Raw genomic sequence first — 110,789 nt, 5'->3', positions numbered from 1 at the left:
ACCGTGTTGTCGCTGGCCCTGGGCCTGGCGTTCCTGAATGGCCAGGTGCAGGCCGCACCGCCGCTCACCACCAGCAACGGCAAGGCCGCCGTCAGCGTCGCCGCCAGCAACGCCTGGGTGGAGATCGACCGTGCCGCATTCGAGCACAATATCCGCACGCTGCAGAAGGAGCTGGGCGGCAAGTCGCAGATCTGCGCGATCCTGAAGGCCGACGCGTACGGCCACGGCATCGGCCTGCTGATGCCGACCATCATCAAGACCGGTGTGCCGTGCGTGGGCATCGCCAGCAATGAGGAGGCGCGCGTGGTGCGCGCCAGCGGCTTCAAGGGCCGACTGGTGCGGGTGCGCACCGCCACGCTGCAGGAGATCAACGCCGCGCTGAAGTACAACATGGAAGAGCTGATGGGCAACGCCGAACTGGCCCGCGAAGCCGGGGAGCTGGCACGCCGCCACGGCCGCACGCTGAAAGTACACCTGGCGCTGAACTCGGCGGGCATGAGCCGCAATGGCGTGGACATGGCCACCGAGCAGGGCAAACAGGACGCGGTCGCGATGACCGAGCAGCGCGGTCTGAAGGTGGTCGGCGTGATGACGCACTTCCCGGTCGAGGACAAGGACGACGTCAAGAAGGGCCTGGCGGTGTTCAACCAGGACGTGGACTGGCTGTTCGCCCACAGCAAGCTCGACCGCAAGAAGGTGACGGTGCACTGCGCCAACTCGTTCGCGACACTGGAAGTGCCGGAAGCACGCCTGGACATGGTGCGCCCGGGCGGCGCGCTGTTCGGCGACACCGTGCCGTCGCGCACCGAGTACCAGCGCGTGATGCAGTTCAAGTCGCGCGTCGCGACGGTGAACAGCTACCCGGCCGGCAACACCGTCGGCTATGACCGCACCTTCACACTGAAGCGCGATTCGAAGCTCGCGAACATCCCGGTCGGCTATTCGGACGGCTACCGCCGCGTGTTCACCAACAAGGGCTTCGTGCTGATCGACGGCCAGCGCGTGCCGGTGGTGGGCAAGGTGTCGATGAACACGCTGATGGTCGACGTGACCGACGTGCCGGGCGTGAAGGCCGGCGACGAGGTGGTGCTGTTCGGCAAGCAGGGCAAGGCCGAGATCACCCAGGACGAGGTTGAGAACATCAACGGCGCACTGCTGGCCGACTTGTACACGGTGTGGGGCAACTCGAATCCGAAGATCCTGAAGAACTGAGGGCTCCCGGTTCAGCCGGCCGGGTGAAGGAGGCCCGGAAGAGGGGAGTGGAAGCCGTCCGCGAGGGCGGCTTTTTTTATTGGGGGTAGGGGTCAGCCCAAGGTTGCTCAGCGCTTGCATTAAGCCGTCCGTCCCTGCGGCCAACATTGCGGGGCCCCGTTGCCTTGTCGGTCTCGCCCGACCGGCGAGGTACTTTCTTTGCTTCGTCAAAGAAAGTACCCAAAGAGAGACGACCCCACCGCGCGGGCCTTCGGCTTCCCTCGCGCCTGCCAAGCGGCCAGGCGCCGCCGAACTCGCCCCGCGCTAACATCGCGGTGCTCAAACAAGCGGCGGCTTAAGACCTGGCCGCTTGACGATCGCTCGGCAGCGCAGAAGGGGGGTGAGCAAGTCGACTGCAGCGGTTGGGACAACGTAAGGAAAACGTCGCGGCATACTCTATGCGCACTTAACGTTTGCCGAACAACGACGCTTTCACCAACCGGACACTTAATCGAAGTTGCAGCCATCCTGTTCAGCCAACCTTCGCTTATCCACAGCAAAGTCGCCAACCTGAACTTTATCCACAGAGACCAGAAAACGCAGCCATCACGCCGCAAGGCCACGGGGTAAACCGAGCCCCTTCACGTCAGTTGCAAACAACCACCTCCATCCCCTTCGCCGCCGCCGAGGACGGTGCGGCCAACGGGGGTAGTCGCGAGCACTGTCCGAGTACCGACGCAGTCGGTGCGAGTTGCGCAGCCTCCCGTTGGCCGTGGCGCCCGCAGGGCCACCCGCATAGCGGGCCGTCGTCGCGGGGGTCGCCTTCTTTTGGTTCCTTTTCTTGGCGAAGCAAGACAACGAAGTTGCTGCGTAGCTAAAAGGAACTCGCCGGTCGGGCGAGACCGACAAGGCAGCAATTCCCACTCACCTTGGCCAAACAACAAGAGGGGGACGACACCAGCGTCTCCACCCATCCTACGTGTTGAGCCAACGGCAACCGTTCGAGCAGCCGCACCGGCAGCGCCGGCAAGACGCTACCCGAGCAGGAGGTGGGCATAGCAAACGGCCCCCTCGGCTCTAATGCCGTTCACTTAAGCCGTTCAGTCCGGATTTTAGCTTCGAAGAACGCTTGGAAGTAACAAAAAAGCACCGTTTTTCCACCTTGGTGGGCGGTGCTTTTTCCTTAAGTGAACGGCATTACCCCTCGGCTCTGCCTTCAGGGCAAGGGCAGGTCGTGCCGGACCTCCACAATCAACGCCGCCGACAACTCATCAGTGCGGGGCGACGCTTTTCAGCCGGAAGTAAAGCATGTCCTTAAGGTGCAGCTTTTCCTTCTTCAACACCTCGATCTCCATCGAGCTGGCCAGCTCGATGCGCTCCTCCATGTTGCGAATGCGCTCGTCGAGCGCACAGTGCTGATCAAACAATTGGCCAAATTGCGGGTCTTCCTGGCGCAGGCGAGCGATCAGCTCGCTGTATTCGGGAAACATGGGCCTTCTCCTCGGGTTAGCCGGCGCCCCGGCGGGGAGCCTTACCCTTCCATGTTAGGCGCCGCCCAGCCGGCCGACAGGAACGATGGCGCCGCCGCGCCGACGAACGCAGCAAAAAGCCACCCCGAAGGGTGGCTTGGACGGATTTGGCCAGCGTGGGGCTTGGCGTCGCCGACAAATCCCAGCGAAGCGATCCTGGCTAGACGCGCTGCCGCAGACAGTACAAGTAGTACGGCAGGGCAGCGCAACAACGCAGGGAGGGGTTTGTCATCGACGCTTACGCGATCACCGGCGCGAGGTCGCGCTCGGCCTGCTCCACGCTCACGCCGCGGCGGCGCGCGTAGTCCTCGACCTGCTCCATCGTGATCTTGCCGACGCCGAAGTAGCGGCTGTCCGGGTGGGCGAAGTAGAAGCCCGACACCGCCGCGGTCGGCAGCATTGCATAGCCCTCGGTCAGCGTCATGCCGATATTCGGCGCGTTCAGGAGCTTGAACAGCCCAGTCTTGGAGGTGTGGTCCGGGCAGGCCGGGTAGCCCGGCGCCGGGCGGATGCCGCGGTATTCCTCGTCGATCAGCTGCTCATTGCTGAGCGTCTCGTCAGCGGCATAGCCCCAGAACTCCTTGCGCACCCGCTCATGGATCCGTTCGGCGAACGCCTCGGCCAGGCGGTCGGCCAGCGCCTTCAACAGGATCGCCGAGTAGTCGTCGTTGGCGGCCTCGAAGCGCTTTACGTGCGCGTCAATGCCGATGCCGGCGGTGACGGCAAAGGCGCCCAGGTAGTCGGTCTTGCCGGTTTCACGTGGAACCACGAAGTCGGCCAGGCACCAGTTGGGCTTGGCCGGGTCGTCGTTGGCCGGCGCCTTGGGGATCTGCTGGCGCAGGTTGTGCCACACCATCGCGACCTGGTCGGTGGCCGGATCGCGGATCTCGATGTCGTCGGTCTCGACGCTGTTGGCCGGGAAGAAGCCGATCACGCCGGCGGCCGACAACCATTTTTCCTCGACGATCTGCTTCAGCATCGCTTGGGCGTCGGCGAACAGCGCGCGCGCCGACTCGCCGACCACCTCGTCGTCGAGGATGCGCGGGTAGCGGCCGGCCAGCTCCCAGCTCTGGAAGAACGGCGTCCAGTCGATGCGCTCGACCAGCTCGGCCAATGGGTAGTCGCGGAACTCGCGCACGCCGACGAAGCTCGGCTTCACCGGTTGGTAGGCGTCCCAGTCCGGCGCGAAGCGGTTGGCGCGCGCCTTGTCGAGCGCGATCAGCTTGGACGCGGCATCGCGGCCCTCGTGGATCGCGCGCGCCTTGGCATAGTCGTCGGCGACGCTGGCGACGAAGTCGTCGCGCAGCGTGTCGGACAGCAGGTTCGAGCACACGCCGACCGCGCGGCTGGCGTCCGGCACGTAGATCACCGGGCCTTGGTAGTTCGGCGCGATCTTCACCGCGGTGTGCACGCGGCTGGTGGTGGCGCCGCCGATCAACAGCGGGATGGTGAAGCCCTGGCGCTGCATCTCCTTGGCGACGTGGGCCATCTCCTCCAGACTCGGGGTGATCAGGCCGGACAGGCCGATGATGTCGGCCTTGTGCTCGATCGCCGCGTCGAGGATCTTCTGGCACGGCACCATCACGCCCAGGTCGATCACCTTGTAGTTGTTACAACGCAGCACCACGCCGACGATGTTCTTGCCGATGTCGTGCACGTCGCCCTTCACCGTGGCCATGATGATCACGCCCTTGGCCGGCGCGTCGGCGAGACCCATGCGGATCTTCTCTTCCTCGATGAACGGCTCGAGGTGTGCCACCGCCGCCTTCATCACGCGCGCCGATTTCACCACCTGCGGCAGGAACATCTTGCCGGCGCCGAACAGGTCGCCGACCACATTCATGCCGTCCATCAGCGGGCCTTCGATCACGTGGATCGGCCGCTCGGACTTCAGGCGCACCTCCTCGGTGTCCTCGACGATATAGGTGGTGATGCCCTTCACCAGCGCGTGCTCCAGGCGCTTCTCCACCGGCCATTCGCGCCAGGACAGGTCCTCGGCCTTCTTCTCGCCGGCCGCGTCGCCCTTGAAGCGTTCGGCCAGGGCAATCAGGTGTTCGGTCGCGTCGCCGCCGTCCTTGGGTGCGCGCATCAGCACCACGTCCTCGATGCGCTCGCGCAGGGTCGGATCGACCTCGTCGTACACCTCCAGCGCGCCGGCGTTGACGATTCCCATCGTCATGCCTTGCTTGATGGCGTGGTAGAGGAACACCGCGTGGATCGCCTCGCGCACCTTGTTGTTGCCGCGGAACGAGAACGACACGTTGGACACCCCGCCGGAAATCTTGGCATACGGCAGGTGCTGCTTGATCCAGCCGGTGGCCTCGATGAAGTCGAGGCCGTAGCGGGCGTGTTCCTCGATGCCGGTGGCGATGGCGAAGATGTTCGGGTCGAAGATGATGTCTTCGGGCGGGAAGCCGACCTCGTCCACCAGGATACGGTAGCTCTTCTCGCAGATCTCGACCTTGCGGGCGTAGGTGTCGGCCTGGCCGACCTCGTCGAAGGCCATCACGATCACCGCGGCGCCGTAGCGGCGGATCAGCCGCGCCTGTTCGACGAACTTGTCGACGCCTTCCTTCATCGAGATCGAGTTGACGATGCCCTTGCCCTGGATGCATTTCAGGCCGGCCTCGATCACCTCCCACTTTGAGGAGTCGATCATGATCGGCACGCGCGCGATGTCCGGTTCGGCGGCGATCAGGTTGAGGAAGCGCACCATCGCGGCGTGGGCGTCCAGCATGCCCTCGTCCATGTTGATGTCGATCACCTGCGCGCCGTTTTCCACCTGCTGGCGCGCCACGTCGAGCGCGGTGGCGTAGTCGCCGTTGAGGATCAGCTTGGCGAACGCGCGGCTGCCGGTGACGTTGGTGCGCTCGCCGACGTTGACGAACAGGTCACCCTCGCCGATGTTGAACGGCTCGAGGCCGGACAGGCGGCACTTCGGCGCGATGTCGGGGCGCTTGCGCGGCGCAACGTCCTTCACCGCCTGGTAGATCGCGGCGATGTGGTCCGGCGTGGTGCCGCAGCAGCCGCCGACGATGTTGATCAGGCCCGACTCGGCCCATTCCTTCACCGACACCGCCATGTTTTCGGGCGACAGGTCGTAACCGCCGAAGGCGTTCGGCAGGCCGGCGTTGGCGTGTACCGACACGTAACTCGCCGAGATACGCGCCATCTCTTCCACGTAGGGGCGCAACAGGTCCGGGCCGAGCGCACAGTTGAGGCCGTAGGAGATCGCGTCAGCATGTGCGAGCGAATTGTAGAACGCCTCGGTGGTCTGGCCGGTGAGGGTACGGCCGGACTGGTCGGTGATGGTGCCGGACACCATGATCGGCAAGCGCGCGACGTCCGGGCGCTCGTCGAAATAGCGGTGAATGGCGAACACCGCCGCCTTCGCGTTCAGCGTGTCGAAGATGGTCTCGACCAAGAGCAGGTCGGCGCCGCCCTTCACCAGGCCGTCGATCGCCTCGGTGTAGCTTTCCACCAGTGCGTCGAAGGTCACGTTGCGGTAGCCCGGGTCGTTGACGTCCGGGCTGATCGAACAGGTGCGGTTGGTCGGGCCGAGCACGCCGGCGCAGTAGCGCGGCTTGTCCGGGTTCTTCGCGGTCTCGGCCGCGCACAGGTCCTTCACCAGTTTCGCGGCGGCGTGGTTGATTTCCCACACCAGCGATTCCATCTCGTAATCGGCCATCGCGATCGAGGTGGCGTTGAAGGTGTTGGTCTCGATGAGGTCGGCGCCGGCGTCGAGATAGGCCTGGTGGATGCCGCCGATCACGTCGGGGCGGGTCAGCACCAAGAGGTCGTTATTGCCCTTGACGTCGCAATGCCAATTGGCAAAACGTTCGCCGCGGTAGTCAACCTCTTCGAGTTTGTGGCGTTGGATCATGGTACCCATGCCACCGTCCAAGATCAGGATGCGACGGTCGAGCAGGGCGGACAGCGGGTGGACAATGGCGTTCGTCATGGCAATATGGGCAAGTAACGGCTAGATATGTACGGCATAGCGCCGTGTGTTGCAGGCATCTTACCATGTCGCCATCGCCTCACCCGGCACCGTTAATAACAACAAGGCACAAAGATATGCGGTTGATTCATAAGGCACTACCGGTGCTATTGGGGGGATTGTGGGCCTGCTCCCAGGTTCATGCTGCCGAGCCGCCTGCACTGACCATCGGAGTCGCGGAGTCGGATGGCCCGGCCATTGTCAAACTGTCCGGCGGCGACGAGCCGGGACTAGTAGGCGGGCTGTCGAAGGAAATCGGCGACTCGCTGGCGCGCGCGCTCGGCACCCAGGCGCGCTACCAGGTGCTATCGCGCAAGCGGATCGACAGCAGCATCGAGCAAAGTCGCGTCGACGTGGTGTGCAACGCCAACCCGGCCTGGTATCGCAGCCCGGACAAGCTCGGCTGGACCAACGAGATCTACCCGCAGATCGAGCGCATCGTCAGCAAGACCGACATGCCCAACATCCAGCGCGTCGACCAGCTGGCCGGCCACCGGGTCGGCACCATCCTCGGCTACTCGTACGCCAGCGTCGAGCCGCTGTGGCATAGCCGCCAGGCCACCAAGGTCAGCGATACCCGCGCCGACCTGCAGATGAAGTCGCTGCTGGTCGGGGTCACCGACGTGGTGATCAACTCGGAGCTGGAGCTGGCCTCGTGGGCGCAAAGCCACCCGAAGGAGGCGCGGCAGGTGAAGATGCACCCGATGACGCTGACGATGCTGCCGACGATGTGCGCGGTGGCGCCGAAATCGGCCTGGTCGGTTGCGCAGCTCAATCAGGCGATCGCCGACCTGAAGCGCACCGGCGAGATCAAGACCATCTTCCGCCGCTACCAGTGGCAGGGTAACCGCTAAGCGCACGGCAAGGCCGCAGGTAAGGGGAAGTGCCTGCGGACTGCGCCGAGCCCGACCGGTCCCTCATTGCCGGGTCCGGCGCTGCCGTCTTGGCAGCGCCGCCGCTGCGGGCTACGCTTCGGCCAAGCCCAGCCACCGGAGCATCCGATGCCCGCCGTCCTCTACCTGCACGGTTTCAATTCCAGCTCGCAATCGGCCAAGGCGCGCGAAACCGCCGCCTGGCTCGCGGTCCACGCTCCCGAGATCGCGTTCCACTGCCCGACGCTGCCGTATGCGCCGGCCGCCGCTCTCGCGCTCGCCGGCACGCTGATCGACCGCCTGCCGCCCGACACGCTGCTGATCGGTAGCTCGCTGGGCGGCTATTACGCGACCTACTTGGCCGAACGCTACGACCGGCGCGCGGTGCTGATCAACCCGGCGGTGCGGCCGTTCGCGTTGCTCACCGACCACCTCGGCCCGCAGCACAATCCATACACTGGCGAGGATTACACGCTGACCACCCAGCACCTGGCCGAACTGAAGGCCGCCTACATCGCCCGGCCCGACCCGCGGCGTTACTGGCTGGTGCTCGGCAGCGCCGACGAGACGCTGAACTGGCGCGAGGCGGCGTTGCATTTCGCCGGCTGCCGCCAGACGGTGTTCAACGGCGACGACCACCGCCTGCAGCGCTGGCCGGAGTGTCTGGCGGCGCTGCTGGCATGGTGGTGCAGGGAATAGCCTCTTGCTGTGCGGCCCTGACCGGGGCTCCCGCGCCTAGCGTGCCGATATCTTCCTTGAAAACCGCACGCGGCAGACTCCAACCAGACTCTTGGGGGCGGAACCAGGCTGGCTCAATAGCCGTAGCGGCCCTTCACGCAGCGGCGACGCTCGTTGCCGAAGCTCTCGGCGCAGGCGTTGTCGGCCTCGACCTGACGGCGGCAGCGCGCCTGATCGGCGGCGCGCGAACAGTCAGGGGGAGTGAGCCGGGCACGGATGCACTGGCGCCGCTCGGCGCCGCTGAAGCGGTCGCAGCTCTGCTGTGCGGCGACCAGGCTGTCGCAGCGGCGGCTGTCGCGGGAACGGCGGCAATTGAGCGGGGGGGTGTATTCCTGTTGGCAGGCACGTTGCTGTTCCGGCGGCAGATCGGAACAGGACAGCATGCCCTGGCGGGCGATTTCGCAGCGTTGCGGCGCGATGGCGTTGCGGCAATCGGATACGGCGGCAGCGGAGGCGGTGGTGCCAAGCAGCAGCCCTCCGAACAGCACGGCGATTCCGGCGATCCTGCGCATCACGCGACTCCCCTGGCTATCGACACCTCGACAAACCTGCTGCGCGACAGCTTCGCTGGGCGGCGCTTTGCGCGTGCGGATACGGCATCCGCTCGGCCAGGCCCCAGGGCAAAGCGCCCATTCCGGTAGCTGCGCCAATCGCCCCGCCTGCGAGCAGGTCGCGATGGTTCTTGAGGTTCCCTAACGTCAAAACGGCCTTGCTCGGCAAGCGACGCGTTCGACGGGCTCAGTCGCGTTGATAGTTATCGCGCAGGCGGTCGCGCCAGCGATTGCTGGGCGCTCCCCGCCGCGACGGGTCGCGGCCTTCGTCAAACGCGGGTCGGTCCTGCTGATCGCGCTGGTGCTGCTGCCAGCGCTCCTGCTCCTGTCGGCGCGACTGGCGCGCGTCATCCGGGCTGATATCGCCGTTGCGGATCGCTTCTTGCAAGCGCAGGTTTCGCAGGCGGTAACGATCCTGTCCCGAATCCTGCTGCCCCTGCCCACCGTGGCCGGCCCATGGAGGCGGCCCGGCAAAGGCTGGTGCATTCGTCAGGACAAGTAGCAGTAACCCACCACAAAGCATGCTACGTATCATAGTTCGATTCTATACCGATGTCGGAGATGTCGGGGATACAGGCTTCCTCAGGCGTAGGATGGGTTAAGTGGACCACCGGCCGCGCGTCGCCTGAATCACGAAGAAACGCGCGCCGGACCTGGGTTGAAAACAACGAGCAAAGATCCCTGGGCACCGATTTTTACTGGCTCTTCTCGTCGCTCGGCCTAGGCCGGCATGAAGCGGATCAGCGCCGCGTGCACCTCGTCTTCGCTGCGCGCCGGCCCGCGTACGCCGTTTTCGGCCAACGCCCGGACTGTGGCCGAGTAGACGATGCCATCCTGCCGCAGTGCCTCCTGCTGGTCGGCACTCAACGGCTGGCCGCCTGCTCGGATGGCTTCCCAGCGGCGGTTCAGCATCGCCCGCTGCGAAGCCAGCTCGGCCAGCTCGGCGTCGGTCAACGCACCGGACTCGACCGCGGCGACGAAGGCGGTGAGCGCCGCGCGCGGCTGCTCGGTGTCGCGCTCGCCCGCCAGCGCATAGCCGGCGCTCGCCGCCATCAACGCCACGCCAAGCAGGGTCAAGCTCAGTCGATGTATCGTCATTTGCTCCTCCGGATGAAAGCAGTCTAGCCATCAGGTGTTGCCTGGGCGTGTGCGAAGCCGCGCGGAATGTTAACGAGTGTAAACGCCGGCCGAATGTTAACGAGTATGTCGTCGCGGCCCCCTGTTAACGATTATTGACCGGGCAGAGCTGACCGGCGTTCTCGAACACGCTACCCTGATACCATCCCAACGATATCGGGCATGCCCGCATCACGCCGGCCCGCCCCGTTCACCACAGGCATCACCATGGACAACGCCAAGATCCTCGTCGTCGACGACGACGCCAAACTGCGCGACCTGCTCAGCCGCTACCTGTCCCAGCAAGGCTTCAGTGTCGATACGCTGCCCGACTCGCGCGACCTCGACCGCAAGCTGTCGCGCAACCGCCCCGACCTGTTGGTACTCGACGTGATGATGCCGGGCGAGGATGGGCTGGCGGTGGTGCGCAGGCTGCGCGCGCAGGGCGAGAACCTGCCGGTGATCATGCTGACCGCACGCGGCGAGGACATCGACCGCATCCTCGGCCTCGAGATGGGCGCCGACGACTACCTCGCCAAGCCGTTCAACCCACGCGAGCTGACCGCCCGGGTGCAGGCCGTGCTGCGCCGCCACCGCGCCACCCCGGCGCTCACCGCCAGCCACACCGCCGACGATGTGATCGAATTCGGCCAGTTCGTGCTGCACCTGGGACGTCGCGAGCTGTGCCGCAACGATCAACTGGTCGCGCTGACCAGCGCCGAGTACGCGGTGCTGGCCGTGCTGGCCGCCCACCCGCGCCGGCCGCTGACGCGCGAACAGCTGATGGAAATGGCGCTGGGCAAGGGCGGCGGCGACTCGCTCGATCGCAGCATCGACGTACACGTGTCGCGGCTCCGGAAAGCGCTCGACAGCGGCGACAACGGTGCGCGCCACATCCAGACGGTGTGGGGCTACGGCTACGTCTTCGTGCCGGACGGGCAGCCGCGCGAATGAGAATGAGGGGGCTGACCCGGCTGCGCCGCGCTACCGACACGCTGTTTTTCCGGCTGGTGCTGCTGGTTGTACTGACGGTGATCAGCAGCCAGACGTTCACGCTGTGGCTGGCGGCGCGCGAGCGCACCCATCTGGTCAGCCAGCAGCTCTATACCGAGGTGGTCAACACCTTGGCCGACCTGGAAGGCATGCTCGACGTGCTGCCGCGCGCCGAGCGGCCGCGTTTCCTCGAATCGTACAACCGTCCCGGCCTGCCGCAGCTGCTGCCGAACGATGCCGCCAACGGCATCGAGTTCTCGGACAGGATGCCGTCGCTCGGTACCGCGTTGCGCGAGCGGCTGTCGGTAGGGCTCGGCGAACCGGTGCCGGTACGCTGGCGCCGCCTCGGCGACCGCAACGAGCTGTGGGTGTCCGTCCACGTGGTGGGTGAGCAGTACTGGCTGGTGCTGCCGCTCGGCCGCTTCACCGGCGGGACCACCCACGCGATCTGGCTGGCGGCGACGCTGGCGTCGCTGCTGGCGATGGTCGTCGCGTTCCTGATCGCGTGGCGGGTCACTCGGCCGCTGATACGGCTGGCTGGCGCCGCGCACCAGCTCGGCGAGGGCCAGACGCCGGCTCCGGTGCCGCCGACCGGCCCGCACGAAATCGTCAGCTTCACCCGGCGTTTCAACAGCATGGTCGTCGCGCTCGACGCCGCCGCGCGCGAGCGCCGGCTGATGCTGGCCGGGCTGTCGCACGACCTGCGCACCCCGCTGACCCGGCTGAAGCTCAGCGTCGAACTGCAGCCGGACAACACCGACCGCGAGGGGATGCTCGACGACATCGACGAGCTATCGCGCATCGTCCGCCAGTTCATCGACTTCGCGCGCAGCGAGGAGGTCCTGCACCGTGAGCCGGTCGCCTTGGCCGAGCTGGCCGACAGCGTGGTGGCGCGCTTCAGGCGCGAAGACCTGGACGTGCATCTGGAGCGCCATACCGACGCAGAACTGCAGCTCGACCCGCTGGCGATGGAGCGGCTGCTGTCGAACCTGATCGAGAACGCGCGCCGCTACGGGGCGACGCCGATCGTGGTGACGGTGGACGCCGACGACGCCGGCGTCAGGCTGACCGTCACCGACCAGGGGGCGGGCATCGCCGCCGCGCAACGCGAGGCGGCGCTGGCACCGTTCGAGCGACTGGCCGAGCACCGCGGCACCGACGGCGGCAGCGGTCTGGGCCTGGCGATCGTGTCGCGCATCGTCAAGCAGCACGAAGGCGTGCTGCGCTTTCTCGACCCGGACGATGGCGGCTTCGCCGTGCAGGTGACCCTGCCGCGCCAATAAACACGCCACAAGACAACGCCCCCGGTATCGGGGGCGTTGTCTTATCCGTGTCGGCACGGCGAGGCGACCGGGAGGGGAGGGTGCTCAGCGCGGGTTCTTCGCCAGCCTGCCGAACGATACCGCCCCCTGCGTCCACGCCACCCCGGCGAGGATCAGCAGGGCGCCGACGAGCATCGCCGGCCGCAGCGTCTCCCCAAGCAGCAGCACGCCCCACAGCACCCCGAACAGCGGCACCAGATACGTCACCGTCACCGCACGGGTGGCGCCGAGCCGCGCCAGCAGCCGGTAATAGAGCAGGTAGGCGAACGCGGTGCTGCCGAGCGCCAGCCCCGCCACCGCCATCCAGCCCTCTCGCGGGATGACTGCAACGGGCCAATGGCTCGCCGCCAGCGGCAGCAGCAACAGGCTCGCCACCATCAGGCTGCCGCAAGTCGACACCCGCGGCGGCACCCCGACCAGCAGGCGACGCGCCAGGTGCGCAGCGACACCGTAGCTCGCGGTCGCGCCGAGCATCGCCAGTACCGGTAGCGGCCCGGCGTTGTGGTCGCCGATGAAACCTCCCTTGCCTACCACCAATACCACCACGCCAGAGAGCCCTAGCAGCAGCCCGACCAGCCGGCGCCGCGTCAGCGGCTCGCGCGCCATCGGCCACGCGAGCAGTGCGGTCATCAGTGGAGTGGTGGCGTTGAGCACCGAGCCGACGCCGGCCGGCAGGCTGAGCAGCGCCCAGGCGATCAGCAAGAAGGGCAGGGCCAGGTTCAGCACGCCCATCAGCGCGAGCGGGCCGGCGTGGCTCCTGAAATAACGCCATTCACCCGACCACAGCAGCAAGGGCAGCAGCACCAGCCCCGCCAGGCCGACGCGCAGCGCGATCAGCGCGGGCGGGCCGAACAGCGGTGCGGCGACGCGCATAAACAGGAACGACGCGCCCCACAGCGCGGCGAGCAACAGCAACGACATCAGGTCCTGACGCTCCATCATGCCTCCTCGGCGGTGGCGGGCTCGGCGGCGCGATCGACCTCGGCCGCCTCCCAGCCAATCAGTGCGGCCTTGCGCTCAAGGCCCCAGCGGTAGTCGCCGAGTGCCCCCTCGGCGCGGATCACCCGGTGACAGGGAATCAGCCAGGCAAGCGGGTTGGCGCCGACGGCGTTGCCGACCGCGCGGCTCGCGCCCGGCTGGCCGATCGCGGCGGCGATCTGCCGGTAGCTGGCAAGCTCACCATAGGGGATGGTCAGCAGCGCGCGCCATACCTGCAGCTGAAAGTTGCTACCCTTCACCAGCAGAGGCAGCGGCTGGCCGGACGCGGCGGCGAGCGGCTCGAACAGCCGTGTCGCGATGGTCGCGGTCGCTGCCGGCTCGCCGACGAGCCGCGCATTCGGCCAACGCTGTGCCACGCGCAACACCGCCGGCGCGTCGTCATCGACGAACTCGACCAAGCAGACGCCACGCGGACTCATGGCGATCACCACCGGGCCAAAGCGGGTCGCATGCACGCCCCAGCGCAGCGTCAAGCCGGCGCCGCCGGCACGGTACTCGCCCGGCGTCATCGCTTCGAGCGTGACGAACAGGTCGTGCAGGCGCCCGCCGCCCGACAGGCCGAGCGCGTAAGCATGCGGCAGCAGCGCTCCGCCGTCGGCGAGTCGCGCCTTGGCCGCCGACAGCGTCAGGTGCTGGACGAAGCGCTTCGGACTGACCCCGGCGAGCCGGGTGAACAAGCGCTGCAAATGGCTCTCGGACAGATTCAACGCGCCGGCCAGTTCGGCGAGAGCCGGCTGCTCCTCGGCGTGCCGGGTCAACCAGCCGATCGCACTCGCGATTCGCTGATAATCTCTCGCTTGCAAGCCATCTTCATTGTCTGACAACATGACAGACTACCTCCTACCGGAATTCCATGTGTCGAGTGTAAGTGGCCGACCCGCCCGTTTCGACCCGATTCTTGCTGAACTACCCCTAGCCAGCCCCACCTGGTGCCGCGGCGGCCCGCTCCAGCTCCCAACGCCCAGGCCGATAACAAGATGTCGCCCCCAACTTCACCCGGAAGCATGCCTTAATGAAAATGACATTACGAACCCGCCTGTTCTCGGCGGTGGCGATCACCATGGTCGGCATGGCGCTGGTCACCGGCTCGCTGATCTACTCACAGCACAGCGCGCTGATCGATGCACGCAAGAATCAACTGGCCGATCTGGTCGACACCGTCAACGCACAGTTCGCTCGGCTCGAAGCGCGCGTGCAACGCGGCGAGCTGACCCGTGCACAGGCACAAGCGCTGGCGGTCGACATGGTCAACCATACCCGCTACGGCGAAAACGGCGACTACTTCGTGTTCGACCGCGACATGATCGAGCGCGCCACCGCCACCGCCCCGCAGTTCATCGGCAAGTCGCTGCGCGGCGCGAAGACCGCCGATGGCATCGACCTCGGTGAGGCCTGGGAAACCATGCTCAAACGCGACGGCGGCAAGGGCTATATCCAGTACGCGTTTCCGAAGGCCGTCGGCGGCGAGCCGAAACCGAAGATCGGTTACGCGGCCGAATTCGCACCCTGGGGCTGGTACACCGCCACCGGTATCTACGTCGACGACCTGAACGAGCACTTCTGGAACAGCGTGCTGCGCGTTGGCCTGATTATCGGCGCGGTGATGCTGCTCTTGGTTGGCATGATGACGCTGATCACGCGCCGCATCCTCACCCAACTCGGCGGCGAACCGGCGTACGCGGTCGAGGCCGTGCGCGAGATCAGCGCCGGCAACCTCAATCATCGCCTCGAGATCAGCGGCAGCGACGACAGCCTACTCGGCAGCATCTCATGTATGCAGCGCGATCTGGCCAGCATGATCCACAACATCCGCGAGCACGCGCAGGCGCTGAGCCAGGCGAGCGGCCGGATCCGCGACTCGGCCAACCAGGTGTCGACCGGTTCCGGCCAGCAGGCCGAGGCGGCATCCGCAATGGCCGCCGCGATCGAACAGCTGACCGTCAGCATCAACCATGTGTCGGACAACGCCGGCGAGGCGCTGCAGCTGACGCAGGCAAGCGGCGACGAATCGCGCGCCGCCAGCGAGGTGATCGGCCGCGCCACCGACGAGATCCGCACCATCGCCGGCGCGGTCAACGACACCGCCGCCACGCTCGAGACGCTCGGCAGCCAGGTCGGCAACATCTCGACGATCATCGGCGTGATCAAGGATATCGCCGACCAGACCAATCTGCTGGCGCTGAACGCGGCGATCGAAGCGGCGCGTGCCGGCGAGCAGGGCCGTGGCTTCGCGGTGGTTGCCGACGAGGTGCGCAAACTCGCCGAGAAGACCGCCAGCTCTACCCAGGAGATCGCCGAGATGATCAGCTCCATCCAGGGCAGCGCTGACCAGTCGATCCGCGCGATGCAGACCGCGGTGTCGCGCGTCGAATCCGGGGTGCAGCTGGCCCAGGAGTCCGGCGAGGCGATGACCGGCATCCAGCAGAACGCCGAGCGCGTGGTGTCGGTGAACCACGAGATCTCCGGCTCGTTGAAGGAGCAGAGCGTTGCCAGCAACGAGATCGCCGGCCAGGTCGAGCGGATCGCCGGCATGTCGGGCGACAACGCCGAAGCGGCACGTCGCGCCAACGACGCGACCTGCGAGATGGCCGAGCTGGCTCAGCGAATGGAGCAGGCGGTCAGCCGCTTCCGGATCTAAGCTTCCAGCCACTCAACGACACGCCGCCCTCGGGCGGCGTTTTTCATGCCGGTTTCACGTGAAACGGTTTTCTGGAAGGCCATCGCTACCCGGCGGGGCTCGCCGGGTCGGCCAACATTGACGAACCCCATGGCAGCCCCCGGACTCACGGAGCCCCTATCTCAAAGAGACAAAAAAAATGCCGCCCCTCGGGCTAATGCCGTTCACTTAAGGAAAAAGCACCGCCCACCAAGGTGGAAAAACGGTGCTTTTTTGTTACTTCCAAGCGTTCTTCGAAGCTAAAATCCGGACTGAACGGCTTAAGTGAACGGCATTACGCCCCTCGGGCGGCATTGCTAGGGGTTCGATCCCCGCTTACTTGACGATCTGCGCCAGCTCACCCTTGGCGTACTTGGCCGCCATGGTGTCGAGGTTGATCGCCTTGATCTTGCTGGCCATGCCGGCCGCGCCGAACGCTTCGTAGCGCGCGATGCAGATGTCGCGCATCGCCACGGTCGATACCGCCAGGAACTTGCGCGGGTCGAACTCGGACGGGTTCTGCGCCAGGAAGCGGCGCACCGCGCCGGTCGATGCCAGGCGCAGGTCGGTGTCGATGTTCACCTTGCGCACGCCGTGCTTGATGCCCTCGACGATCTCTTCCACCGGCACACCGTAGGTTTCCGGCATTTCGCCGCCGAACTCGTTGATGATCGCCAGCCATTCCTGCGGCACCGACGAGCTGCCGTGCATCACCAGGTGGGTGTTCGGCAGGCGCGCGTGGATCGCCTTGATGCGGTCGATCGCCAGGATGTCGCCCGTCGGCGGACGGGTGAACTTGTAGGCGCCGTGGCTGGTGCCGATCGCGATCGCCAGCGCGTCCACGCCGGTGTCCTTCACGAACTGCGCCGCTTCTTCCGGGTCGGTCAGCAGCTGCGAGTGATCGAGCACGCCCTCGGCGCCGACGCCGTCTTCCTCACCGGCCATGCCGGTTTCCAGGCTACCCAGGCAACCAATCTCGCCTTCCACCGACACGCCGCAGGCGTGGGCGAAGTTGACCACGGTGCGGGTCACGTCGACGTTGTACGCATAGTCGGCCGGGGTCTTGCCGTCGCTCTTCAGCGAGCCATCCATCATCACCGAGCTGAAGCCCAGCTGGATCGAGCGTTGGCATACGTCCGGGCTGGTGCCGTGGTCCTGGTGCATCACCACCGGGATGTGCGGGAATTCTTCGACCGCGGCCAGGATCAGGTGGCGCAGGAACGGGGCGCCGGCGTATTTGCGCGCGCCGGCCGAAGCCTGCACGATCACCGGAGCGTCGACCTTGTCGGCCGCTTCCATGATTGCGCGCATCTGCTCGAGGTTGTTCACGTTGAACGCCGGCAGACCGTAGCCGAACTCGGCGGCGTGGTCCAGCAGCTGTCGCATCGAAACGAGTGCCATACTGTGTCTCCAGGGTAATCGGGGGGACGCGTCGCCGTCGGCGCCGCGTCGTTGTCGGGGTTGTCGTGCGCTATTGTACCGTCAGGCGTGCCGCGACACGCTGGTCAGCAGAGCGCCGGCGCTGACGAAGCAGCCGCCGGATACCTTGTTGACCATCTTCAGGCGCCGCGCATTGTTCAGCCAGCGCGCCATCTTCTGACCGCCGCCGGCGTAGATCTGCTGCCAGACGCTCTCGATCACGAAGAAGCTCGCCGCCAGCACCGCCAGCTGCGGACCCTGCGGCAGCTTCGCGTCCATGAACTGCGGGAACAGCGCGGTGAAGAAGATGAATGCCTTGGGATTGCTCATCGACACCAGGAAACCGGTGCGAAAGCGCTGCCAAGCGCTCGGCAGCCGCGCCGGCTCGGCCAGCGCGCTTTCCTCGACCGGCGTCGGCGCAGCGCGCCAGGTCCGAATGCCGAGGTAAATCAGATACGCCGCGCCGGCGTACTTCACCACGCTGAACAGCAGCGCCGACGTCGCCAACAGCGCGCCCAGGCCCGCTGCCGAACCGAACATGATGATCGCCAGCCCGCTCATCAGGCCGGCACAGGTCGCCAGCGTGCGGCGCACGCCGTAGTGGATGCCGTGCGTCATCGCCAGCAGCATGTTCGGGCCGGGCGTGGCCGACACGAAGAACACGGTACCGATGAACAGCAACCAGGTATCGATGGGCATCTCAATCCGTCCTTTGTTCGGCTTCCGGCACCGGCAGCGCGCCAGACCGGGGGGTAAAGCAATAGCGACGCACGGCGCGCACCAGCGCGATCAGCAGCAACAGCGCCAGGGCCCACGGCGCCACACAGGCCACCACGCTCAGCACCACGCCGAGGCTCGACGCGAACAGCCCGGCCGAAGCGGCCCACGCCTTGGCGACCGGCTGCCAGGTTTTCGACTGCCAGGCCCCGCCCTCGGCGCTCAGATCGACAACGACTGTATCGCGGCGCACCGCCAGGCTCAGGGCGGCCTGCTGGGCCGTTAGCTGTGCCATGTTCTGCCGGGCCGCTTCCTGCTGTTCGGCCAACGGGCTCGCCGTCGCGCCCCCCGGCGTAGCCTTGGGTTGCTCGGCTTGCAGTTTATCGCGTAATGCCTGCTGTGAGCGGATTTGCTCGTTCAGCGCGACCATGTCCTCGGTACGATCCTGCTGCTCGAGCTGGTAACTGCGCACCTTGCCCTGCGCGCGGATCGTGCCGACCATTTTATCCACATCGGGCCGCGCCACGCTCAGTTCCAGATGGGCGGGGGCGTCCTCGTCGCCGCCGAAGCTGGCCTTTCGCGCGTAGCAGTCCAGTTCGGCGCACTGCGCCAGAATGGCCAGCCAGGCTTTCTCCTGCTTGTCGCCGTCGGTGACGACGCCGATCAGGTGATTCATCGCCACCAGCCGACCGGCCTTGTCGGCCATGGCCGCGATGGTCGCCGCGGGCGAACTGGCCTCGAGCGGTGCCCCGCTGCCATCGGGCGGCATGTCCTTTTTGCCGCAGGCGCTGGCGAGCAGCACCATGAACAAGGCCGCGGCACGACTGCCGCGGCGCCATCCTTCCGGGGAAATGTTTGTAAACATCGGGTCAACCTTAAAGAAAAAATGCATTATGCATTAATCCTCTCCGGCTAACCCAATGTCATTCCCTTCGCTCAGTCCTGCGCGCGTGCGCTCAGGATCGCCACGGCCGGCAGTTCCTTGCCCTCGAGAAACTCGAGGAAGGCACCGCCGCCGGTGGAGATGTAGCTGATCTTGTCGGTGACGCCGAACTTGGCGATCGCCGCCAGGGTGTCGCCACCACCGGCGATCGAGAACGCCGGCGATTCGGCGATGGCGTGCGCCAGCGCCTCGGTGCCGCCGGCGAACTGGTCGAACTCGAACACGCCGACCGGGCCGTTCCACACCACGGTGCCGGCGCGCTCGACGATCTCGGCCAGCGCCTCGGCCGAAGCCGGTCCGATGTCGAGGATCATGTCGTTCTTGGTCACCTCGTCGACGTGCTTCAGGGTGTCGTCGGCGTTCTCCGAGAACTCGGCCGCCACCACCACGTCGGACGGCAACGGCACGTCGCCACCGTGGGCGCGGATCTTGGCGATCACCTTCTTCGCCTCGGCCACCAGTTCCGGCTCGGCCAGGCTCTTGCCGATGCCATGGCCTTCGGCCAGCAGGAAGGTGTTGGCAATGCCGCCGCCGACGATCAGCTGGTCGACCTTGTCGGCCAGGCTCTCCAGGATGGTCAGCTTGGTCGACACCTTGGAGCCGGCGACGATCGCCACCAGCGGGCGGGCCGGCGCTTCCAGCGCCTTGGACAGCGCGTCGAGCTCGGCCGACAGCAGGATGCCGGCACAGGCCACCGGGGCGAACTGGGCGACCGCGTGGGTCGAGGCCTCGGCGCGGTGCGCGGTACCGAACGCGTCGTTGACGAACACGTCGCACAGGCTGGCGTAGGCGCGGCCCAGCTCCTCGTTGTTCTTCTTCTCGCCGCGGTTCAGGCGCACGTTTTCCAGCAGCACCACCTGGCCCGGCTGCACTTCCAGCGGGCGCTCCTGCCAGCTCTTGTTCACCGGCACGGTCTGGCCGAGCAGTTCGGACAGGCGCACCGCCACTGGGGCGAGGCTGTCTTCCGGCTTCGGCTCGCCTTCGGTCGGACGGCCCAGGTGGGTCATCAGCACCACGCCGGCGCCTTTTTCCAGGCAGTAGTGGATCGACGGCAGGCTGGCGCGGATGCGGGTGTCGTCCCCGATCAGGCCGTGTTTCACCGGCACGTTCATGTCGACGCGGATCAGCACGCGCTTGCCGGCGAGATCCAGGTCGGTCAGTTTCTTGAATTGCATGATTCCATCCGTACGGACGCCGCGCGGGGCGTGGAACGCAGGGCGCGGCGTGGACAATAGTGGGGCAGAGCTTGCGCAGAGCGGCTCACAACCCGGCACAACGGTTCCGGCCAGGTGCCCTGCGCAGACAGTACCTAAAGTACGGAAGGGCAGGGCGACAGCGCCGGAAGGGCTTTGAAGCAGCGCTTACTTGGCGGCGAACATCGCGCGGGCAGTGCGCAGCATCTGCTGGCAGAAGCCCCACTCGTTGTCGTACCAGGCCAGCACCTTCACCATGTTGCCGTTGGACACCTTGGTCAGCGTGGCGTCGAACACCGAGCCTTCGGTGCTGTGATTGAAGTCGCTGGAAACCAGCGGCAGGGTGTTGTAGCCCAGCGTGCCCTTCATCTTGCCTTCGGAGGCGGCCTTGACGATGGCGTTCACTTCGTCGACGGTGGTGTCGCGGCCGGCTTCGAAGGTCAGATCCACGAGCGACACGTTGATGGTCGGCACGCGCACCGCGAAACCGTCCAGCTTGCCCTTCAATTCCGGCAGCACCAGGCCCACGGCCTTGGCCGCGCCGGTCTTGGTCGGGATCATGTTCTCGGTGGCCGAGCGGGCGCGGCGCAGGTCCTTGTGACGCACGTCGGTCAGCACCTGGTCGTTGGTGAAGGCGTGGATGGTGGTCATCAGGCCCTTCACGATGCCGATCTCGTCGTTCAGCGCCTTGGCCACCGGCGCCAGACAGTTGGTGGTGCACGAGGCGTTCGACACCACGGTCATGTCGCTGGTGAGCACGTCGTGGTTCACGCCGTACACGATGGTGGCGTCGACGTCGTCACCGCCCGGGGCCGAGATCAGCACCTTCTTGGCGCCGGCGTCGATATGCAGCTGGCACTTCTCTTTCGAGGTGAACGCGCCGGTGCACTCGAGCACCAGGTCGACGTTCAGCGCCTTCCACGGCAGCTCGCGCGGGTCGCGGGTGGAGAAGAACGGGATCACGTCGCCGTCGACGATCAGGTTCTTCTCGTCGTGGCTCACCTCGGCGGCGAAGCGGCCGTGCACGGTGTCGAACTTGGTCAGGTGCGCGTTGGTGGCGAGATCGCCCGAGGCGTTCACCGCCACGATTTCGAAGTCGCCGCGCAGGTTGTATTCGTAGATCGAGCGCAGGGCCTGACGGCCGATACGGCCGTAGCCATTGATCGCAACACGGATGGTCATTTTCTCTCCCAAAATGATGAAAAGGCCGCCCGATCGTCGTGCCGGGTCGGCCTGATTGCTTTACTGGATCACGTTCTTGGTTTTTTCGACGACGTTGTCCACGGTAAAGCCGAATTCCTTGAACAACACGCCGGCCGGGGCCGATTCACCGAAGGTGTCGATGCCGACCACGTCGCCTTCCAGGCCGACGTACTTGCGCCAGAAGTCGGACACGCCGGCTTCGATCGCGACACGCGGGATACCGGCTGGCAGCACGCTCTGCTGGTAGGCCTTGTCCTGGCGGTCGAACACATTGGTCGACGGCATCGACACCACGCGTACCGCGATGCCTTCGGCCGCGAGCGCTTCCTGCGCCTTCAGCGCCAGGTCCACTTCGGAACCGGTGGCGATCAGCACGGCACGGGCGCCGGCCGCGTCGCGCAGCACGTAGCCGCCTTTCGCGATGTCGGCGACCTGCTGGGTTTCACGTGAAACGAACGGCAGGTTCTGACGGCTGAGGATCAGGCTGGACGGGCGGGTCTTCTGCTCGATCGCGTGCGCCCAGGCCACGGCGGCCTCGGTGGTGTCGCACGGACGCCAGGTGTCCATGTTCGGGATGTAGCGCAGCGTGGCGGTCTGCTCCACCGGCTGGTGGGTCGGGCCGTCTTCGCCGAGGCCGATCGAGTCGTGGGTGAACACGAAGATCGGGTTGATCTTCATCAGCGCAGCCATGCGCAGCGCGTTGCGCGCGTATTCGCTGAACATCAGGAAGGTGCCGCCGTACGGGCGCAGGCCGCCGTGCAGCGTCATGCCGTTCATGATCGCGGCCATGCCGAATTCGCGCACGCCGTAGCTGATGTAGTTGCCGTTGCCTTCCTTGTCGATCCACTTCGAACCGGTCCAGTTGGTCAGGTTCGAGCCGGTCAGGTCGGCGGAACCGCCGACGAATTCCGGGAAGCTCGGCGAGAACGCCTCGATGGCGATCTGGCTGGCCTTGCGGGTGGCGACGGTCTGGGCCGCGTCGGCGATCTTGGCGATCGCGGCGGCCTTGATGGCTTCCCAGTCGGCCGGCAGCTCGCCCGCCATGCGGCGTTCGAACTCGGCGGCCAGTTCCGGGTAGGCGGCGCGGTAGGCGGCGAAACGCTGGTTCCACTCGGTTTCGCGCGCGGCACCGGCGTCGCGGGCGCCCCAGGCGGCGTAGATGTCGGCCGGGAGCTCGAACGGCACGTGCGGCCAGTTCAGGTGCTCGCGCGCGGCGGCGATCTCGGCCGCGCCCAGCGGTGCACCGTGCACGTCGTGGCCGCCCTGCTTGTTCGGAGCGCCGTGGCCGATGGTGGTCTTGCAGCAGATCAGCGTCGGACGGTCGCTGGTCTTCTTGGCAGTCTGGATTGCGGTGGCGATTTCGACCGGATCGTGGCCGTTGACGTTCTTGATCACCTGCCAGCCGTACGCCTCGAAGCGCGCCGGGGTGTTGTCGGTGAACCAGCCGTCGACGTCGCCGTCGATGGAAATGCCGTTGTCGTCCCAGAACGCGATCAGCTTGCCCAGGCCCCAGGTGCCGGCCAGGCTACATGCCTCATGCGAGATGCCTTCCATCAGGCAGCCGTCGCCGAGGAAGGCCCAGGTGTTGTGGTCGACCACGGTGTGGCCGTCACGGTTGAACTGGGCGGCCAGCATCTTCTCGGCCAGCGCCATGCCGACCGCATTGGTGATACCCTGTCCGAGCGGACCGGTGGTGGTTTCGATGCCAGGCGCGTAGCCGTACTCCGGGTGGCCCGGGGTCTTGCTGTGCAGCTGGCGGAATTGTTTCAGGTCGTCGACCGACAGGTCGTAACCGGTCAGGTGCAGCAGGCTGTAGATCAGCATCGAACCGTGACCGTTCGACAACACGAAGCGGTCGCGGTTGGCCCAGTTCGGATTGGCCGGATTGTGCGAGAGGAAATCGCGCCAGAGCACTTCGGCGATGTCGGCCATGCCCATCGGGGCGCCGGGGTGACCGGATTTGGCCTGTTCTACCGCGTCCATCGACAGGAAACGGATCGCGTTGGCAAGCTCGGTTCGGGTGACCATGTCGGAAAAAACCTCGAGACTGTGAAATACCGGAAACGACGCTGGCATCGGGTAATGGAAGCGTCGCGAAATCAGGGGATTATCCCCGATTTTGTCGCGTTGCGGCAACCTGCCGCGCCGCACCTTTCTTGACCTCGCCGTCATTTTGGTCAAGCTTTTCAATAGTATGGCGGCCTATCGAGCTGCCCCACGCAGGAGGATCAATTGAGTCTGCCCGATTCTGTTTACCCGCCGCCGGCCGGCGTCACCCCCCGCAAGGTCGGTGCCAGCCGCGGTTGGCGCTGGATCGTCGAGGCGTTTTACCTGGTCCGTCCGCAGCCGTTGACCTGGGTGCTGCTGGCGCTGACCTTCATCGTGATCAACCTGGCGATGAGCCTGGTGCCCGGCATCGGCCAGGTGCTGTCGTTCCTGCTCTCGCCGGTGTTCGCCGGCGGCTTTGTGCTGGCCGCGCACAAGGCGAGCCAGGGCGGCGAGCTGGAGCTCTCCGACCTGTTCGAGGGCTTCCGCCGCGCGCTGCAGCCGCTGTTCGGCGTGGCGCTGTTCTGCATCGTGCTGGTGGCGGCCGCGCTGTTGGTGATCGGCTTGGTCGGCTCGGCGCTGGGCATCGGCGCCAAGGTGGCCGCCGACAGTGCCAGCGCCGGTTTCGGCTTCAGCATCGTGCTGTTCGTGCTGGCGGTGGTGCTCGGCTTCGCGATCGGCGCGGCGACCTGGTTCGCGCCGCCCTTGGTGACGCTGTCCGGGCAGGGCGCCTGGGCCGCGGTGAAGGCCGGCGTGCGCGGCGGCCTGCTCAACTGGCCGGCGATGCTGGTCTGCGGTGTGATGATGACGGTGCTGTTCGGCCTGGCGCTGCTGCCGCTGGGCCTGGGCCTGCTCTTGTGGTTCCCGGTGATGTACGTGACCGGCTATACCGCGTGGCGGGATGTGTTCGGCGAGCCGCTGCCGAGCTGAAGAATCGCTGACCCAGAATCACAACGCCGGCGCGATCGCGAGATCCGCCGGCGTTGTTGCTTTCTGGGTCTAATCGCTCAGACACACAGCGAAGCGCCCCCGGCTAGGCGTCCTGCCGAAGACAGTACGAGTAGTACGGCGAGGCAGGACAACCACGCCGGGAGGGCGCCGTGAGCGACGCTCAGGCCGCCGCAGCCGGGCGGCGCATGTCGATATGCAGGATGCCGCCGTCGTCGTACGGCTCGCCCTCCGTCTCAAAGCCGAACTGGCGGTACAGCTCCTGCGCGGCGATCTGCGCAGACAGCGCCATCGGCACGCCCGGCCACAGCCGCGCGCACTGGGCGATCGCCTCGGCCATCAGCTGGCGGCCCAGGCCGTGGCCGCGCAACGCCGGCGCCACCACCACCCGGCCGATCGCCACCGCCCCCGGGTATTTCTCGTCCGGTGCGATCAGCCGCGCGTAGGCCGCCAACTCGCCATCGCCGTCGCGGCCGCACAAGTGCCAGCAATCGAGGTCGGTGCCGTCGATGTCACCGTAGATCGAGCGCTGCTCGACCACGAACACCTGGTCGCGCAGCTGCAACACCTGATACAGGCCGAGCGGCGTGAAGCCGTCGAAGCGGTGGCACTGCCACTGCAATTGGCTGGCCATAGTAGAATCCTCCGATATCGTTACCCCAAACAACATAGCATGCCACCGTAATGCGGTATGCAGTGTCCGCGCCTATGACTACAGAAATCCTGTTCCCCGAGCTGGACGATACCGGCAATCCGCCGCCCCCCAGCATCCCGCCCGTGGTCGCCGACGACAGCGGCGACTGGCTGGCGCTCGACCAATACGCCGAGCGCGCCTACCTCGAATACGCGATGAGCGTGGTCAAGGGCCGCGCGCTGCCCGAGGTGGCCGACGGCCAGAAGCCGGTGCAGCGGCGCATCCTGTACGCGATGAAGGACATGGGCCTGGTGTCCGGCGCCAAGCCGGTGAAGTCGGCGCGCGTGGTAGGCGAGATCCTCGGTAAGTACCACCCGCACGGCGACAGCTCGGCGTACGAGGCACTGGTGCGCATGGCTCAGGACTTTACGCTGCGCTACCCGCTGATCGACGGCCAGGGCAACTTCGGCTCGCGCGACGGCGACGGCGCCGCGGCGATGCGTTACACCGAGGCGCGCCTGACCTCGCTGGCGGACCTGCTGCTGTCCGAGATCGACATGGGTACAGTCGACTTCGTGCCCAACTACGACGGCGCGTTCGACGAACCCAAGCTGTTGCCGGCGCGGCTGCCGATGGTGCTGCTCAACGGCGCGTCCGGCATCGCGGTGGGCCTGGCCACCGAGATCCCGCCGCACAATATGCGCGAGGTCGCGGCGGCCGCGGTTGCCTTGCTGCAAGACCCGAGCCTCGACACCGCCGCGCTGATGGAACACGTGCCGGGGCCGGACTTCCCGGGTGGCGGCCAGATCATCACCCCGCGCGAGGACATTCTCGCCGCGTACGAGACCGGCCGCGGCAGCGTGCGGGTACGCGCAAAGTGGGAGGTGGAGAAGCTCGCACGCGGGCAGTGGCGCGTGATCGTCACCGAGCTGCCGCCGGGCAGCAGCGCGCAGAAGGTGCTGGCCGAGATCGAGGAAGCGACCAACCCGAAGCCCAAGGCCGGCAAGAAGGCGCTGACGCAAGAGCAGCAGAACTTGAAGAGTCTGATGCTGTCGATGCTCGACCGGGTACGCGACGAGTCGGACAGCGAGCAGCCGGTGCGTCTGGTGTTCGAGCCGAAATCGAGCCGCCAGGACCCGGACGAGTTCATCAACCTGTTGTTGGCGCAGACCAGCCTGGAAGGCAACAACTCGTTCAACCTGGTGATGATCGGCCTGGACGGCCGCCCGGGCCAGAAGGGCCTGAAGGCCATCCTGCAGGACTGGCTGGACTTCCGCGTCGAGACGGTGACGCGCCGCCTGGCTCACCGTCTGTCCCAGGTCGACCGCCGCATCCACATCCTCGAAGGCCGGATGATCGCGTTCATCCACATCGACGAGGTGATCCGGGTGATCCGCGAGTCGGACGAACCGAAGCCCGACCTGATCAAGGCGTTCGGCCTGACCGAGGCGCAGGCCGAGGACATCCTCGAGATCCGCCTGCGCCAGTTGGCGCGACTGGAGGGCTTCAAGCTGGAGAAGGAGCTGTCCGAGCTGCGCGAGGAGCGCGATGGGCTGCGCCACCTGCTCGGCAACGACGAGGCGAAGCGCCAGTTGATCATCGACGAAATCCAGGCCGACGCCGCCAAGTACGGCGACGATCGCCGCAGCGAGATCAAGGCCGCCGAGCGCGCCTCGCTGACGCAGACCGTGGCCGACGAGCCGGTGACCATCATCCTGTCGCAGAAGGGCTGGCTGCGTGCCCGCGTCGGTCATCATGCCGACCTGTCGACGCTCAGCTTCAAGGACGGCGACGCGCTGGCGTCGGTGCTGGAAACCCGTACCGTCTGGCCGCTGATCGTGCTCGACACCAAGGGCCGTGCGTACACCATCGACGCCGCCGACGTGCCGACCGGCCGCGGCGACGGCGTGCCGGTGACAAGCTTGGTGGAGCTGCAGGACGGCGCCAAGCTCGCCCAGGTGCTGGCCGGCCCGGCCGACTCGCGCTATGTCATAGCCGGCAGCGGCGGCTATGGCTTCATCGCCAAGATCGCCGACATGGCCGGCCGGGTGAAGGCCGGCAAAGCGTTTATCACGCTTGACGACACCGAGACGGTGCTGGCGCCGGTGGCCGTGCCGGCAGTGGCCGAGTGGGAGACGCTGCAGCTGGTCGCCGCCGCCGACAACGGCCGGGTGCTGGCGTTCCCGGTTGGCGAGCTGAAGGAACTGGCCAAGGGCCGCGGCCTGATGCTGATGGCGCTGGACGCCGGCGAGGCGCTGACGGCGATCGGCCTGGTGACCGGCGAGAAGGCGCTGCTGTCCATCGTCGGCCCACGCGGCAAGGACGGCGTGGAGCGGTTGGCGCTCGCCGAGTTCGTCGGCAAGCGCGCCAAGAAGGGCAAGCCGTCCGGCAAGAAGGGCACCGTGACGGCGATCCGCGATCCGGAGAGTGCCGAGTAAGGGATAGGCGCCAGGCGCCGGCGCGTGATGGTTTGCGCCGCTAGTTAAGGTTGGCCGAACGGGTGTGATGCCAGTTCGGCCGATTTTTACCGCGCTTTCGGCCAGCATTGATGGGAATTGTCGCAGCGCCGGTCCCGCCCGGCGGGGCGGTCTACTTTTCTTGCTTCGCCAAGAAAAGTAGACAAAAGAAGGCGACCCCCGATGCGCAGGCCTTCGGCTTCCCTCGCGCCTGCCAAGCGGCCAGGCGCCGCCGAACTCGCGGGCGGCTAACGTCCGCCCGCTCGAACATGCGGCGGCTTAAAACCTGGCCGCTTGACGATCGCTCGGCAGCGCAAAGGGGGAGGGGCAGGTCGATTGCGGCGGTAGTAGAGTCGGTAGGTTTTAAAAGCGATACCAGGTTTGGGACTGACTCATCAACACTGACCGAATCCGTCCTCTCCGATGAGATGACGCCGTTCGACCAACTTTTGCGGTTATCCACAGCAAGATGCCGATGAGCCATTTTGCCCACAGCCGTAGCCAGCCCAAGCAACCCACTGTTTTTCCAAACAAACTGAGCGATTGCCACCGACAACCTCCCCATCCCCTTCGACGCCGCCGAGGACGGCGCGGCCAACGGGGGATGTCGGCGAGCACTGCTCGAGTGCCGGCAACGCCGGCGCGAGTTGCGCAGCCGCCCGTTGGCCGTGGCGCCCGCAGGGCAGCCCGCAAAGCGGGCCGGCGTCGCGGGGGTCGCCTTTCTTTGCCTCCTTTTCTTTGGCGAAGCAAAGAAAGGAGGTCGCCGGTCGGGCGAGACCGACAAACCCACAATCTGCTTCCCATGTTTGCCAGAAAGCATGATGGGTTGCGCCACCAGCCCCTCCACCCATCCTACCAATCACCGCAATACAAAAAGCTTGGCCGAACGAACAACCACGTCCGTTCGGCCAAGCTCACACATCGCAACGGGCAGGTAACGCCCGCCCAACGCCCATCACGGCGCCAGACGCGCCCGCCGCCAGCTGCCGTCATCCTGCAGCGTATACTGCACCCGGTCGTGCAGCCGGCTCGGCCTGCCTTGCCAGAACTCCACCCGATCCGGCAGCAATGCGAAACCGCCCCAGTGCTCCGGACGCGGCACGTTCAGCGGGTACTTCACCCCGAACATCGCCGCCCGCTTCACCAGCGTGCTCTTGGCCGGGATCTCCTGGCTCTGCTCCGACGCCCAGGCACCGAGCCGGCTGCTGTACGGCCGGCTCGCGAAATAGGCATCCGACACGTCCGCCGCCACCTTCTCGACCCGGCCCTCGATGCGCACCTGGCGCTCCAGCTCCGGCCAGAAGAAGGTCAGCGCCGCGAACGGATGGGCAACCAGCGCCTGGCCCTTGCGGCTTTGGTAATTGGTGTAAAACACCAGTTGGCCATCCTCGACGCCCTTGAGCAGCACAATGCGCGCCGAGGGACGACCGTCGGCGCCGACGGTCGCCAGATGCATCGCGGTCGGTTCGTTGACCTCGGCCCGCACCGCCTCGTGCAGCCAGACTTCGAACTGCGCGACCGGATCGGGCAGACAATCCTCCGGTGACAGTTCGTGTTGCGAGTATTCCTTGCGGATATCGGCCAGATTCAACGGCATGGGACAGCTCTCCATTGGCAAGATGGCTGGTATCTTAGAACCGCCGCGTCAAAACGGCGAGTGTCACTATCGCCGCCGAACCGAATCCGGCGCGCGCCGATCGGCGCCTGGCGGTGTTGGCCGCCACGATGACGTCCTCTTGATGTAAAATCAGCCCTTTGTCAACGCTGTTGCCTCGTCCCGATGCATCTGGTCGCCTTCGGTCTGAACCACCATACCGCCCCGCTCGCCATCCGCGAAAAGCTCGCTTTTCCGGCGGAGACGCTGCCGTCGGCGCTGGCCAGCCTGGTCGGCTCGCACGCGGCGCGCGAAGCGGCGATCGTGTCGACCTGTAACCGCACCGAGGTGTACTGTGCGGCCAACGACCCGGACGCCGCGCTGGCGTGGCTCGCGGCGTTCCACCACATGGACGCGGCCGAGCTCGCGCCGTACCTGTACCGGCTCGACGCCTCGTCGGCCGCGCGCCACGCGTTCCGCGTCGCCTCCGGGCTCGACTCGATGGTGCTGGGCGAGACGCAGATCCTCGGCCAGATCAAGGACGCGATACGCGTCGCCGAGCACGAGGGCACGCTCGGCACCATGCTGAATGGCCTGTTCCAGCGCACCTTCGCGGTCGCCAAGGAAGTGCGCAGCAAGACCGCGATCGGCGCGAGTTCGGTGTCGATGGCCGCCGCCGCGGTGAAGCTGGCCGAGCAGATCTTCCCGACCATCTCGGAGCTGAAGGTGCTGTTCATCGGCGCCGGCGAGATGATTGAGCTGGTCGCCACCCACTTCGCCGCGCGCAACCCGTCCTGTATCACCGTCGCCAACCGCACGCTGGAGCGCGGCGAGAAGCTCGCGGCCCAGCTTAACGGCAACGCGATGCTGCTGTCCGAGCTGCCCGAGTCGCTGGCGCGCTACGACGTGGTGGTGTCGTCCACCGCGAGCACCCTGCCCATCGTCGGCAAGGGTCTGGTCGAGCGCGCGATCAAGGCGCGCCGCCACCGGCCGATGTTCATGCTCGATCTCGCGGTACCGCGCGATATCGAGGCCGAGGTCGCCGAGCTGAACGACGTGTTCCTCTATAGCGTCGACGACATCGCCAACATCGTCGAGGTCGGCCGCGAGGCGCGCCAGGTGGCGGCCGAGCAGGCCGAGGTGATCATCCGCGAGCGCGTCGACGAATTCCTCGGCTGGCTCAAGCAGCGCGACAGCGTGCCGACGATCCGCGCGCTGCGCGACGAGGGCGAGCGGATCCGCCGCCACGCGCTTGACGCGGCGCTCAAGCAGCTCGCCAAGGGCGAGCCGGCCGAACAGGTGCTCGAGGCCCTGTCCAAACAGCTGACCAACAAATTGCTGCACCCGCCGACGCAAGCGCTGTCGCAAGCGCGCGGCGACGAGCAGGACGCGCTGATCGATACCATCGCGCGGCTTTACCGATTGAACCGGAGTGATGTCTGAATGAAACCGTCTATTGCCGCTAAACTCACGACGCTGTCCGAGCGGCTGGAGGAGGTCACTCATCTGCTGGCCAGTGAAGCCGCCACGCAGAATATGGACGAATTCCGCAAGCTGACCCGCGAGCACGCCGAGCTGACCCCGGTGGTCGAGACGTTCGCCGCGTTCCGACAGGCCGAGTCTGATATCGCCGCCGCCACCGAGATGCTGGCCGACCCGGAGATGAAGGAGTTCGCGCAGGCCGAGATTACCGAAAGCAAGGAGCGCATCGAGGCACTGGAGGTGGAGCTGCAGAAGCTGCTGCTGCCGAAAGACCCGAACGACGAGCGGAACATCTTCCTCGAAGTGCGCGCCGGCACCGGCGGCGACGAGGCGGCGCTGTTCGCCGGCGACCTGTTGCGCATGTACACCCGCTTCGCCGAGCGCAATCGCTGGCAGGTCGAGATCGTCTCGGCGTCTGAATCGGACCTGGGCGGCTACAAGGAAGTGATCGCGCGCATCGAGGGCTTCGGCGCGTACTCGAAGCTGAAGTTCGAGTCGGGCGGCCACCGCGTGCAGCGAGTGCCGGCCACCGAGACGCAGGGCCGCATCCACACCTCGGCCTGCACCGTCGCGGTGCTGCCGGAGGCCGACGAACTGGCCGAGGTGGTGCTGAACCCGGCCGATCTGCGCATCGACACTTATCGCGCCAGCGGCGCCGGCGGCCAGCACATCAACAAGACCGACTCGGCGGTGCGCGTCACCCACCTGCCGACCGGCATCGTCGCCGAGTGCCAGGACGACCGTTCGCAGCACAAGAACAAGGCGCGCGCGCTGGCGGTGCTGGCGGCCCGGATCAACGACATCCAGCGCCGCGAGCAGCAGGCGAAGGAAGCGGCCGAGCGCAAGAGCCTGGTCGGCTCGGGCGACCGCTCCGAGCGCATCCGCACCTACAACTACCCGCAGGGCCGCATCACCGACCACCGCATCAACCTGACGCTGTACAAGCTCGACCAAGTCATGGACGGCGACCTGTTCGAAATGACCGACGCGCTGTCGGCCGAGCACCAGGCCGAGCAGCTGGCGGCGATGGGCGAATAAGCGACGCAAAGTGAGAGAAATGAAAAAGGTTGGCCGAGTGGCCAACCTTTTTTTGTGCCCGTGCTCGGGCGCGGAGTTTCACGTGGAACCGGAGGCTTACGCCGACTGCATCGCCTTGTGCACCGCCCGCTTGGCCGCCTGATAGCCCTCGCGGGCCTTGCTCACTACACCATGGCCGACCGCCTTGGCGGCATGGGTAGTGCCGTGGGCGGCTTCCTGGGCGACCTCGCCGGTTTTCTTGGCGGCATGCACTGTGGTGTCCTCGAGGTATGGACCGCCGGCTTCACAACGGCCTGCGCCAGCAGCATGAACATCGCGGCGGAGCCCGCCGCCCACCCGATTTATTCGGGGCGTATTCCCATGCTCAGACCGGCTTCAGGAACAGTCCCACGGTCAGCGCCGCCCCGATGCACACGATCGCGACGCGCAACACCTTCTCGTTGACCCGGTGCAATGCCCACGAGCCCAGCAAGCCCCCGACGATCGCGCCGCTGCCCAGCGTGATCGCTTCACGCCAGTGCAACAGTGACGAGGTCACAAACAGCGCCACCGCCGACGCGTTCATCACCCCGGCCAGCGCGTTCTTCGTCGCGCCGGCGTTGCGGGTCGGCAGCCCCGCCATCGTCAGCGCCGCGATCATCAAAAAGCCGATGCCGCCGCCGAAATAGCCGCCGTAGATCGCGATCAGGAACTGGGCGATGGCCGTGCCACCCGGCCCCAGATGCACCATGGCGTCGCTCTGCTTGCGAAAGAAGCTGCCCCACGCGAAGACGGTGGTGGCGAACAGCACCAGCCAGGGTACGAGGTGGGCAAACACGGCCGACGAGGTATTCAACAGCAACAGACCGCCCACGGCACCGCCGACAATGCTGATCGCGAACAGCGCCCAGAACGGCAGCCGGCCCGCGCCGGTCACCAGCCGGCGTCCCGCCAGACCCGACGTCATCTGCCCAGGGAACAGGGCCACGGTGGACGTGATGTTGGCGGCCAACGGCGTCATGCCCGACAAGATCAGCGCCGGCAGCGTCACGAACGAGCCGCCACCGGCGAGGGCGTTTTGCAGACCGGCCCAGAGGCCGGCGATAAGAACGAGTCCTAACAGCATGAAGCATCCCGAAAACCTGTACAGAGGGTCAGGATACCGAAATTCGCCCGGCCCCGGGCCGGTCACGATGCCAGGGAGCAGGGGGGAGAAGAAGGGCCGGAATGGCCCCCGCCAATGAAAACGGCAGCCCATGGGCTGCCGTTCTGTCCTGTCGACTGGCGACTAGCGCCCCATCAGCGCGCGCTCGATGAAGTGCTTGGGCACCCGCGGGCGCGGCACCTTGCCGTGGAACCAGCGCCGCACGTCCTCGTCGAGCATGATGCCGTGCATGTAGTTGTACAGCGCCTTGTTGAGCGCCTTGCCCAGCGCGTCGTGGTCGACGTCGGTCGGGTCGATGAAGCCGATGTCGTTCTTGGCGAAGTCGCCCGGCGGCAGCGGCACCAGCTCGATGCCGTATTCCTCCGGGTTCTGCCCCACCGGCGAATGCACGGTACAGGAGAAGCGGTGGAAGAAGCCGGACTGGATGCAGCCGGCCTCGAACAGCTGGCGCACGTATTCGAGCGCGTCGACGGTATCGTGCACCGTCTGGGTCGGGAAGCCATACATCAGGTAGGCATGCACCAGGATGCCGGCCTCGGCGAAGCCGTAGGTGACGCGCGCGACCTGGTCGACCGACACGCCTTTCTTCATCAGTTTCAGCAGCCGGTCGGATGCGACCTCCAGGCCGCCGGAGATCGCGATGCAGCCCGATTCGGCCAATAGCTGGCACAGCTCCGGGGTGAACGACTTCTCGAAGCGGATATTGCCCCACCACGAGATCGCCACCTTGCGGCGCAGCAGCTCTTCGGCCAGCGCCTTGAGCATCTTCGGCGGCGCAGCCTCGTCGACGAAGTGGAAGCCGGTCTGGCCGGTCTCGGCGATGATCTGCTCGATGCGATCGACCAGCTCGGTGGCCGACGCGGTCTCATAGCGCGAGATGTAGTCGAGCGACACGTCGCAGAAGCTGCACTTCTTCCAGTAGCAGCCGTGGGCGACGGTCAGCTTGTTCCAGCGCCCGTCGCTCCACAGCCGGTGCATTGGGTTGAGCATGTCCAAGAGCGACAGGTAGCGGTCGAGCGGCAGCCCGTCCCAGGTCGGCGTGCCCCAGTCCTCGAATGGCACGTCCGGTTCGGGGAAGTGACGGTAGCGCACCTGGCCTTCCTCGTCGCGCACGAAGGTGCGTACCAGCCGGGACGCCGAGCGCTTGCCCTGCAGGTGTTCCAGCAGCGCCAACAGCGGGCGCTCGCCGGCGTCCAGCGTGACGAAGTCGAAGTAGTCGAACACGCGCGGTTCGGCCAGCTCGCGCAGCTCGGTGTTGGCGAAACCGCCGCCGAAGGCGAGGCGGATCGCCGGGTGGTGGCGCTTGATGGTCTGGGCGATGCGGAACGCCGCGTACACCGCGCCGGGGAACGGCACCGACAGTAGCACCAGATCGGGACGGTGGCGTTCGATGGCCGCCAGCGTCAGCGCTTCCAGCTCCCGGTCGACCAGGGTCGGAGCGGCGGCCAGCGCGCGCGCCAGCGGTTCGAAAGTGGGCTGGCTCATCGCCAGCGACTCGGCATAGCGGACGAACTCGAAGCGCGAATCCACCGCGTCGCGCAGCACGTCGGCCAGGTCGTTCAGATACAACGTGGCCAAGTGGCGGGCGCGGTCCTGGCTGCCCAGCGCGCCGAACGCCCAGGCGAGCGGGTCGCCGCCGTCCTCGTCGATGTAGACGTCCAGCGAGGCAAAGCGCGGCCCCTCGGGCAGGAAGTTGCGGGTGCAGATGCGGTGGCTGACGGTGGAGTCGCGCCCCTGCAGGAAGGCGATGGTCGGCGCGATGGTGGCCTCGTAGCGCTCGAACTGCTCGTCGAAGGACACCACGCTGGCCGAACGGCGCCGCACCGGCAGCGCGTCGACCGCGTCACGCAGCAGCGCCATGCCCTCGCGCGAAAACAACCGCAGCACCAGTGCCAGCGCCAGGTCCTCCTGCACCGCGTCGACGCCGCGCGAGCGCAGGAAGCCGGTCAGGTAGGCGGTGGACGGGTAGGGGGTGTTGAGCTGGGTCATCGGCGGGATCACCGACAAGACCTTCAGGCCCTCGTGTTCTGCCACTTCGAGGGCGCGCTGCGACGTGCGACTGCTTTGATCCATGGTCCTTGCATCTGTCGCGTCCTGCCGTGCGCGCCGACATGGCACGCATGCCGACGGCCGCGACCCGCCATTTTGCCAGATTCGGCGCGTCGCCAGCAGACGCGGCGCGCCGGACGGTGCCTAAAAAAGCGGCAGGGGCCGGCCGAGGCTAGCCGCCCACGTCCCGCTAGGGTTTAGACGAAACGGCATCCACCGCACCGTTCCGCCAGTCGTCGCCGAAATGAGCCAGCGCTCCGGTATGGGACACTGGATTCCCTGCCACTACACCTGCAAGCAAGGAATGGCGACGAGCGTCGCAGAGGCTGTCAAACCGCCCCATTGATCGATCATGGTGGCCAGCGTCATGCGGGGTCAGCCACCAATACTCACGCCGCCGCCACCCCCGAATACAGCGCTGCAATCAGATCCGACTGCGTCACCAGCCCCACCAACCGGCCGGCGTCGTCGAGCACCGGCAGGTGGTGCAGACCATGGTCGGACAGGAGCGGTACCACGTCGACGATGGGCTGCGTGGCGGCGACGCACACCACCGGCGACGTCATGACCGCCCCCACCTCCGACGCCCGGCCACGTTGGCCAAAGCGCTTCATCAGCCGCGAGCGCAGCCCCTCGGGGCGGCCGTCCAGCCGCTTCAGGAAATCGACCAGCGCCAGCACGCCGAGCACGCGATGCTCGGCGTCGACTACCGGCAGCGCACGCACGCGATGGCGGCGCAGCTTGCGCCAGGCCTCCTGCAGCGAGCTGTCCGGCGCCACCGTCACCAGGTCGCGACTCATGATGTCGGCGCAGGTGAGCCCGTGGTGGGCGCGCGCGGCGGCGTAGCGCTGTGCCAGCGCCAGCACGCCGGCCAGGTCGTCGCGTCCGACGTCGAGTAGTTCGCCATAGTGCGCCAGCGCCGCGTCGAGATCGTCGGCCTGCACGCCCAGCCGCGCCAGTGGCGGCGCGTCGGCCACCTGGTGCGGGTTGGCCACCGGCAGCGGGCGCGGGTAGGGATGGCGCAGCCACAGATTGTTGAGGATCAGCGCCATGCCCAGCATCAGCAGCGAGTTGAACAGCACCGGGCTCACCACGAAGGCAAAGCCGAGCGCCTTGATCGCCGGGCCACCGATCACCCCCATCAGCGCGATCGAGCCGGCCGGCGGGTGCAGGCAGCGCAGGAAGGTCATCGCCATGATCGAGAAGCCGACCGCGCAGGCGCACGCCAGCACCGGCACGCCGATCAGCTTGGCACACGCCACGCCGATGGCGGCCGACACCAGGTGGCCGCCGACGAAGGACCACGGCTGCGCCAGTGGGCTGGCCGGCAGCACGAACAGGATCACCGAGGCGGCGCCCATTGACGCGGCCAGCCACGGCGCGTTGCCGACCGTCCAGTGGGTAACGGCCGCCGACACGCCGATCGCCAACAGCGCGGCAAGACCGGCCTTGATCTTCTGCGCCGGGCTCAGCGCCATCGGCTCGGGCCACCAGCGCCGCCAGGCGAACAATTGCAGGAGGGAGGACATGGGGAAGTCACATCAGGCCGCGTGCCGAACATTCGGCGGGCGGCGGGTTGATCGGGCCCGAACCGCGCACGGTGTCGGGAAACCGTCACAACGGCGGCGCCGACCGCGCGTCGGCGCAGGCAATGACGGAAAATTTTATATCGTATTGTGATACAGTCAAGCCGGACTTGCGCCAGATCAACAACGCCGACAACTCGCGATGCTCAGCGTTTGCCGATCGCAGGGATCTTCAGCTCGCCCTGCACCTCGGCCAGCTGCTGCTGGTGGCGCAGCGCCAGCTCGGCCAGCAGCGCCTCGCCATGCCCGGTCAGGTGCACCTCGACGCAACGCTGGTCGCTGCGCCCGGGGCGGCGCTCGACGAGGCCGGCCTTTTCGCAACGCGACACCAGCGCCACCACGCTGTGGTGGTGTGACTGCAACCGTTCGGCCAGCTCGGCGACGGTCGCCCATTCGCGGTCCGGATAGCCCTTCACCTGCAAGAGCAACAGGTACTGCAGCACGGTGATCCCGTGCTCCTGGGCGACTTCCTCGCTGAAGCGCAGGAAACGGCGCAACTGGTAGCGGAATTCGGCGAGCGCTTCGTAATCGGCCTTGGCAAGCGGCGGCATAGACATGGAGGGACCTCGATACGGAACAGGCCCCCATGCTAACCGCTCCCGTCCGCGGGTCAACCCGGGCGCGCAACACTTACTCACCCTCACGGAAATCGACGATGAACCACAAACGCGACTTTGCCCTCGCCCCCGGCCAGACCCGACTGGTCGGGCTGGCGCTGGGGATCGGCGTGCTCGCCAGCGGCGGCGCCTGGCTGCTTTTGACGCTGATCCGCTTCTTCACCAACCTGTTCTTCTATCAGACGCTGTCGACCGCCGCGCGCTCGCCGGCCGGCCACACCCTCGGCCTCGCCGTGATCCTGGTGCCGGTGCTCGGTGGCCTGATCGTCGGGCTGATGGCGCGCTTCGGCTCGGACAAGATCCGCGGCCACGGCATCCCCGAAGCACTCGAGGCGATCCTGTTCGGCCAGAGCAAGATGTCGGCGAAGGTGGCCATCCTCAAACCGCTGTCGTCCGGCATCGTCATCGGCAGCGGCGGCCCGTTCGGCGCCGAGGGGCCGATCATCATGACCGGCGGCGCGATCGGCTCGCTGATCGCGCAGCAGATCCGGCTCACCTCCGCCGAGCGCAAGACGCTGCTGGTCGCCGGCGCCGCCGCGGGCATGACCGCGGTGTTCGGTACCCCGCTCGCTGCCATCCTGCTGGCCGTCGAACTGTTACTGTTCGAGCTGCGTCCGAGGAGCCTGGTGCCGGTGGCGCTGGCCGCCGCCGTCGCCGCATTCCTGCGCCCCTTCCTGATCGACAGCGGCCCGCTGTTCCCGCTTGCCACCGCCACGCCGCCGCTGTCCGCCCTGCCGCTCAGCGCGCTTGCCGGCCTGCTCGCCGGCGCCCTGGCCGCCACCCTGTCGGCGCTGCTCTACAAGGTCGAGGATGCGTTCCACCGCCTGCCGCTGCACTGGATGTGGTGGCCGGCACTCGGCGGCCTCGCGGTCGGCATCGGCGGCTACTTCGAGCCGCGTGCGCTCGGCGTCGGCTACGACGTGATCGGCGACCTGCTGAACGGCCACCTGGCGCTCGGCATCGTCGCCGGCCTGCTGCTGGTGAAATGCCTGATCTGGGTGGTCGCACTCGGTTCCGGTACCTCGGGCGGGGTGCTGGCGCCGCTCTTGATGATGGGCGCCGGCCTCGGCACGCTGCTCGCCGCGCTGTTCCCGGGCAGCCACGCCGCGCTGTGGCCGCTGGTGGCGATGGCGGCGATGCTGGCAGGCACCTTGGGCGCACCGCTGACCGCCGCCGCATTCGCACTGGAGCTGACGCACGACGTCGATGCGCTGCTGCCGGTACTGCTCGCCTGCACCGTGTCGTACGCGCTGACGGTTCGCGTGATGCGCCGCTCCATCCTCACCGAGAAGATCGCGCGGCGCGGCCGGCACATCTTCCGCGAGTACGCGGTCGACCCGATGGAGCGCAGCCACGCCGACGAGCTGATGAGCCGCGAGCTCGTCACCCTGCCTGCCACGATGACGTTGTCCGAAGCCGCACGGCAGTTCGGGCCGGGCCGGCACCGCGCCTACCCGGTGCTCGACGGGGAACGCTACCTCGGCCTGCTCGACGAGCTGACCCTTATCCATCTCGCCGCCGCGCACCCGGCCGGCACGCAGCTCGCCGGCCTGATCGACGCGGCCGACCAGCCGTTCGCCTTGCCCGGCGACAGCGGCCGGGTGCTGGCGAGCCGGCTCGCCCAGCAGGGGCTGGAGCGGCTCGCGGTGCTCGACAGCCCCGACGGGCGCCTCGTCGGCCTAATCACCCGCAGCGACCTGCTCAAGACCTCGCTGGCCTTCCACGCAGAGGAGCAGCACGCCGAGCGCCACGCGCTATGGCGCCGGCCCAGCGTCCGTCCGGCAGATTAGTCCGCACGATGCATTGGCCTGGAACGCCGCATTCTTTACACTTGAAACAATCTATCGCGGAGTGCGCAGCATGACCCTGAACCTGATCTACTTCGCCCGACTGAAGGACACCTTCGGCCGCGGCGGCGAAACGCTCGACAGCGGCGCGGCCAGCGTCGCCGAGCTGCTGGCCGAACTGGCCGCGCGCGGCGGCGTCTGGGCCGACGAGCTCGGCACCGGCCGGGTGTTCCGCGTCGCAGTCAACCAGACGATGGCAAGCCGCGACACCGCGCTTTCCGCCGGCGACGAGGTGGCGATCTTCCCACCGGTGACCGGGGGCTGAGATGGGCGACTTCACGATACGGGTCGGCCACGCCGAGTTCGAGCCCGGTGCCGAGATCGCCGCCTTGTCCGGCAACCCGGCGGCCGGCGCCATCGCCAGCTTCGTCGGCCTGGTGCGCAACTACGGCGACGACGCCCACGTCACTGCGTTGGAACTCGAGCACTACCCGGGCATGACCGAGGCCGAGCTCGGCCGCATCGTCGGCGAGGCGCGCGAGCGCTGGCCGCTGACCGCCGCGACCATCATCCACCGCGTCGGCTACCTGCCGCTGGGCGAGCCGATCGTGCTGGTAGTGGTGGCGTCCGGCCACCGCCGCGACGCGTTCGCCGCCTGCGAATTCCTGATGGACTATCTGAAGACGCGCGCACCGTTCTGGAAGAAAGAGTACTACCGGGACGGCACGAGTCGCTGGGTCGACGCGAAGGACAGCGACGACGAAGCGGCGGCGCGCTGGATGGCGCAATGAGCGTGCCCGCCTATTCGGCGCTGGTGCTGGCAGGCGGCAGCGCGCGCCGCTTCGGCGGCGCCGACAAGGGCCTGCAGCTGTTGGCCGGTCGGCCGCTGATCGCGCACGCGCTCGACGCCCTGGCCGCACAGACCCCGGCGCCGGCCGAGATCCTGATTTCGGCCAACCGCCACCTCGACGTCTATGCCGGCTTCGGCCATCCGGTGCTGACCGACAGCCTGCCCGGCTTCCAAGGCCCGCTGGCCGGTCTGGCCGAGGGCCTCGCGCACGCCCGCCACGACTGGCTCGTGACGATGCCCTGCGACGTGGCACGGCTGCCGGCCGACTTCGTCGCGCGGCTGTTTGCCGAGCGCCAGGGCGACAAGACCGACGCGGTCATCGCCTGCGACGCGCACTCGCTGCACCCGACGTTGGCGCTGCTTAACCGCCGCGTACTGCCGCAGCTGCTCGAGTTCCTCTCGGGCGACAGCCGCCGCCTGCGCGACTGGCTGGCCGGCCTTCACACCCGCGAGGCATTCTTCACCGAGTCGTTCCCCAACCTGAACACCCCCGAAGCGCTCGCCGCGCTCGAGACCGGGCCGCGCTGACACACAGCCTCAAACGCGCAGCGGCTCCGGTCACGACCGGCCGGGCCGGCATTTTGGTACTGTTCGCCACCCGAACAGGCCGCTACGATGGACCTACCCCATTGTCCGAGCGAGCCTCGCATCCCCGAGCGTTTCGCCGAACACGCTTCATCCTCTTCGCCCTCAATAAGGTTGGTCGAATCCTTCAGGAGAATGCGATGCCCCAGTACCACGGTTCCTGTCATTGCGGCGCGGTGCGCTTTCGCATCGATGCCGCCATCACCGAGCTGACCACCTGCGACTGCTCGCTGTGCGTGAAGAAGAACGCACTGATGGCAAAGGTGCACGAGAGCCAGTTGACCGTCCTGCAGGGCGAGGACGCACTGAGCCTCTACCAGTGGAACACACACAGGGCGAAGCACTATTTCTGCTCGCGCTGCGGCATCTACACCTTCCATCGCAAGCGCGCCGCACCGGATCACTACGGGGTGAACGTTTTCTGCCTCGACGACTTCGACCCGCACGACGTGCCGGTGCGCGCCACCGAGGGCGTCGGCATGACCGTGGTCGACCCGGCCGCGCGCCCGGAATGGCCGGGGCCGCGCGTGGCGGGCGAAGGCGGCTGAGCCACGCCGAAACCGGTGACTTACTTGAGCGTGCCGACCGGGTAGAGGAAGCGGTTGGTGTCGACGAACGGGGTGCGCTCGTAGAACCAGTTGAGCCGCGCATTGCGGTCCTTGGCGAAGGCCGGATCGCGCTTCAGCTTGGCCTCGAATTCGCGCTTCAGTGCCGGGCTTTCGGCCAACATCTTGCGCGCCATCGGCTCCATCACATAGGTTTCCGGCGCCTCGGCCGAGGTCAGCGTGGCGTTGAAGAAGCCCCAGTGCAGGAAGGAATCCGGGCTGGCCGGCTCCAGCAAATCCATCGCCAGTACGCCGAGGCGCTGATCGGTATCGATGCGTACCGAGCCCGGCGCGTAGGTGACGCGGCGCTGCTGCGCCACCGGCTTGCCGTCGATCAGCAGCCGGCCCTCGTAGCCGGGGATCTTGTCGGCCGACTCGCGGTCCGGCTCGAACGGCGTGCCGAGCTTGATGTCGTCGATGCGGTAGACGGTGACGTCCAGCGTGGTCGGCTTGTCGAAGGTGGTCATCGCGATGCCGTGCGCCTTCAAGCGCGCGATCACGTCGCGGTACTCGACCGGCACCACATAGCCCTTCGGCCGGCTCACCACCAGGTCCGGCTCGGTCAGCGGCGTCAGCGGCACCCGGTAGGTCTTAGGCTGGTTGGTCCACAGCGTCACCGTGTCGCCGGTGATCGGCGACTTCACCTGCTGCGCCACTACGCCCTTGAAGTCGACCAGCTGCGGCTTGCCGGCCGCCTCCTTCCAGGTCAGCGTCACCTGTTTCTGCGCCTTCAGCCGCGCGCGGTCTTCGGCGGTCGCGCGGTGCAGGCCGTCCTGGTTGGCGGCGATGGTCTCGAACAGCGCCTGATACAGCGTGTAGTTGCCGAGCACCTGCTGCTTGTACGGCTTGATCGCATGCAGCTCGACCAGGATGCCCGGGATGCCGCGGATGTCGGCGTACTGGTTGGAGAAGCGCGCCAAGTCCGAGTAGTAGGGGTAGTAGCCCTTCTCCGGCTTCTCGTTGTCGTTCATCGAGATGCACACGTTCGGGATGTGGCCGTAGTCCTCCAGCGTCTTGAACACCTTCGGCGTCATCACCTTGTCCATCCAGGCATTGGCGGCCGGCGACCAGCCGGTGCCGTTGTTGCAGTAGGTGACGTCGTACTGGTAGTTGATGCCGTCGGAGCTGTGTGTGTCGATGAAGAAGTCCGGGTCGTAATGGTCGAGCGCGTAGGCGACGTTGCGGATCTCCGGGCTGTCCAGCTTGGCGAAGTCGCGGTTCAGGTTGAGGTTGCGCGCGTTGACGCGCCAGCCGGTCTCGTCCGGGCCGTGCTGGTTGATGCGGCCGTACTTGCCGTAGCGCATGTCGCCGTCGATGTTCACCGTCGGCACGAACAGCAGGTTGACTTGGTCGAGCAGGCCCGCCTGGGTGCCGCGCACCGTCATGTCGCGCAGCATCATCAGCCCGGCGTCCTTGCCGTTGGCTTCGCCCGGGTGGATGCCGGCCTCGATGTACAGGGTCGGCTTGCCGCTCTTCTTCAGCCCGGCCGGCGACTTGTCGGCGCTGGTCGACACCACCGCCATCACGAACGGCCGGCCCTCGTCGGTCTTCTCCGGCAGCGTCACCAGCTCGATCAGCCCCGGCTTAGCGCGCGCCAGCCGTTCCAGATAGGCCACCGTGTCGGTGTAGCGCGGCGTGCGGGTAAAGTTCGAAGCCTCGAGCGGCGTCGCCCAAGCGTCGTCCGGTTTCACCGCGAAGGCCAGGCTCTTGCCCTGCCACGGGATATCCGGCGGCAGCACCCGCGTCTTGGCGGCGCTCAGGAACTGGCTGTCGTCGATGTAGTCCGGGCCGGTCGGCATGGCGAACACGGCGTGGCTGGCGAACAGGGCGGCGAGGGTGGTCAGGGACATCGAGACGGGCAGGCGGGACATCGGACACTCCGGAACGGGTTGCGATGCCGATAGTCTAGCCAACGCCACGCCATGGCCGTTACCCAGCCCGCAGCCCGGTTTGATGCAGGTCAGCTCGACGCCGTCCCGGCGCGACACGTGCGAGCGGCCGCGCCATGTTCCACGTGAAACACCATGCAAAACGCCCGGCACATGGCCGGGCGTTTTTTGTGGAGTCGACGGACTTACTTGCCGGCCGGCGTGCCGAGCTTCGCGCGGCGCGCGCTGACCGCGTCGGCCAGCGTCTTCACCAGCTTCTCGGTGTCGTCCCAGCCGATGCAGGCGTCGGTGATGCTCTGACCGTAGGCCAGCTCGCAGCCCGGCTTCTGGTCCTGGCGACCTTCCACCAGGTGGCTTTCCACCATCACGCCGAAGATGTGGGTGTCGCCGTTGGCGAGCTGGCTTGCCACGTCCTCGGCCACTTCCATCTGGCGCTTGTAGTCCTTGCGGCTGTTGGCGTGGCTGAAGTCGACCATCAGCTTCTGCGCCAAGCCCACCGCGGCCAGCTCGCCCGCCGCGGCGCGCACGTGGTCGACCGAGTAGTTCGGCTCTTTGCCGCCGCGCAGAATCACGTGGCAGTCCGGGTTGCCGCCGGTGGAGACAATGGCCGAGTGGCCGGTCTTGGTCACCGACAGGAAGTGGTGCGGCTGGCTGGCAGCGCGGATCGCGTCGACGGCGATCTTCAGGTTGCCATCGGTGCCGTTCTTGAAGCCCACCGGACAGGACAGACCAGACGCCAGTTCGCGGTGCACCTGGCTCTCGGTGGTGCGCGCGCCGATGGCGCCCCAGGAGATCAGGTCGGCGAAGTACTGCGGGGTGATCATGTCGAGGAACTCGGTCGCCGCCGGCATGCCCATGCTGTTCAGGTTGAGCAGCAGCTTGCGCGCGATGCGCAGGCCAGCGTTGATGTCGTAGCTCTCGTTCAGGTGCGGATCGTTGATCAAGCCCTTCCAGCCCACCGTGGTGCGCGGTTTCTCGAAATAGACGCGCATCACCACCACCAGCTCGCGCGCGTACTCGCGGCGCAGCTTCATGAGGCGCTCGGCGTACTCTTCGGCGGCCTGGGTATCGTGGATCGAGCACGGGCCGATCACCACCAGCAGGCGATCGTCCTCACCGCGCAGCAGGGCGGCGATCTCTCGGCGGGTGGTGTAGATCAGCTCGGAAGCCGACTCGTTGATCGGCAGCTCGTACAGGTGCGCGATCGGCGGCAGCAGTTCTTTGATTTCGCGGATTCTGACGTCGTCGGTCTGGCGTTGCATGGCGGTTTCTCTGATGTCCGGGTATTCATTTAGGTATGGACACAGACTACCCGTATTTTGCGCACTGCGACAAGTATGTCCGACAAAGCAAAACGCCGCCCTCGAGGGCGGCGTCGGTGCTCGGCGCGCGGCGGATCAGTCCGCGTACTGGCGTTTCATCCGCTCGCGGCGCTCCTGCGCCTCGACCGACAGCGTGGCAGTCGGGCGGGCCAAGAGGCGCTTCAGGCCGATCGGCTCGCCGGTGTCTTCGCAATAGCCGTAAGAGCCATCTTCGATCTGGCGCAGCGAGGCGCCGATCTTCTGCAGCAGCTTGCGCTCGCGATCGCGGGTACGCAGTTCCAGCGCGTATTCCTCTTCCAGCGTGGCGCGGTCGGCCGGGTCCGGCGTCGCTTCCTGCTCCTGCAGGTGGTTCGCCGTGGCGTTGGCGTTGCTCAGCATTTCCTGCTGCAACTGCAACAACAGTTCCTTGAAGAATTCAAGGTGCTCGGCGTTCATGTAGTCGTCGTCGCCGCCATTCCAATTGAGGATGTCTTGTTCGGTCAGCTTGGCCATAGTTAGGCTTCCATCAAAAAGTTGGTAGGCAAACAGGGAGGCAAGATTACCGACCGCTCGGAGAATAAGCAACCATCTTGAACCATGCTCGGTGCTTGTCACAAGGCTGACACAGGTATAGCCCATCCGTATCTGCAAACAAGCCCAATTATGGCCACCCCACCCGGCTCACCCGGTCATCCATGACAATGACACGATTTTCGACCAAGATAAAGACCACTTTCCCCGGCCGGCAGCGCCTGCATTGTCCGTGATGCCGGCCGGATCGCACCGCCGGCACCAATAAAGACAGCCGCCCGATAGGGCGGCTGTGGGGGGGAAGTGGCAGTGCTCACTTCTGCGTCAGTATCCACTGCACCAGCGTCTTCAGATCGGCATCGCCGATCTGCGGGTTGGGCGGCATCGGCACCGGGCCCCATACACCGGAGCCCCCCGCCTTCACCCTGGCGGCGAGTTTCGCAGCGGCTCCCTTGTCACCGGTGTACCGCCGGCCGACCTCCTGCCAGGACGGACCGACCATCTTCTTGTCGGCAGTATGGCAGGCAGTGCAGCTGTACTTCTGCGCAAGCTGCGGGTTGGCATGCGCTGCGCCGGCCCAGAAGACGAACACCGCCAGGCAGAGCAGATGCTTCATCGCGTGGTCCCGCATCACACCACCAGCTTCAGCTGCTCGACCAGCGACAGCTCGACAAAGCGTACCGGCAGCATCAGCACCACCTGGATCAAGAGGAACAATACCAGGGGCGACAGATCAAAGCCGCCGACCGCGAAGCGGCGCAGCGGTTTAAGGAACGGCCGGGTCAGCGCGTCGAGAATAGGCGTCATCGCGTTGTACGGGTTCACCCACGACATGATCGCCTGCACCAGCACCGCGCCCATCAACAGATACAGCGACTGCTTGAACACGTCGAGTACCGACAACAGCGCTAGTGACAGCCAGGTCTGCGGCGCGGCGAAGTTGTACGGCCAGGGGTTGAGCGCCAGCACGATCACGTTGGCGACGAGGCAGACCAGCCAGGCGAGCGCCAGTGTCGCACTGTCGTAGCCCTTCACGCTCGGGATCAGCTTGCGCGCCGGCAGCACCGCGAAGTTGGTCAACGCCAGGCAGAACTGCGCCAGCGGGTGCTTGAACGGCATGCGCGCCACCTGCAGGTAGAAGCGCAACAGCAGCACCAGCGTGAACAGGTCGGCCAGCGTCTTGATCAGGAACTGCAGGGTTTCGGCCAGCATAGGCTCAGTCCCGGCTCAGTTGTTCGCCCAGCTCGATCGAGCGGGCACGGCAGTCGCGCGCGCCCTGCACAATCGCCGCCTTGACGAGCTCGGCATCGAAGCGCGCGATCGCGCGCTCGGTAGTGCCACCCTTGGAGGTCACGTTGGCGCGCAATTGCGCAATGTCGGTGTCGGTCGACTGCGCCAGCGCCACCGCGCCCTCGAAGGTAGCCAGCACCAGCCGGCGCGCCTCGGCTTCGGAGAAGCCCACCTCGCACGCCGCGTTGATCATGCCTTCCATGAAGTAGAATACATAGGCCGGACCGCTGCCGGAGACGGAGGTGATGTCGTCGATGCCTTCCTCGTCGGCCAGCCACAGCGTCACGCCGGTCGCGGCCATGATCGCGTCGGCGGCCTTGCGGTCGGCCTCGCCGACTGCCGTGTCGGCGAACAGGCCCGACACGCCCTTGCCGACCATCGCCGGGGTGTTCGGCATCACCCGCACGATGCGGGTATGGCCGCCGAGCCAGCGGCTCAGCGCCTCCAAGCGGATGCCGGCAGCGATCGACACCACCAGCGCGCCGTTCAGCGTCGCCGACAACGCCTCGCACACCCCCTTGAGCTGCTGCGGCTTCACCGCCAGCACCACCACTTCGTCGGCCGACAACGCTGGCACCGCCTCACCGGCGGTGACCCCCTGCAGCGCGGACAGCGCGTCGCGGCGATCGGCGTTCGGGTCGACCACATGGATCTGGTGGCCACCCTGCTTGACCAGCCCGCCGATGATGGCGGTGGCCATGTTGCCGCCACCGATGAAGGTAATCTGCATGTTCCGGGTCCTCTCTATTTATTGGAGCCACTCACATAACCTGCCCAGCGTTGTTGCCCTGTCTTGACGTACTCCCTGTACTGGAACGCCAAGCTGGGACCGCTACGCCGGGTGTTGTCAGCGGCTCTTAGATTATTAATCGTTTGCTGCGGCAAAGGGCGGCTCAAGAGTGAGAATAGTCACGCGCACCAAAGATCGCGGTGCCGACCCGCACTATCGTCGAGCCCTCGGCCACCGCTACCTCCAGATCGGCCGACATGCCCATCGACAGCGTATCGAGCGCCAGACCGTCCGCGACCAGCTGATCGCGTAACTCGCGCAGCAAGGCGAACTGCGCCGCCTGCCGCGCCGTGTCCGGCGTCGGCTCGGGGATGCACATCAGGCCCCGCAGGGTCAGACGCGGCAATGCCGCCACCGCGCGAGCCAGCCTCGGTAGCTCTTCCGGCGTACAGCCGCTCTTGCTCGCTTCGCCCGAGACGTTCACCTGCAGGCAGACGTTCAACGCCGGCAAGTGCTCGGGGCGCTGCGCCGCCAGCCGCTCGGCGATCTTCAGCCTGTCGACCGAATGCACCCAGTGGGCCAGCTCCGCGACCGGCCGGGTTTTGTTCGACTGCAGGGGGCCGATGAAGTGCCAGACGAGATCGGGCAGGTCGGCCAGCGCGGCCGCCTTGACGGTGAGCTCCTGCACATAGTTTTCGCCGAACTGCCGGGCTCCGGCGGCATACGCCGCGCGCAGCGCCGGCTCGGGAAAGGTCTTGCTGACCGCCAGCAGCGTCACGCTGCCGGCGGGCCGGCCCGCCACCTGCTCAGCGGCGGCCAGCCGCGCACCGACGTCGGTCAATGCGCGGGAAATCGGGTGATCCATGGCCTTCCTTGTGTCTCCGGGTCGTCGTCGCCGGGCAACGACCCGGAACGACGGTAATGGAATGACAGAATTATAAGTGGAAGCGCCATCACGTCGATACACGCCGACCGCATCGGCAGCCCGACCCGCCGACCGTTGTGCTGCGGCAACGGCTCTGTCAGGTAATTGTAAAGTCCTTCTACTATTTGTAAATCTTTGTTAAGACCACTTGGCTATGCCGCTCAACTATCCACAATGGCGGTGCGCCTGCACGACGGGCGCGCAATAACAATGAACCCTATTGTCAGAACGATCAGAACGAAAGGATCGACGATGTCGATTTCCAGCATCTCCAGCAGTGCGACTCAAGTCGCTCAACAGACCCAACAAACCCAGCAGACTCAACAGGGCCAGGAAGTTCACCGCCATCGCCATCACGGCGGTCACAAGGCTGCCGACAGCCAGGCCTCCAGCACCGCCCAGACCTCGCCGACGCTGGTCACCAGCGGCACCGTTGGCACCCAGGTGAACACCGTCGCCTAAGCTGGCCTCTGCTTGCTAGCAGCCGGCGGTGCCCTCTTGGCCCGCCGGCTTTTGCTTGGCTAGGATAAATGTCAACATCATACTTTGCGAATCACCACGAAGGACCGCCAATGAACATCGCCGAACTGCTGGCGCTCGCCGTTAAGCACCGGGCATCCGACCTGCACCTGTCGGCCGGCCTGCCGCCGATGCTGCGCGTGCACGGTGAGCTGCGCCGCACCCAGCTGACAGCGCTGGCACCGGAAGGGTTGCGCAACATGCTGCATGGCATCCTGGACGACGCACAGCGCCAACGCCTGGACGAGATGCTGGAAGTCGACTTCGCCTTCGAACAGCCCGGCCTTGCGCGCTTTCGCATCAACGCCTTCATGCAGCAGCGCGGCATGGCGGCGGTGTTCCGCCACATCCCGCCCCGGGTGCCGACGCTGGCCGAGCTGGGTGCACCGCCCATCCTGTGGGAAATCGCCGACTACCCGCACGGCCTGGTGCTGGTGACGGGGCCGACCGGCTCGGGCAAGTCGAGCACGCTCGCCGCCATGCTCGACCACATCAACGACAGCCGCAACGGCCACATCGTGACCATCGAGGATCCGATCGAGTTCGTCCACGAGAGCCGGCGCTGCCTCGTCAGCCAGCGGGAACTGGGCACGCAGACGCTCAGCTTCGACAATGCGCTGCGAAGCGCTCTGCGCGAGGACCCGGACGTGATCATGGTCGGCGAACTGCGCGATACGGCGACGATCCGGCTGGCGCTGAGCGCCGCCGAAACCGGCCACCTGGTGCTCGGCACGCTGCACACCGGCAGCGCGGCCAAGGCCGTCGACCGGATCGTCGACGTGTTCCCGAGCGGCGAGAAGGAATGGGTGCGATCGCTGTTGGCCGACAGCCTGCGCGCGGTCATTGCGCAGACCTTGCTGAAACGGCACGACGGTAACGGCCGGGTGGCGGCGCACGAGGTCCTGCTCAGCACCGCCGCGGTGCGCAACCTGATCCGCGAGAACAAGGCCGCACAACTGGTATCGGTACAGCAAAGCGGTCAGCAGCAAGGCATGCAGACGCTCGATCACAGCCTCAAGGAACTGCTGCGGCGCCACGAGATCGGCGCCGACGAGGCACGCCGCCTGGCTGGTAACCCGGCGGCGTTCGCCCCCTGGTCATGACCTCGAGCGCTGCCGCGACAGTACGGTGGGGCGCTCCACGTAATACCCCTGGAACAGGTCGATGCCGAGCGCGCGGCAGCGCTCGAACACCTCGCGCGAGTCGACCTTTTCGGCCAGCAACTGCAGATGGTAGGGCTTGAGCTCGTGCACCAGCTGCGCGAGCCGGTTCGCATCGAGCGCCGGCAGCTCCAGCTTCACATAGTCGATCAGCGGCAGCAGCTTGCGATGCGCGGCGGACAGCTCGGTCAGGTCGTCGAGCGCCAACTTGAAGCCACGCCGCTTCAGCGCCCGGCAGCGCCGGACCACCGCCGGGGTGATCGCGATCGTCTCCAACAGCTCCAGCACCAGCTGCGCCGGCGGCACCGCGTCGAGCAGCGGCCCCATCAACAGCCGCTCGCCGACGTTGACGAAGCCGGGGTGGCCGGCCAGCGCGGTGACCAGCCCCAGGTCGACGAACATATGTCTGAGCACCGTGGCGGTCGCCACCTGCTCGTCGACTACCCGCGCGCGGTTTTCCAGGCTGGAGCGGAACAACAACTCGTACGCCACCAGTTCCAACTGGCGGTCGACGATAGGCTGTCGGCCTAGAAACACCTCGGAGTCGGGCATGGCACAGGTGCACCGGCAAGGGTCAGGAAACCCCATTGTTAACGGGGATTAAATTCATTCTATAGCATCAATAAAAAACGCCGCCCAGCAGGGCGGCGTGATTCAGTGCGAACGGCGAGCGCTTCAGTGCTGCAGGATCTTCGACAGGAACTGCTGGGCCCGTTCGCCGCGCGGCGCGCCGAAGAATTCCTCCTTGGCGCAGTCCTCGACGATGTGGCCGCGGTCCATGAAGATCACCCGGTCGGCGACGCGGCGCGCGAAGCCCATCTCGTGCGTCACGCACATCATCGTCATGCCTTCATGGGCGAGACCGGTCATCACGTCCAGCACCTCGTTGATCATCTCCGGGTCGAGCGCGCTGGTCGGCTCGTCGAACAGCATCGCGATCGGGTCCATCGCTAGCGCGCGGGCGATCGCCACGCGCTGCTGCTGGCCACCGGACAACTGGCCGGGGAACTTGGCCGCGTGCGCCTTCAGCCCCACCCGGTCGAGGTATTTCAGGCCCTTGTCGTTGGCCTCCTCGCGCGAGCGGCCGAGCACCTTCATCTGCGCGATCGTCAGGTTGTCGGTGATCGACAGGTGCGGGAACAGCTCGAAGTGCTGGAACACCATGCCGACGCGGCTACGCAGCTTCGGCAGGTCGGTCTTCGGGTCGCCGACCGACACGCCGTCGACCAGGATGGTGCCCTTCTGGAACGGTTCGAGCGCGTTCACGCACTTGATCAGCGTCGACTTGCCGGAGCCGGACGGGCCGCACACCACCACCACCTCGCCCTTGGCGACCTGGGTGGTGCAGTCGGTCAGCACCTGGAAGTCGCCGTACCACTTGCTGACGTTGGAGAGCTGAATCATGGCTGTCATACCGCAAACCTCTTCTGCAGGCGCTTCACCAACAGCGTCGCGCCAAAACTGATCACAAAGTACACCGCGCCGGCGAAGATCAGGAACTCGTGCGGCAGGCCGACGATGTCCCCCTTCGAGCGGGCGGTATTCAAAAAGTCGAGCAAACCGACCGCGTACACCAGCGAGGTGTCCTGGAACAGGATGATGCTCTGCTGCAGGAACAGCGGCGTCATCTTGCGGAACGCCTGCGGCAGCACGATCAGCCGCATCGCCTGGCCGTAGCCCATGCCCAGCGCGTACGCGGCGTTGACCTGGCCCTTCGGGATAGCCTGGATGCCGGCGCGGACGATCTCGGCATAATACGCCGCCTCGAACATCACGAAGGCGACCAGGCACGAGGTGAACGCGCCGACCGGCTCGAAGCTGCCGGTGAGCCAGTTGTAGATCAGCGGCACCACCAGGTAGAACCACGAGATCACCAACAACAGCGGGATCGAGCGGAAATAGTTCACGTAGAACTTGGCGAGGCCCGACAGCACCCGGCGGTCGGACAGCCGTGCCAGCGCCAGCAGGGTACCGAGCACCACGCCGCCCACCACCGACAGCCCGAGCAGCCGCAACGTCAGCAGCATGCCGTCGGTCAGCGCCGGCAGCGCCGGAATGATCTGACTGAAGTCCATCATTTGCCTGTGCTCCCGATCAGCCCGGGCACGCGCACCCGGTTTTCCACCCAGCCCATCAGCTTCATCAGGCTCATGTTGAGCACGAAGTAGATGACGGTGGCGAGCGTGAACGCCTCGAACAGGTTGGCCGAAAACTCGGCGGTCTGCTTGGTCTGCGCCAACAGTTCCATCAGCCCGATCAGCGACGCCACCGAGGAGTTCTTGAACACGTTCAGAAACTCGCTGGTCATCGGCGGGATGATGATGCGGAACGCCTGCGGAAGCAGCACGTGGCGGTACACCTGCGGCAGCGTGAAGCCCATCGCGTAGGCGGCGTTGCTCTGGCCCTTCGGCAGCGCCTCGATGCCGGTGCGCACCTGCTCGCACACCCGCGCGGCGGTGAACAGGCCCAGGCACACCACGACCGAGATATACGCCGATGTCGCCGGCTTCAGGTCCTGCTTGAACCAGACCTGCAGCGACTCGGGCAGGAAGTCCGGCACCAGGAAGTACCAGAGAAACAGCTGTACCAACAGCGGTACGTTGCGGAACAGCGCCACGTAGCCGCCGGCCACGCCCGACAACGTCTTGTTCGGCAGCGTGCGCATCACGCCGAGCACACTACCAAGGATCAGCGCAATCACCCAGGCCACCATCGCCACCGCCACGGTCCAGCCCAGGCCGGTGATGAACCAGTCCAGGTAGATCTCGTGGCCGATGCCGGTGGACTTGAAGAATACGCCCCAGTCCCAGTGGTAATTCATCGTCACCTCCAACGGAGGGTCGACCCTCGCGCGACGAGCACGCGGGCTCGCCGGCGCATTGCCGCCCCCCAAAAGCCAAGAAAGGGCGATACCCCGGCACGACCGAGTCCAAGCTCGTCGTGCCAAGGCCGCCCCCCGTTACCGCGTCAACGACACGCGTGCATTATTCGGCCGGTTTGTCGGTCGGATTCGTCACCAGCTTCTTGTAGACGTCGGACATCGGGAACTTCAGGTTCAGGCCCTTCGGCGGCACCGGGGACTCGAACCACTTGGCGTAGATCTTGTTGATTTCGCCGGACTTGTACGTGGCCTTCAGCGCGTCGTCGACCACCTTCTTGAATTGCGGATCGCCCTTGCGCAGCATGCAGCCATAGATCTCGAACGATTGCGGCTTGCCGGTCACCACCCAGCCCGCCGGGTTCTTGGCCTTGGCCATTTCGCCGTACAGCAGCGCGTCGTCCATCATGAACGCGGCGGCGCGGCCCGACTCGAGCATCAGGAACGACTCGCCGTGGTCCTTGGCCGAGATGATGTTCATGCCCAGGCTCTTCTCGACGTTCATCGCCTTGAGCAAGCGCTCCGAGGTGGTGCCGGCGGTGGTCACCACGTTCTTGCCCTTCAGGTCCGGGAAGTCCTTGACGCCGGAGTTCTTGGCGGTCAACAGGCGGGTGCCGATCTCGAAGATGCCGACCGAGAAGTCGACCTGCTTCTGGCGCTCCAGGTTGTTGGTGGTCGAGCCGCATTCGAGGTCGACAGTGCCGTTCTGCACCAGCGGAATGCGGGTCTGCGAGGTGACCAGGTTGTAGCGCACCTGCAGGTTCGGCATCTTCAGCTCTTTCTTCACCGCCTCGGCGACCTTGTTGGCCAGGTCCACCGAGTAGCCGATCGGCTTCTGCGGATCGTTGGCGAGGTACGAGAACGGGATCGAGGCATCGCGGTTACCCAGCACGATCACCCCGGACTCCTTGATCTTCTTCAGAGTCCCGGTGAGCTCGGCAGCCATCGCCGGCGCCGTCACCAGGGCACCGATTACCGCCGCGCCGATCAGCTGTGTACGTACTTTCATGACAGTCTCTCCTGTTGATAACGTTGCTGCTGCGTGAGGAGCCGCCCTTCTGTTGTAGGGGGAAGGGTCGGCTGAAACCTTTGTAGCATTGTTATTGCAAGCGTCGGGCATCTGGCGGCCGGCCATGCCGGTCGCGAGCCAGCTGTACTTTAACCTGCCTCTACACAATGACAGACAAGTTGCCCGATTCTGCCCGCGGATCCGCTGTCGGACAAGCGCCCGTATTCAATCGGCCTTCGCCTTCAAATGGTTGGCGAGGCGCACATAGTCGGCCACGGCCAGATTTTCCGGGCGCAGCCCCGGGTCGATGCCGAGCACGGCGAAGTCGGCGTCGTCGGCGATGCCCTTCAGGTTGTTGCGCAGCGTCTTGCGGCGCTGGCCGAACGCCTGCGCGACCAGTTCGGCAAACTGATGCTCGTCGCTGGCCACGCCGCAGCGCCCCGGGTTCGGGATCATCCGCACCACCGCCGAATCGACCTTCGGCGGCGGATAGAACGCGCCCGGCGGCACGATGAACAGGTTCTCCATCTCGAAGCGGTACTGCAGCATCACCGTCAGGCGGCCGTAGTCGGCGGTGGATGGTTCGGCCACCATGCGCTCGACCACTTCCTTCTGCAGCATGAAGTGCATGTCGATCACCTTGTCGGCGAAGCTCGCCAGGTGAAAGAGCAGGGGGGTGGAGATGTTGTACGGCAGGTTGCCGACGATCTTGATGCGGCCGGGCAGGCTGCCGAAGTCGAACGCGAGCGCGTCGCCTTCGTGGATGGTCAGCCGCTCGGGGCTGAAACGGCCCTTCAGCCGGGCGATGATGTCGCGGTCGATCTCGGCGACGTGCAGGTGGTTCAGCCGGTCGAGCAGCGGCTCGGTGATCGCGCCGAGGCCGGGACCGATCTCGATCACCGTGTCGTCGCGCTCGGGGCCGACCGCGCGCACGATGTCTTCGATCACGCGCGCGTCCTGCAGGAAGTTCTGACCGAAACGCTTGCGGGGGATATGGCTACTGGACATTCAGGTCCTCTGACAATCTTTAGCTTAAGTGTATGAAATGGCCGGCGCCGGCCCGGCTAGATGTAGTGCATCGCCAGGCCGATTGCGGCATAGCGCAGGAATTTGCCGAGGGTAATCCACACCAGGCAGGGCGCCCATTTGAGACGCAGCCAGCCTGCTGCGAGCGGTAGCGCGTCGCCGATGAAAGGCGCCCACGACAACAGCAGCGTGGCCGGGCCGAAGCGGCCAAACCAGCGCGCCACGCGCGGCGACAGCTCCTTTGCCGGCACGCGCCGCCCGAGCCACACGCTGGTGGCGCTGCCGGCGCTGTTGGCGACGGTGGCGACGCAAAGCGCCGGCCACAGCCAGCCGGGCCACTTATAGAGGAAGGCGGACAGTGCCACCTCGGAGTTGCCAGGCAGCAGCGTCGCCGACAGGAAGGCCGAGGCGGCGAGCCCGGAGAGCCCCCACAGCTCGGCGGCCATCAGGCCGTCAGCGTGAACGGCTCGCCGGCCGCATCGCTGACCACCTGGGACAGCGTGGCGAAGAATTCGGCGCCGTCGCGGGCGGACAGCCAGACGCCGTCCTTCTCCGCGAAGTGGTAGCCGCCGGTCTTGGCGGCGATCCACAGCTCCTGGTTCGGGGTGTGGCGGTTGACGATCACCTTGACGCCGTCGAAGTCGAGCTCCAGCACGTTGCCGTTGCACACAGTGTCGGCGTCGAGGCCGGCGTCGTCGATGGCGGTTTCGATGCGCGCGAAGATCGCATCGGACAGGTCGAGAAATTCGCTTTCGGTCATGGGGGCGGGTTCCATCGGGAAGGGTGGGCTGCCAGCGTCGGCCGGCTTTGTTAGTATGGCAATTTTGCCATAAGCGACCGATTGCCATGCGAACCGTGATCGCCCTTGCCGCCGTTGCCGCCCTGGTGACCGCCTGCGGCTACAAGGGACCACTCTACCTGCCCAAGCCCAACGCCAAGCATCGCACTGCGGGCGCCCGGCCGGTCGCCTCCGCGCCGCTGGCCGCCTCGGCCCCGGTCGCAGCGTCGGCGCCGGTCGCCGAGCCGGCCCAGAATACCAACCAGGACAGAACCAGCCCATGAACGCCTTTACCTATCGCGACGGCGCGCTCGCCGTCGACGACGTCGCCCTGAACACCCTGGCCGAGCAATACGGCACGCCGCTCTACGTCTACTCGGCGACCGCGCTCGACGCCGCCTATCAGGCCTACCGCGACGCGTTCACCGGCCTAGCCCCGCTGATCTGCTACGCGGTGAAGGCCAACGGCAACCTGGCGGTGCTGCAGCGCTTCGCCCGCCTCGGCTCCGGCTTCGACATCGTGTCGGGCGGGGAGCTGGCGCGCGTGCTCGCCGCCGGCGGCGATGCCGGCAAGGTGATCTTCTCCGGCGTCGGCAAGAGCGCCGACGAGATGCGCTACGCGCTCGAAGCGGGCATCCGCTGCTTCAACGTCGAGTCGATCAACGAGCTCAAGCGCCTGAACGACGTCGCCGGCGAACTCGGCCGCAAGGCGCCGGTATCCCTGCGCGTCAACCCGGACGTCGACGCCAAGACCCACCCGTACATCTCCACGGGCCTGAAGGACAACAAGTTCGGCATCGCCTTCGACGCCGCCTTCGACGCCTATCAGCTGGCCGCCAGCCTGCCGCACCTCGACGTGGTCGGCATCGACTGCCACATCGGCTCGCAGCTGACCGACGTCACGCCGCTGGTCGACGCGCTCGACCGCCTCCTGGTGCTGATCGACCAGCTCGCCGCCGCCGGCATCGTGCTCAAGCACATCGACCTGGGCGGCGGCATCGGCATCCGCTACACCGACGAGACTCCGCCGGACCTGGCCGCCTACGCTGCCGAGGTCGCCAAACGCCTCGCCGGCCGCAACCTGCACCTGATGCTGGAACCGGGCCGCTCGCTGGTCGGCAACGCCGGCGTGCTGTTGACCCGCGTCGAGTACCTGAAGCTCGGCGAGGAGAAGAACTTCGCCGTAGTCGACGCCGCGATGAACGACCTGATGCGCCCGTCGCTGTACTCGGCCTACCACGACATCGTCACCGTCGCCGAGCAGCCGGCCGCCGCGCCGCAGCGCTGCGACGTGGTCGGTCCGATCTGCGAGTCGGGCGACTTCCTCGGCAAGGACCGCGAGCTGGCGATCGGCGAGGGCGACCTGTTGGCGGTGATGTCGTGCGGCGCGTACGCATCGACGATGGCGAGCAACTACAACGTGCGCCCGCGCGCCGCCGAGGTGCTGGTCGACGGCAGCGCGGTGAAGCTGGTGCGCCGCCGCGAGACGCTCGACGAGATCCTCGCCAACGAGAAGGCGCTGTTGTCGTGAGCGTCGCGATCCGCGAACTGGACAAGGCAAACCCGGCCGACCAGGTGCTGCTGGTCCAACTGGTCGACGCCTACGCGCGCGACCCGATGGGCGGCGGCGAGGGCCTGTCGGCCGACGCGCACGCCCGGCTCGGCGCGGCGTTCGCCGCGCACCCGAGCACCTTCGCGCTGATCGCCGAGCAGGACGGCGAGCCGCTCGGCATCGCCCTGTGCGTGCTCGGCTTCTCGAGCTTCGCCGCCGCGCCGACCGTCAACCTGCACGACGTCGCGGTGCTGCCGGCCGCGCGCGGGCAGGGCGTCGGCCGACAGCTGATGGACGCGGTCGCCGCGGCGGCGCGCGAGCGCGGCGCCTGCAAGGTGACGCTGGAAGTGCGCCCGGACAACCAGGTCGGTCGCGGCCTGTACGAGTCGCTCGGCTACCGGCTGTCGGCGCTGGGCGGACAGGCCTACCTGATGATGGAAAAGAAGCTGTAAGCACCGCTCGCACCGCTGTTCCACGTGAAACGCCCCGCAATGCGGGGCGTTGTCTTGTCAGTGCACGCTCGCCACCGCGGGCGGGACTTTCCGGCCAGCCAGCGCCGCGCCGAGCGGCCCCTGCAGCAGGTCGCTCCACAGCAATTGCCAGGTAGGCCAGTCATGTGCGCCATCGAGATCGATCAGGTAGGTGGGCGTGCCGAGCTGGGCGAGCAATTGCTGACCCGCCGCATAGCGATCTTGCCTGCCGTAGGCGAGGTAGAACGCTGGCTCGGCATTGTCGCTACGGTGCGCCACCCATTGCCACGCCTCGCGGCTGCGCCGATCGATCGCGAGCCACGGCGTCGGACTCGCCAGCCAGCGCTGGAGCCCCTGCTTGCGCAAGTCCTGCAGCTCGGTATCGCGCCCGAGGAACGGCGCGATCAGAACGACGCCGCTCAGCTGTTCCGGATGCTCGTCGGCGTAGAGCATGCAGCCCATGCCGCCCAGCGAAATCCCGATCAGCCAGATGCTCCGATATCCTTCGCGGCGGGCGGGCAGGATGATGTCTTGATGGAGCCGTTCGACCAGTTCGCCGCTGAAATAATAGCCGGCGTGACTGGCAACGCTGACGACGTCGGCCCTGATGGCGCGCCGCCTGAGTTCAGCAATGAAGCCCTCGCGGGCAAAGTCCTCCCGCTGGTCATTGATGCCGGGCAACATCACCAGCAGTGTGTCGCTGCGCTGCGCAGGCTGCCCGCCGTAGTAGCTACTCGGGATCGGTCTTTGCAACCGGCCGTAGCATCCGCCCAGAATGACGAGCAGGAACAATACAGGAAACAGACGGGACAATTGCATGGCGCGCCCCCTTGGAGCCTGTTCAAAGTCTTTTTGCGGCTGCGGCCGTCCCCTGCCGGATGCAGCGCTAGGAGAGAGTCCCGCCGCAGTGTCGTTCACTGCCTGGGGCGAACGACAAAGCGATGCGCCGGCAGGGGACGGCCCCGTAGGGCTGGCCCGGCAAACGGCCAGCGCAGTCCGTAAAAAGACTTTGAACAGGCTCTTAGCGTCTTCCCGATATAGCAAAGCCTCCTGCCGCTTGGCCAGTGAGCGCTCGCACAGTCGCACCGAGCGATCTGCCGTTGCCGGCACGGCCTTTAGGCCGTTTGCATTGCCTGAATAGCGTTAAGTCTCTTAAAATTAACGATTTTCGCCGCCGAACAGTACCGGCAGCGCTCGTTTCTGGAGTTAAAGTGATGTCTGAACTTGAATTGGAAGTGGCCGGCCTGATCGTCGAGGCATTGAATCTGGAAACGGCCCCGCAGGAAATCGACCCGGCCGCGCCGCTGTACGGCGACGGACTGGGACTGGACTCGATCGATATTCTTGAAATCGCGCTGGTGGTGTCCAAGCGCTATGGCTTCCAGCTACGCTCGGACAGCGAAGACAATGTGCGCATCTTCGCCTCGCTTGCCAACCTGTCTGCGCATATCGCCGCTCACCGCACCTGTTGATGAATTGGCGCGTGCCCATGCTGGCGGGAAGCTTCGCCGGCTATTTGCTGCTGTCGCACTGGGTGCTCGAAGCCCCCGCACAGCACGCCTTGCTCGGCGTGCTGCTGGCGCTGGCCCCGCCCATCGCCGCGCTGGTCCTGCTCTGTCTCGCCGCCGGGCGGCGGCGCTTGGCACTTGCCGTGCCGGTGCTGGGCGCCGCACTGGTCGCCAGCCGGCTGGACTGGTTCACCGGGCACTTTCACTGGCTGTATTTCCTGCAGGACGCCGGCACGCAGTTTGCGCTGGCGCTGATGTTCGGCCGCACGCTGTTGCCCGGCCAGACGCCGTTGTGCCACCAGATCGCGGCGCTGATCCACGGCGAGCTCGACGACGCTGTCACCCGCTATACGCGCCGCGCAACACAGGCCTGGACGCTGTTCTTCCTGGCGATGGCCACGATCTCGACACTGTTGTTTTTCGTCGCGCCGCTGTCCGTCTGGTCCTTCTTCAGCAACCTGTTGGTGTTTCCGCTCGTCGGGCTGATGTTCGTCGTCGAATTCGCGCTGCGCTTGCGCGCGCTGCCGCACTGGCGCGACCAGCTGCGCTTTACCGATACCTTCCGCGCTTACCGCGCCCTTGGCCGTGACGGCTCGGGCAGACGAGACTCCTAATGTCGCTCCATTACCCCCTGATCGCTCACGACGACGCGGCGCGGCCGCTCGCGCGCTTCGCCGACCATGAGCATAGCGCCGGCCGCTTTATCGCCGACGTCACGACGCTGGCCGAACAACTGCCCGAGCGCGAGGCGCTGCTCAACGCCTGCCAGAACCGCTACCTGTTCGCGGTGGCACTGTACGCTTGTGCGCTGCGTGGCATCCTGTGCCTGCTGCCGGCGTCGCACAGCGAGCAAACCATCGCGCAGCTCTGCGAGGACTACCCGGCGCTCGGCTGCCTGAGCGATCGGCCGGACAGCGACATCGCGCTGCCCACACTGCTGATCGACGCGACCCTCTTGGCCGCATCGGATGCCAGTCACTGGCCACCGCCCAGCCTGCCGGCCGGCCAGCGGATCGCCCGCGTGTTCACCTCGGGTTCGACCGGGCGCCCGCAAGGGCATGACAAGTACTGGGGCGCGCTGGTCGAGACCACTCGCGCCGGCGTGGAAAGCCTGGGGCTCGAGCCCGGCTTCTCACTGCTCGGCACCGTGCCGGCGCAGCATATGTACGGCCTCGAGTCGACCGTGCTGCTGCCGCTGCTGGGCGGCGGGCTGCTGTGCGCGGAGCGTCCGTTCTACCCGGCCGACGTAGAGGCGGTACTGGCCGCCTTGCCAGCGCCGCGCGTGCTGGTCTCCACCCCTTTTCACCTGCGTACCCTGCTCGAGAGCGGGCTACCCGTCCCGCAGCTGGCCTTGATCACCAGCGCCACCGCGCCGCTGTCGGGCGAACTGGCCGGCGAGCTGGAAGCCCGCTTCGAGGCGCCGCTGCTGGAAATCTACGGCTGCACCGAGGCCGGCCAGCTCGCCACCCGACGCAGCGCATCGACCGAGTGCTGGGAATGCATGCCGGGCGTCCAGCTGCGTCCCGACGGCGCCGAGCGCGCGATCGTGCACGGCGGCCACGTCTGGAAGGAACAGCCGCTCAACGACCGGGTCGAATTGCTAGGCACGCGGCACTTCCGGCTGCTCGGGCGTACCGCCGACCTCGTCAACGTCGCCGGCAAGCGCAGCTCGCTCGCCTATCTGACCCAGCAGCTGCTGACGATCCCCGGTGTCACGGACGGGATATTCTTCCTGCCCGAGGAGGAGGGTATCGGCAGCGTCGCGCGGCTCGCCGCGCTGGTGGTCGCGCCCGAGCTCGAGCGCACGGTGCTGCTCTCGGCGCTGCGCCAACGCATCGATGCGGCCTTCCTACCGCGACCGCTGAAATTCGTCGCGGCACTGCCGCGCAACGCCACCGGCAAACTGCCGTTGGCCGAACTGCGTGCCGCCTTGCAGGATGCTGCCACCGATGACTGAGCACCTGTCGTTAACCCTGACGGTTCCGGCCGACCACCCGGCGTTTCCCGGTCACTTCCCGGCCCAGCCCATTCTGCCCGGCGCCGCGCTGCTCGATTACGCGGTGCTGGCGCTCGAAGGCGCGCTGGCGCTGACGCCCGGCGCGCTCAACCTGGTGTCGGCCAAATTTCTCGCCCCGGTCGGGCCGGGCAGCGTGCTGGCACTCGACGCGGCGCCGGCACGCGCAGGTGGCTGGCGCTGCACGATCCGCGACGCGGCCGGGAGCACCGTCGCCCAGTGCGAACTGCGCTTTGGCGATCCCAAGGGGGCGCGGTGAAGGCGAATGCCGTCTGGGCCAATCGCGCCGAACGCGGCTCCACCTTCTGGCTCGGCGTGATGCGCCATCTGGCACTGCGCCTGGGACGCAGACCGGCAAGGGCGCTGCTCTACCCGATCACGCTGTATTTCCTGCTGTTCCCCGGCCCCGCCGGCGCGGCATCGCGCGACTATCTGGCCCGGCTGTTCGGTCGCCCCGCCAGCCTCGCGGAACGCTGGCGACACTTCTTCTGTTTCGCGTCGACGGTGCTCGACCGACTGTATCTGCTGAACGAACGCGATGACCTGTTCGAGATCGAGATCGAGGGTCGCGAGCTGGTCGAGGAGGCGATGGCGCGCGGCGACGGCGTGTTCCTGCTCGGCTCGCATCTTGGCAGCTTCGAGGCGCTGCGCGCCGCCGGCCGCTGGAACTCGGAGCTGCGCGTCACACTGGTGATGTACCCTGACAACGCGCGCCAGATCCAGGCGACGCTCGCCGCGATCAACCCGTCGTTGCAGGAAGCAATCATCCCGCTCGGCCACCTCGACTCAATGCTGGCCATGAAGACACGGCTCGAAGCGGGCGACCTGGTCGGCATGCTCGGCGACCGCAGCCCGCAGCAGGAAGCGATGGCAAAGAGACCGTTCCTCGGCGCCGACGCGGCCTTCCCGCTCGGCCCCTTGCGGCTCGCCGCGGTATTGCGCCGCCCGGTGCTGTTCATGACCGGCCTGTACCTGGGTGGCAACCGCTACCGGCTGCACTTTTCCGAACTCGCCGACTTTTCGGCCGTCGAGCGCGGAGGACGCGAAGCGGCGGTGCAGGGCGCGCTCACCAACTACGCGGCACGGCTCGAGCAGCAATGCCGCACGGCGCCGTACAACTGGTTCAACTTCTACGATTTCTGGGCTGACCATGCTGACTAAACTGCGTTTTCTGGCCGTGTTGCTGATGCTGCCGCTAGCCAGCCACGCAGCCGAGTTCGACCTGAACCAACTGCTGGCCCAGCTGGCGCAGACGAAATCGGCGCACGCCACGTTCACCGAGAAGCAGTACATCGGCCTGATCGACAAGCCGCTCGAATCGTCGGGCGAACTCGCCTACACGGCGCCCGGCCATCTCGAGAAGCGCACCTTACAGCCGAAGGCCGAGGCGCTGCTGCTCGATGCCGGCACGCTCACTATCGAGCGCGGCAACCGCCGTCACGTGCTGAAACTGCAGGACTACCCCGAGATCGCGGCGTTTATCGACAGTATCCGCGCGACGCTCGCCGGCGACAGGGGTGCACTCGAAGCGGCGTACCGCAACGAGCTGGACGGGCGCTTTGAGCGCTGGACGCTGCGGCTGACGCCGCTGTCGAGCAAGATGCTCGCCAAGGTCAGCCGCGTGCGCATCAGCGGGGTGCGCACCGAGCTGCGCCAGATCGAGATCATCCAGGCCGACGGCGACCGCTCGGTGATGACGATCGACAAGGCCGGGCAGTGAAACAACGCCGCGCCCTGAACGTAGACCTGTGGCTGCTGGCGCAGGCCATCGGCGCGCTGCTGGTGACACGCGCACGTTTTTCCGCCGATGGTCTCAAAGCCGCGATCGGCGACAGCATCACCGCACTCGGCAGCACCACCGGTGCTCGAGGCGTTGCTGGCCCTGCTATTCTCCGCAATGCTGGACCGCTATGAATCCGCAGACTGACTGGCCGATGCCGCCGTGCACGGATGACGCGCAGTTCTTCGCCGCGCCTAAGCCCGGGCCGAACAACTCGCTCGTCGTGCTGCTGCCAGGCGCATACTGCCGCCCACAGGATTTCGTTGAGCGCGGTTTCGTCGCCGAGCTGGGCGAACGCCATCCGCACGCCGCGCTGTTGCTGTTGCCTATCGACCCGCTCGCAGTCACGCAGGGCGTGGCGCTGTCGCGCCTGGCCGATGCGCTCGCACCGTGGCGGGACCATTACGAGCGGATCTGGCTCGCCGGCATTTCGCTCGGTGCCTTGCTGACGCTCGCGCATCTGGCCGAATCTGCCGAGGGCGTAGAAGGTGCGCTGGCGATCGCTCCCTATCTGGGTACCCGGGCGCTGGAGCAGGCAATACGCGGGTCAGGTTCCCCAGCCACATGGGCGGCGACGCAGACTCCCGACTGGGATGCACGCGAACTCGAGGCGCGCGTCTGGTACTGGCTCGCCAACGGCGGGGCGCACCAGCTGCCGGTCAGCCTGGGGCTGGCCCACGACGACCGCTTCCGTTCGAGCCAGAACCTGGCAGGGGACTGCTGGCCGGCCGAGCACCGCTTCGGCGTGCCCGGCGGACACGACTGGAGTGCGTGGCGAGCGCTCTGGACATTGTGGCTGGATAGGGTGAACTTTAGCGTGAGTGAGACGCATCGATGAACGCACGACAACCTTGGCGACCGACGCCGCTGATCACCGCCTCGATGGCGCTGCACGCTAGCGCGGCGGGCGCCGTGCTATGGCACCCCTCTGCGTGGCCGTGGTGGCTGGCCGGCCTCGTCGCCGACCACGCGGTGCTGGCCGCCGCCGGCCTGTGGCCGAGGAGTCGGCTGCTCGGGCCGAACTGGACGCGGCTGCCCGACGCAGCGGCCGCGTGCGGCAGCGTGGCGATCACGATCGACGACGGCCCCGACCCCGAGGTCACACCGCGTGTGCTCGACCAGCTCGACGCGGCCGGCGCGCGCGCGACCTTCTTCTGCATCGGCAGCGAAGCGCGCCGTCATCCGGCGCTGTGCCGCGAGATCGTCGCGCGCGGTCATGCCGTGGAAAACCACAGCCAGCATCATCATCACAGCTTCTCGCTGCGCGGCCCGGTCGCGCTCGCGCGCGAAGTGGATGCCGCGCAGCGCACGCTAGCCGAAATCACCGGCATGACACCGCGCTTTTTCCGCGCGCCGGCCGGGCTTCGAAACCCGTTTCTCGAGCCGGTGCTGCACCGCAGGAACCTGACGCTGGCGAGCTGGACCCGGCGCGCGTTCGACACGCGTCAGAATGATCCGTCGCGGGTGCTCGAGGTACTGAGCCGGAATCTTGCCGGCGGCGACATCCTGCTGCTGCACGACGCGCATGCCGCGCGCACGAGTTCGGGTGCACCGGTCATCCTCGAAGTGCTGCCGGATCTGCTCGCGGCGATCCGCCAGCGGGGTCTCAACACCGTGACGCTGGCCGAAGCACTGATGCCGCAGCCAGCCGATTTTCAATCTTGATGGAAGGAAGAGCCGTGCAAGCCTTGCATCTCTCCTGTTTTACCGCGACGAGCTGTCTCGGCGCGGGCCTTGGCGCGACGCTCGACACGCTCAGCACCAATCGCAGCGGCCTTGCGCGCTGCACGTTCGAGACCGTCGAACTGTCCACGCATATCGGCGAGGTGGCGGGGGTCGACGACTACCGGCTGCCGGCCGAACTGGCCGATTACAACTGCCGCAACAACAGGCTCGCACTGATGGCGCTCGAGCAGGACGGCTTCGCCGAAGCGGTGCGCCGCGCTGCGCAACGTTACGGTGCCGCGCGCGTCGGCGTGTTTCTCGGCACCAGCACCGCTGGCATCCTGGAAACCGAGCAGGCGTACCGCAAGCTCGATTCGAGCGGCGCCTTCGTCGATCCGCCGAATTACCAGACCAGGCACACGCCCTATGCGCTGACCGACGTGGTCTCCCGCACTCTGGGCCTGGCGGGCCCGGCCTTCGCCGTGTCGACCGCCTGCTCGTCGGGCGCGAAGGTGTTCGCGAGCGCAGCCAGGCTGATCGACGCCGGCGTCATCGACGCGGCGGTGGTCGGCGGCGTCGACAGCCTGTGCCTGACGACGCTGTATGGCTTCAATTCGCTCGAACTGGTGTCGCCCGAACCCTGCCGCCCGTACGACGCGGCGCGCCGCGGCATTTCGATCGGCGAGGCGGCGGCGTTCGCGCTGCTCGAGCGCCCGGCCGACACACTGCCGGGCGATGCGGTGCTGCTGGCCGGCGTCGGCGAATCGAGCGACGCCTACCACATGTCGTCGCCGCACCCGGAAGGGCGCGGCGCCGAGGCCGCGATGCAGGCCGCGCTGTCGAGCGCCGGCCTCGCCGCGCGCGACGTCGACTACCTGAACCTGCACGGCACCGCGACGCCGAGCAACGACGCCGCCGAAGGTCAGGCGGCGATGCGACTGTTCGGCCGCGACGTGCCGATGAGCTCGACCAAGGGCGCGACCGGCCACACGCTCGGCGCGGCCGGCGCCCTGGAAATCGTGATCGCTGCGCTGGCGCTGCAGAACGGCCTGATCCCGGGCAGCCCGGGCAGCCACCAGCTCGATCCGGCACTCGAGCTCGACTATGCGTTCGCCCCGCGCCGACAGGCGCTCGGGGTGGTGATGAGCAATTCCTTCGGCTTCGGCGGCAGCAACGCCAGCGTGGTGCTGCGCCGGGCCGATGCAAAGGGGCATGCATGAGCAAGCTGTCTGCGTATCTCGACGGGGTCGGCGCGCTCGGCCCCGGTTTCGACAATTGGCCCCAGCTTGCCGCCCAGCTCTCCGGCGAGGCGCCGTGGCAAGCCGCCCCGACGCAGCTGCCGGCACCGCAGGCGCTGCCGCCGGCCGAGCGGCGCCGTGTCGGCAAGCCGGTGCGGCTCGCGCTCGCGCTCGGCTTCGAGGCGGCCACCGGCGTCGATACCACGACGCTCGCGACGGTGTTCACCGCGTCGGGGGGCGACGGCGACAATATGCACGCGCTGTGCACGACCCTGGCCGAGCCCGAGCGACTGGTGTCGCCGACCCGCTTTACCAACTCGGTCCACAACGGCCCGGCCGGCTACTGGGGGATCGCTGCGCGCGCCCAGGCGCCGTGCAATGTATTGAGCGCCTTCGACGCGGGCTTCACGATGGGCCTGCTCGAAACGCTCGGCCAGGTGCACGGCGAGCAACGCGCGGTGCTGCTGATCGCCTATGACACGCCGTATCCGGGACCGCTCGCGCGCCTGCGCCCGCTGCCCGATGCGTGCGGCGTCGCGCTATTGCTGAGCCCCGAGCGCAGCGAGCGTTCGCTCGCTCGCATCGAACTGGACACGGCGGCAGCGCCGGCCGGCAGTACCGGCCAGGCCGAACTCGACGCGCTCGCTAACTCGGCGCCGGCGCTCACCGCGCTGCCGCTGTTGGCCGCGCTCGCGAAAGGGCAGCCTGCGCGCTGCGCGCTGCGGACGCTGAACGGCTTCGAGCTGGCGGTGGAGTTGCAGCCATGCGCGTGATCGACAAGGCCGAAATCGCGCGGCTCATCCCGCACCAGGGAACGATGTGCCTGATCGAGCGCGCGAGCCATTGGGACGCGGATAGCATTGTCTGCCACGCCGACAGCCACCGGCTCGCCGACAATCCGCTGCGTCAGCAGGGCCGGCTCGGCGCCGCGTGCGCGATCGAGTACGCGGCGCAGGCGATGGCGCTGCACGGCGCGCTCACCGCCGGCTTCGATACGGCGCCGCGCGCGGGCTTCCTGACCAGCGTGCGCGACGTGACGCTGGCGGTCGCGACGCTCGACGACGTGGACACCGAACTGCTCATCGAGGTCGAGCGCCTGATGGGCGATGAGAACAATGTAATGTACCGTTTTACGGTAAACGCGGCGCAGCGGCTGCTGGCCAGCGGCCGCGCCGCGGTGCGGCTCGACGCCGCGCGCCATTTGAACGAGAAGGGAAACAAGGAATGAAACGCGCATTGGTCACCGGCGGCAGCGGTGGCATCGGGGCGGCAATCTCGCGGAGGTTGGCCGAGCAGGGGCACGAGGTACTGATCCACGCCAACGCCAATCTTGCCAAGGCGGAAGCGCTGGCGGCCGAGCTTCGCGCGGCTGGCCTGAGCGCCCATGCGCTCGCGTTCGACGTCACATCGCCCGAAGGGAGCACCGCAGTGCTCGAGAAGCTGCTCGAAGACGGCCCGATCCAGATTCTCGTGAACAACGCCGGCGTGCACGACGATGCGGTGCTGCCGGGGATGCGCGCCGAGCAGTGGCACCGCGTGCTCGACGTCTCGCTGAACGGTTTCTTCCATGTCACGCAGCCGCTCCTGCTGCCGATGATCCGCACCCGCTGGGGGCGCATCATCAACATCAGCTCGGTCGCAGCGCTCGCCGGCAGCCGCGGCCAGGTGAACTACTCGGCTGCCAAGGCCGGCCTGCACGGCGCGACCAAGGCGCTGGCGCTCGAAGTCGCGAGCCGCGGCATCACGGTGAATGCGGTCGCGCCGGGCGTGATCGCGACCGAGATGAGCGAGGAAGCGTTCGATGCCGAGACCATACGCCGGCTGATCCCGATGCAGCGCGCCGGTCGCCCCGACGAGGTCGCTGCGCTGGTGGCCTTCCTGTGCTCGGACGACGCCGGCTATATCTCCGGCCAGGTGCTGTCGATCAACGGCGCGTTCTACTGACGAGCCGCCGCAGCAGCAGCCGAGGCAGGCGCAGCAGGAAACCGCAGAACAGGCGGGTGTGCATGCCGGTGAGCAGCAGGTTGTCGCGCAGATAGTTGAAGTGCGATACGCCGCCCTCGCCGGCATCGAAATAGCGCACTGGGCAGGGCAGGTTGACCGGACGCACGCCATACCAGCACAACCGCACCGCCGCCTCCGGATCGAAATCGAAGCGGCGCATCCAGCGCTGCTGCTGCATCACGGCGATCAGCGGCTTTGCCGGGTAGACTCGAAAGCCGAACAGCGAATCGCCTATGCCCATCCACAGCGTTTCCAGATTCGCCCAGCCGTTCGACACCTTGCGCCCGCGCACCCGCAGCTTCGGTGCGCTCGCATCGAACTGCGGCACGCCGAGCACCATCGCATCGGGCTCCACGGCCGAGCGCGCCATAAATTCGGGGATGGACGCGGCCGGGTGCTGGCCGTCCGAATCCATCGTCAGCACATGCGTGAATCCCGCCGCTTCGGCCAAGGTCAGGCCGTAAAGCACCGCCGCGCCCTTGCCGCGGTTTTCGGGCAATACCTCCACGTGCAACCCCGCATCCTCAGCGGCCATCGCCACGAGTCCCTCGGCGCTGCCGTCGCAACTGCCATCGACGATCACCCACACCGGGTTCCACTGCGCGCGCGCGGCACGCACCGTGTCGTAGACCTTGGGGCCGGGGTTGTAGCTCGGGATCAGCACCAGATGGCTGGGGGAGGGCGTCATGCGAAACTCGAATGGTGGGCCGGGTGCGAGAAGCATGCCAGCAACGTTTTCAGCGGCGGCCGACGGATCAATGAGCGCGGCATAGCGGATGACCGGCCGACGCCTCGATCTCGACCAACAGGTCGGCGCGGCATACGTCGGCCTGCAGGTAGACGGCATTCACCGCGGCACCGACCTCGGCGGCGAGCAGCGCCGCGACCTGCGGCTGGTGCTCGGGATGGCGCACGTAGACGGTGTAGTGCAGGTCGGCGAGCGAAAAGTCGGCGCCGGGAACGCGATCGCGCGCCTCGTCGAGCAATGCGCGGATATTGCGCAGCGTCTCGCGTGTCTGCTCGGCGACATCGCCCAGGTGCAGGGTCCGGTGGCCGACGATGCTCGCGGTGCCGGACAGCCACAGCTGCGGCCGGCCCGCCAGCGTCGAGATGCTGGCGCGCGCGAACGCCGGCGCGCGTGGACCGTAGGCGCTCGGGTAGTTGTAAGCGCTGACCTGGCGCGGGTTCTCAATCGCAAGCGCCGGTTCGCGCCCGGCGAGCACCGCGACCACCAGCGGCCCGCGCTGGCTGCCGAGCGCGCACGCGGCCGGCGCCGACGCGCCGACCTTGAGGCCGGCGTCGTCGAAAGCCTGCTGGCGCCCAACATTGAACTGGCGGTAACGTTCGAGCCCATCCTCGTCGCCGTGGATGTCGGCCATGTAGTTCCAGAAGCGCCACGGTGCATCGTAGCCTTCGCGCGCCAATAGTTCGAACAGCGTCCGGTAGGCGACGCGGCTGGCTTCGCGCAACGGCGAAGCCCATGTGCGGTAATCGTTTTCGTCGACGCTCAACGCGGCGAATAAGCAGTCAGGGCGGCGCCATACGCGCAGTGTGCCGGACTGGGTGCTGTCGACCGACTGCTGACTCGTAAACACACTGAACAATGGCGCGTCGGAATCGGCGACACCGAGCCTGGCCATCGCCACTTCGGCAAGATCGGCACCGCCGGCCGAGCCATAGCACAGCCCGCCGCAGACGGCGGCCGGCATGGATGCAGGACGGGCAGTCCAGACGAGTTCGAGCGAGGTAGGTTCGGTCGGCATAGTGGGCAAACGATCTGCAAAAGAAAATCCGCCGATCAATGTGCCATTGAATCAGCGGATTAACGTCATGTACTGCGGACACGCACAAAATCAGGAGGAGCAACCGGGAACTTTCCGGCCCATTTGCACCTCGCGCGTCGGGCGGCCGTATTGTCTGGTCGACTTAGTACGTTGTCAAGGAGACAGCGCTAAAGCGTGGCCGAACCAGGACAAGGAACGCGTCCCGAACGATACCCGTTTCACGTGAAACATCGGTGACGCAAGAAAACATCCTGGCAGCTTTGTTCAGCGCCGGCCCGCGGACTGCAGCGCAGCCAGCGCACGCGCCGGCCTGCGCCGCCATGCGCGCCACCAGCCGAAGAAGGTCACCAAGAGCCAGGTGCACTGGGTGACGAACGACGCCAGGTTGAAGCTGTGTACCAGCGACACCAGGATGCACGCCGGCCCGAGCACGTTGAGCGCGAAGTAGCGCTGGCTCTCCGGGCTCCAGCCCATCAGCTGGACGCCGAAATACGCGGCGAGGTAGGCAACCACGCCGATCAAACCGATCAGGTCATACATGATGAAAACCGCAAGGAGGATGCAATAGCCGGGGCGCTACTCGCACCCCGGCGACAGGCCGGCCAGGCCTACTGGGCGATCGCCGCCTCCGCCTGGCGCCGGCCGCTGGAGCTGACACCGCCGGCCTTGTAGTACGGGGCGCTCGAGCGCGCCAGCGGCACGCGGCCGCGGATCACGTCGGCGAGCTTCTCGGCCATCATGATCGTCGGCGCGTTGAGGTTGCCGGTGACGATGCGCGGCATGATCGACGCGTCGACGACGCGCAGGCCCGACAGCCCGTGCACGCGGCCCTGGTTGTCGACCACCGCTTCCGGGTCGCTCGCATCGCCCATCTTGCAGGTGCACGAGGGGTGCAGCGCGGTCTCGGCGTGCGTTCTGACGAATTCGTCGATCTCGGCGTCGGACTGGATCATCATCCCCGGCTTGATTTCACGGCCGCGGAACTGGTCCATCGCCTGCTGCGCGATGATCTCGCGCGTGATCCTGATGCCGGCGCGGAATTCGCGCCAGTCGACGTCGTGCGCCATGTAGTTGAACAACAGGCGCGGCTTCACGCGCGGGTCGCGGCTAGCGAGCTTGACGAAGCCGGTGCTCGGCGAGCGCATCGAGCCGACGTGGCACTGGAAGCCGTGGCTCTGCACCGGGTTGCTGCCGTCGTAGTTCATCGCCAGCGGGATGAAGTGGTACTGCAGGTTCGGCCACGCGAACTCGTCGCTGCTGCGGATGAAGCCGCCGGCCTCGAAGTGGTTGGAGGCGCCAGTGCCGGTGCCGTTGACGTACCACTCGATGCCGATCGCCGGCTTGTTCCACCACTTGAGCGCCGGGTACAGCGACACCGGCTTGGTACACTCGTACTGCAGGTACATCTCGAGGTGGTCCTGCAGGTTCTCGCCGACCCCCTTCAAGTCGATCACCGGGTCGATGCCCATCGCGGAGAGCTCGTCGGCGTTGCCGACGCCGGAGCGCAGCAACAGCTGCGGCGACGCGATCGCGCCGTTGGACACGATCACCTCGCGGCGCGCGCGCGCTTCTTGCGGCGTATCGCCCTGCAGATAGGCGACACCGATGGCGCGCTTGCCGTTGAACAAGATGCGGTCGGCGAGCGCACGGGTGTGCACGGTCAGGTTGTCCCTGTCCTTGGCCTGGTCCAGATACGCGAACGAGGTGCTGCAGCGCCGGCCGTTCGCGGTCGTGGTGCGGTCCATCGGGCCGAAGCCTTCCTGGCGGTAACCGTTCAGGTCGGGGGTCGCCGGGTAGCCGGCCTGAGCGCCCGCCTTGATGAAGGCGTCGAACAACGGGCTGATGCCGGGCTTCGGCGTCGTCACGTGCAGGGGGCCGTCGCCGCCGTGGTAGTCGTTCGCGCCCTTGTCGTAGGTTTCGGCTTTCCTGAAGTACGGCAAGCAGTCGGCGTAGCTCCAGTGTTCCAGGCCCTTGTTCTCGGCCCAGCCGTCGTAGTCCATCGCGTTGCCGCGGATGTAGACCATGCCGTTGATCAGCGACGAGCCGCCGAGACCCTTGCCGCGCCCCTGCGTCATCCGGCGGCCGCCCATGTGTGGCTCCGGCTCGGTGACGTAGGCCCAGTTGTAGGTCGTGCCCTGCAGCGGGTAGGCGAGCGCCGCCGGCATCTGCGTGCGCCAGTCGAGCCGCCAGTCGGGGCCGCCCGCTTCCAGAAGCAGCACCGACACGTCGGCGTCCTCGGTCAGCCGCGCGGCGAGCACGCAGCCGGCCGAACCGGCACCGACGATGATGTAGTCGTATTCCTTGATTGCGCTCATCGCAATCTCCTCTTCGATGAGGGAAGGCCGAACCCGTCGACCGGGCCCGGCTTCTGCCGCAGCGCGTCAGCGCCTACCGTAGCAGCGCTGGCGCGACACGGCGACGAAAGGTCGCCGAGCGGCGGCTACGCGCCGAACCAGCCCATCGGCTTCGGTGCCAGGTTGATGTAGCTGTGCTTGAGCTCGGTGTATTCATCGAGACCGATGCGCGCGAGCTCGCGGCCGATTCCGCTCGCCTTGTAGCCGCCCCACGGTGCCTCCGGGAAATACGGGTGGTAGTCGTTCACCCATACGGTGCCAAAGCGCAGCGCGCGCGACATCCGGTTCGCCTTGTCCAAATCCTTCGTCCACACCGCGGCGGCCAGGCCGTACGGCGTGTCGTTCGCCAGGCATAGCACTTCTTCTTCGGAGCTGAAGCGCTCGGCGGTGATCACCGGGCCGAAGATCTCCTCCTTGGCGATCTTCATCTCGGCGGTGACGTCGGCGAGCAGTGTCGGCTCGAGCCAGAAGCCCTTGCGGTAGACGTCGCCTGCCGGACGCTTGCCGCCGTGCACCAGGCGCGCGCCTTCGGCGACGCCCATCTGCACCAGTTTCAGGATCTTCTCGTGCTGCGCGGCCGACTGCACCGGGCCCATCTGCGTCTCGGCGTGGAAGCCGTTGCCGATCACGATGCGCGGCAGGCGCTCGGCCAACCTTGCGATAAATTCATCGTAGATCGCGTCCTCGACCATCAGCCGCGAACCGGCCGAGCACACTTGGCCTGCGTGGAAGAAGGCCGCGTTCAGCGCGTAGTCGACGGCGGTGTCGAGGTCGGCGTCGGCGAACACGATGTTCGGGTTCTTGCCGCCCAGCTCCAGACCGATGCGTTTGAAGTTACCGGTGGCGGCCTTCATGATGCTCTCGCCGGCGTAGGCGCCGCCGGTGAACGACACCAGATCGACGTCGACGCTCTCGGCGAGCTCGGCGCCAACCTCGGCACCGCCGGTCACCAGGTTGAACACGCCGGCCGGCAGGTCGAGCTCGGCGATCAACTCGGTGAAGCGGTGCGTGGTCAGCGGCGTCAGGTTGCTCGGCTTGATCACAACGGTGTTGCCGGCGCCCAGCGCCGGCGCGATCTTCCACGCCGCCTGCAAGAGCGGATAGTTCCACGGCGTGATCAGGCCGCACACGCCGACCGGTTCCCGCAGCGTGCGGCTGATCACGTGGTGCGGTGCCTCGTTGACCGCGCCCGACTCGGACGCGACCAGGCCGGCGAAGTAGCGGAACGTCGCCGCGATGTCGCCCATGTCGGTGCGGCTCTCGGTGATCGTCTTGCCGGTGTTCAGCGACTCGAGGTGTGCGAGGTTCTCGGCGTCGCGGTCGATCAACTCGGCGATCTTGTTCAGGAGCTTGGCGCGCTCGCGGATCGTGCTGTTACGCCACGGGCCGTCGAAAGCCTTGCGTGCGGCGGCGATCGCCAGGCGGGCGTCGTCGCGCGAGCCCTCGGCGGCCTCGGCGATCACCGTTTCGTCGGCCGGGCTAAGGATGGCGCGCTTGCCGTTGGCGACCGGGTCCTGCCACTGGCCGTCGATGTAGAGCTGGGTCTGGATCATGTCTTTATTCCTGGTATCGGTTGGGGATCAGGCGAGCGCGTCGAGCACCATCTGCTGGAAGTGCTGGACGCCGTGCTCGCCGATCGCCGAGGTCTTGTCGTCGGTGATCAACAGCGGGCCCTGGCCGTTGCGGTAGCCGCGCGACTTGAGGCCGCGCTGTACTGACTCGACGATCGACAGGTCCTCGGGCTTGAGTACGTTCTTGTAGTACTCGATCAGCTGCTGCTGCTCTTCGGTCGGAGTCGTATCGCGGAAGTAGAATTCGAAGTGCTGGATCGTGGTGTCGGCGTCGACCGGGAACATATAGAAGACGCCGTAGTTGCCGTTGCCCGGCAACACGTTCAGCGTCACGTTCGGCCACAGCCAGTACGCGGCGAAGTCGGTGTTCGGCGCTTCGTCATCGTAGGTGAACGCGTCGCTGCCCGAGCGGGTCTGGCCGATCTGGCTCGTGAAGATGCCGCGCACCTTGTGCAGGTAGGTCTCCATCTTGATCGACTCGACCAGCGCCGGGTGCGCGGTCTGGCAGTGCAGGCACTCCAGGTAGTTGTCGACCACGACCTTCCAGTTCGCCTTCATCTCGTAAGTGAGCTTGTGCGCCGGCACGAGCGAGTCGACGTCCGGGCAGCGCGCACGGATTTCGTCGTTCAGCTCCTTGGCCTGTTCGGCCAGCGGCACGGCGTCCATGTCGAGGTTCACGAACACCAGGCCACAGAACTCCTCGACGCGCACCGGCGACAGGCCCGCGTTGTCCTTGCAGAAGCCCGGCACGTTCTCGCTGTTGCGAGCATGCACCAGCTTGCCGTCCAGGCCGAATGCCCACGCGTGGTACGGACAGGTGATCACGTTCTTAGCCCGGCCCGCCCCTTCGGCGAACAGCTCGTGCGCGCGGTGCGGGCAGACGTTGTAGAACGCGCGCAGCACGCCGTCGCGGCCGCGCACAACGAACACGTTCTCGCCGGCGACCTTGGCGGTCGCGTACGAATTCGGCTCGGCGACCTGGCTCTTGTGCATCACGCACACCCAGCTCTTGCTGAAGATGCTCTTCTTCTCCTGCTCGAAGATCTCCTGCGAGGTGTAGTAGTGGGCGGGCAGCGTGTACGCGAGCGAACCCTGAAGATCGCAAACCGGGGCGGTGTGGGCTTGTTGCATGGTGACTCCTCTTTGTCCTCTGCGGGATGATTCACTATTGGTTAAATAAATTACCTTCAGTGATTTGACTGAAGTCTAGTAAGGCCAGCCACACCAAATCAATTTCAAAAAAAATATCGGAAAATGAAAATCGATTTACCTTGGCTATTTAGATGGCGGCAGGGTCGCGCGGAAGGCGCCGCTTGGTGTAAGGTGCGCAGCAACAATTCACCATCAGTTAAAGGGCAAACCGATGACCGAGGACACTTTTTCGACGCGCCTGAAAGGGGTGCTCGACGCCAAGCGCATCATGCTCAAGCAGGTAGCCGAGGCGCTTTCGGTGTCGCCGTCGGCAGTGCACAAGTGGACACGCGGCGGTGAGATCGAGTACGAGCGGCTGCTGGCGCTGGCGCGCTTCATCGGCGTGAACTGGCTGTGGCTGCGCTACGGCGAGCAGGCGATCGCCGACCTCGAAGCGAGCAGCGCGACCGACCCGCACATCAAGGAACTACGCCAGAAGCACCTCGCCGAGATCATGGAAAACGAGGCGAGGATGAAATTCGCGCAGGAGGTGTCCGGCATCGTCACCTGGGAATGGAACGTGCTGACCGACGCGCTCAATTACTCGTCGAACGACGAGCACCTGTTCGGCCGGCACATCCGCAACATGGACGACTTCTGGGCGTGCGTGCACCCGGACGACATGGCGCGGCTGAGGGAAGTGCTGCAGCGCAGCCTGTCGGCGCAGGAGATGCACGAGTGGGAATTCCGTGTCGTCGTCGATGACGACACGCGCTGGATCTCGTCGCGCGCGACGCTAGTGCGCGATATCGAGCAGCGCCCGGTGAAAATGATCGGCGTAAGTCTCGACATCACCGAGCGGCGCCGCGCCGAAGCGGCGCTGCGCCAGAACGAGGCGCTACTCGCGAAAGCGCAACAGATCGCGCACCTGGGCGGCTGGTACTGGAACATCCAGACCGACGACTGCTCGTGGACCGACGAGGCGTACCGGATCTTCGGCTGGGCGCCGCAGGCGTTCAAGGTGACGATGGAGCGCTACCTCGCGTCGATCGTCGAGGAAGACCGCGAGCGCATCCAGGAGGCGATCCGCACGGCGATCGTCGACAGGCAGCCGTACCGGGTCGAGTACGCAATCGCACTGCCCGATGGCAGCCGGCGCGAGATCCGCGAGGAGGGCGAGGTGAGCTTCGACGAGAACGGCCGCGCGCTGACGATGATCGGCGCGTCGCAGGACATCACCGGCCAGAAGCTGGCCGAGCTGGCGTACCGCGAGAGCGAGGAGCGCTTCCGCGCGATCTTCGAACAGGCGGCGGTCGGCATCGCGCACATCGGCCTCGACGGCCGCTGGCTGCGCGCCAACCGAAAGCTGTGCGACATCCTCGGCTACGACAACGACGCTTTGGCCGAACACACCTTCCAGGAGCTCACCGTCGCCGATGATCTGGACCAGAACCTGGCGTTGCTCGACAGCCTGCTCGCCGGCCGGATCGACACGTACACGCTCGAAAAGCGCTTCGTCAGGAAGAACGGCGACATCGTGTGGACCAAGGTGACGACGTCGCTGAGCCGCCACCCGGCGACCGGCAAGCCGGCGCACCTGATCACTATCGTCGAGGAGACCGGCGCCCGCGCGGGTTAGCCATCTTCCCGATGCCGAAACAGCCGCCCGCCAGGGCGGCTTTTTTTTGTTGCCCGACTTCTGCCCATCTTCCGCACCCCGCCCACCGGGCTAACGCCGCCCGTCGCTCGATATAAATCTTTTATTGTTTTTTCCCGAACGTCGTTCCTATACTCGCCATCGTAACCTTTGGTGAATTAATTTACTAATAGTAAATTTTACCATTCTGGATACATAAATGCGGGTTTCACCGCATTGCTGCCGCATCAACCGGCCAGCAATACAACAGCCAGCCCCAAGAGCGGCAGCCATACCCCACAACAGAGGAGACAACGATGAAGCGAGCCACCAGAATCGAAGCGACTCACTCCCAGGCCGTCCGACAATCGGGCAATCACTAGACCCGAACACAACGACAACCCGAACGGCAGACCGTGACGGAGCCACGCTCCCGACAAACGGCGATTAGGGAAACAAAGGAGAACTATCGTGAGTTCGCAACAAGAAGACGTGCTGTCCATCGGCACGCTAGCCCCGCACGCGCAGGCATCGACCCAAAGCCACGACCTGCAGCGCACCCTCAGCTGGAAGGACGCGTTCTGGGTGACCAGCGGCGTGCCGGCCGGCGTGCTGTTCACCATCGGCGGCGTGTCCGCCACCATCGGCCAGCCGGCTTGGATCGTCTGGATCGTCGCGATCCTGGTCGGTTTCGCGCAGTGTTTCACCTACGCCGAGATTTCCGGCCTCTATCCGCACAAGTCGGGCGGGGCATCGGTGTACGGCGCGCTCGGCTGGGTGCGCTACAGCAAGTTCGTCGCTCCGGTGTCGGTGTGGTGCAACTGGATCGCCTGGTCGCCGATGCTGGCACTCGGCACCAGCCTCGCCGCCGGCTATATGCTCAGCTGCCTGTTCCCGGCCAACTCGGCGATCAACACCTGGCAGCTGACGCTCGTCGACCTCGACTTCATCAGCAAGGGGCTGAGCCTGCGCGTCAACTCGACCTTCGTGCTCGCCGCGATCTTCCTGTTGATCACGTTCAAGCTGCAGCACAGCGGCGCGTCGGCCGCCGCGAAGACGCAGCGCATCCTCGGCATTGCGTCGCTCGCGCCGCTGGTCGTTGTCGCGCTGGTGCCGATGTTCACCGGTGACATGCCGTCGACGAACTTCCTGCCGCTGTTGCCGCTGACGCACGACGCATCGGGCGCGTCGGTGATGGGCAGCTGGAACACCGCCGGCATCAGCACCGCGATGGGCGCGATGTTCCTCGCCTGTTGGTCGACGTTCGGCTTCGAGACCGCGGTGTGCTACACCCGCGAGTTCAAGGACCCGCAGAAGGACACGTTCAAGGCGATCTTCTGGTCCGGCGTGCTGTGCCTGTTCATGTTCATCGCGGTGCCGATCGCGTTCCAGGGCGAACTGGGCCTCAAAGGCATGCTCGCGCCCGCCATCGTCGACGGCTCCGGCGTCGGCGCGGCGATGGCCAAGTTCGTCGGCGGCGGCGCGGTGGTGTTCAACGTGATCGTCGTGATGATGGTGCTGTCGATCCTGCTGATCGTGATGACGTCGATGATGGGCTCGTCGCGCACGCTGTACCAGGCATCGGTCGACGGCTGGCTGCCGAAGTATCTGTCGCACGTGAACGAGCACGGCGCGCCGACCCGCGCGATGTGGACCGACCTGGTGTTCAACCTGTTCCTGCTGTTGATGTCGAACTACATGGCGGTGCTGTCGATCTCGAACGTCTGCTACATGATCTTCGTGTTCCTGAACCTGCAGTCGGGTTGGATCCACCGCCTCGACCGCGCCGACTGGCCGCGCCCGTACAAGTGCAAGAACTGGCTGCTGGCGCTCGGCGCGCTGTGCGGTTACTTCGACCTGGCCTTCGTCGGCGCCGGCGCCAACTTCCAGGGCGAGAACACGCTGCGCAACGGCCTGATCGCCACCTTCCTGATCGTGCCGGTGTTCATCTACCGCCACTACGTGCAGGACAAGGGCCGCTTCCCAGCGTCGATGCGCCACGACATGGAACTGCCGCACGCACGCGCAGGCTGGCTGCCGTATCTCGCACTGGCCGCCGGCGTCGCGGTGGTGTGGATCGCCGCCAAGCTGACGATCATCAACTGAGCCGTGGCCGGGCGGGCACAGCGCCTGCCCGGCTCCTACCCGAAGGATCCCAAGATGAGCCAGACACTCCGCGTCCGGGTCGCCTGCATCGAACAGCTGGCCGCCGGCATCAAGCGTTTCACTCTGGAAGCCAGCGATGGCGCGGTACTGCCCGCATTCGACAGCGGCAGCCATATCGTCGTGCACATGGATGGCGGCAGGATCAGCAACGCCTACTCGCTGACGAGCCAGCTCGACGATACCCGCCGCTACCAGATCAGCGTGCGCCTCGAAGAAGCGTCGCGCGGCGGATCGAGCTTCCTGCACGAGCGCGTCGCCGAGGGCGACGAGCTCGAGATCTCGCCGCCGGGCAATCTGTTCGGCCTCACCAAAGCGGCCGGCAAGCACCTGTTGATCGCCGGCGGCATCGGCATCACGCCGTTCATGACGCATATCCAGGCGCTCAAGCGCTGGCAGGCCGACTTCGAGCTGCACTACTGCTTCCGCAGCCGCAAGAGCGCCGCCTACCTCGACAGCCTGCCGCTGTCCCTCAGCGACACGCAGCTGAGCCTGTACGAGAGCGATTACGGCGGCCGCCTCGACCTCGCCGCGCTGCTGGCCGAACAGCCGCCGCACACCCACGTCTACGTCTGCGGCCCGGCCATGCTCAACGACGCGGTGATCGCCGCCGCCCGCGAGGCCGGCTGGAGCGACGAGCGCATCCATTACGAGCAGTTCCGCAACGAGGTCGACGTCAGCGGCGGCGCGTTCGAAGTGACGCTCGCCAAGAGCGGACTGACGCTGCAGGTCGCCGCCGACGAATCGCTGCTGCGCGCGATCGAGAAGGCCGGTGTGAAGGTCGACTGCATGTGCCGCGAGGGCATCTGCGGCTCGTGCGAGACGGTGATCATCGACGGTGAGGCCGACCATCGCGACAGCTACCTGTCCGATGCGGAAAAGGCCGCGCAACGGACGATGATGCTGTGCGTGTCGCGCGCCAGGGGTGGCCGGCTGGCGCTCGATCTCTGAGTGATGTTCCACGTGAAACGCCCCGGCATGCCGGGGCGTTGTCTTTTCCGGAGTGCCGTTCAGGCGCCCGACACCAGCCCCCACGCCAGCGCCAGCAGGATTGCCGCGACACCAACGTCGAGCACCCGCCACGCCGCCGGCTTGGTAAATAAAGGAGCCAACAGCCGCGCGCCGTACGCGAGCGCGAAGAACCACAGGAACGATGCGCAGACCGCGCCGACGCCGAACAGGTAGCGTCCCTCGCCCGGGTAGCGCGCCGCCAGGCTGCCGAGCAGCACCACCGTGTCCAGATACACATGCGGGTTCAGCCAGGTGACCGCCAGCGTGGTCAACAGCACTACCGCCAGGCTCCGCTCATCGCGGCCGTCCAGCGACATCGATTCGCCGCGCCACGCCCGGCGCAAGGCGGCGACCGCGTAGCAGACCAGAAACGCCACCCCGGCCCAGCGCACCACCTGCAGCAGCAGCGGACTAGCGGCGATCAGCGCGCCAACGCCGGCGACGCCGAGCGCGATCAGCAGCATGTCGGACAGCGCGCAGCACAGCGCGATCGGCAGCCGGTGCCGGCCTTGCAGGCCGTTCTTCAACACGAAGGCGTTCTGTGCGCCGATCGCCATGATCAGGCTCGCGCCCATGCCGAACCCTTCCAGCAGCGGCAGATAAGTCATTGCGTTCTCCCCAAGATCCAGTGATGCGCCCGATAGTGAACCACCGCTACAATGAAGAAAAGCTAATTAATTTTCTGAACCATTAGAAAAAATCATGTTCGACTACAAGCTGCTCGCCGCGCTCGAAGCGGTGGTCCAGGAAGGCAGTTTCGACAAGGCCGCGCGCTTGCTGTGCCTGACGCAGTCGGCGGTGTCGCAGCGCATCCGCCTGCTCGAGGAGCGGCTCGGCCAGATGCTGGTGGTGCGCGGCACGCCGGCGCGCGCCACCGCCGCCGGCCACCGGCTGCTGCGCCATGTCCGCCAGGTCGGCCTGCTCGAGCAGGAACTGCTCGGCGAGCTGCAGGGCGATGCTGACGACGACTACGTCGCGCTGCCGGTCGGGCTCAACAACGACTCGCTGAGCACCTGGTTTCTCGACGCGGTCGGCGACTGCGTCGCGCGCGAGCGGCTGCTCTTGCAGCTGACCGTCGAGGACGAGGGGCATACGCTGGCGCTGTTGAAGAACGGCGACGTGATCGGCTGTGTCACCAGCACCGCCCAGGCCGCGACCGGCTGCGTCAGCCACCGGCTCGGCATCATGCGCTATCGCTGCATCGCGACCGCCGAGTTCGCCGCGCGCCACTTCGCCGCCGGCGTCGGCCCCGACACGCTGCGGCGCTCGCCGGGCATCATCTTCAACCGCCGCGACACGCTGCACCTGGGCACCCTCGAGACGCGCTTCGGCATCGGCATCGCCGAATTCCCGCTCCTGATCGTGCCGTCGGTGCAGAGCCTGCTCGACGCGGTCGAGCGCGGCCTGGGCTACGGCATCTGCCCGGAGCTGCAGGTGACCGAGCGGTTGGCGCAGGGCTCGCTCGTCGACCTGCTGCCCGACGAGCCGCCCGAAGTGACGCTGTACTGGCAGTGCTGGGCGCTGCAGACGCCGCGGCTGGAGCGCTTCTCGGCCACGCTGCTGGCCGAAGCGCGCCGGCGCCTGCCGCAGTGAGCGGCGACAAGGCACTGCAGAACGGGCGGCAGGGAGCCTATGGTGAATAAGGGGCGCTAACAGCCGAGCGCCTCAGCTTGCAGACTGCCCCATCGGCCCATCCGACAATACCGCTGTAATACGAACCGCAACCCGCTCTAGAATGGGGCGAACGACTAGGAGCCGACCATGACCCGCTTCGCCCGACACCTCGACCACCACCCGATCGTCAACCCGTTCCCCGGCATCGTGAACCTGGAGACCGCCCTCGGCCGCCCGATCACCGCGCGGATCGGCTCGAACGAGAGCATCCCGATGCCGGCGCCGGCGCTCTTGCAGCTGTTCGGCGCCGCTGCCACCGAGCTCGCACGCCTCTATCCCGACCCGTACGCGCACGCACTGCGTGAGCGGGCCGCCGCACTCAACCACGTGAAGCCGGCCGAGGTGCTGTTCGATACCGGCGCCGACAGCCTGATCCTGCTGACGCTGCGCCTGTTCGGCAACGTCGGCGATACCGTCGTTGCCAGCGCCGGCACCTACCCGACCTTCCGCTACTTCGCCGAGGGCTGCGGCCTGCATGTCGACGAGGTGCCGTATCGCACCGGGGAAGGCCTGCTCGAACCGGACCTCGGTGCGCTGGCCGCCCGCGCGCACGAGCTGCGCGCGCCGCTGGTCTACCTCGCCAACCCGGACAACCCGGGCGGCCACTATTACCGTGCTGCCGAGATCGCCACCTTGCGCGCCGCCCTGCCGGTCGACACCGTGCTGCTGCTCGACGAGGCCTACGTCGACTTCTGCACCGACCCGGCCGACGCCCCGCCGCACGGCGTGTTGCCGAATACGGTGCGGCTGCGCACCCTGTCCAAGGCATACGCGCTGGCCGGCCTGAGGGTCGGCTACGCGATCGCGTCGGCCGACATCGTCGCCAAGGCCGACCAGATCCGACCGCAGTATGCGCTGTCGGCGCTGGCTCAAGCGGCCGCGCAGGCGCTGTTCGACACGCCGGACTACGCGCGCGACCTGGTCGACGAGACGCTGGCGCTGCGCGAAAAGCTCGCCGCCGCGCTGCGCGCGCACGGCCGGGCCCCGCTGCCCAGCCACACCAACTTCGTCGCGCTCGCCTATCCGGACGCGGCGGCGGCCGAGCGGATCCAGCGCAGCCTGCTCGCCGACGGCGTGGCGGTGCATCGCCCGCCGCACCCGGCACTAAAGCACCTGCTGCGCGTCACGGCCCACCCGCAGGCGCTCGATCCGGCCGTGCTCGCCGCGCTGGCCGGCTGAGCCATCCCCGGGGCTCCCTCTCGAACGCATCCGCGTTTGCGCACGGCAGCAGGGCGATTCGGCCCGCCCAATGAAAAACGGCACGCTTACTAGCGTGCCGTTTTTGCGTTGCCGGGTGACCAGCGTCAGCCAGCAACCTTGCCCAACGCGCGTCGCGCGGCAGCGAGGGTCTGTTCGATGATCGCGTCGTCATGCGCAGCCGACACGAAGCCGGCCTCGTAGCCGGACGGCGCGAGGTAGACGCCCTCGTCGAGCATCGCGTGGAAGAAGCGCTTGAAGCGTTCCAGGTCGCTCTTCGTCACGTCGGCGTAGCCGGTCGGGATGGTCTCGCTGAAGTAGATGCCGAACATGCCGCCGACCGAGTCGGCGCACATCGTCACGCCGGCCGCCTTCGCCGCATCGGCCAGGCCCTGCGCGAGCTTGGCGGTCTGCGCCGACAGGTGCTCGTAGAAGCCCGGGCGCTGGATGATTTCCAGCGTTTTCAGGCCCGCCGCCACCGCCACCGGGTTGCCGGACAGGGTGCCGGCCTGGTAGACGCCGCCGAGCGGGGAGATCTTGCCCATGATGTCGGCGCGGCCGCCGAACGCCGCCAACGGCATGCCGCCGCCGACTACCTTGCCCAACGTGGTCAGGTCCGGGGTGATGCCGTGCAGGCTCTGCGCGCCGCCGAGCGCGACGCGGAAGCCGGTCATCACCTCGTCGTAGATCAGCACGGTGCCGTACTGATCGGTCAGGCGGCGCAGTTCCTTGACGAACTCGGCCGACGGCTTGATCAGGTTCATATTGCCGGCGATCGGCTCGAGGATCACGCAGGCGATGGCGTCACCGAGCTCGGCGAAGGTCCTGGCCAGCTGCTCGACGTTGTTGTACTCCAGCACCAGGGTGTGGTGGGTGAAGTCGGCCGGCACGCCGGCCGAGCTCGGGTTGCCGAAGGTCAACAGACCCGAGCCGGCCTTCACCAGCAGGCTGTCGGAGTGACCGTGGTAGCAGCCTTCGAACTTGATAATCTTGTCGCGGCCGGTGAAGCCGCGCGCCAAGCGGATCGCGCTCATCGTCGCCTCGGTGCCGGACGACACCAGCCGCACCTGCTCGACGCTCGGCACCAAGCGGCAGATCGCCTCGGCCATGTCGATCTCGGCCTCGGTCGGCGCACCGAACGACAGCCCGCCAACGGCCGCCTGCTGCACCGCCTCGATCACTTCCGGATGGGCGTGGCCGACGATGGCCGGGCCCCAGGAGCCGATGTAATCGATGTACTGCTTGCCATCGGCATCCCAGAAGTGGGCGCCGTTGGCGCGGGAAACGAAACGCGGGGTGCCACCGACGCTGCCGAAGGCGCGCACCGGCGAGTTCACACCGCCCGGGATATGCGCCTTGGCGCGTTCGAACAGCTCGAGGTTGCGGGACATCATCTTTCCTTCATGAAGAGCGACCGCCAAGCTTCAGCGTCGCGTTTCCTGCCAGGCAGGCCGTCGTGGGCACAACCACACAGGCAGCATTTGGTCGGCCGCGATTATTCTTTCGGCCAACGGGTATAGGGGTGCGTGCTCAGATAGGCGTTGGTGAAGCGGCCGTCCTGCGTCACCTCGGTGCCGATCCACGCCGGCGTCTCGAACACGGTCGCCTCGTCCGGCAGCTCGATCTCGGCCAACACCAGCCCGGCGTTGTCGCCGAAGAACTCGTCGACCTCCCAGGTGAAGCCCTGGTAGACGATCTTGTAGCGGATCTTGTCGACCACCATGGGACACATCGCATCCATCATGGCGTCGGCGTCGGCGCGCGGGATCACGTATTCGAACTCGTGGCGGCTGGCGGCGCTGATCTGGCTCTTCAGCGTCAGCCAGGCCTGATCGCCGACCACCCGTACCCGCACGGTGCGCGCCGGATCCACCGACAGATAGCCTTGCCGATAACGCTCGCCGACCGCGCCGACGCGCCAGGCGTCGCCCTGCACCAGGAAGCGACGTTCAATTTCCAATGCCATGCCAAATCCTCGGGCCGCGTCCACAGCGGACACGGCATTAAAACGGTTTCAATACCACCAAAAATACCACCGCGAACATCACCAGCACCGGCGCCTCGTTGAACACCCGGTACCAGCGGTGGCTGCGCCGGTTCTGCCCGGCGGCGAACTGTTTCAGCAGCCGGCCGCACCAGCCGTGGTAGCCGATCAACAGCGCCACCAGCGTGAGCTTGGCGTGCAGCCAGCCGCCGGTGAAGCCGAACGCGACCATCAGCCACAGCCCGAAGCCCACCGCCAGCGCCCCGAGCGGCGTCATGAAGCGGTAGAGCTTGTGCGACATCAACAGCAGCCGCTCTTGTTCGGCCAACGTTTCGGCCATCGCCAGGTTGACGTAGAGCCGCGGCAGGTAAAAGAGCCCGGCGAACCAGGCGATCACGAAACAGATGTGCAGTGCCTTCAGCACCGGGTAGCTCATGCGATGACTCCGAGTTCGCGCTGGGTGCGCTTGGACAGCTTGGCGACGACCAGTCGCCAGGAGTGGCCGATGCCGTCGAGCAGTGCCGTCATGTCGAGTGCGGCGCAGTCGTCGACCTGCACCCAGCGCGCCCGTGCAAGATAGGGCGCCGGGCGCACGCCGGGCAGGTCGGTCAGCGCCAGGAACTCGTCGTCGCCGACCTTGTAGTTAACCCGCCCCTCGCCGACGATGCAGAACATCTTGCCGGCCACCGACACCACGTCGAGCCCCCACTTGATGTCGTGGCTGGCGCCGGGCAGCGTCAGCGCATGATCGAGCAGCACGGCGGTGTCGGGTTTCACGGGGTGCTCCGGTACTTGTTCTTGGCCGCCTCATACAGCGGCATCACCTGCGGCAGGTGCGACTGCAGGTCCTGGATGCGCGTCGCGCTGGACGGGTGGGTCGACAGCAGTTCCGCGCCACTCTTGCCCAGTTGCTCCATCTTGCGCCAAACGTCGACCGCCGCCTCCGGGTTGTAACCGGCACGCGCCATCAGCTCCAGGCCCATGATGTCGGCCTCGGACTCCATCGTGCGCGAGAACGGCAGCGTGAACACGAACTTGCTCGCCACGTTCGCCAGATCGATGGCGCCGCCGGACAGGCCGGCCAAGGCCCCGACGATGGACAACCCCTCCTGCTTCGCCACTTCCTGCGACATCTGCTCGCGGCTGTGCTCGCGCAGCGCGTGCGAGATCTCGTGGCCGAGCACCGCCGCCAGCTCGTCGTCGGTCAGCTTCAGCTTGTCGATCAGGCCGCTGTACACACCGATCTTGCCGCCTGGCATGCAGAAGGCGTTCACCTCGTCGCTCTGGAACACGTTCACCTGCCACGGCCAGCTCAGCGCGTCCGGGCGGAACACCCCGACCTGGGCGATCAGCCGGCGCGAGATCGCATTGACCCGGGCGACATACGCCTTGTTGGTATTGAGCGTCCCGGCCTCGCGCGCCTTGGTCAGTTCCTTGTTGTACGCCAACGCCGCACTCTGGTTGACCTCGGCCGACGGCACCATCAGGAACTGGCTGCGCGACGAGTGGGTCGCGCCGCCGTACGTGGTGCTCTGGCAGCCGGAGATGAGCCCCGCGCCGAGCAGCGCGGCCAGACTCAGCGAAACCCAGCCCGTACGCATCGGTGTTGTCTCCTTGTCAGGATCAGATCTCGATCATTTCGAAGTCTTCCTTGCGGGCGTCGCAGTCCGGGCAGGTCCAGTTCGGCGGCACGTCTTCCCAACGGGTGCCCGGCGCAATGCCATCTTCGGGACGGCCGGCCTCCTCGTCGTAGATGAAACCGCAAATCAGACACATCCAGGTACGCATGCTTTGTCCTTACGCTCAGGTAAAATGAACATTGTAATGGCAAATCGCGCCGACGTTGCTCGCCGTGGCGCCGGGCTTGCCGACTGGCCGGTTTCACGCTTGAATGCCGTCAGGATACACACCGATTACAGAGGGTACGCCTTGAGCACGTCCATCCTATTGCCCCCCGTGGTGATGAGCCTGAATGGCTCCGACCCGTCCGGCGGTGCCGGCATCCAGGCCGACATCCTGACGCTGGCCAGCCTCGGCTGCCACCCGCTGTCGGTGATCACCGCGATCACCGCGCAGGACAGCAGCGGCGTCGCCGACATGCTGGTGATGGACGCCGAATGGGTGCTCGACCAGGCACGGCTGCTGCTCGAGGACATGCGCGTCGCTGCGTTCAAGGTCGGCCTGATCGGCAGCATCGAGAACGTCGCGGCGATCACCGAGCTGGTGTCCGACTACCCGGACGTGCCGCTGATCCTCGACCCGGAGCTCGCCAACACCGGCGGCCACGATTTCGCCGACGAGGAGCTGCTGGAGGCGCTGCGCGACCTCTTGCTGCCGCAGGTCACCGTGCTGACGCCGAGCAGCCTGGAGGTGCGCCGCCTCGCCAGCAACGATCCGGACGAGGAGGACAGCCTGGAGCTCGCCGACGCGGCGCGCCGGCTCACCGCGCTCGGCTGCGAGTACGTGCTGGTCACCGGCGCGCACGAAAACACCCGCCAGGTCACCAACACCCTGTACCACGGCAACAGCGTGGTACGCGCCGACCACTGGGAGCGGCTGCCGACCGGCTACCACGGTGCCGGCGGCACGCTGGCCGCCGCGATCGCCGGCATGCTCGCCAGCGGCGCGCAGGTGCCCGAAGCGGTGCGCGAGGCGCAGGAATACACTTGGCAGACGCTGAAGCACGCGTTCCGCCCCGGCATGGGCCAGCACATCCCCGACCGGCTGTTCTGGGCGCGCGGCGGCGTCGACGAGGACGAGCAGCCCGCCTGATCCGCATCACTGAAAACTTCTTCCATCGACGCCGTCGCGCTGCAGAGCCGACGGCGTCGTCGTTTTGGCACGCTTGTTGCTTTTCCCGATCAGCCTGAATGTCTTGCCCAGCTTGGCCTCTTCGCTTTGCCATACTGGATAGAACCAATCTGCCGCCTTACAAATGGTTACGCATTTTGAAATGCGCTTCCATAACCTGCGGCGTAGCCTTTCGGCATAAAACTGTTTCGCTGACCAACCCCATGGCGGTCAATACCGTATGCAAGCTGGCGTGCCGAACCGGCCAGCTAGCCGTTCCGGGGTCCGCCAATGATGCTGTCGACACCCATGCACCGCGATTTACCCACTGCCGCGACCGGCCTGCTGCCCGGCTGGTCGGCCCGGCTGGAACTGGCCTACGCCCGTCACGGCGAACGCACCATTCCGGTGCATCGCCGTCATTTCGGCCCGCTTCGGGTGCAAAAACACTTCCATCCCGAGCCGTCCGGCGGCGTCTGCCACCAGATCATCGTCCACCCGCCCGGCGGCATCGCCGGCGGCGACGCGCTTGCCTTCGCCATTGCGCTTGAGCCCGGCGCACACGCGCTGCTCACCAGCCCCGGCGCCGCCAAGTGGTACCGCGCCCACGGCCGTGCCGCCAGCCAGACGCTGAATGCCCGCTTGGCCGAAGGGGCCGTGCTCGAATGGCTGCCGCAGGAGACCATCCTGTTCGACGGCAGCGACACCAGCCTCCACAACCATTTCGAGCTCGCCGGCGATGCCCGGCTCGTCTACAGCGACGTGGTCTGCCTGGGCCGCCCGGCCGCCGGCGAGCGCTTCGCCACCGGCCAGTGGCGCCAGGACAGCCGCATCGTGCGCGACGGCCGGCTGATCTGGGCCGAGCCGCTGCGCCTGGCCGGCAGCGACCCGCTCTTGACGAGCCGCATCGGCCTCGCCGGCCACAGCGTGGTCGGCACGCTGCTGTTCGCCGGGCCGAAGCTGCCGGCCGAACTGACCGCCCTCTGCCGCGAGCTCGTCGCCGACGGCCTGCTTGCAATCAGCCAGCTGCCCGAGCTCTGGGTGGCGCGCTTTCTCGGCGACTCGGCCGAAGCCGCCCATTCCGCCTTTCGCCAACTCTGGCGCCTGATCCGCCCCGAAGCCGTCGGCCTCGACGCGGTGGCGCCGCGCATCTGGAACACCTGACATGGACCTGACTCCCCGCGAGAAGGACAAGCTGTTGATCTTTACCGCCGCGCTGGTCGCCGAACGGCGCCGTGCGCGCGGCCTGAAGCTGAACTACCCCGAGACGGTGGCGCTGATCTCGGCCGCCATCATGGAGGGCGCGCGCGACGGCCAGACCGTCGCCGAGCTGATGCACTACGGCACCACCATCCTCGGCCGCGACGAGGTGATGGAAGGCGTGCCGGAGATGATCCCCGACATCCAGGTCGAGGCCACCTTCCCGGACGGCACCAAGCTGGTCACCGTCCACCAGCCGATCGCCTGAGGCCGCCATGACCCTCCTGCCGCTTCCGGCCGAAAAGTTGGCCGAATACCGCGACGCGCTGGCCCGGCTGCTCATCGACACCGTCGAGCATGGCGCCTCGATCGGCTACGTGTTGCCGATCACGCTCGCCACCGCCTACGACTGGGTGGACGGCCTCACCGCCTCGCTGGCGGACGGCTCGCGCCGGCTGTGGCTGGCGCAGGGCGACGACGGTCGCCTGCTCGGCAGCGTGCAGCTCGAACTCGCGCAACGCCAGAACGGCGTGAACCGCGCCGAGGTACAGAAGCTGATGGTGGCGAGCGGCCAGCGCCGCCAGGGCACCGCGCGCCGGCTGATGGCCGCGCTGGAGGCCGAGGCACTGACGCTCGAACGCGGACTGCTCTACCTCGACACCGAGGCAGGCTCGCCGGCCGAGGACTTCTACCATGCACTCGGCTACCAGCGCCTGGGCGAGCTGCCCGACTACGCCTACGGCGCCGACGGCGTGCTGCGCGCCACCGCGATCTATTTCAAGACCCTGTTCCGGAGACCCACCCGATGATTCCCGGTGAACTGATCGCCCAGCCGGGCGAAATCGAACTCAACGCCGGCCGCGCCACCGTAACGCTGACCGTCGCCAATACTGGCGATAGGCCGATCCAGGTCGGCTCGCACTACCACTTCGCCGAAACCAACCCGGCGCTGGCGTTCGACCGCGCCGCGGCGCGCGGCTTCCGCCTCAACATCGCCGCCGGCACCGCGGTGCGCTTCGAGCCGGGCCAGACCCGCACCGTCGAGCTGGTGGCGCTGGCCGGCCGCCGCCGCGTGGTCGGCTTTCGCGGCGACGTGATGGGGGACCTGTGATGAAGATCTCCCGTCAAGCGTACGCCGAGATGTTCGGTCCCACCGTCGGCGACAAGCTGCGCCTGGCCGACACCGACCTCATCATCGAGGTCGAGCGCGACTACACCGTCTACGGCGAGGAAGTGAAATTCGGCGGCGGCAAGGTGATCCGCGACGGCATGGGCCAGGGCCAGGCCCTGCATGCCGAGGTGATGGACACGGTGATCACCAACGCGCTGATCCTCGACCACTGGGGCGTGGTGAAGGCCGACATCGGCATCAAGGCCGGCCGCATCGCCGCGATCGGCAAGGCCGGCAACCCGGACATCCAGCCCGGCGTCGACATCGTGATCGGCGCGTCGACCGAGATCATCGCCGGCGAAGGGCTGATCGTCACCGCCGGCGGCATCGACACCCATGTGCACTACATCTGCCCGCAGCAGATCGATGAGGCGCTCTACTCCGGCGTCACCACCCTGATCGGCGGCGGCACCGGCCCCGCCACCGGCACCAGCGCCACCACCTGCACGCCGGGGCCGTGGCATATGGCGAACATGCTCAAGGCTGCCGACAGCCTGCCGATTAACCTCGGCTTCACCGGCAAGGGCAATGCCAGCGAGCCCGGGCCGCTGATCGAGCAGGTGCGGGCCGGCGCGATCGGCCTGAAGCTGCACGAGGACTGGGGCAGCACCCCGGCGGCGATCGACAACTGCCTGGCGGTGGCCGACCAGTACGACGTGCAGGTGGCAATCCACAGCGACACGCTCAACGAGGGCGGCTTCGTCGAGGACACGCTGGCGGCCTTGCGTGGCCGCACCATCCACACCTACCACACCGAGGGTGCCGGCGGCGGCCACGCCCCGGACATCATCAAGGCCTGCGGCCTGCCCAACGTGCTGCCGAGCTCGACCAACCCGACCCGTCCGTTCACCGTCAACACCATCGACGAGCATCTCGACATGCTGATGGTGTGCCACCACCTCGACCCGGCCATCGCCGAGGACGTGGCGTTCGCCGAGAGCCGCATCCGCCGCGAGACCATCGCCGCCGAGGACATCCTGCACGACAAGGGCGCGTTCGCGATGATGTCGTCCGACTCGCAGGCGATGGGCCGGGTCGGCGAGGTGGTGCTGCGCTGCTGGCAGACTGCCGACAAGATGAAGAAGCAGCGTGGCCCGCTACCCGAGGACGCGCCGGGCAACGACAACTTCCGCGCGAAACGCTACATCGCCAAGTACACCATCAACCCGGCGCTGACCCACGGCATCGCCCACGAGGTCGGCAGCATCGAGGTGGGCAAGCTGGCGGACCTGGTGCTGTGGCGTCCGGCCTTCTTCGGCGTGAAACCGAACCAGATCCTCAAGGGCGGCGTGATCGTCGCCGCGCTGATGGGCGACATCAACGGCTCGATCCCCACCCCGCAGCCGGTGCACTACCGGCCGATGTTCGGTGCGCTGCCGAGCGCGGTGGCCGACACCAGCCTGACCTTTGTATCGCAGGTGGCACTCGACGAGGGCATCGGCGAACGGCTGGGGCTCAGGAAACGGCTGGTGGCGGTGAAGGGCTGCCGCAGCGTGCAGAAGGCCGACCTGATCCACAACGGCTGGTTGCCCGACATCCAGGTCGACCCGCAGACCTACCAGGTCTATGCCGACGGCGAACTGTTGTGGTGCGAGCCGGCCGAGGTGCTGCCGATGGCGCAGCGCTATTTCCTGTTCTGAGGGGACCATCATGCTGGTACTGACCCGCTTTGTCGAAAGCGCCGAGCGCATCGACGACACGCTGCTCCTGACCTTCGAACTGCGCCAGAAGAGCCGGCTGCGCACCCGCGCCGTGTCCGGCGAGGAGGTGGGCCTGTTCCTCGAACGCGGCCAGCCGCTGCGTGACGGTACGCTGCTCGCCGCCGAGGACGGCCGGGTGGTGGTGGTGCGCGCTGCCGCCGAGACGCTGAGCCACGTGGTGGCCGCCAGCCCCACCGAGCTGGCGCGCGCCGCCTACCACCTCGGCAACCGCCACGTGCCGGTCGAGGTCGGCGACGGCTGGCTGCGCTTGGCCTGCGACCACGTGCTGATCGACATGCTGGCGCGCCACTTCGACGTGACGCTCAGCACCGTCGAGGCACCGTTCAACCCCGAGAGCGGCGCCTACGGCGGCGGCCACCACCACTCGCACGGCCAGGAGGCCGAGTTCCACTACGCCCCGAAACTGCACCAGTTCGCCAAGGCCCACCCATGAACACGCTCGCGCTACTGCAACTGTTCCGCCTCACCAGCCCGGCGCTGCCGATCGGTGCGTACAGCTACTCGCAGGGTCTGGAATCGGCGATCGAGCACGGCTGGGTGCACGACACCGTCAGCGCCGAGGTGTGGCTGGTCGAGCAGCTGGACGGCCCGCTCACGCGCTTCGAGCTGCCGCTGCTCGGCCAAGCGCTGGCCGCCGCAGCCGACGACGACGCGGCCGGGCTCGCTTCGGCCAACGCGCTGTGGCTGGCCAGCCGCGAGGCGGCCGAGCTGTACGCCGAGACGGTGCAGACCGGCTACTCGCTGAAGACGCTGCTGCTGGAGCTGCCCGAGCTCGACGTCGCGCAGCGTCGCACGCTGACCGAGCTGGAACCGCTCGGCCTGCCGGTGGCGTGGGCGGTGGCAAGCCGGGCACTCGGCCTAGACGCCGACGCGGCGCTGAGCGGCTATGTGTGGGCCTGGCTGGAAAACCAGGTGATGGTGCTGATGAAGGCGCTGCCGATGGGCCAGCTGGCCGGCCAGAAGCTGTTCTCGGCGCTGCTGCCGCGGCTGGCGGCGGTGCTGACCAGCTTGCCGGCAAGCCCCGAGTCCGGCTTCGCGCCGGGCCTCGCCTGGCTGTCGATGCGGCATGAGACCCAGTATTCGCGGCTGTTCCGATCCTGAAAGCGGTTTCAACATGGCTACGCAGACCCGATACCGCGTTGCGCGGTGCTCGAAATCCTCATGGACACCACGTCCATTCCGGTTTCTGCGCGCCGGGCGCCTTGTCTCGGGCCTGCTCGCCGATGCTGAAATCCGCTTTGCGGACAACCATTTTTAATCCCGAGGAGAATTCCATGGCTTCCAACCCCCTGCGCGTCGGCATCGGCGGCCCCGTCGGTTCCGGCAAGACCGCGCTCACCCTGGCGCTGTGCCGTGCGCTGCGCGACAAGTACAACATCGCCGCGGTCACCAACGACATCTATACCCAGGAGGACGCCCAGTTCCTGGTGAAACACGCCGCGCTCGATCCGGAGCGCATCATCGGCGTGGAGACCGGCGGCTGCCCGCACACCGCGATCCGCGAGGACGCGTCGATCAACCTCGAGGCGATCGCCCGGCTGAACGCGCGCTTCCCCGGCCTCGACATCGTGTTCGTCGAGTCGGGCGGCGACAACCTGGCGGCGACGTTCAGCCCGGAGCTGTCCGACCTGACCCTCTACGTGATCGACGTGTCGGCCGGCGACAAGATCCCGCGCAAGGGCGGGCCGGGCATCATGAAGTCCGACCTGTTGGTGATCAACAAGATCGACCTCGCCCCGCTAGTCGGCGCCTCGCTGGAAGTGATGGAGCGCGACGCGAAGAAGATGCGCGGCGAGCGCCCGTTCGTGTTCTCCAACCAGAAGATCGGCCAGGGGCTCGACGAGATCATCGCCTTCATCGAGGAAAAGGGCATGCTCACCCTACCGGCCGCGGCCCGCCGGGCCTGAGACGAGGAACCGTCTCGATGGCAAACCGCAGTCTCGTGAGCGTGCTGCGCTCGGTGTTCGATGACGCCGACGGCCCCCTGCGCGGCAGGGTGTTCCGCCTCTACGGCCTGTTGCTCGGCTTCAACCTGGCAGCCTGGGCCTGGGCACTGATCGCCTTCCGCGACCACCCGGTGCTGCTCGGCACCGCGCTGTTGGCATACAGCTTTGGCCTGCGCCACGCGGTCGACGCCGACCACATCGCCGCGATCGACAACGTCACCCGCAAGCTGATGCAGGAGGGCAAGCGACCGGTCACCGTCGGGCTGATGTTCTCGCTGGGCCATTCCACCATCGTGGTGGTGCTGTCGGTCGCAGTGGCCGCTACCGCGATGGCGTTGCAGACCCGCTTCGCCGAGTTCAAGGACGTCGGCGGCGTGATCGGCACCACGGTGTCGTCGCTGTTCCTCTTGGCGCTGGCGCTGATGAACCTGATGATCCTGCGCTCGGTGTACGGGGTGTTTAAACGGGTGAAGAACGGCGAACGCTACGTCGAGGAGGACTTGGACCTGCTCTTGGCCGACCGCGGCCTGCTGGCACGACTGTTCCGACCGGTGTTCCGGCTGGTGACGAAGGGCTGGCACATGTACCCGCTGGGCGTGCTGTTCGGCCTCGGCTTCGACACCGCCACCGAGATCGGTCTGTTGGGCATCTCGGCGGCATCGGCCGCCAAGGGCATGCCGGTGTGGACCATCCTGGTGTTTCCGGCGCTGTTCACCGCCGGCATGGCACTGCTCGACACCACCGACAGCATCCTGATGCTCGGTGCCTACGGCTGGGCCTTCATCAAGCCGATCCGCAAGCTCTACTACAACATGACGATCACGCTGGTGTCGGTGCTGGTGGCGCTAGTGATCGGCGGCATCGAGGCGCTCGGCCTCGCGGCCGACAAGCTGCAACTGAAGGGGGTGTTCTGGGACGCGATCGGCGCGCTGAACGACCACTTCGGCACCATCGGCTACCTCATCATCGGCCTGTTCGCGGCGAGCTGGCTGCTGTCGGCGGCGGTGTACAAGTGGCGCGGCTACGACGAGCTGGAGCTGCGTAGCTGAGCGTACCCGTCTGCCCACTACCAAACGATTTGGCCAACCCGTGAGGGTTGGCCAAAATTTTTTTGGGAACCGGAGGGCGACTCAGCGCACCACCCCGTCCGCCAAGCGCTCGGCGAAGTAGTCGACGATGCGTTCGCTCGCACCGCGGTGCGCGGCGGTGAAGCGCTGTGCCGCCGCGCCCATCGCGGCGCGTCGCTCGGCATCGGAGAGCAGCGCCACCATCTCGGCGACCAGCGTGTCGGCGTCGGCCACCTGCAGCGCCGCACCGGCCGCCAGCGCGAGCTCGCTCGCCTGCGGGAAATTGAACATCGACGGGCCGAACAGCACCGGCACGCCGACGCTAGCCGGCTCGATCAGGTTCTGGCCGCCCAGCGGCAGCAGGCTGCCGCCGACGAAGGCGAGATCGGCCGCCGCATAGTAGCCGAACAGCTCGCCCATGCTGTCGCCAATCCACACATCGACCTCGTCCGCCAGCGGCCCGCTCGTCGCGCTGCGCCGCGCCACGGTGAAGCCCTGCTGTTCGGCCAACGCCGCCACGCTGTCGAAGCGCTCCGGATGTCGCGGCACGATCACCAGCCGCGCCTTGGGGCGCACCTTGCGCCAGGCAGCCAGGATCAAGGCCTCCTCGCCGTCGCGGGTGCTGGCGGCCACCAGCACCGGCCGTTCCCCGAGCCAGGTGCGGAAAGTCCGGCCCAGCGCCAGCTGCGCCGCTGGCGGCGCGAAATCGTATTTGGTGTTGCCGCAGACCTTGATATTGCGGGTGCCGAGCAACACCAGCCGCGCCGCGTCGGCCTCGGTCTGCGCCGCCACGCCGGCGAGGCTCGCCAGCGCCGGTCGGATCAGCGGCGCGACGCGACGGTAGCCGCGGTACGACTTGTCCGACAGCCGCGCGTTGCCGAGCAGCAGCGGCACGCCGGCCTTATGCGCCGCGTGGATCAGGTTCGGCCACAGCTCGGTTTCCATCAGCACACCGAAGCGCGGCCGGTAGGCGGCGAAGAAGCCGGCCACCGCGCGCGGGAAATCGTACGGCAAGTAGCGCACTTCGGCGTCCGGGTACAGCTGGAGCGCGGTCGCGCGCCCGGTCGGCGTCATCTGGGTGATCAACAGCGGCGCATCCGGATAACGGGCGCGCAGCGCGTGCACCAGCGGCAGCGCGGCGCGGGTCTCCCCCACCGACACCGCGTGGATCCAGATCGCGCCGGTCGCACGCGGTGCATAGCCGTCGCCGAAGCGCTCATCCCAGTGCTCCAGATACGCCGGCGCCTTCTTCGCGCGCTTTTTCAGATAGCGCCTCAGCAGCGGCCGGATCAGCCAGCCGGCCAGAGTATACAGCCGCCGTGCCACGCTCACCGCGGCGCTCCGTGCATCGTCATCAGCGTCCGGTACACGGTGTCGACGTCCGGGCACTGACGCTCGCCGCCCAGGTTGGCCGAACGCACCGTCTCGATCACGCCGGTCGAGGCCGGGTCGGTGTCCGTATAGATGCCGACCAGCGGCACGTCGAGCGCGTTCGCAAGGTGCAACAGGCCCGTATCGACACCGACCACTGCCTCGGCATGGCCAAGCAGGCCGGCCGCATCGCGCAAACTCATCCGCTCCGGCACCAAGGCGCCCGGCAGCGCTACGGCGAGCCGCTCGGCGCGCGCTCTCTCCTTCGCATTGCCCCACGGCAACACCGCGCGCCAGCCGTGCGCCTCGGCCAAGCGCTTGCCCAGCGCGATCCAGTGCGGCTCGGGCCACAGCTTGCTGTCGCGGCTGGTCGCATGCAGCAGCACCACATAGGGATCGGCCGGCGCGGCGGTGGGTTTCTCCGGCGCCGGCACACCAAAGCGCGGCGCGCCGTCGGCCCGATAACCGAATACCTGCGACAGCAATCGGCGGCAGCGTTCGACCGCCGGCAGCTGCCAGCTGGCGGCATAGGTCTTGTCATAGAACAGGCAGGCGAGCGGCTCGCGGATGCTCTTGCGGTCGTAGCCGGCCAGCGGCGCGCGGCCCCAGCGTGCCGGGATCGCGCTCTTCACCAGGCCTTGCAGGTCGACCACTTGGTCCCAGCCGCCACTGGACAGTGCCGCCTTGCAGGCGCGGACCTCGCGCCAGGTCGAGGGCGAAAACGGCGCACGACGCCAGCGCCGCCACGAAAACGGAATCACCCGCACCACGGCCGGGTGCAAGGCGGCAATGTCGGCGAAGGCATCCTCGACGAGCCAGGTCAGCGACAGATTGGGGTAGTGCGTCTTGAGTTCGGTGAGCGCCGGCCAGGTGTGGATAAGGTCGCCCATCGAGGAGGTGCGCACGATCAGCACGTTCATCATGGCCGGCATTGTAACCGAGCGCAGCTGTGGTTAACCAAGCGGGAGAGGGGAGAGTCGGGTGTGGATAAGCAGCTGTGGATAAGAGGTGGCGGTTTTATCCACAACTTATCGTGCTCTCGCGACCCGACTCGCCACCATGATTATCAACAACAGAACACCCTGAAAACAAGTTGTTTTTTCTGTTTGTCCACACATTTGTACAGCGTACATCAGTAGTTTCATTTTATAAAAGGGCAAAGAGAAAAAAACGAGCGCGGGCAAAAAAACGATCTGCACAAGTGGCACTGATCAGACGGCGACCAGCATGTGGATAAGCAGGGCTTTTGCAGACCGGCACAACTTATCCACAAGCGATACGAACGTAAGCATGGCGACCACTAACAAGGCATCACCCATGGTAACCCATTGAATTCGTAAGAAATTATGACTTATCCACAGAGAAGTTGGCCCTAGTATCAGTTTCATCCAATTAAAAAAACAATAACTAAGAAAAGAACTGTCCGTGAAAACCGGACCGCCCTTCTGTCTACAAAAACCAGCAAGGTGAACTGCCAACAGACAGGACGATGCCAATAAGGCTAAACGGAGCGAAACCCAGGCATGGTCAGTGATAGCAAGACGCTATCGGCTACGATTTACCCCCAGAAAAACGGGGTTTTATGTCATTGGCTTCACCATTGTCATGCTCATGGAATGATTCGCGCTCATAAATGGCCGGGACATCGCTCGGAGCAATGTGAATAAGCAACTCGGGGGCTTTGCCGGCCGGATCGGCAGGCAGGGACGTGGTACAGTGCCGCCACGACAGGAAGGACAGAACAAGCATGAAGATCGGCATTGCCTGCAACGCCTTCGGTTACAGCGGCGGTTTCGAACGCTACGCCCTCGACCTGGTGAATGGTTTGCAGCGAATGGGCATCACCCCGACTTTTTTTGCCCGTCGCTTCGATACCGCGCTCGCCGAGTACCGGATGATCGAGCCGGTTGAAATCAAGGTCGGCTGGCTGCCCGGCAAACTGCGCGACGGCGCGTTTTCCCGGGCATTGGAAAAGGAAAAGGCTCGCCACGGCATCGAGCTCTTGATCGGCTGCAACCGCAACACCGCTTCCGACGTCGCCGTATGCGGCGGCACCCACCGCGGTTACCTCGCCGCCAGCGGCAAAGCGGCGGGTTTCTGGGATAGCCGGCAGATCGCGCTGGAAGAGTGCTTCTACGCCAATGCCCGGCGGGTGATTGCCCACTCGGCGCTGATGGCCAAGGAGCTGGCGACGCTTTATCAGGTACCGGCAACGAAACTGGCCACGCTGTACCCGCCGGTCAGCGGCGAACGCTTCGTCACGGTGGACGACGAGCAGCGGCGAGCCTTGCGCCGCCGCTTCGGCCTACCGGACGACAAGGTGGTGTTCGTGTTTCCCTCGTCCAGCCACCAGCGCAAGGGCCTGCCGGTGCTGCGCGCGGCGTTCGAACGGAGCGGGCTGCCGGTCTTGCTGGCAGTAGTTGGCCGGCCGCTCGACAAGCCCGGGCGCAACCTGATCGACCTCGGTTATCAGAAGCATATCGAGCAGCTCTATCAGGCGGTCGACTACACCATCCTCGCCTCGAGCTACGAGCCGTTCGGTCTGGTCGGCATCGAGTCGGCGCTGTGCGGCACGCCGCTGGTGTTGGCCGACAATATCGCCTGCACCGAGGTGCTCAGCGACGCCGCTTGCCTGCGCTTCGACCGCGAGCAGCCGGCAACGCTGGAGGCTGCGCTGGCCGAGGCGGTGCGACGCGTCGGGGCGGGAGCGGCCCGGCTGGCCGAACCGCGCCGCGAAATCCGCTACGATGCCGATGTCACCCGCCATGTCGAACAGCTGCTGGCCTGTGCCGGGCTGCGGTAGAATCGGCGTTTTGATCTGCTTTCCCCCTTATGACCGCTCCAGCCAAGCGCGCCTCGATCAGTGTGATCGTGGTGGCGATGAACGAAGCTCACGATATCGGCGACTGCCTGCGCTCGGTGCGCGACTGGGCCGACGAGATGATCGTGTTCGACTCGGGCAGCACCGACGGCACCCAGGCACTGTGCCGCGAGCTGGGCGCCAAGGTGTTCGAGACCGATTGGCCGGGCGACGGCCCGCAGAAGAACCGCGCACTCGACCAGGCCACCAGCGAGTGGGTGCTGTGCCTCGACGCCGATGAGCATGTCGGCGAGCAATTGCGCGGAGAAATCCTGCAATTGTTGGAAAACGGCAGCGAACATGCAGCCTTCTCCACGCCGCGCCGCTCACGTTTCTGCGGCAAGTTCATGGCGCATTCGGGCTGGTGGCCGGACCGCATCGTGCGGCTGTTCCGCCGCGAGAAGGGCCGCTTCACCGACGTGCGCACCCACACCCACCTCAAGATCGACGGCAGCACCGGCCGCTTCAACGGCCCGATCATCCACTATGCGGTCGCCGACCTGCACGAGTCGCTCGCCAAGGTGAACGACTACTCCAGCGCTGGGGCGCTGACGATGCAGGAGCGCGGCAAGACCGCCTCGCTGGCCTCGGCGATCGGCCACGGCTTCTGGGCGTTCTTCCGCACCTACATCATCAAGCGCGGCTTCCTCGACGGCGCCGAGGGCTTTGTGCTGGCAGTGTCGAATGCCGAGGTGTCGTACTACAAATATGTCAAGCTGATGCTGATGAATAAGAACAAAGCGCGTTGATCACTGCAATATTTGAGAAGAAGCCGGCTGATGCCGGCTTTTTTTGCGCTGCAAAATTGTCGGACGGGTGGCGAAAAACTGGGCTAGATTGAGTCTGTTGGCATGCTGTCTGAGGCATGTCGTCGCGCAGAAAGGCGGACGGGTATGGACATGGCAAGCATCGAATTCGGCGAGGCGGTGCCGGAGCAGGCCGCGGTGATCGGCATGCTGCTGCGCGAACACGGCCCGAATGCCTGGAACTGGCTGCCCGAGGACAATGTGGTCGCGACACTGGCCGAGCTGGCCGCCGGGCGCGGCGGTGCCCTGCTAGCCTGGGACGGCGGCGACATCGTCGGTGCGATGATCTGGCGTCGCGACGATCCGTATCCGGCGCTGCGGCCGGCCGACATCCCGCCCGAACAGGCGGCCTACCTCGCCGAGGCGGTGGTGCACCGCGACTACGCCGGCCGCGGGCTGGGCGGGCGGCTGCTGCGCGAGCTGAACGGCCGGCTGGCCAGTCGCGGTATCCGCTGGCTCGCCGCCGAACGCCACGAGGAGAATCTCGGCTCGGCCGGCATGATGCGCAAGGCCGGCTACAAGGTGCTCTCCGCGTACGACGACCCGCAGCGCCGTCACGCCGGCAATCGCCGCACTGCGGTGTGCGGACGGCGCCTCGACGAGGCGGGCAGCCGCCTCGCACACGTGCGGCGCATGGCCGAGTACAACCACTGGATGAACGAAAAGCTCTACCACACGCTCGAAGAGCTCCCCGAGGCGACGCTCAGCGGCAATATGGGCGCGTTTTTCGGCTCGCTGCTCGGTACGCTCAACCACCTGCTGGTCGCCGACCTGTTGTGGATGAAGCGCTTCGCCGAGCTGCCCGAGCCGGGCATGCTGGCGGTGCTGCGCGAGCGGGCGGCGCCGGTGGCGCTGAACAGCTGGCTGAGCCACAGCTTGGCTGGGTGCCTGGCCGAGCGGCGTCAACTCGACCGGCTGCTGCTCGACTGGTGTGCGGCGCTGACCGAGGCTGAGCTCGACCAGCCGCTCAGCTACCGCAATATGCGCGGCGTCGCGGCGACCAAGCCGCTGTTCCCGGTGCTGATGCATCTGTTCAACCATCAGACCCATCACCGCGGCCAGCTCAGCACGCTGATGTCGCAGCTGGGGCTGGATCCCGGGGTCACCGACCTGGTGGTGCTGATCGACGACGTGTGACGAACAGGCATGAAAAAGCCGCCAACAGGCGGCTTTTTCTTTGAACGGTAGGTTCAGCCGAACAGGCTGGCCGTCGCCGTCAGCGACCAGTCGACGGTGCCGCGACCGCGTGCGGCCAGCCAGGCGTTGGCCTGCGAGAAGTGGTGGTTGCCGAAGAAGCCGCGGTGCGCCGCCAGCGGCGAAGGATGCGCCGAGCTGAAGATGGTGTGCCGGCTGGTGTCGATGCGCTCGGCCTTGCCCTGTGCCCAGTTGCCCCACAGCAGGAACACGCAGCCCGGGTTCTCTTCGTTCACCGCATCGATCAGCGCATCGCTGACGGTCTGCCAGCCGAGCTTGCCATGGCTGCCGGCGCGGTCGGCCTCGACGCTGAACACGCTGTTGAGCAGCAGTACGCCCTGGCGTGCCCATGGCGTCAGGTCGCCGCTGTTGGCCGGCCCAATGCCCAGGTCGGCGGCCAGTTCCTTGTAGATATTGCGCAGGCTCGGTGGTACCCGCACCCCGTCCGGCACCGAGAACGACAGCCCCATCGCCTCGCCCTCGCCGTGATACGGGTCCTGGCCGAGGATCACGACCCGCACGTCGCGCGGGCTGCCGAAGGTCAGCGCGTGGAAGATCTGTTCGCGCGGCGGGTACAGCGCCTTGCCGTCCTGCGCGGCGGCGCTCAGGGCCTTGTCGATGTCGACGAGCACGCGTGTGCACTCGTGGCGGCGCAGCACCGTCTCCCAGTCGGGATGGACACGGGCCAGGGCCGGCGAAAGGTAGTCTAGGGTCATGGCGGACTCTGTTCAGGTTGGCCGAGCACTCGGCCCGCGCGCAAGGCGCACAATAAAAAAGGCGGCCGTGGCCGCCTGCGTCGGTTCCCCGGTGGCTCAGTAGTGAGCCATCGTCGGGTCGACCTCGTTGGCCCAGGCATCGACGCCGCCCTTCAGGCTCAACACAGGCTCGAAGCCGGCGTTGGCGAGGAACAGCCCGGCGTGGTAGCTGCGCACGCCGTGGTGGCAGACGGTGACGATGGTCACGTCGTCCGGCAGTTCGCCCATCTGCAACGGGATCAGATTCATCGGCATGTGGCGCGATCCGGGGATGGCGGCGATCGCCACCTCCCAGCCCTCACGCACGTCGAGCAGCAAGGGCTGTGCGCGCGACTCGTCAGCGAGCCAGGCAGCGAGGTCCGCCGCGCCGATTTCCTGTACGCCGCTCATCAGAAGCTGAAGCGGTTCGGTTCGGCGGCGTCGATCGCGTTCAGGCGGTCGATCACCACGTCGAATAGCACGGTTTCGCTGAACACGCCCTGGCTTTCGTGCTTGATGCGCAGTGCGCGCATCATCGGCAGGTCACCGACCACCACGACCATGCGGCCGCCGACGGCCAGTTGGGCCTTGAGCTGCTCCGGCACCACCGGCAGCGAGCCGCCGACATAGATCGCGTCGTACGGTGCCTGGGCGGCGTGGCCGTGCAGGCCGTTGCCCTCGACCAGGGTGACGTTCTCGACGCCGGCCTTCTTCAGGTTGGCGGCGGCGCGGTCTTTCTGCGCCGGGTCGATTTCGACGCTGTAGACATGTTTGCCAAGGGTGGCGAGCAGGGCGGTCACGTAGCCCGAGCCGGTGCCGATCTCGAGGATCTTGTCGTCGGCTTCGACATCCAGGTCCTGCAGCAGGCGGGCTTCCACCTTCGGCTGCAGCATGCGGCTGCCGTTGGACAGCGGCAGCTCGGTGTCGATGAACGCCAGGGTCTTCTGCGCATCGGCGACGAACTCCTCGCGCTTGACCTCCATCAGCAGGTCCAGCACTTTGAGATCGAGCACGTCCCACGGACGAATCTGCTGCTCAACCATATTGAAACGGGCTTGTTCAAAATTCATTGACCGACTCCGGCTGCAAGGGCATGAGATAGCTTGCGATTATCCCATATTTGCCTTACCTTTACAGCACTGCGGGCATCCTGGAAACCGTTTCCAGGGGGTCTGCATGCATGCCTGGCATCGCTAGGGGTCCTGCGCGCATGACGCGTGGGTGAGAAATACCCTTGGAACCTGATCCGGATAACACCGGCGTAGGGAAGCGAAGAGACCGCCAAGCCCCGTCCGGGGCCCGTCTGTGCGGTAAGTCCGTCTCCTGCGTCGACACCCCCACTCTTACGCAGGAGCTACTCCGATGAATACCCCCGCCGATCTGAACGTGGCGATGAAGGTGGACGAAGCCGCCATCCAGCCGCTGCCCAATTCCCGCAAGATCTATGTCGAAGGCTCCCGCCCGGACATCCGCGTGCCGATGCGCGAAATCAGCCAGGCCGACACCCCGACCCAGTTCGGCGGCGAGCAGAACCCGCCGATTTACGTCTACGACTGCTCCGGCCCGTACACCGACCCGGCCGCCCTGATCGACATCCGCTCCGGCCTGCCGGCGCTGCGCGCCGCCTGGATCGAAGAGCGCGGCGACACCGAACAGCTTGCCGGCCTGTCCAGCGAATACGGCCGCACCCGCGAAGCCGACGAGAAGCTCGACCATCTGCGCTTCAACCTGACCCGCAAGCCGCGCAAGGCGAAGCCGGGCTGTAACGTGACGCAGATGCACTACGCCAAGCGCGGCATCATCACGCCGGAGATGGAATACATCGCGATCCGCGAGAACCAGAACCGCGCCGCCTACGTCGAGTCGCTGAAAGCCACCGGCAACCAGCGCCTGCTGAATCTGATGACCCGCCAGCACAAGGGCCAGAACTACGGCGCGCTGACCGTCGACGAGATCACCCCGGAATTCGTGCGTCAGGAAGTGGCTGCCGGCCGCGCCATCATCCCGAACAACATCAACCACCCGGAATCCGAGCCGATGATCATCGGCCGCAACTTCCTGGTGAAGATCAACGGCAACATCGGCAACTCGGCCGTCACCTCGTCGATCTCCGAAGAAGTCGACAAGATGACCTGGGGCATCCGCTGGGGCGCCGACACCATCATGGACCTGTCGACCGGCAAGAACATCCATGAAACCCGCGAATGGATCCTGCGCAACAGCCCGGTGCCGATCGGCACGGTGCCGATCTACCAGGCGCTGGAGAAGGTCAACGGCAAGGCCGAGGACCTGACCTGGGAAATCTTCAAGGACACGCTGATCGAGCAGGCCGAGCAGGGCGTCGACTACTTCACCATCCACGCCGGCGTCTTGCTGCGCTACGTGCCGATGACCGCCAACCGCATGACCGGCATCGTGTCGCGCGGCGGCTCGATCATGGCCAAGTGGTGTCTGGCGCATCACAAGGAAAACTTCCTCTACACCCACTTCGAAGACATCTGCCAGATCATGAAGGAGTACGACGTCGCCTTCTCGCTGGGCGATGGCCTGCGTCCGGGTTCTGTGTGGGATGCCAACGACGACGCGCAGCTGGGCGAGCTGAAGACGCTGGGCGAACTGACCCAGATCGCCTGGAAGCACGACGTGCAGGTGATGATCGAAGGCCCGGGCCACGTGCCGATGCAGCTGATCAAGGAAAACATGGACAAGGAACTGGAGTGGTGCCACGAAGCGCCGTTCTACACCCTGGGCCCATTGACCACCGACATCGCACCGGGCTACGACCACATCACCTCGGCGATCGGCGCCGCGCAGATCGGCTGGTACGGCACCGCGATGCTGTGCTACGTCACCCCGAAGGAGCACCTCGGCCTGCCGAACAAGGACGACGTGAAGGAAGGCATCATCACCTACAAGCTGGCCGCGCACGCCGCCGACCTCGCCAAGGGCCATCCGGGCGCGCAGATCCGCGACAACGCGCTGTCCAAGGCACGCTTCGAGTTCCGCTGGGAAGACCAGTTCAACCTTGGCCTGGACCCGGACCGCGCGCGCTCGTTCCACGACGAGACGCTGCCGAAGGACAGCGCCAAGGTCGCGCACTTCTGCTCGATGTGCGGCCCGCACTTCTGCTCGATGAAGATCACCCAGGACGTGCGCGAATTCGCCGCCAGCCAGGGCGTGTCCGACGAGGAAGCGCTCGCGAAGGGCATGGAAGTGAAGTCGATCGAGTTCATGAAGGGCGGCGCGAAGCTCTACGACAAGGTCTAACTGTCGGCCGTTCGGTCAACGTTGGAAGATGAAACGGCAGCCTGCGGGCTGCCGTTTTTGTTGCTCGATGCGATTCGAACGGCTTTGCTTGGACGCTTGGGCGGACTATGTTGCCAAAGAGGCGGTAGCGGATAAGGGCGGCGAGACACCCGGTGGCAGTCCGGACGCCTTTTCTTGGAGCCTGTGCATGATCTAGTGAGCGAAGGGTCAGCCAAGGTGAAATGAGGCGAAAAAGCAGAATCTACTCATCGAACAGACAAGCATGTTGGGCCTCATTTCAACGCAGGATCACCCGAGCGCAGCAGATCATGAGCAGGTCTCAGTTCGTGAAAGGGCGGACAAGAGGTGTCATGACTTCCATCACCAAAGGAGCTCTGCCATGAAACTCGCCAGCGTTGCCCTGTTGGCGCTCGTGCTGACCGGATGTGCCACCCACTCCGCTTCCCCCACTGCGCAGGCCAGCAGCACGGCAAGCTGCAAGCCCACCTCGGAGCAAGAGATCGCAGCGCTGTTCGATCGCTGGAACCAGTCGCTGCAGACCCGAGACCCGCATCGGGTGGTCGCCAACTACGCGGAGCACTCCATCCTGCTGCCGACGGTGTCCAATCAGCCGCGCCTCACCCCGGCCGAGAAGCTGGACTATTTCCAGCACTTTCTGGCGAACGGACCGTCCGGCAAGATCGACATGCGCTTCATCGAGCTCGGCTGCAATTCTGCCGTGGATGCTGGGCTCTACACCTTCACCTTCACCAAGACGGGGGCTGTCGTGCATGCCCGCTATACCTATACCTACCGCTGGGATGGGACGAAGTGGCTGATTACCAGCCACCACTCGTCGGCCATGCCGGAGAACAAGTAGGGGTTATCGCGTCTGTGCCAAGACGCATCCGGCGTGTGCAATAGAAAGCGATGGTCTTCCGACCGCCGTTTTCTATTGCGCGCCGAGCTTGTCGAGCGGATCCACCACCCGACGTTCGTCGCGGTTTAGCCCCGTAGGGTGCAATAAGCGCAGCACATTGTGCCGTATCTGTTGAGATGGGAAAACGCTGCATTTTTTTCTATCTCTTAACTCGATCGTTGGATGATAGAAGCCATGTGGGCTGGCTGAGCGGCGGAATAATCTGCATGAAGCCGATTTCGTGTTATTCGTGAAATGACAAATATATAAAATATCGAAAAATATGATAAGGTGAGGCACGCAATTTATGCGTCACTATCGAGGTGGCCTACACCTTCATTCCTATGGAAAAGCTATTAAGATGAAAAAACAAACCAGCATGAGAACAGCTGCCTTCGCTTTATTTATTGTCGCTGCTACTACAATAGCTGCTGATTGGGCAATGGCCGACACCGTACAAGTGACTAATTCGGAGACGGACAAGACTATCGCTTCTACTCAAAAGCCAACAGAAGAACCCAATTCCGAAGGGATTTCTGGTACGTCGCGTCCTGATAGCAAATTGGCAAAATTAAAAATCGGTATGAAAATGGATGAAGTGCAGGAAGTCATGGGGCATGCACCGGATAAAACAAATAGCTACGAGACCGGAAAACGATGGATTCCGTTCTACTTTGGCAGTGATGCCCGGCGCCTCGAAGCTTTATATAAAGATGATGGCTGTTTGACTTTCACTGGCGGGAACGTCTGGGGCATCTCTGGCGGTGAACTAATCCACATTGAATTCGACCCGACTGGAAAGTGCTTTAAGAAGAGTTGATTCAGTCCCGTAGGGCGCAATAAGTGTAGCGCATTGCGCCCTATCCAAAAGACCGGCGCGGTTATGCATGCCTGCTATATCTATATTTACCAACGGGACTGGACGAAATGGCTGATCACCAGCCACCACTCGTCGGCGATGCCGGAGAAGCAATAGCCACGGCATGAGCTGGCCAACCCTGGCCGAGAGGCCTTACCGATCCCACGCTATTCGACGGCCGAGGCAAGTACGCCGCCGCAGACAGGAGAACAGTCCCATGATCGACACCCCCCGGATTGCTCAGACAGATGCCCGGCTGACCGCCGTCATTCATCTCACCGTTGCGCGGGCAGAGATCCAGCGCGTCATGGGGCCGGCCATCGCGGAGGTGCTGGCCACGATAGCGGCCCAGGGCATCGCGCCAACGGGTCCGGTGTTCTCGCACCACCTGAACATGGACCCGGACACCTTCGATGTTGAGGTCGGCGTACCGGTCGCTTCGCCAGTGACCCGGACTGGCCGGGTCACGCCGGGCGAGCTGCCCGCCGCGACGGTGGCGCGCACCGTCTACCACGGCCCCTACGAGGGACTGGGTGTGGCGTGGGGCGAGTTCATGGCCTGGATCGCCGCGGCAGGGCACGAGGCCGCCCCGGACTTGTGGGAGCGCTACGTCACCGGTCCCGAATCGGGCCCCGATCCGGCGAGCTGGTGTACCGAGTTGAATCGTCCGCTGTTATGCTGATTGATTATTGACGCTCATCAGGAGTCCGCATGGATCGCCATGCCACCGGTACCTTCGAGGTGCAACTTCCTATCCTTCCGCTGTACGACGTCGGGGCCGACGCACTGCTCGGCCGGCGCGCGATCGACAAGCAGTTTGTCGGTGAACTCGAGGCGACGAGCCGTGGCGAGATGTTGTCGGCCGGGACGGCCGTGCAGGGGTCGGCGGGCTACGTCGCCATCGAGAAGGTGACCGGCACGCTGCAGGGCCGCACCGGCACTTTCGTGCTGCAGCACAGCGGCACGATGACACGCGGCGCGCCGCAGCTGGTCGTCACCGTCGTGCCGGATTCCGGCACCGGCGAGCTGACGGGGCTGTCCGGCACGATGGCGATCAATATCGCCGACGGCAAACACCATTACGCGTTCGCCTACAGCCTTCCCGGAACCGCCTGAAGGCGCGCCGGCCCAGGCCCATCGAATCGGATCGTCGCATGGCTGAGCGGGCACGCTGGTCGCAGCAGGTGACAGAAGGCAGCAATGCCCTGGATCTGGAAGCGGGCGTGTTCACCCTTGACGATCCACACGACATCGCCCTGTCGCTGCAACGCTCGGCGGAGCGCAGCGAGCGGAGAAAAACGGACCCGTTTCGTTCGGCGATGTCGATGCTCACCTTCTACATCAACCGCGCCGGCCACCAGTTGTCCATAACGCAGCGCGAACGCCTGGAGCAGGCGAAGGACGAGCTCCGATCGCTCTATGGAAGGCCGCGGCGGCGTCCGTGATCGCTCTGTCCACGTCATCGAGATCCTCCCCGCCGCCTGACCCCCAGGCGCATTAGAGCCACTAACAAAATCCCCTTGGCGTTGTTATGCGGCCTGCCGTACTACTTGTACTGTCTGCGGCCGCACGCCTAGCCAAGACCGCTTCGCTGGGTTTGGTTAGCGGCTCGTAGCCCATCCGCATCGCCTTTCCCGCCGGCAAACCATGCCGTCTGGCAGACTGAAATTGTCTTCTTATAATTCATTTCATGAAGAAAGAATGGCCGCATTCTGCAGGCGCGGTCGAGCGAACAACACATGGAACGGCATGCCAACGGGGAGCACCACCATGCTAGACAGCGTCTTCAAGCTGACAGAACACAATACCAGCGTCCGCACCGAGATCATCGCCGGTATCACCACCTTCCTGACGATGGCCTACATCATCTTCGTCAACCCGACCATCCTGTCGACCACCGGCATGGACAAGAATGCGGTGTTCGTTGCCACCTGTCTTGCCGCCGCCACCGGCTCGCTGATCATGGCCTTCATGGCGAACTGGCCGATCGGCATGGCGCCGGGCATGGGGCTGAACGCTTTCTTCGCCTTCACCGTGGTCGCCGCGATGGGCTACACCTGGCAGCAGGCGCTCGGCGCGGTGTTTGTGTCCGGCACGGTGTTCATCATCCTCACCGCCACCGGCATCCGTTCCTGGCTGATCTCCGGCGTGCCCAAGTCGCTGCGCTGCGCGATCGGTGCGGGTATCGGCCTGTTCCTCGCCATCATCGCGCTGGGTAATGCCGGCATCGTGGTCGCCAACCCGGCTACCAAGGTCGGCCTCGGCAACCTGCATGCCCCGCAGGCGCTGCTGGCGATCTTCGGCTTCTTCGTGATCGCGGTGCTGGATGCGCTGCGGGTGCGCGGGGCCATCCTGATCGGCATCATCGCGGTCACTGTGCTGAGCATGCTGCTCGGCCTCAACCAGTTCAACGGCGTGTTCTCCGCCCCGCCAAGCCTGGCGCCCACCTTCCTGAAGCTGGACATTGCCGGCGTGCTGCACGGCGGCTTCATCCACGTGATCCTGGTGTTCGTGCTGGTCGAGGTGTTCGACGCCACCGGCACGCTGATGGGCGTGGCGCGCCGCGCCGGCCTGATGGAGGGAGAGCGCTACAAGGGCTTGGGTCGCGCGCTGTTCGCCGACAGTATCGCCATCTTCCTCGGCTCGCTGATGGGCACCAGCAGCACCACCGCCTATATCGAGAGTGCCTCCGGCGTGCAGGCCGGCGGCCGTACTGGCCTGACCGCGCTGACCATCGGCGTGTTGTTCCTCGCCGCGCTGTTCCTGGCGCCGCTGGCCGGCTCGGTGCCGGCGTACGCCACCGCCCCGGCGCTGCTCTACGTGGCCGGCCTGATGCTGCACGAACTGCTCGACGTGGAATGGGACGACATCACCGAGGCGACCCCGGCCGCACTGGCGGTGCTGGCGATGCCGTTCACCTACTCGATCGCCAATGGCCTGTCGTTCGGCTTCATCACCTACGCGGTGCTCAAGCTGTTTACCGGCCGCATCAAGGAAGTACACGCCGCCAGCTGGGTGATTGCCGCGCTGTTCCTGATCAAATACGTCGCGTTCGGCTGACTGCGTTCCCGCCTGACCGGACAAGGAAAGGCGCAAGTGAAACGGCAGCCCATGGGCTGTCGTTTTCCGTTCGGAGAGACAATGCAATGTCTATGCTTTTGGTATTGGCATGGTGCTAATGATCGTCCCTACGCCTCAATCGACAAGGAAACCGCATGAGCCGACAAATCTTCGTCAACCTGCCGGTGAAGCAGCTTGACCGTTCGATCGCCTTCTTCCGCGCGCTGGGCTTCGACTTCAATGCCCAGTTCACCAACGAGGAGGGGGCCTGCATGGTGGTCGCCGACGGCCACAACTACGTGATGCTGCTGGCCGAGGACAAGTTCAGGAGCTTCGCTCCCCACCCGATCAGCGATGCCACCCGCGCAACCGAAGTGCTGGTGTGCCTGTCCTGTGCTAGCCGTGCCGAGGTCGACGAGCTGGTCGCCAAGGCGCTCGCCAACGGTGGCTCTACCTATAAGGAGCCGGTCGACTACGGCTTCATGTACGGCCACGGCTTCCTGGACCTGGACGGCCATGTCTGGGAACTGGCGTATATGGACCCGGCTGCCATCGCCTCGGCGTGATCCCCGTTTCGGCCAGCTTTGGCCTAACGCGTGGGCAGTAAAAACGGCAGCCCGTGGGCTGCCGTTGTTGCGAGTGTAGCGGAGGGGGCGTGTCAGTGGGTGAACAGCACCAGCGCGCCGACGATCCAGCAATACAGTGCGAACGGCCGCATCGCGTTCACTTCCTGGCGCTTGAACCAGGCCATCAGCGCCCACACGCTCAGGTAGGCCACCACGCCGGCCACCACGCCGCCGATCAGCGCGGTCTGGAACGTCGCCGCGTCGGCCTGACGCGCCAGCTTCGGGATTTCCAGCACGCTGGCGCCGACGATGATCGGCGTGGCCAGCAGCATCGAGAAACGCGCCGCCGCGCCGTGGCTCAGGCCGGCCCAGAAGCCCGCCACCATGCTCGCGCCCGAGCGCGAGAAGCCCGGAATCAGCGCCAGCGACTGCGCCAGACCCACGCCGAGTGCCTGCGGCACCGTCAGCTCGGTCAGCTCCTTGCGGCCACGGCTGCGCGCCTTCTCGCCGACGAACAGGATCACCCCGTTCACGATCAGAAAGATCGCCGCGAACATCACATTGGCGAACATCCCCTTCAGCGCCTTCTCGAAGATCAGCCCGAGCAGCGCCGCCGGCACCGTGCCGATCACCACCAGCTGAAACTCGCGCCGCGCCACCGCGTCGTGTCTGCCGAACAGGCTCTTCGCGTAGGCGATCCAGTCTTTGCGGAAGAACAACAGCAGCGCCACCGCGGTGCCCAGGTGCAGCAGCACCACCACCGGCAGGAAGTGCACCTTCAGGAATTCGGGCGTCAGATCCCAGTGAAACGCCCACGGCGTCAGCACGGCGTGCGCCACGCTGGAAATCGGAAACAGCTCGCTGATCCCTTGCACGATGGCAAGGATGAGGGTTTGCAGCAGGGTCATGGCAGGGTCCTGTGGATAACTGCCGCCATTGTAATGGATGAGTCGTGCGGTTTTGTTACGAGATGCACGCGGGAGGGCTTATCCACAGCGGGCCGAGTGAGCGGCGCTTCGGCCCACTTTGAGAGTGGTCGGCTCAATGAAACTGGGTACGGTACGCCCGAGCCAGATAATGCAGAAAGCCTCGATCTTGCTCATTTTGCGAAGGGGGTTGCTTGCCGTGAAACAGGATGAACTGGCGGATCCAGCTGGTGTAGGGCTGCTCGGTGCGTAGGCTGTAATGCTTGAGACGGATGCGGTCGATGACCTGATCGAGCAGCTTGGGGGAAGCCACGACGTGTTTGCCTGTAGGTTTACGATTACCCTTTTGTCATAGGCGCTGATGTGGCAAGCTGTCCAGGTGGATGGATTGGTCTTCGCGTCGCTTCCGACGCATTTTTTTACGTCTTTTAGGACGGGCGGCCTCAATAACCAAGTGCAACAGGGTTAATGTTTCTCGGCTTGTCGCGATTCAATCACGGCATCCAGATGTTCGGCAAACACCTCGATCGGCATCTTGAATTTCAACACTGCACGTGGGCGTGTGTTCAGCCGGTGCGCGATAGCATCCAGTTCTTCCTGGCTGTGCACGGACAGGTCTGTCCCTTTGGGCAAATATTCCCGGATCAGGCCGTTGGCGTTCTCGTTGCTACCCCGCTGCCACGGGCTGTGTGGGTCGGCAAAGTAGACGCGAATACCG

At 66.3% G+C, this 110,789-nt stretch carries 116 protein-coding genes and 1 riboswitch (1 of these 117 running past the window's edge); of the genes, 59 read left to right on the top strand and 57 right to left on the bottom strand.

Going from position 1 to position 110,789, the window contains the following annotated elements; genetic code table 11:
* Positions 1–1,212: the 3' portion of an alanine racemase gene (alr, locus tag QU481_RS06010; protein WP_289829019.1), read on the top strand. Its footprint begins 15 nt before the window's first position; 1,212 of the gene's 1,227 nt are visible here — the last part of the coding sequence; the start codon falls outside the window, past its left edge; the stop codon is at positions 1,210–1,212.
* Positions 1,213–2,462: 1,250 nt separating this feature from the next.
* On the opposite strand, the gene QU481_RS06005 is transcribed toward alr, so the two are convergent.
* Entirely contained in the window at positions 2,463–2,681 is a 219-nt protein-coding gene (locus QU481_RS06005; RefSeq protein WP_289829018.1) for an HP1242/YdcH family protein, read from the bottom strand.
* Between the two features lie 277 nt (positions 2,682–2,958).
* Complete coding sequence (gene metH, locus QU481_RS06000; protein ID WP_289829017.1) at positions 2,959–6,681, bottom strand: methionine synthase; 3,723 nt, start codon at positions 6,679–6,681, stop codon at positions 2,959–2,961.
* A 116-nt stretch (positions 6,682–6,797) separates the two neighbouring features.
* Here metH and QU481_RS05995 point away from each other — a divergent pair, with 116 nt between their 5' ends.
* On the top strand, positions 6,798–7,574 hold the full coding sequence (locus QU481_RS05995; protein WP_289829016.1) for a substrate-binding periplasmic protein: 777 nt from the start codon (positions 6,798–6,800) through the stop codon (positions 7,572–7,574).
* 147 nt (positions 7,575–7,721) lie between these two features.
* Complete coding sequence (locus QU481_RS05990) at positions 7,722–8,291, top strand: YqiA/YcfP family alpha/beta fold hydrolase (protein ID WP_289829015.1); 570 nt, start codon at positions 7,722–7,724, stop codon at positions 8,289–8,291.
* 113 nt (positions 8,292–8,404) lie between these two features.
* Here QU481_RS05990 and QU481_RS05985 read toward each other — a convergent pair whose 3' ends face one another.
* The 3 genes from QU481_RS05985 to QU481_RS05975 form a co-directional block, all read right to left on the bottom strand.
* Positions 8,405–8,842 (bottom strand): hypothetical protein, encoded by a 438-nt coding sequence (locus tag QU481_RS05985; RefSeq protein WP_289829014.1) that lies wholly within the window; start codon positions 8,840–8,842, stop codon positions 8,405–8,407.
* Positions 8,843–9,068: 226 nt separating this feature from the next.
* Positions 9,069–9,269, bottom strand: coding sequence for a hypothetical protein (locus tag QU481_RS05980; protein ID WP_289829013.1), 201 nt, complete (start codon positions 9,267–9,269; stop codon positions 9,069–9,071).
* Positions 9,270–9,601: 332 nt separating this feature from the next.
* Positions 9,602–9,979, bottom strand: coding sequence for a hypothetical protein (locus QU481_RS05975; RefSeq protein WP_289829012.1), 378 nt, complete (start codon positions 9,977–9,979; stop codon positions 9,602–9,604).
* 201 nt (positions 9,980–10,180) lie between these two features.
* Between QU481_RS05975 and QU481_RS05970 the strand changes: the two genes are divergently transcribed.
* On the top strand, positions 10,181–10,951 hold the full coding sequence (locus QU481_RS05970) for a response regulator (protein WP_289829011.1): 771 nt from the start codon (positions 10,181–10,183) through the stop codon (positions 10,949–10,951).
* Between the two features lie 2 nt (positions 10,952–10,953).
* Entirely contained in the window at positions 10,954–12,273 is a 1,320-nt protein-coding gene (locus QU481_RS05965; RefSeq protein WP_289829010.1) for an ATP-binding protein, read from the top strand.
* Positions 12,274–12,357: 84 nt separating this feature from the next.
* On the opposite strand, the gene QU481_RS05960 is transcribed toward QU481_RS05965, so the two are convergent.
* On the bottom strand, positions 12,358–13,251 hold the full coding sequence (locus QU481_RS05960; protein WP_289829009.1) for a DMT family transporter: 894 nt from the start codon (positions 13,249–13,251) through the stop codon (positions 12,358–12,360).
* Positions 13,251–14,138, bottom strand: a complete 888-nt coding sequence (locus tag QU481_RS05955) for a methylated-DNA--[protein]-cysteine S-methyltransferase (protein WP_289829008.1) — start codon at positions 14,136–14,138, stop codon at positions 13,251–13,253. Before QU481_RS05955 ends, QU481_RS05960 begins: the two co-directional genes overlap by 1 nt.
* Positions 14,139–14,329: 191 nt before the next feature.
* On the opposite strand from QU481_RS05955, the gene QU481_RS05950 reads away from it, so the two are divergent.
* On the top strand, positions 14,330–15,949 hold the full coding sequence (locus tag QU481_RS05950; protein ID WP_289829007.1) for a methyl-accepting chemotaxis protein: 1,620 nt from the start codon (positions 14,330–14,332) through the stop codon (positions 15,947–15,949).
* A gap of 354 nt (positions 15,950–16,303) precedes the next feature.
* On the opposite strand, the gene fba is transcribed toward QU481_RS05950, so the two are convergent.
* The 6 genes from fba to tkt all read right to left on the bottom strand — a co-directional run bounded on the left by fba (position 16,304) and on the right by tkt (position 23,470).
* On the bottom strand, positions 16,304–17,368 hold the full coding sequence (gene fba / locus QU481_RS05945) for a class II fructose-bisphosphate aldolase (protein ID WP_289829006.1): 1,065 nt from the start codon (positions 17,366–17,368) through the stop codon (positions 16,304–16,306).
* Between the two features lie 81 nt (positions 17,369–17,449).
* A complete protein-coding gene (locus QU481_RS05940; protein WP_289829005.1) occupies positions 17,450–18,085 on the bottom strand; it encodes a LysE family translocator in 636 nt (211 codons plus the stop codon).
* Between the two features lies 1 nt (position 18,086).
* Entirely contained in the window at positions 18,087–18,968 is an 882-nt protein-coding gene (locus QU481_RS05935) for a DUF4349 domain-containing protein (protein WP_289829004.1), read from the bottom strand.
* A gap of 71 nt (positions 18,969–19,039) precedes the next feature.
* Positions 19,040–20,221, bottom strand: a complete 1,182-nt coding sequence (locus QU481_RS05930) for a phosphoglycerate kinase (protein ID WP_289829003.1) — start codon at positions 20,219–20,221, stop codon at positions 19,040–19,042.
* 186 nt (positions 20,222–20,407) lie between these two features.
* Positions 20,408–21,421 carry a type I glyceraldehyde-3-phosphate dehydrogenase gene (gap, locus tag QU481_RS05925; protein ID WP_289829002.1) on the bottom strand — a complete coding sequence of 338 codons (1,014 nt, stop codon included), beginning with the start codon at positions 21,419–21,421 and terminating at the stop codon, positions 20,408–20,410.
* 60 nt (positions 21,422–21,481) lie between these two features.
* A complete protein-coding gene (gene tkt / locus QU481_RS05920) occupies positions 21,482–23,470 on the bottom strand; it encodes a transketolase (RefSeq protein ID WP_289829001.1) in 1,989 nt (662 codons plus the stop codon).
* Positions 23,471–23,674: 204 nt separating this feature from the next.
* Here tkt and QU481_RS05915 point away from each other — a divergent pair, with 204 nt between their 5' ends.
* Entirely contained in the window at positions 23,675–24,418 is a 744-nt protein-coding gene (locus QU481_RS05915) for a BPSS1780 family membrane protein (RefSeq protein ID WP_289829000.1), read from the top strand.
* A gap of 181 nt (positions 24,419–24,599) precedes the next feature.
* On the opposite strand, the gene QU481_RS05910 is transcribed toward QU481_RS05915, so the two are convergent.
* Positions 24,600–25,070, bottom strand: coding sequence for a GNAT family N-acetyltransferase (locus QU481_RS05910; RefSeq protein ID WP_289828999.1), 471 nt, complete (start codon positions 25,068–25,070; stop codon positions 24,600–24,602).
* Between the two features lie 74 nt (positions 25,071–25,144).
* Between QU481_RS05910 and parC the strand changes: the two genes are divergently transcribed.
* Positions 25,145–27,508, top strand: coding sequence for a DNA topoisomerase IV subunit A (gene parC / locus QU481_RS05905; protein WP_289828998.1), 2,364 nt, complete (start codon positions 25,145–25,147; stop codon positions 27,506–27,508).
* A 973-nt stretch (positions 27,509–28,481) separates the two neighbouring features.
* Here parC and pdxH read toward each other — a convergent pair.
* The gene (pdxH, locus tag QU481_RS05900) at positions 28,482–29,123 is read right to left on the bottom strand and encodes a pyridoxamine 5'-phosphate oxidase (RefSeq protein WP_289828997.1); all 642 of its coding nucleotides are present in this window, start codon (positions 29,121–29,123) and stop codon (positions 28,482–28,484) included.
* Positions 29,124–29,306: 183 nt separating this feature from the next.
* Between pdxH and hemA the strand changes: the two genes are divergently transcribed.
* Together hemA and prfA are read left to right on the top strand one after the other, a co-directional pair.
* On the top strand, positions 29,307–30,563 hold the full coding sequence (hemA, locus tag QU481_RS05895; protein ID WP_289828996.1) for a glutamyl-tRNA reductase: 1,257 nt from the start codon (positions 29,307–29,309) through the stop codon (positions 30,561–30,563).
* Entirely contained in the window at positions 30,564–31,640 is a 1,077-nt protein-coding gene (gene prfA / locus QU481_RS05890; protein WP_289828995.1) for a peptide chain release factor 1, read from the top strand.
* Positions 31,641–31,736: 96 nt separating this feature from the next.
* Here the strand turns inward: prfA and QU481_RS05885 are convergent, their stop codons facing one another.
* The 5 genes from QU481_RS05885 to QU481_RS05865 all read right to left on the bottom strand — a co-directional run bounded on the left by QU481_RS05885 (position 31,737) and on the right by QU481_RS05865 (position 36,976).
* The gene (locus QU481_RS05885; RefSeq protein ID WP_289828994.1) at positions 31,737–31,892 is read right to left on the bottom strand and encodes a hypothetical protein; all 156 of its coding nucleotides are present in this window, start codon (positions 31,890–31,892) and stop codon (positions 31,737–31,739) included.
* A gap of 112 nt (positions 31,893–32,004) precedes the next feature.
* Positions 32,005–32,745, bottom strand: coding sequence for a sulfite exporter TauE/SafE family protein (locus QU481_RS05880; protein WP_289828993.1), 741 nt, complete (start codon positions 32,743–32,745; stop codon positions 32,005–32,007).
* A gap of 162 nt (positions 32,746–32,907) precedes the next feature.
* Entirely contained in the window at positions 32,908–34,857 is a 1,950-nt protein-coding gene (locus tag QU481_RS05875; RefSeq protein ID WP_289828992.1) for a B12-binding domain-containing radical SAM protein, read from the bottom strand.
* A gap of 365 nt (positions 34,858–35,222) precedes the next feature.
* Positions 35,223–36,362 (bottom strand): HPP family protein, encoded by a 1,140-nt coding sequence (locus QU481_RS05870; RefSeq protein WP_289828991.1) that lies wholly within the window; start codon positions 36,360–36,362, stop codon positions 35,223–35,225.
* A gap of 203 nt (positions 36,363–36,565) precedes the next feature.
* Positions 36,566–36,976 carry a MarR family transcriptional regulator gene (locus QU481_RS05865; RefSeq protein ID WP_289828990.1) on the bottom strand — a complete coding sequence of 137 codons (411 nt, stop codon included), beginning with the start codon at positions 36,974–36,976 and terminating at the stop codon, positions 36,566–36,568.
* Positions 36,977–37,074: 98 nt separating this feature from the next.
* Between QU481_RS05865 and QU481_RS05860 the strand changes: the two genes are divergently transcribed.
* From QU481_RS05860 to QU481_RS05840, 5 genes are all read left to right on the top strand, one after another.
* Positions 37,075–38,826, top strand: coding sequence for a chloride channel protein (locus QU481_RS05860; RefSeq protein ID WP_289828988.1), 1,752 nt, complete (start codon positions 37,075–37,077; stop codon positions 38,824–38,826).
* Between the two features lie 70 nt (positions 38,827–38,896).
* The gene (locus tag QU481_RS05855; RefSeq protein WP_289828987.1) at positions 38,897–39,148 is read left to right on the top strand and encodes a MoaD/ThiS family protein; all 252 of its coding nucleotides are present in this window, start codon (positions 38,897–38,899) and stop codon (positions 39,146–39,148) included.
* A gap of 1 nt (position 39,149) precedes the next feature.
* Complete coding sequence (gene moaE / locus QU481_RS05850; RefSeq protein WP_289828986.1) at positions 39,150–39,614, top strand: molybdopterin synthase catalytic subunit MoaE; 465 nt, start codon at positions 39,150–39,152, stop codon at positions 39,612–39,614.
* On the top strand, positions 39,611–40,201 hold the full coding sequence (gene mobA / locus QU481_RS05845) for a molybdenum cofactor guanylyltransferase MobA (RefSeq protein WP_289828984.1): 591 nt from the start codon (positions 39,611–39,613) through the stop codon (positions 40,199–40,201). Before moaE ends, mobA begins: the two co-directional genes overlap by 4 nt.
* 197 nt (positions 40,202–40,398) lie before the next feature.
* Positions 40,399–40,806, top strand: a complete 408-nt coding sequence (locus QU481_RS05840) for a GFA family protein (RefSeq protein WP_289828983.1) — start codon at positions 40,399–40,401, stop codon at positions 40,804–40,806.
* 20 nt (positions 40,807–40,826) lie between these two features.
* Here the strand turns inward: QU481_RS05840 and QU481_RS05835 are convergent, their stop codons facing one another.
* From QU481_RS05835 to QU481_RS05805, 7 genes are all read right to left on the bottom strand, one after another.
* The gene (locus QU481_RS05835; RefSeq protein WP_289828982.1) at positions 40,827–42,734 is read right to left on the bottom strand and encodes a M14 family metallopeptidase; all 1,908 of its coding nucleotides are present in this window, start codon (positions 42,732–42,734) and stop codon (positions 40,827–40,829) included.
* A gap of 203 nt (positions 42,735–42,937) precedes the next feature.
* Positions 42,938–44,014, bottom strand: coding sequence for a 3-deoxy-7-phosphoheptulonate synthase AroG (aroG, locus tag QU481_RS05830; protein ID WP_289828981.1), 1,077 nt, complete (start codon positions 44,012–44,014; stop codon positions 42,938–42,940).
* A 135-nt stretch (positions 44,015–44,149) separates the two neighbouring features.
* A complete protein-coding gene (dksA, locus tag QU481_RS05825; protein ID WP_289828980.1) occupies positions 44,150–44,566 on the bottom strand; it encodes an RNA polymerase-binding protein DksA in 417 nt (138 codons plus the stop codon).
* A 331-nt stretch (positions 44,567–44,897) separates the two neighbouring features.
* On the bottom strand, positions 44,898–45,200 hold the full coding sequence (locus tag QU481_RS05820; protein ID WP_289828979.1) for a c-type cytochrome: 303 nt from the start codon (positions 45,198–45,200) through the stop codon (positions 44,898–44,900).
* Positions 45,201–45,214: 14 nt separating this feature from the next.
* Positions 45,215–45,796: a YggT family protein gene (locus QU481_RS05815; RefSeq protein WP_289828978.1), complete on the bottom strand. Its 582-nt coding sequence runs from the start codon at positions 45,794–45,796 to the stop codon at positions 45,215–45,217.
* A 4-nt stretch (positions 45,797–45,800) separates the two neighbouring features.
* Positions 45,801–46,604, bottom strand: coding sequence for a pyrroline-5-carboxylate reductase (proC, locus tag QU481_RS05810; protein WP_289828976.1), 804 nt, complete (start codon positions 46,602–46,604; stop codon positions 45,801–45,803).
* A 163-nt stretch (positions 46,605–46,767) separates the two neighbouring features.
* Positions 46,768–47,469, bottom strand: a complete 702-nt coding sequence (locus QU481_RS05805) for a YggS family pyridoxal phosphate-dependent enzyme (RefSeq protein WP_289828975.1) — start codon at positions 47,467–47,469, stop codon at positions 46,768–46,770.
* Between the two features lie 312 nt (positions 47,470–47,781).
* Between QU481_RS05805 and QU481_RS05800 the strand changes: the two genes are divergently transcribed.
* Entirely contained in the window at positions 47,782–47,991 is a 210-nt protein-coding gene (locus QU481_RS05800) for a hypothetical protein (RefSeq protein WP_289828974.1), read from the top strand.
* 110 nt (positions 47,992–48,101) lie between these two features.
* On the top strand, positions 48,102–49,151 hold the full coding sequence (locus QU481_RS05795) for a type IV pilus twitching motility protein PilT (protein ID WP_289828973.1): 1,050 nt from the start codon (positions 48,102–48,104) through the stop codon (positions 49,149–49,151).
* Here QU481_RS05795 and QU481_RS05790 read toward each other — a convergent pair.
* The 8 genes from QU481_RS05790 to cyaY all read right to left on the bottom strand — a co-directional run bounded on the left by QU481_RS05790 (position 49,146) and on the right by cyaY (position 54,881).
* Positions 49,146–49,760 carry an EAL and HDOD domain-containing protein gene (locus tag QU481_RS05790; protein ID WP_289828972.1) on the bottom strand — a complete coding sequence of 205 codons (615 nt, stop codon included), beginning with the start codon at positions 49,758–49,760 and terminating at the stop codon, positions 49,146–49,148. The genes QU481_RS05795 and QU481_RS05790 overlap by 6 nt on opposite strands.
* Before the next feature lie 123 nt (positions 49,761–49,883).
* Positions 49,884–50,612, bottom strand: a complete 729-nt coding sequence (locus QU481_RS05785) for an amino acid ABC transporter ATP-binding protein (protein ID WP_289829067.1) — start codon at positions 50,610–50,612, stop codon at positions 49,884–49,886.
* Positions 50,613–50,617: 5 nt separating this feature from the next.
* Positions 50,618–51,286 carry an amino acid ABC transporter permease gene (locus tag QU481_RS05780; RefSeq protein WP_289828971.1) on the bottom strand — a complete coding sequence of 223 codons (669 nt, stop codon included), beginning with the start codon at positions 51,284–51,286 and terminating at the stop codon, positions 50,618–50,620.
* Positions 51,283–52,029: an amino acid ABC transporter permease gene (locus QU481_RS05775; RefSeq protein ID WP_289828970.1), complete on the bottom strand. Its 747-nt coding sequence runs from the start codon at positions 52,027–52,029 to the stop codon at positions 51,283–51,285. The genes QU481_RS05780 and QU481_RS05775 overlap by 4 nt, the downstream gene beginning before the upstream one ends.
* Positions 52,030–52,192: 163 nt before the next feature.
* The gene (locus QU481_RS05770; protein WP_289828969.1) at positions 52,193–53,095 is read right to left on the bottom strand and encodes a glutamate/aspartate ABC transporter substrate-binding protein; all 903 of its coding nucleotides are present in this window, start codon (positions 53,093–53,095) and stop codon (positions 52,193–52,195) included.
* Between the two features lie 225 nt (positions 53,096–53,320).
* Positions 53,321–54,103: a 16S rRNA (adenine(1518)-N(6)/adenine(1519)-N(6))-dimethyltransferase RsmA gene (gene rsmA / locus QU481_RS05765; RefSeq protein ID WP_289828968.1), complete on the bottom strand. Its 783-nt coding sequence runs from the start codon at positions 54,101–54,103 to the stop codon at positions 53,321–53,323.
* Positions 54,104–54,159: 56 nt separating this feature from the next.
* On the bottom strand, positions 54,160–54,567 hold the full coding sequence (locus tag QU481_RS05760; protein WP_289828967.1) for a YqaA family protein: 408 nt from the start codon (positions 54,565–54,567) through the stop codon (positions 54,160–54,162).
* Positions 54,567–54,881 (bottom strand): iron donor protein CyaY, encoded by a 315-nt coding sequence (gene cyaY / locus QU481_RS05755; RefSeq protein WP_289828966.1) that lies wholly within the window; start codon positions 54,879–54,881, stop codon positions 54,567–54,569. The genes QU481_RS05760 and cyaY overlap by 1 nt, the downstream gene beginning before the upstream one ends.
* Before the next feature lie 86 nt (positions 54,882–54,967).
* Between cyaY and lptM the strand changes: the two genes are divergently transcribed.
* The 3 genes from lptM to QU481_RS05740 are packed head-to-tail and all read left to right on the top strand — an operon-like array spanning position 54,968 to position 56,903.
* A complete protein-coding gene (lptM, locus tag QU481_RS05750; protein WP_289828965.1) occupies positions 54,968–55,183 on the top strand; it encodes an LPS translocon maturation chaperone LptM in 216 nt (71 codons plus the stop codon).
* Complete coding sequence (lysA, locus tag QU481_RS05745) at positions 55,180–56,430, top strand: diaminopimelate decarboxylase (protein WP_289828964.1); 1,251 nt, start codon at positions 55,180–55,182, stop codon at positions 56,428–56,430. Before lptM ends, lysA begins: the two co-directional genes overlap by 4 nt.
* Positions 56,427–56,903, top strand: a complete 477-nt coding sequence (locus QU481_RS05740; protein ID WP_289828963.1) for a GNAT family N-acetyltransferase — start codon at positions 56,427–56,429, stop codon at positions 56,901–56,903. The genes lysA and QU481_RS05740 overlap by 4 nt, the downstream gene beginning before the upstream one ends.
* Before the next feature lie 57 nt (positions 56,904–56,960).
* Here the strand turns inward: QU481_RS05740 and QU481_RS05735 are convergent, their stop codons facing one another.
* Positions 56,961–57,740, bottom strand: coding sequence for an alpha/beta fold hydrolase (locus tag QU481_RS05735; protein ID WP_289828961.1), 780 nt, complete (start codon positions 57,738–57,740; stop codon positions 56,961–56,963).
* Between the two features lie 395 nt (positions 57,741–58,135).
* Between QU481_RS05735 and QU481_RS05730 the strand changes: the two genes are divergently transcribed.
* The 13 genes from QU481_RS05730 to fabG are packed head-to-tail and all read left to right on the top strand — an operon-like array spanning position 58,136 to position 67,070.
* Entirely contained in the window at positions 58,136–58,393 is a 258-nt protein-coding gene (locus QU481_RS05730; RefSeq protein WP_289828960.1) for a phosphopantetheine-binding protein, read from the top strand.
* A 17-nt stretch (positions 58,394–58,410) separates the two neighbouring features.
* Positions 58,411–59,043, top strand: a complete 633-nt coding sequence (locus QU481_RS05725; RefSeq protein WP_289828959.1) for a COG4648 family protein — start codon at positions 58,411–58,413, stop codon at positions 59,041–59,043.
* Positions 59,043–60,386, top strand: coding sequence for an AMP-binding protein (locus QU481_RS05720; RefSeq protein ID WP_289828958.1), 1,344 nt, complete (start codon positions 59,043–59,045; stop codon positions 60,384–60,386). The genes QU481_RS05725 and QU481_RS05720 overlap by 1 nt, the downstream gene beginning before the upstream one ends.
* On the top strand, positions 60,379–60,702 hold the full coding sequence (locus QU481_RS05715; RefSeq protein WP_289828957.1) for an ApeI family dehydratase: 324 nt from the start codon (positions 60,379–60,381) through the stop codon (positions 60,700–60,702). Before QU481_RS05720 ends, QU481_RS05715 begins: the two co-directional genes overlap by 8 nt.
* Entirely contained in the window at positions 60,699–61,604 is a 906-nt protein-coding gene (locus QU481_RS05710; protein ID WP_289828956.1) for a lysophospholipid acyltransferase family protein, read from the top strand. The genes QU481_RS05715 and QU481_RS05710 overlap by 4 nt, the downstream gene beginning before the upstream one ends.
* On the top strand, positions 61,594–62,163 hold the full coding sequence (locus QU481_RS05705; protein ID WP_289828955.1) for a LolA-related protein: 570 nt from the start codon (positions 61,594–61,596) through the stop codon (positions 62,161–62,163). The genes QU481_RS05710 and QU481_RS05705 overlap by 11 nt, the downstream gene beginning before the upstream one ends.
* Positions 62,160–62,357, top strand: coding sequence for a hypothetical protein (locus tag QU481_RS05700; protein WP_289828954.1), 198 nt, complete (start codon positions 62,160–62,162; stop codon positions 62,355–62,357). The genes QU481_RS05705 and QU481_RS05700 overlap by 4 nt, the downstream gene beginning before the upstream one ends.
* Entirely contained in the window at positions 62,354–63,061 is a 708-nt protein-coding gene (locus QU481_RS05695) for a hypothetical protein (RefSeq protein ID WP_289828953.1), read from the top strand. Before QU481_RS05700 ends, QU481_RS05695 begins: the two co-directional genes overlap by 4 nt.
* Positions 63,058–63,888: a polysaccharide deacetylase family protein gene (locus tag QU481_RS05690; RefSeq protein WP_289828952.1), complete on the top strand. Its 831-nt coding sequence runs from the start codon at positions 63,058–63,060 to the stop codon at positions 63,886–63,888. Before QU481_RS05695 ends, QU481_RS05690 begins: the two co-directional genes overlap by 4 nt.
* Before the next feature lie 14 nt (positions 63,889–63,902).
* Complete coding sequence (locus QU481_RS05685) at positions 63,903–65,108, top strand: beta-ketoacyl-[acyl-carrier-protein] synthase family protein (protein ID WP_289828950.1); 1,206 nt, start codon at positions 63,903–63,905, stop codon at positions 65,106–65,108.
* Entirely contained in the window at positions 65,105–65,899 is a 795-nt protein-coding gene (locus QU481_RS05680) for a beta-ketoacyl synthase chain length factor (RefSeq protein WP_289828949.1), read from the top strand. The genes QU481_RS05685 and QU481_RS05680 overlap by 4 nt, the downstream gene beginning before the upstream one ends.
* Positions 65,890–66,354, top strand: a complete 465-nt coding sequence (locus tag QU481_RS05675) for a hotdog family protein (RefSeq protein ID WP_289828948.1) — start codon at positions 65,890–65,892, stop codon at positions 66,352–66,354. Before QU481_RS05680 ends, QU481_RS05675 begins: the two co-directional genes overlap by 10 nt.
* Entirely contained in the window at positions 66,351–67,070 is a 720-nt protein-coding gene (gene fabG, locus QU481_RS05670; RefSeq protein WP_289828947.1) for a 3-oxoacyl-ACP reductase FabG, read from the top strand. The genes QU481_RS05675 and fabG overlap by 4 nt, the downstream gene beginning before the upstream one ends.
* On the opposite strand, the gene QU481_RS05665 is transcribed toward fabG, so the two are convergent.
* The 6 genes from QU481_RS05665 to QU481_RS05640 all read right to left on the bottom strand — a co-directional run bounded on the left by QU481_RS05665 (position 67,051) and on the right by QU481_RS05640 (position 73,970).
* Complete coding sequence (locus tag QU481_RS05665; protein ID WP_289828946.1) at positions 67,051–67,818, bottom strand: glycosyltransferase family 2 protein; 768 nt, start codon at positions 67,816–67,818, stop codon at positions 67,051–67,053. The genes fabG and QU481_RS05665 overlap by 20 nt on opposite strands.
* 67 nt (positions 67,819–67,885) lie before the next feature.
* Positions 67,886–68,893, bottom strand: a complete 1,008-nt coding sequence (locus tag QU481_RS05660; RefSeq protein WP_289828945.1) for a chorismate transformation FkbO/Hyg5 family protein — start codon at positions 68,891–68,893, stop codon at positions 67,886–67,888.
* A 285-nt stretch (positions 68,894–69,178) separates the two neighbouring features.
* On the bottom strand, positions 69,179–69,454 hold the full coding sequence (locus QU481_RS05655; RefSeq protein ID WP_289828944.1) for a CBU_0592 family membrane protein: 276 nt from the start codon (positions 69,452–69,454) through the stop codon (positions 69,179–69,181).
* Between the two features lie 68 nt (positions 69,455–69,522).
* Complete coding sequence (betA, locus tag QU481_RS05650) at positions 69,523–71,229, bottom strand: choline dehydrogenase (RefSeq protein ID WP_289828943.1); 1,707 nt, start codon at positions 71,227–71,229, stop codon at positions 69,523–69,525.
* A gap of 125 nt (positions 71,230–71,354) precedes the next feature.
* On the bottom strand, positions 71,355–72,821 hold the full coding sequence (locus tag QU481_RS05645; RefSeq protein WP_289828942.1) for an aldehyde dehydrogenase family protein: 1,467 nt from the start codon (positions 72,819–72,821) through the stop codon (positions 71,355–71,357).
* Between the two features lie 27 nt (positions 72,822–72,848).
* The gene (locus tag QU481_RS05640) at positions 72,849–73,970 is read right to left on the bottom strand and encodes an aromatic ring-hydroxylating oxygenase subunit alpha (RefSeq protein WP_289828941.1); all 1,122 of its coding nucleotides are present in this window, start codon (positions 73,968–73,970) and stop codon (positions 72,849–72,851) included.
* Positions 73,971–74,202: 232 nt separating this feature from the next.
* On the opposite strand from QU481_RS05640, the gene QU481_RS05635 reads away from it, so the two are divergent.
* The 3 genes from QU481_RS05635 to QU481_RS05625 all read left to right on the top strand — a co-directional run bounded on the left by QU481_RS05635 (position 74,203) and on the right by QU481_RS05625 (position 78,720).
* A complete protein-coding gene (locus tag QU481_RS05635) occupies positions 74,203–75,609 on the top strand; it encodes a PAS domain-containing protein (RefSeq protein ID WP_289828940.1) in 1,407 nt (468 codons plus the stop codon).
* 468 nt (positions 75,610–76,077) lie between these two features.
* Positions 76,078–77,712, top strand: a complete 1,635-nt coding sequence (locus tag QU481_RS05630) for a trimethylamine N-oxide permease (protein ID WP_289828939.1) — start codon at positions 76,078–76,080, stop codon at positions 77,710–77,712.
* Between the two features lie 54 nt (positions 77,713–77,766).
* The gene (locus tag QU481_RS05625) at positions 77,767–78,720 is read left to right on the top strand and encodes a PDR/VanB family oxidoreductase (protein ID WP_289828937.1); all 954 of its coding nucleotides are present in this window, start codon (positions 77,767–77,769) and stop codon (positions 78,718–78,720) included.
* A gap of 59 nt (positions 78,721–78,779) precedes the next feature.
* On the opposite strand, the gene QU481_RS05620 is transcribed toward QU481_RS05625, so the two are convergent.
* Entirely contained in the window at positions 78,780–79,388 is a 609-nt protein-coding gene (locus QU481_RS05620; protein WP_289828936.1) for a LysE/ArgO family amino acid transporter, read from the bottom strand.
* Positions 79,389–79,482: 94 nt separating this feature from the next.
* Between QU481_RS05620 and QU481_RS05615 the strand changes: the two genes are divergently transcribed.
* Both QU481_RS05615 and QU481_RS05610 read left to right on the top strand, forming a co-directional pair.
* Positions 79,483–80,373 (top strand): LysR family transcriptional regulator ArgP, encoded by an 891-nt coding sequence (locus tag QU481_RS05615; RefSeq protein ID WP_289828935.1) that lies wholly within the window; start codon positions 79,483–79,485, stop codon positions 80,371–80,373.
* A gap of 168 nt (positions 80,374–80,541) precedes the next feature.
* On the top strand, positions 80,542–81,633 hold the full coding sequence (locus tag QU481_RS05610) for an aminotransferase class I/II-fold pyridoxal phosphate-dependent enzyme (RefSeq protein WP_289828934.1): 1,092 nt from the start codon (positions 80,542–80,544) through the stop codon (positions 81,631–81,633).
* A 125-nt stretch (positions 81,634–81,758) separates the two neighbouring features.
* Here the strand turns inward: QU481_RS05610 and hemL are convergent, their stop codons facing one another.
* The 6 genes from hemL to QU481_RS05580 all read right to left on the bottom strand — a co-directional run bounded on the left by hemL (position 81,759) and on the right by QU481_RS05580 (position 85,423).
* A complete protein-coding gene (gene hemL / locus QU481_RS05605; protein WP_289828933.1) occupies positions 81,759–83,042 on the bottom strand; it encodes a glutamate-1-semialdehyde 2,1-aminomutase in 1,284 nt (427 codons plus the stop codon).
* Between the two features lie 104 nt (positions 83,043–83,146).
* A complete protein-coding gene (locus QU481_RS05600) occupies positions 83,147–83,617 on the bottom strand; it encodes a CYTH domain-containing protein (RefSeq protein ID WP_289828932.1) in 471 nt (156 codons plus the stop codon).
* 37 nt (positions 83,618–83,654) lie between these two features.
* Positions 83,655–84,071, bottom strand: a complete 417-nt coding sequence (locus QU481_RS05595) for a CopD family protein (protein WP_289828931.1) — start codon at positions 84,069–84,071, stop codon at positions 83,655–83,657.
* Positions 84,068–84,412 (bottom strand): MmcQ/YjbR family DNA-binding protein, encoded by a 345-nt coding sequence (locus tag QU481_RS05590; protein WP_289828930.1) that lies wholly within the window; start codon positions 84,410–84,412, stop codon positions 84,068–84,070. Before QU481_RS05590 ends, QU481_RS05595 begins: the two co-directional genes overlap by 4 nt.
* Entirely contained in the window at positions 84,409–85,236 is an 828-nt protein-coding gene (locus QU481_RS05585) for a M48 family metallopeptidase (RefSeq protein ID WP_289828929.1), read from the bottom strand. Before QU481_RS05585 ends, QU481_RS05590 begins: the two co-directional genes overlap by 4 nt.
* A 22-nt stretch (positions 85,237–85,258) precedes the next feature.
* On the bottom strand, positions 85,259–85,423 hold the full coding sequence (locus tag QU481_RS05580) for a rubredoxin (RefSeq protein WP_289828928.1): 165 nt from the start codon (positions 85,421–85,423) through the stop codon (positions 85,259–85,261).
* Between the two features lie 141 nt (positions 85,424–85,564).
* On the opposite strand from QU481_RS05580, the gene thiD reads away from it, so the two are divergent.
* The 10 genes from thiD (at position 85,565) to QU481_RS05530 (ending at position 93,512) form a co-directional block, all read left to right on the top strand.
* Positions 85,565–86,407 carry a bifunctional hydroxymethylpyrimidine kinase/phosphomethylpyrimidine kinase gene (gene thiD / locus QU481_RS05575; protein WP_289828927.1) on the top strand — a complete coding sequence of 281 codons (843 nt, stop codon included), beginning with the start codon at positions 85,565–85,567 and terminating at the stop codon, positions 86,405–86,407.
* A 309-nt stretch (positions 86,408–86,716) separates the two neighbouring features.
* Positions 86,717–87,589 (top strand): urease accessory protein UreD, encoded by an 873-nt coding sequence (locus QU481_RS05570; protein ID WP_289828926.1) that lies wholly within the window; start codon positions 86,717–86,719, stop codon positions 87,587–87,589.
* A 1-nt stretch (position 87,590) separates the two neighbouring features.
* Positions 87,591–87,893 (top strand): urease subunit gamma, encoded by a 303-nt coding sequence (locus QU481_RS05565; protein WP_289828925.1) that lies wholly within the window; start codon positions 87,591–87,593, stop codon positions 87,891–87,893.
* 7 nt (positions 87,894–87,900) lie between these two features.
* Positions 87,901–88,434 (top strand): GNAT family N-acetyltransferase, encoded by a 534-nt coding sequence (locus QU481_RS05560; protein ID WP_289828924.1) that lies wholly within the window; start codon positions 87,901–87,903, stop codon positions 88,432–88,434.
* Complete coding sequence (locus QU481_RS05555) at positions 88,431–88,736, top strand: urease subunit beta (protein WP_289828923.1); 306 nt, start codon at positions 88,431–88,433, stop codon at positions 88,734–88,736. Before QU481_RS05560 ends, QU481_RS05555 begins: the two co-directional genes overlap by 4 nt.
* Positions 88,736–90,436: an urease subunit alpha gene (ureC, locus tag QU481_RS05550; protein ID WP_289828922.1), complete on the top strand. Its 1,701-nt coding sequence runs from the start codon at positions 88,736–88,738 to the stop codon at positions 90,434–90,436. Before QU481_RS05555 ends, ureC begins: the two co-directional genes overlap by 1 nt.
* Before the next feature lie 10 nt (positions 90,437–90,446).
* Positions 90,447–90,950, top strand: a complete 504-nt coding sequence (gene ureE, locus QU481_RS05545; protein WP_289828921.1) for an urease accessory protein UreE — start codon at positions 90,447–90,449, stop codon at positions 90,948–90,950.
* Positions 90,947–91,618, top strand: coding sequence for an urease accessory protein UreF (locus tag QU481_RS05540; RefSeq protein WP_289828920.1), 672 nt, complete (start codon positions 90,947–90,949; stop codon positions 91,616–91,618). The genes ureE and QU481_RS05540 overlap by 4 nt, the downstream gene beginning before the upstream one ends.
* A 173-nt stretch (positions 91,619–91,791) precedes the next feature.
* On the top strand, positions 91,792–92,424 hold the full coding sequence (gene ureG, locus QU481_RS05535) for an urease accessory protein UreG (protein WP_289828919.1): 633 nt from the start codon (positions 91,792–91,794) through the stop codon (positions 92,422–92,424).
* A 17-nt stretch (positions 92,425–92,441) separates the two neighbouring features.
* On the top strand, positions 92,442–93,512 hold the full coding sequence (locus tag QU481_RS05530) for a HoxN/HupN/NixA family nickel/cobalt transporter (protein ID WP_289828918.1): 1,071 nt from the start codon (positions 92,442–92,444) through the stop codon (positions 93,510–93,512).
* 81 nt (positions 93,513–93,593) lie between these two features.
* Here QU481_RS05530 and waaA read toward each other — a convergent pair whose 3' ends face one another.
* Together waaA and waaC are read right to left on the bottom strand one after the other, a co-directional pair.
* Positions 93,594–94,856 carry a lipid IV(A) 3-deoxy-D-manno-octulosonic acid transferase gene (waaA, locus tag QU481_RS05525; RefSeq protein WP_435382722.1) on the bottom strand — a complete coding sequence of 421 codons (1,263 nt, stop codon included), beginning with the start codon at positions 94,854–94,856 and terminating at the stop codon, positions 93,594–93,596.
* Between the two features lie 2 nt (positions 94,857–94,858).
* A complete protein-coding gene (gene waaC / locus QU481_RS05520) occupies positions 94,859–95,824 on the bottom strand; it encodes a lipopolysaccharide heptosyltransferase I (protein WP_346432422.1) in 966 nt (321 codons plus the stop codon).
* 824 nt (positions 95,825–96,648) lie between these two features.
* On the opposite strand from waaC, the gene QU481_RS05515 reads away from it, so the two are divergent.
* The 3 genes from QU481_RS05515 (at position 96,649) to QU481_RS05505 (ending at position 99,704) form a co-directional block, all read left to right on the top strand.
* Positions 96,649–97,704, top strand: coding sequence for a glycosyltransferase family 4 protein (locus QU481_RS05515; RefSeq protein WP_289828916.1), 1,056 nt, complete (start codon positions 96,649–96,651; stop codon positions 97,702–97,704).
* Positions 97,705–97,733: 29 nt separating this feature from the next.
* Complete coding sequence (locus tag QU481_RS05510; protein ID WP_289828915.1) at positions 97,734–98,510, top strand: glycosyltransferase family 2 protein; 777 nt, start codon at positions 97,734–97,736, stop codon at positions 98,508–98,510.
* A 150-nt stretch (positions 98,511–98,660) separates the two neighbouring features.
* A complete protein-coding gene (locus QU481_RS05505; RefSeq protein ID WP_289828914.1) occupies positions 98,661–99,704 on the top strand; it encodes a DinB family protein in 1,044 nt (347 codons plus the stop codon).
* 53 nt (positions 99,705–99,757) lie between these two features.
* Here QU481_RS05505 and ung read toward each other — a convergent pair whose 3' ends face one another.
* The 3 genes from ung to QU481_RS05490 form a co-directional block, all read right to left on the bottom strand.
* Entirely contained in the window at positions 99,758–100,477 is a 720-nt protein-coding gene (ung, locus tag QU481_RS05500; protein WP_289828913.1) for a uracil-DNA glycosylase, read from the bottom strand.
* Between the two features lie 96 nt (positions 100,478–100,573).
* The gene (locus tag QU481_RS05495) at positions 100,574–100,906 is read right to left on the bottom strand and encodes a rhodanese-like domain-containing protein (protein ID WP_289828912.1); all 333 of its coding nucleotides are present in this window, start codon (positions 100,904–100,906) and stop codon (positions 100,574–100,576) included.
* Positions 100,906–101,565: a protein-L-isoaspartate O-methyltransferase family protein gene (locus QU481_RS05490; RefSeq protein WP_289828911.1), complete on the bottom strand. Its 660-nt coding sequence runs from the start codon at positions 101,563–101,565 to the stop codon at positions 100,906–100,908. Before QU481_RS05490 ends, QU481_RS05495 begins: the two co-directional genes overlap by 1 nt.
* A gap of 115 nt (positions 101,566–101,680) precedes the next feature.
* A riboswitch (TPP riboswitch) is annotated at positions 101,681–101,780 on the top strand.
* Between the two features lie 107 nt (positions 101,781–101,887).
* On the opposite strand from QU481_RS05490, the gene thiC reads away from it, so the two are divergent.
* From thiC to QU481_RS05450, 8 genes are all read left to right on the top strand, one after another.
* Positions 101,888–103,762, top strand: a complete 1,875-nt coding sequence (gene thiC / locus QU481_RS05485; protein ID WP_494337224.1) for a phosphomethylpyrimidine synthase ThiC — start codon at positions 101,888–101,890, stop codon at positions 103,760–103,762.
* Positions 103,763–104,141: 379 nt separating this feature from the next.
* The gene (locus QU481_RS05480; RefSeq protein ID WP_289828909.1) at positions 104,142–104,621 is read left to right on the top strand and encodes an SgcJ/EcaC family oxidoreductase; all 480 of its coding nucleotides are present in this window, start codon (positions 104,142–104,144) and stop codon (positions 104,619–104,621) included.
* A 400-nt stretch (positions 104,622–105,021) separates the two neighbouring features.
* Positions 105,022–105,480 carry a hypothetical protein gene (locus QU481_RS05475; protein ID WP_289828908.1) on the top strand — a complete coding sequence of 153 codons (459 nt, stop codon included), beginning with the start codon at positions 105,022–105,024 and terminating at the stop codon, positions 105,478–105,480.
* Between the two features lie 163 nt (positions 105,481–105,643).
* Positions 105,644–106,201, top strand: coding sequence for a GyrI-like domain-containing protein (locus QU481_RS05470; RefSeq protein WP_346432421.1), 558 nt, complete (start codon positions 105,644–105,646; stop codon positions 106,199–106,201).
* 29 nt (positions 106,202–106,230) lie between these two features.
* Positions 106,231–106,635, top strand: coding sequence for a DUF3224 domain-containing protein (locus tag QU481_RS05465; protein ID WP_289828906.1), 405 nt, complete (start codon positions 106,231–106,233; stop codon positions 106,633–106,635).
* Positions 106,636–106,673: 38 nt separating this feature from the next.
* Positions 106,674–106,964 (top strand): DUF3175 domain-containing protein, encoded by a 291-nt coding sequence (locus QU481_RS05460; RefSeq protein WP_289828905.1) that lies wholly within the window; start codon positions 106,674–106,676, stop codon positions 106,962–106,964.
* A gap of 304 nt (positions 106,965–107,268) precedes the next feature.
* Positions 107,269–108,579: an NCS2 family permease gene (locus tag QU481_RS05455; protein WP_289828904.1), complete on the top strand. Its 1,311-nt coding sequence runs from the start codon at positions 107,269–107,271 to the stop codon at positions 108,577–108,579.
* Between the two features lie 155 nt (positions 108,580–108,734).
* Positions 108,735–109,145, top strand: a complete 411-nt coding sequence (locus QU481_RS05450) for a VOC family protein (protein ID WP_289828903.1) — start codon at positions 108,735–108,737, stop codon at positions 109,143–109,145.
* 92 nt (positions 109,146–109,237) lie between these two features.
* Here the strand turns inward: QU481_RS05450 and QU481_RS05445 are convergent, their stop codons facing one another.
* The 3 genes from QU481_RS05445 to QU481_RS05435 all read right to left on the bottom strand — a co-directional run.
* Entirely contained in the window at positions 109,238–110,053 is an 816-nt protein-coding gene (locus QU481_RS05445) for an undecaprenyl-diphosphate phosphatase (RefSeq protein ID WP_289828902.1), read from the bottom strand.
* Between the two features lie 133 nt (positions 110,054–110,186).
* Entirely contained in the window at positions 110,187–110,384 is a 198-nt protein-coding gene (locus QU481_RS05440; protein ID WP_289828901.1) for a phage integrase N-terminal SAM-like domain-containing protein, read from the bottom strand.
* Between the two features lie 152 nt (positions 110,385–110,536).
* A partial coding sequence (locus tag QU481_RS05435; protein WP_289828900.1) for an IS30 family transposase occupies positions 110,537–110,789 on the bottom strand: 253 nt, incomplete at its 5' end.

It is taken from the genome of Crenobacter oryzisoli (assembly GCF_030385785.1).
Lineage (GTDB): Bacteria > Pseudomonadota > Gammaproteobacteria > Burkholderiales > Chromobacteriaceae > Crenobacter_A > Crenobacter_A oryzisoli.
This window is presented reverse-complemented; position numbering and strand designations above follow the sequence as displayed.

Bases quoted from the DNA above. Each gene is read 5' to 3' on its own strand.
- QU481_RS06005 (WP_289829018.1), bottom strand. From the start codon at position 2,681: ATGTTTCCCGAATACAGCGAGCTGATCGCTCGCCTGCGCCAGGAAGAC.
- metH (WP_289829017.1), bottom strand. From the start codon at position 6,681: ATGACGAACGCCATTGTCCACCCGCTGTCCGCCCTGCTCGACCGTCGC.
- QU481_RS05995 (WP_289829016.1), top strand. From the start codon at position 6,798: ATGCGGTTGATTCATAAGGCACTACCGGTGCTATTGGGGGGATTGTGG.
- QU481_RS05990 (WP_289829015.1), top strand. From the start codon at position 7,722: ATGCCCGCCGTCCTCTACCTGCACGGTTTCAATTCCAGCTCGCAATCG.
- QU481_RS05985 (WP_289829014.1), bottom strand. From the start codon at position 8,842: ATGCGCAGGATCGCCGGAATCGCCGTGCTGTTCGGAGGGCTGCTGCTT.
- QU481_RS05975 (WP_289829012.1), bottom strand. From the start codon at position 9,979: ATGACGATACATCGACTGAGCTTGACCCTGCTTGGCGTGGCGTTGATG.
- QU481_RS05970 (WP_289829011.1), top strand. From the start codon at position 10,181: ATGCCCGCATCACGCCGGCCCGCCCCGTTCACCACAGGCATCACCATG.
- QU481_RS05965 (WP_289829010.1), top strand. From the start codon at position 10,954: ATGAGGGGGCTGACCCGGCTGCGCCGCGCTACCGACACGCTGTTTTTC.
- QU481_RS05960 (WP_289829009.1), bottom strand. From the start codon at position 13,251: ATGGAGCGTCAGGACCTGATGTCGTTGCTGTTGCTCGCCGCGCTGTGG.
- QU481_RS05955 (WP_289829008.1), bottom strand. From the start codon at position 14,138: ATGTTGTCAGACAATGAAGATGGCTTGCAAGCGAGAGATTATCAGCGA.
- QU481_RS05950 (WP_289829007.1), top strand. From the start codon at position 14,330: ATGACATTACGAACCCGCCTGTTCTCGGCGGTGGCGATCACCATGGTC.
- fba (WP_289829006.1), bottom strand. From the start codon at position 17,368: ATGGCACTCGTTTCGATGCGACAGCTGCTGGACCACGCCGCCGAGTTC.
- QU481_RS05940 (WP_289829005.1), bottom strand. From the start codon at position 18,085: ATGCCCATCGATACCTGGTTGCTGTTCATCGGTACCGTGTTCTTCGTG.
- QU481_RS05935 (WP_289829004.1), bottom strand. From the start codon at position 18,968: ATGTTTACAAACATTTCCCCGGAAGGATGGCGCCGCGGCAGTCGTGCC.
- QU481_RS05930 (WP_289829003.1), bottom strand. From the start codon at position 20,221: ATGCAATTCAAGAAACTGACCGACCTGGATCTCGCCGGCAAGCGCGTG.
- gap (WP_289829002.1), bottom strand. From the start codon at position 21,421: ATGACCATCCGTGTTGCGATCAATGGCTACGGCCGTATCGGCCGTCAG.
- tkt (WP_289829001.1), bottom strand. From the start codon at position 23,470: ATGGTCACCCGAACCGAGCTTGCCAACGCGATCCGTTTCCTGTCGATG.
- QU481_RS05910 (WP_289828999.1), bottom strand. From the start codon at position 25,070: ATGGCCAGCCAATTGCAGTGGCAGTGCCACCGCTTCGACGGCTTCACG.
- parC (WP_289828998.1), top strand. From the start codon at position 25,145: ATGACTACAGAAATCCTGTTCCCCGAGCTGGACGATACCGGCAATCCG.
- pdxH (WP_289828997.1), bottom strand. From the start codon at position 29,123: ATGCCGTTGAATCTGGCCGATATCCGCAAGGAATACTCGCAACACGAA.
- hemA (WP_289828996.1), top strand. From the start codon at position 29,307: ATGCATCTGGTCGCCTTCGGTCTGAACCACCATACCGCCCCGCTCGCC.
- prfA (WP_289828995.1), top strand. From the start codon at position 30,564: ATGAAACCGTCTATTGCCGCTAAACTCACGACGCTGTCCGAGCGGCTG.
- QU481_RS05880 (WP_289828993.1), bottom strand. From the start codon at position 32,745: ATGCTGTTAGGACTCGTTCTTATCGCCGGCCTCTGGGCCGGTCTGCAA.
- QU481_RS05875 (WP_289828992.1), bottom strand. From the start codon at position 34,857: ATGGATCAAAGCAGTCGCACGTCGCAGCGCGCCCTCGAAGTGGCAGAA.
- QU481_RS05870 (WP_289828991.1), bottom strand. From the start codon at position 36,362: ATGTCCTCCCTCCTGCAATTGTTCGCCTGGCGGCGCTGGTGGCCCGAG.
- QU481_RS05865 (WP_289828990.1), bottom strand. From the start codon at position 36,976: ATGTCTATGCCGCCGCTTGCCAAGGCCGATTACGAAGCGCTCGCCGAA.
- QU481_RS05860 (WP_289828988.1), top strand. From the start codon at position 37,075: ATGAACCACAAACGCGACTTTGCCCTCGCCCCCGGCCAGACCCGACTG.
- QU481_RS05855 (WP_289828987.1), top strand. From the start codon at position 38,897: ATGACCCTGAACCTGATCTACTTCGCCCGACTGAAGGACACCTTCGGC.
- moaE (WP_289828986.1), top strand. From the start codon at position 39,150: ATGGGCGACTTCACGATACGGGTCGGCCACGCCGAGTTCGAGCCCGGT.
- mobA (WP_289828984.1), top strand. From the start codon at position 39,611: ATGAGCGTGCCCGCCTATTCGGCGCTGGTGCTGGCAGGCGGCAGCGCG.
- QU481_RS05840 (WP_289828983.1), top strand. From the start codon at position 40,399: ATGCCCCAGTACCACGGTTCCTGTCATTGCGGCGCGGTGCGCTTTCGC.
- QU481_RS05835 (WP_289828982.1), bottom strand. From the start codon at position 42,734: ATGTCCCGCCTGCCCGTCTCGATGTCCCTGACCACCCTCGCCGCCCTG.
- aroG (WP_289828981.1), bottom strand. From the start codon at position 44,014: ATGCAACGCCAGACCGACGACGTCAGAATCCGCGAAATCAAAGAACTG.
- dksA (WP_289828980.1), bottom strand. From the start codon at position 44,566: ATGGCCAAGCTGACCGAACAAGACATCCTCAATTGGAATGGCGGCGAC.
- QU481_RS05820 (WP_289828979.1), bottom strand. From the start codon at position 45,200: ATGAAGCATCTGCTCTGCCTGGCGGTGTTCGTCTTCTGGGCCGGCGCA.
- QU481_RS05815 (WP_289828978.1), bottom strand. From the start codon at position 45,796: ATGCTGGCCGAAACCCTGCAGTTCCTGATCAAGACGCTGGCCGACCTG.
- proC (WP_289828976.1), bottom strand. From the start codon at position 46,604: ATGCAGATTACCTTCATCGGTGGCGGCAACATGGCCACCGCCATCATC.
- QU481_RS05805 (WP_289828975.1), bottom strand. From the start codon at position 47,469: ATGGATCACCCGATTTCCCGCGCATTGACCGACGTCGGTGCGCGGCTG.
- QU481_RS05800 (WP_289828974.1), top strand. From the start codon at position 47,782: ATGTCGATTTCCAGCATCTCCAGCAGTGCGACTCAAGTCGCTCAACAG.
- QU481_RS05795 (WP_289828973.1), top strand. From the start codon at position 48,102: ATGAACATCGCCGAACTGCTGGCGCTCGCCGTTAAGCACCGGGCATCC.
- QU481_RS05790 (WP_289828972.1), bottom strand. From the start codon at position 49,760: ATGCCCGACTCCGAGGTGTTTCTAGGCCGACAGCCTATCGTCGACCGC.
- QU481_RS05785 (WP_289829067.1), bottom strand. From the start codon at position 50,612: ATGATTCAGCTCTCCAACGTCAGCAAGTGGTACGGCGACTTCCAGGTG.
- QU481_RS05780 (WP_289828971.1), bottom strand. From the start codon at position 51,286: ATGATGGACTTCAGTCAGATCATTCCGGCGCTGCCGGCGCTGACCGAC.
- QU481_RS05775 (WP_289828970.1), bottom strand. From the start codon at position 52,029: ATGAATTACCACTGGGACTGGGGCGTATTCTTCAAGTCCACCGGCATC.
- QU481_RS05770 (WP_289828969.1), bottom strand. From the start codon at position 53,095: ATGAAAGTACGTACACAGCTGATCGGCGCGGCGGTAATCGGTGCCCTG.
- rsmA (WP_289828968.1), bottom strand. From the start codon at position 54,103: ATGTCCAGTAGCCATATCCCCCGCAAGCGTTTCGGTCAGAACTTCCTG.
- QU481_RS05760 (WP_289828967.1), bottom strand. From the start codon at position 54,567: ATGGCCGCCGAGCTGTGGGGGCTCTCCGGGCTCGCCGCCTCGGCCTTC.
- cyaY (WP_289828966.1), bottom strand. From the start codon at position 54,881: ATGACCGAAAGCGAATTTCTCGACCTGTCCGATGCGATCTTCGCGCGC.
- lptM (WP_289828965.1), top strand. From the start codon at position 54,968: ATGCGAACCGTGATCGCCCTTGCCGCCGTTGCCGCCCTGGTGACCGCC.
- lysA (WP_289828964.1), top strand. From the start codon at position 55,180: ATGAACGCCTTTACCTATCGCGACGGCGCGCTCGCCGTCGACGACGTC.
- QU481_RS05735 (WP_289828961.1), bottom strand. From the start codon at position 57,740: ATGCAATTGTCCCGTCTGTTTCCTGTATTGTTCCTGCTCGTCATTCTG.
- QU481_RS05730 (WP_289828960.1), top strand. From the start codon at position 58,136: ATGTCTGAACTTGAATTGGAAGTGGCCGGCCTGATCGTCGAGGCATTG.
- QU481_RS05725 (WP_289828959.1), top strand. From the start codon at position 58,411: ATGCTGGCGGGAAGCTTCGCCGGCTATTTGCTGCTGTCGCACTGGGTG.
- QU481_RS05720 (WP_289828958.1), top strand. From the start codon at position 59,043: ATGTCGCTCCATTACCCCCTGATCGCTCACGACGACGCGGCGCGGCCG.
- QU481_RS05715 (WP_289828957.1), top strand. From the start codon at position 60,379: ATGACTGAGCACCTGTCGTTAACCCTGACGGTTCCGGCCGACCACCCG.
- QU481_RS05705 (WP_289828955.1), top strand. From the start codon at position 61,594: ATGCTGACTAAACTGCGTTTTCTGGCCGTGTTGCTGATGCTGCCGCTA.
- QU481_RS05695 (WP_289828953.1), top strand. From the start codon at position 62,354: ATGAATCCGCAGACTGACTGGCCGATGCCGCCGTGCACGGATGACGCG.
- QU481_RS05690 (WP_289828952.1), top strand. From the start codon at position 63,058: ATGAACGCACGACAACCTTGGCGACCGACGCCGCTGATCACCGCCTCG.
- QU481_RS05680 (WP_289828949.1), top strand. From the start codon at position 65,105: ATGAGCAAGCTGTCTGCGTATCTCGACGGGGTCGGCGCGCTCGGCCCC.
- QU481_RS05675 (WP_289828948.1), top strand. From the start codon at position 65,890: ATGCGCGTGATCGACAAGGCCGAAATCGCGCGGCTCATCCCGCACCAG.
- fabG (WP_289828947.1), top strand. From the start codon at position 66,351: ATGAAACGCGCATTGGTCACCGGCGGCAGCGGTGGCATCGGGGCGGCA.
- QU481_RS05665 (WP_289828946.1), bottom strand. From the start codon at position 67,818: ATGACGCCCTCCCCCAGCCATCTGGTGCTGATCCCGAGCTACAACCCC.
- QU481_RS05660 (WP_289828945.1), bottom strand. From the start codon at position 68,893: ATGCCGACCGAACCTACCTCGCTCGAACTCGTCTGGACTGCCCGTCCT.
- QU481_RS05655 (WP_289828944.1), bottom strand. From the start codon at position 69,454: ATGTATGACCTGATCGGTTTGATCGGCGTGGTTGCCTACCTCGCCGCG.
- betA (WP_289828943.1), bottom strand. From the start codon at position 71,229: ATGAGCGCAATCAAGGAATACGACTACATCATCGTCGGTGCCGGTTCG.
- QU481_RS05645 (WP_289828942.1), bottom strand. From the start codon at position 72,821: ATGATCCAGACCCAGCTCTACATCGACGGCCAGTGGCAGGACCCGGTC.
- QU481_RS05640 (WP_289828941.1), bottom strand. From the start codon at position 73,970: ATGCAACAAGCCCACACCGCCCCGGTTTGCGATCTTCAGGGTTCGCTC.
- QU481_RS05635 (WP_289828940.1), top strand. From the start codon at position 74,203: ATGACCGAGGACACTTTTTCGACGCGCCTGAAAGGGGTGCTCGACGCC.
- QU481_RS05625 (WP_289828937.1), top strand. From the start codon at position 77,767: ATGAGCCAGACACTCCGCGTCCGGGTCGCCTGCATCGAACAGCTGGCC.
- QU481_RS05620 (WP_289828936.1), bottom strand. From the start codon at position 79,388: ATGACTTATCTGCCGCTGCTGGAAGGGTTCGGCATGGGCGCGAGCCTG.
- QU481_RS05615 (WP_289828935.1), top strand. From the start codon at position 79,483: ATGTTCGACTACAAGCTGCTCGCCGCGCTCGAAGCGGTGGTCCAGGAA.
- QU481_RS05610 (WP_289828934.1), top strand. From the start codon at position 80,542: ATGACCCGCTTCGCCCGACACCTCGACCACCACCCGATCGTCAACCCG.
- hemL (WP_289828933.1), bottom strand. From the start codon at position 83,042: ATGTCCCGCAACCTCGAGCTGTTCGAACGCGCCAAGGCGCATATCCCG.
- QU481_RS05600 (WP_289828932.1), bottom strand. From the start codon at position 83,617: ATGGCATTGGAAATTGAACGTCGCTTCCTGGTGCAGGGCGACGCCTGG.
- QU481_RS05595 (WP_289828931.1), bottom strand. From the start codon at position 84,071: ATGAGCTACCCGGTGCTGAAGGCACTGCACATCTGTTTCGTGATCGCC.
- QU481_RS05585 (WP_289828929.1), bottom strand. From the start codon at position 85,236: ATGCGTACGGGCTGGGTTTCGCTGAGTCTGGCCGCGCTGCTCGGCGCG.
- QU481_RS05580 (WP_289828928.1), bottom strand. From the start codon at position 85,423: ATGCGTACCTGGATGTGTCTGATTTGCGGTTTCATCTACGACGAGGAG.
- QU481_RS05570 (WP_289828926.1), top strand. From the start codon at position 86,717: ATGATGCTGTCGACACCCATGCACCGCGATTTACCCACTGCCGCGACC.
- QU481_RS05565 (WP_289828925.1), top strand. From the start codon at position 87,591: ATGGACCTGACTCCCCGCGAGAAGGACAAGCTGTTGATCTTTACCGCC.
- QU481_RS05560 (WP_289828924.1), top strand. From the start codon at position 87,901: ATGACCCTCCTGCCGCTTCCGGCCGAAAAGTTGGCCGAATACCGCGAC.
- QU481_RS05555 (WP_289828923.1), top strand. From the start codon at position 88,431: ATGATTCCCGGTGAACTGATCGCCCAGCCGGGCGAAATCGAACTCAAC.
- ureC (WP_289828922.1), top strand. From the start codon at position 88,736: ATGAAGATCTCCCGTCAAGCGTACGCCGAGATGTTCGGTCCCACCGTC.
- ureE (WP_289828921.1), top strand. From the start codon at position 90,447: ATGCTGGTACTGACCCGCTTTGTCGAAAGCGCCGAGCGCATCGACGAC.
- QU481_RS05540 (WP_289828920.1), top strand. From the start codon at position 90,947: ATGAACACGCTCGCGCTACTGCAACTGTTCCGCCTCACCAGCCCGGCG.
- ureG (WP_289828919.1), top strand. From the start codon at position 91,792: ATGGCTTCCAACCCCCTGCGCGTCGGCATCGGCGGCCCCGTCGGTTCC.
- QU481_RS05530 (WP_289828918.1), top strand. From the start codon at position 92,442: ATGGCAAACCGCAGTCTCGTGAGCGTGCTGCGCTCGGTGTTCGATGAC.
- waaC (WP_346432422.1), bottom strand. From the start codon at position 95,824: ATGATGAACGTGCTGATCGTGCGCACCTCCTCGATGGGCGACCTTATC.
- QU481_RS05515 (WP_289828916.1), top strand. From the start codon at position 96,649: ATGAAGATCGGCATTGCCTGCAACGCCTTCGGTTACAGCGGCGGTTTC.
- QU481_RS05510 (WP_289828915.1), top strand. From the start codon at position 97,734: ATGACCGCTCCAGCCAAGCGCGCCTCGATCAGTGTGATCGTGGTGGCG.
- QU481_RS05505 (WP_289828914.1), top strand. From the start codon at position 98,661: ATGGCAAGCATCGAATTCGGCGAGGCGGTGCCGGAGCAGGCCGCGGTG.
- ung (WP_289828913.1), bottom strand. From the start codon at position 100,477: ATGACCCTAGACTACCTTTCGCCGGCCCTGGCCCGTGTCCATCCCGAC.
- QU481_RS05495 (WP_289828912.1), bottom strand. From the start codon at position 100,906: ATGAGCGGCGTACAGGAAATCGGCGCGGCGGACCTCGCTGCCTGGCTC.
- QU481_RS05490 (WP_289828911.1), bottom strand. From the start codon at position 101,565: ATGAATTTTGAACAAGCCCGTTTCAATATGGTTGAGCAGCAGATTCGT.
- thiC (WP_494337224.1), top strand. From the start codon at position 101,888: ATGAAGGTGGACGAAGCCGCCATCCAGCCGCTGCCCAATTCCCGCAAG.
- QU481_RS05480 (WP_289828909.1), top strand. From the start codon at position 104,142: ATGAAACTCGCCAGCGTTGCCCTGTTGGCGCTCGTGCTGACCGGATGT.
- QU481_RS05475 (WP_289828908.1), top strand. From the start codon at position 105,022: ATGAAAAAACAAACCAGCATGAGAACAGCTGCCTTCGCTTTATTTATT.
- QU481_RS05470 (WP_346432421.1), top strand. From the start codon at position 105,644: ATGAGCTGGCCAACCCTGGCCGAGAGGCCTTACCGATCCCACGCTATT.
- QU481_RS05465 (WP_289828906.1), top strand. From the start codon at position 106,231: ATGGATCGCCATGCCACCGGTACCTTCGAGGTGCAACTTCCTATCCTT.
- QU481_RS05460 (WP_289828905.1), top strand. From the start codon at position 106,674: ATGGCTGAGCGGGCACGCTGGTCGCAGCAGGTGACAGAAGGCAGCAAT.
- QU481_RS05455 (WP_289828904.1), top strand. From the start codon at position 107,269: ATGCCAACGGGGAGCACCACCATGCTAGACAGCGTCTTCAAGCTGACA.
- QU481_RS05450 (WP_289828903.1), top strand. From the start codon at position 108,735: ATGAGCCGACAAATCTTCGTCAACCTGCCGGTGAAGCAGCTTGACCGT.
- QU481_RS05445 (WP_289828902.1), bottom strand. From the start codon at position 110,053: ATGACCCTGCTGCAAACCCTCATCCTTGCCATCGTGCAAGGGATCAGC.